Origin of the sequence: Alkanindiges illinoisensis DSM 15370 (assembly GCF_000619845.1) — a bacterium.
GTDB lineage: Bacteria > Pseudomonadota > Gammaproteobacteria > Pseudomonadales > Moraxellaceae > Alkanindiges > Alkanindiges illinoisensis.
The window spans coordinates 1-115,343 of the sequence record NZ_JHUX01000008.1; the positions used below are offsets into that span (position 1 = coordinate 1).

General features: G+C 45.8%; 106 protein-coding genes (1 of these 106 running past the window's edge). 69 read left to right on the forward strand and 37 right to left on the reverse strand.

The features are described from left to right. From Q337_RS18650 to rimI, 4 genes are all read left to right on the forward strand, one after another. On the forward strand, positions 1-114 hold a 114-nt coding region (locus tag Q337_RS18650; RefSeq protein WP_456059083.1), incomplete at its 5' end, for an EF-Tu C-terminal domain-related protein. Between the two features lie 348 nt (positions 115-462). Continuing rightward, positions 463-1,293, forward strand: a complete 831-nt coding sequence (locus Q337_RS0111955; RefSeq protein ID WP_051526868.1) for a metal-dependent hydrolase — start codon at positions 463-465, stop codon at positions 1,291-1,293. Between the two features lie 266 nt (positions 1,294-1,559). Then, positions 1,560-2,468 carry a metal-dependent hydrolase gene (locus Q337_RS0111960; protein ID WP_026471786.1) on the forward strand — a complete coding sequence of 303 codons (909 nt, stop codon included), beginning with the start codon at positions 1,560-1,562 and terminating at the stop codon, positions 2,466-2,468. 195 nt (positions 2,469-2,663) lie between these two features. Continuing rightward, positions 2,664-3,149 carry a ribosomal protein S18-alanine N-acetyltransferase gene (gene rimI, locus Q337_RS0111965; protein WP_034280271.1) on the forward strand — a complete coding sequence of 162 codons (486 nt, stop codon included), beginning with the start codon at positions 2,664-2,666 and terminating at the stop codon, positions 3,147-3,149. Positions 3,150-3,206: 57 nt separating this feature from the next. On the opposite strand, the gene Q337_RS0111970 is transcribed toward rimI, so the two are convergent. From Q337_RS0111970 to trxB, 4 genes are all read right to left on the reverse strand, one after another. Then, positions 3,207-3,983, reverse strand: coding sequence for an arginyltransferase (locus Q337_RS0111970; RefSeq protein ID WP_026471788.1), 777 nt, complete (start codon positions 3,981-3,983; stop codon positions 3,207-3,209). Positions 3,984-4,034: 51 nt separating this feature from the next. Continuing rightward, complete coding sequence (aat, locus tag Q337_RS0111975) at positions 4,035-4,772, reverse strand: leucyl/phenylalanyl-tRNA--protein transferase (RefSeq protein ID WP_026471789.1); 738 nt, start codon at positions 4,770-4,772, stop codon at positions 4,035-4,037. A gap of 47 nt (positions 4,773-4,819) precedes the next feature. Further along, positions 4,820-6,391, reverse strand: a complete 1,572-nt coding sequence (locus tag Q337_RS0111980; RefSeq protein WP_026471790.1) for a class I SAM-dependent methyltransferase — start codon at positions 6,389-6,391, stop codon at positions 4,820-4,822. Between the two features lie 200 nt (positions 6,392-6,591). After that, on the reverse strand, positions 6,592-7,578 hold the full coding sequence (gene trxB / locus Q337_RS17640) for a thioredoxin-disulfide reductase (protein ID WP_051526843.1): 987 nt from the start codon (positions 7,576-7,578) through the stop codon (positions 6,592-6,594). Between the two features lie 351 nt (positions 7,579-7,929). On the opposite strand from trxB, the gene Q337_RS0111990 reads away from it, so the two are divergent. Genes Q337_RS0111990 through Q337_RS0112000 form a run of 3 tightly spaced genes read left to right on the forward strand, consistent with a single transcriptional unit; the run spans position 7,930 to position 11,936 of the window. Continuing rightward, on the forward strand, positions 7,930-11,025 hold the full coding sequence (locus Q337_RS0111990) for a DNA translocase FtsK (RefSeq protein ID WP_026471791.1): 3,096 nt from the start codon (positions 7,930-7,932) through the stop codon (positions 11,023-11,025). A 13-nt stretch (positions 11,026-11,038) separates the two neighbouring features. Further along, the gene (locus Q337_RS0111995; RefSeq protein ID WP_026471792.1) at positions 11,039-11,320 is read left to right on the forward strand and encodes a hypothetical protein; all 282 of its coding nucleotides are present in this window, start codon (positions 11,039-11,041) and stop codon (positions 11,318-11,320) included. 49 nt (positions 11,321-11,369) lie between these two features. Next, complete coding sequence (locus Q337_RS0112000) at positions 11,370-11,936, forward strand: nucleotidyltransferase family protein (RefSeq protein ID WP_026471793.1); 567 nt, start codon at positions 11,370-11,372, stop codon at positions 11,934-11,936. A gap of 6 nt (positions 11,937-11,942) precedes the next feature. Here the strand turns inward: Q337_RS0112000 and Q337_RS0112005 are convergent, their stop codons facing one another. After that, on the reverse strand, positions 11,943-13,220 hold the full coding sequence (locus Q337_RS0112005) for an MFS transporter (RefSeq protein WP_026471794.1): 1,278 nt from the start codon (positions 13,218-13,220) through the stop codon (positions 11,943-11,945). 255 nt (positions 13,221-13,475) lie between these two features. On the opposite strand from Q337_RS0112005, the gene rpmI reads away from it, so the two are divergent. The 7 genes from rpmI (at position 13,476) to Q337_RS0112040 (ending at position 18,913) form a co-directional block, all read left to right on the forward strand. Continuing rightward, positions 13,476-13,676 (forward strand): 50S ribosomal protein L35, encoded by a 201-nt coding sequence (rpmI, locus tag Q337_RS0112010; protein ID WP_034280298.1) that lies wholly within the window; start codon positions 13,476-13,478, stop codon positions 13,674-13,676. An 11-nt stretch (positions 13,677-13,687) separates the two neighbouring features. Then, positions 13,688-14,047, forward strand: coding sequence for a 50S ribosomal protein L20 (rplT, locus tag Q337_RS0112015; RefSeq protein WP_026471796.1), 360 nt, complete (start codon positions 13,688-13,690; stop codon positions 14,045-14,047). Positions 14,048-14,145: 98 nt separating this feature from the next. Further along, positions 14,146-14,706, forward strand: a complete 561-nt coding sequence (locus tag Q337_RS0112020) for an NADAR family protein (RefSeq protein ID WP_026471797.1) — start codon at positions 14,146-14,148, stop codon at positions 14,704-14,706. 6 nt (positions 14,707-14,712) lie between these two features. Further along, a complete protein-coding gene (locus Q337_RS17645; RefSeq protein WP_034280274.1) occupies positions 14,713-14,964 on the forward strand; it encodes a hypothetical protein in 252 nt (83 codons plus the stop codon). A 153-nt stretch (positions 14,965-15,117) separates the two neighbouring features. After that, positions 15,118-16,098 carry a phenylalanine--tRNA ligase subunit alpha gene (gene pheS, locus Q337_RS0112030; RefSeq protein WP_026471798.1) on the forward strand — a complete coding sequence of 327 codons (981 nt, stop codon included), beginning with the start codon at positions 15,118-15,120 and terminating at the stop codon, positions 16,096-16,098. Positions 16,099-16,226: 128 nt separating this feature from the next. Next, entirely contained in the window at positions 16,227-18,617 is a 2,391-nt protein-coding gene (gene pheT, locus Q337_RS0112035; protein WP_026471799.1) for a phenylalanine--tRNA ligase subunit beta, read from the forward strand. Beyond that, entirely contained in the window at positions 18,614-18,913 is a 300-nt protein-coding gene (locus Q337_RS0112040) for an integration host factor subunit alpha (RefSeq protein WP_026471800.1), read from the forward strand. The genes pheT and Q337_RS0112040 overlap by 4 nt, the downstream gene beginning before the upstream one ends. Positions 18,914-19,082: 169 nt before the next feature. Here the strand turns inward: Q337_RS0112040 and Q337_RS17650 are convergent, their stop codons facing one another. From Q337_RS17650 to trxA, 4 genes are all read right to left on the reverse strand, one after another. Next, positions 19,083-19,451 carry a hypothetical protein gene (locus Q337_RS17650; protein ID WP_051526844.1) on the reverse strand — a complete coding sequence of 123 codons (369 nt, stop codon included), beginning with the start codon at positions 19,449-19,451 and terminating at the stop codon, positions 19,083-19,085. A gap of 179 nt (positions 19,452-19,630) precedes the next feature. After that, complete coding sequence (locus tag Q337_RS0112050) at positions 19,631-20,647, reverse strand: hypothetical protein (RefSeq protein WP_156935790.1); 1,017 nt, start codon at positions 20,645-20,647, stop codon at positions 19,631-19,633. A gap of 250 nt (positions 20,648-20,897) precedes the next feature. Further along, positions 20,898-22,166 carry a transcription termination factor Rho gene (gene rho / locus Q337_RS0112055; protein ID WP_026471802.1) on the reverse strand — a complete coding sequence of 423 codons (1,269 nt, stop codon included), beginning with the start codon at positions 22,164-22,166 and terminating at the stop codon, positions 20,898-20,900. A gap of 552 nt (positions 22,167-22,718) precedes the next feature. Beyond that, positions 22,719-23,045: a thioredoxin gene (gene trxA / locus Q337_RS0112065; protein ID WP_143253622.1), complete on the reverse strand. Its 327-nt coding sequence runs from the start codon at positions 23,043-23,045 to the stop codon at positions 22,719-22,721. 282 nt (positions 23,046-23,327) lie between these two features. On the opposite strand from trxA, the gene ppx reads away from it, so the two are divergent. The 6 genes from ppx (at position 23,328) to Q337_RS0112095 (ending at position 29,804) form a co-directional block, all read left to right on the forward strand. Further along, entirely contained in the window at positions 23,328-24,884 is a 1,557-nt protein-coding gene (gene ppx, locus Q337_RS17655) for an exopolyphosphatase (protein WP_051526845.1), read from the forward strand. A 7-nt stretch (positions 24,885-24,891) separates the two neighbouring features. Beyond that, positions 24,892-25,725: an acetyl-CoA carboxylase carboxyltransferase subunit alpha gene (locus Q337_RS0112075; RefSeq protein ID WP_034280277.1), complete on the forward strand. Its 834-nt coding sequence runs from the start codon at positions 24,892-24,894 to the stop codon at positions 25,723-25,725. Then, positions 25,653-27,038, forward strand: coding sequence for a tRNA lysidine(34) synthetase TilS (gene tilS, locus Q337_RS0112080; protein ID WP_051526846.1), 1,386 nt, complete (start codon positions 25,653-25,655; stop codon positions 27,036-27,038). Before Q337_RS0112075 ends, tilS begins: the two co-directional genes overlap by 73 nt. Continuing rightward, positions 27,028-28,221: a serine hydrolase domain-containing protein gene (locus Q337_RS0112085; protein ID WP_051526847.1), complete on the forward strand. Its 1,194-nt coding sequence runs from the start codon at positions 27,028-27,030 to the stop codon at positions 28,219-28,221. Before tilS ends, Q337_RS0112085 begins: the two co-directional genes overlap by 11 nt. Positions 28,222-28,251: 30 nt before the next feature. Next, on the forward strand, positions 28,252-29,136 hold the full coding sequence (gene proC / locus Q337_RS0112090) for a pyrroline-5-carboxylate reductase (RefSeq protein ID WP_084494826.1): 885 nt from the start codon (positions 28,252-28,254) through the stop codon (positions 29,134-29,136). A 92-nt stretch (positions 29,137-29,228) separates the two neighbouring features. Next, positions 29,229-29,804 carry a YggT family protein gene (locus Q337_RS0112095; RefSeq protein WP_026471808.1) on the forward strand — a complete coding sequence of 192 codons (576 nt, stop codon included), beginning with the start codon at positions 29,229-29,231 and terminating at the stop codon, positions 29,802-29,804. Between the two features lie 110 nt (positions 29,805-29,914). Here the strand turns inward: Q337_RS0112095 and polA are convergent, their stop codons facing one another. Further along, a complete protein-coding gene (gene polA / locus Q337_RS0112100) occupies positions 29,915-32,665 on the reverse strand; it encodes a DNA polymerase I (RefSeq protein WP_026471809.1) in 2,751 nt (916 codons plus the stop codon). A gap of 538 nt (positions 32,666-33,203) precedes the next feature. Here polA and Q337_RS0112105 point away from each other — a divergent pair. Together Q337_RS0112105 and Q337_RS0112110 are read left to right on the forward strand one after the other, a co-directional pair. Continuing rightward, on the forward strand, positions 33,204-36,041 hold the full coding sequence (locus Q337_RS0112105; protein ID WP_026471810.1) for a DUF2339 domain-containing protein: 2,838 nt from the start codon (positions 33,204-33,206) through the stop codon (positions 36,039-36,041). Positions 36,042-36,053: 12 nt separating this feature from the next. Then, positions 36,054-37,379 (forward strand): DUF3999 family protein, encoded by a 1,326-nt coding sequence (locus Q337_RS0112110; RefSeq protein WP_026471811.1) that lies wholly within the window; start codon positions 36,054-36,056, stop codon positions 37,377-37,379. A 23-nt stretch (positions 37,380-37,402) separates the two neighbouring features. On the opposite strand, the gene Q337_RS17660 is transcribed toward Q337_RS0112110, so the two are convergent. Both Q337_RS17660 and Q337_RS0112120 read right to left on the reverse strand, forming a co-directional pair. Further along, the gene (locus tag Q337_RS17660; RefSeq protein WP_084494827.1) at positions 37,403-38,344 is read right to left on the reverse strand and encodes a mechanosensitive ion channel family protein; all 942 of its coding nucleotides are present in this window, start codon (positions 38,342-38,344) and stop codon (positions 37,403-37,405) included. A gap of 93 nt (positions 38,345-38,437) precedes the next feature. Beyond that, complete coding sequence (locus tag Q337_RS0112120) at positions 38,438-39,271, reverse strand: hypothetical protein (RefSeq protein WP_228133129.1); 834 nt, start codon at positions 39,269-39,271, stop codon at positions 38,438-38,440. Between the two features lie 142 nt (positions 39,272-39,413). On the opposite strand from Q337_RS0112120, the gene gspE reads away from it, so the two are divergent. Together gspE and Q337_RS17665 are read left to right on the forward strand one after the other, a co-directional pair. Next, a complete protein-coding gene (gene gspE / locus Q337_RS0112125) occupies positions 39,414-40,895 on the forward strand; it encodes a type II secretion system ATPase GspE (protein ID WP_026471813.1) in 1,482 nt (493 codons plus the stop codon). 50 nt (positions 40,896-40,945) lie between these two features. Continuing rightward, positions 40,946-42,130: a toxic anion resistance protein gene (locus Q337_RS17665; RefSeq protein WP_051526849.1), complete on the forward strand. Its 1,185-nt coding sequence runs from the start codon at positions 40,946-40,948 to the stop codon at positions 42,128-42,130. A 74-nt stretch (positions 42,131-42,204) separates the two neighbouring features. Here the strand turns inward: Q337_RS17665 and Q337_RS0112135 are convergent, their stop codons facing one another. The 3 genes from Q337_RS0112135 to Q337_RS0112145 are packed head-to-tail and all read right to left on the reverse strand — an operon-like array spanning position 42,205 to position 44,631. Then, on the reverse strand, positions 42,205-43,173 hold the full coding sequence (locus Q337_RS0112135) for a hypothetical protein (RefSeq protein WP_026471814.1): 969 nt from the start codon (positions 43,171-43,173) through the stop codon (positions 42,205-42,207). A 46-nt stretch (positions 43,174-43,219) separates the two neighbouring features. Further along, positions 43,220-43,900, reverse strand: coding sequence for a hypothetical protein (locus tag Q337_RS0112140; RefSeq protein WP_034280280.1), 681 nt, complete (start codon positions 43,898-43,900; stop codon positions 43,220-43,222). A 2-nt stretch (positions 43,901-43,902) separates the two neighbouring features. Beyond that, on the reverse strand, positions 43,903-44,631 hold the full coding sequence (locus Q337_RS0112145) for a hypothetical protein (RefSeq protein ID WP_156935791.1): 729 nt from the start codon (positions 44,629-44,631) through the stop codon (positions 43,903-43,905). 162 nt (positions 44,632-44,793) lie between these two features. Between Q337_RS0112145 and Q337_RS0112150 the strand changes: the two genes are divergently transcribed. Further along, a complete protein-coding gene (locus Q337_RS0112150) occupies positions 44,794-45,498 on the forward strand; it encodes a riboflavin synthase (RefSeq protein WP_026471817.1) in 705 nt (234 codons plus the stop codon). 24 nt (positions 45,499-45,522) lie between these two features. Here Q337_RS0112150 and Q337_RS0112155 read toward each other — a convergent pair whose 3' ends face one another. The 4 genes from Q337_RS0112155 to Q337_RS18410 all read right to left on the reverse strand — a co-directional run bounded on the left by Q337_RS0112155 (position 45,523) and on the right by Q337_RS18410 (position 49,173). After that, positions 45,523-46,368: a carbon-nitrogen hydrolase family protein gene (locus Q337_RS0112155; RefSeq protein WP_026471818.1), complete on the reverse strand. Its 846-nt coding sequence runs from the start codon at positions 46,366-46,368 to the stop codon at positions 45,523-45,525. 36 nt (positions 46,369-46,404) lie between these two features. Then, positions 46,405-46,935, reverse strand: a complete 531-nt coding sequence (locus Q337_RS0112160; protein WP_026471819.1) for an STAS domain-containing protein — start codon at positions 46,933-46,935, stop codon at positions 46,405-46,407. Positions 46,936-47,040: 105 nt separating this feature from the next. Beyond that, the gene (locus Q337_RS0112165) at positions 47,041-48,006 is read right to left on the reverse strand and encodes a PP2C family protein-serine/threonine phosphatase (protein WP_051526850.1); all 966 of its coding nucleotides are present in this window, start codon (positions 48,004-48,006) and stop codon (positions 47,041-47,043) included. 33 nt (positions 48,007-48,039) lie between these two features. Further along, the gene (locus Q337_RS18410; protein WP_051526851.1) at positions 48,040-49,173 is read right to left on the reverse strand and encodes an MlaA family lipoprotein; all 1,134 of its coding nucleotides are present in this window, start codon (positions 49,171-49,173) and stop codon (positions 48,040-48,042) included. A gap of 271 nt (positions 49,174-49,444) precedes the next feature. Here Q337_RS18410 and Q337_RS0112175 point away from each other — a divergent pair, with 271 nt between their 5' ends. From Q337_RS0112175 to hisC, 8 genes are all read left to right on the forward strand, one after another. Further along, a complete protein-coding gene (locus tag Q337_RS0112175; RefSeq protein ID WP_026471821.1) occupies positions 49,445-50,965 on the forward strand; it encodes an RNA polymerase factor sigma-54 in 1,521 nt (506 codons plus the stop codon). 233 nt (positions 50,966-51,198) lie between these two features. Then, positions 51,199-51,519, forward strand: a complete 321-nt coding sequence (hpf, locus tag Q337_RS0112180) for a ribosome hibernation-promoting factor, HPF/YfiA family (RefSeq protein WP_026471822.1) — start codon at positions 51,199-51,201, stop codon at positions 51,517-51,519. 318 nt (positions 51,520-51,837) lie between these two features. After that, positions 51,838-52,683, forward strand: coding sequence for a transglutaminase-like domain-containing protein (locus Q337_RS17675; protein ID WP_051526852.1), 846 nt, complete (start codon positions 51,838-51,840; stop codon positions 52,681-52,683). 159 nt (positions 52,684-52,842) lie between these two features. Next, on the forward strand, positions 52,843-53,094 hold the full coding sequence (ibaG, locus tag Q337_RS0112190) for a BolA family iron metabolism protein IbaG (protein ID WP_026471823.1): 252 nt from the start codon (positions 52,843-52,845) through the stop codon (positions 53,092-53,094). Between the two features lie 7 nt (positions 53,095-53,101). Beyond that, complete coding sequence (gene murA / locus Q337_RS0112195; RefSeq protein WP_026471824.1) at positions 53,102-54,361, forward strand: UDP-N-acetylglucosamine 1-carboxyvinyltransferase; 1,260 nt, start codon at positions 53,102-53,104, stop codon at positions 54,359-54,361. Between the two features lie 62 nt (positions 54,362-54,423). Further along, positions 54,424-55,086 carry an ATP phosphoribosyltransferase gene (hisG, locus tag Q337_RS0112200; protein ID WP_407636779.1) on the forward strand — a complete coding sequence of 221 codons (663 nt, stop codon included), beginning with the start codon at positions 54,424-54,426 and terminating at the stop codon, positions 55,084-55,086. Between the two features lie 160 nt (positions 55,087-55,246). After that, on the forward strand, positions 55,247-56,533 hold the full coding sequence (gene hisD, locus Q337_RS0112205) for a histidinol dehydrogenase (protein WP_026471826.1): 1,287 nt from the start codon (positions 55,247-55,249) through the stop codon (positions 56,531-56,533). Positions 56,534-56,630: 97 nt separating this feature from the next. Beyond that, on the forward strand, positions 56,631-57,731 hold the full coding sequence (gene hisC / locus Q337_RS0112210) for a histidinol-phosphate transaminase (protein ID WP_026471827.1): 1,101 nt from the start codon (positions 56,631-56,633) through the stop codon (positions 57,729-57,731). Between the two features lie 115 nt (positions 57,732-57,846). Here hisC and pabB read toward each other — a convergent pair whose 3' ends face one another. After that, positions 57,847-59,262, reverse strand: a complete 1,416-nt coding sequence (gene pabB / locus Q337_RS0112215; RefSeq protein WP_051526853.1) for an aminodeoxychorismate synthase component I — start codon at positions 59,260-59,262, stop codon at positions 57,847-57,849. A gap of 273 nt (positions 59,263-59,535) precedes the next feature. Between pabB and filA (Q337_RS0112220) the strand changes: the two genes are divergently transcribed. The 9 genes from filA (Q337_RS0112220) to filF all read left to right on the forward strand — a co-directional run bounded on the left by filA (Q337_RS0112220) (position 59,536) and on the right by filF (position 70,772). Beyond that, positions 59,536-60,444, forward strand: coding sequence for a putative pilus system protein FilA (gene filA / locus Q337_RS0112220; RefSeq protein ID WP_026471829.1), 909 nt, complete (start codon positions 59,536-59,538; stop codon positions 60,442-60,444). 92 nt (positions 60,445-60,536) lie between these two features. Then, entirely contained in the window at positions 60,537-61,388 is an 852-nt protein-coding gene (filA, locus tag Q337_RS0112225) for a putative pilus system protein FilA (RefSeq protein WP_026471830.1), read from the forward strand. Positions 61,389-61,517: 129 nt separating this feature from the next. After that, complete coding sequence (locus Q337_RS0112230; RefSeq protein ID WP_026471831.1) at positions 61,518-62,348, forward strand: DUF6160 family protein; 831 nt, start codon at positions 61,518-61,520, stop codon at positions 62,346-62,348. Positions 62,349-62,442: 94 nt separating this feature from the next. After that, positions 62,443-63,432 (forward strand): DUF6160 family protein, encoded by a 990-nt coding sequence (locus tag Q337_RS0112235; RefSeq protein ID WP_026471832.1) that lies wholly within the window; start codon positions 62,443-62,445, stop codon positions 63,430-63,432. 177 nt (positions 63,433-63,609) lie between these two features. Beyond that, a complete protein-coding gene (filB, locus tag Q337_RS0112240) occupies positions 63,610-64,446 on the forward strand; it encodes a putative pilus system C39 family peptidase FilB (protein WP_026471833.1) in 837 nt (278 codons plus the stop codon). 71 nt (positions 64,447-64,517) lie between these two features. After that, positions 64,518-65,798, forward strand: coding sequence for a transporter (locus tag Q337_RS0112245; protein ID WP_156935792.1), 1,281 nt, complete (start codon positions 64,518-64,520; stop codon positions 65,796-65,798). A gap of 11 nt (positions 65,799-65,809) precedes the next feature. Further along, entirely contained in the window at positions 65,810-67,477 is a 1,668-nt protein-coding gene (gene filD / locus Q337_RS0112250) for a putative pilus system OmpP1/FadL family transporter FilD (RefSeq protein ID WP_026471835.1), read from the forward strand. Positions 67,478-67,489: 12 nt separating this feature from the next. Continuing rightward, complete coding sequence (filE, locus tag Q337_RS18415; protein WP_156935793.1) at positions 67,490-68,689, forward strand: putative pilus assembly protein FilE; 1,200 nt, start codon at positions 67,490-67,492, stop codon at positions 68,687-68,689. A gap of 28 nt (positions 68,690-68,717) precedes the next feature. Next, positions 68,718-70,772 carry a putative pilus system protein FilF gene (gene filF / locus Q337_RS0112260; protein WP_156935794.1) on the forward strand — a complete coding sequence of 685 codons (2,055 nt, stop codon included), beginning with the start codon at positions 68,718-68,720 and terminating at the stop codon, positions 70,770-70,772. A 132-nt stretch (positions 70,773-70,904) separates the two neighbouring features. Here the strand turns inward: filF and Q337_RS0112265 are convergent, their stop codons facing one another. Continuing rightward, complete coding sequence (locus Q337_RS0112265) at positions 70,905-71,435, reverse strand: NUDIX hydrolase (protein ID WP_026471837.1); 531 nt, start codon at positions 71,433-71,435, stop codon at positions 70,905-70,907. 110 nt (positions 71,436-71,545) lie between these two features. On the opposite strand from Q337_RS0112265, the gene Q337_RS0112270 reads away from it, so the two are divergent. From Q337_RS0112270 to Q337_RS0112280, 3 genes are all read left to right on the forward strand, one after another. Continuing rightward, a complete protein-coding gene (locus Q337_RS0112270; RefSeq protein ID WP_034280321.1) occupies positions 71,546-72,157 on the forward strand; it encodes an NUDIX hydrolase in 612 nt (203 codons plus the stop codon). Between the two features lie 61 nt (positions 72,158-72,218). Beyond that, entirely contained in the window at positions 72,219-72,752 is a 534-nt protein-coding gene (locus Q337_RS0112275; protein WP_026471839.1) for a gamma carbonic anhydrase family protein, read from the forward strand. A gap of 140 nt (positions 72,753-72,892) precedes the next feature. After that, positions 72,893-73,375: a hypothetical protein gene (locus Q337_RS0112280; RefSeq protein WP_026471840.1), complete on the forward strand. Its 483-nt coding sequence runs from the start codon at positions 72,893-72,895 to the stop codon at positions 73,373-73,375. A gap of 88 nt (positions 73,376-73,463) precedes the next feature. Here the strand turns inward: Q337_RS0112280 and Q337_RS0112285 are convergent, their stop codons facing one another. Then, positions 73,464-73,886, reverse strand: a complete 423-nt coding sequence (locus Q337_RS0112285) for a hypothetical protein (protein ID WP_026471841.1) — start codon at positions 73,884-73,886, stop codon at positions 73,464-73,466. A 264-nt stretch (positions 73,887-74,150) separates the two neighbouring features. Between Q337_RS0112285 and tsaB the strand changes: the two genes are divergently transcribed. The 8 genes from tsaB (at position 74,151) to Q337_RS0112325 (ending at position 81,703) form a co-directional block, all read left to right on the forward strand. Next, positions 74,151-74,846: a tRNA (adenosine(37)-N6)-threonylcarbamoyltransferase complex dimerization subunit type 1 TsaB gene (gene tsaB / locus Q337_RS0112290; protein WP_026471842.1), complete on the forward strand. Its 696-nt coding sequence runs from the start codon at positions 74,151-74,153 to the stop codon at positions 74,844-74,846. A 54-nt stretch (positions 74,847-74,900) separates the two neighbouring features. After that, entirely contained in the window at positions 74,901-75,722 is an 822-nt protein-coding gene (locus Q337_RS0112295) for an undecaprenyl-diphosphate phosphatase (RefSeq protein ID WP_026471843.1), read from the forward strand. Further along, positions 75,716-76,522 (forward strand): class I SAM-dependent methyltransferase, encoded by an 807-nt coding sequence (locus Q337_RS0112300; protein WP_407636780.1) that lies wholly within the window; start codon positions 75,716-75,718, stop codon positions 76,520-76,522. Before Q337_RS0112295 ends, Q337_RS0112300 begins: the two co-directional genes overlap by 7 nt. 138 nt (positions 76,523-76,660) lie before the next feature. Next, a complete protein-coding gene (locus Q337_RS18420) occupies positions 76,661-77,419 on the forward strand; it encodes a methyltransferase domain-containing protein (RefSeq protein WP_051526856.1) in 759 nt (252 codons plus the stop codon). Between the two features lie 67 nt (positions 77,420-77,486). Then, a complete protein-coding gene (gene bioD / locus Q337_RS0112310; RefSeq protein ID WP_026471845.1) occupies positions 77,487-78,212 on the forward strand; it encodes a dethiobiotin synthase in 726 nt (241 codons plus the stop codon). A gap of 129 nt (positions 78,213-78,341) precedes the next feature. Beyond that, positions 78,342-79,754, forward strand: coding sequence for a C13 family peptidase (locus Q337_RS0112315; protein WP_026471846.1), 1,413 nt, complete (start codon positions 78,342-78,344; stop codon positions 79,752-79,754). Positions 79,755-79,835: 81 nt separating this feature from the next. Continuing rightward, positions 79,836-80,942: an S-(hydroxymethyl)glutathione dehydrogenase/class III alcohol dehydrogenase gene (locus Q337_RS0112320; RefSeq protein ID WP_026471847.1), complete on the forward strand. Its 1,107-nt coding sequence runs from the start codon at positions 79,836-79,838 to the stop codon at positions 80,940-80,942. Positions 80,943-81,043: 101 nt separating this feature from the next. Then, complete coding sequence (locus Q337_RS0112325) at positions 81,044-81,703, forward strand: thioredoxin domain-containing protein (RefSeq protein WP_026471848.1); 660 nt, start codon at positions 81,044-81,046, stop codon at positions 81,701-81,703. An 88-nt stretch (positions 81,704-81,791) separates the two neighbouring features. Here the strand turns inward: Q337_RS0112325 and Q337_RS0112330 are convergent, their stop codons facing one another. The 3 genes from Q337_RS0112330 to Q337_RS0112340 form a co-directional block, all read right to left on the reverse strand. Continuing rightward, positions 81,792-82,628 (reverse strand): sulfurtransferase, encoded by an 837-nt coding sequence (locus tag Q337_RS0112330; protein ID WP_026471849.1) that lies wholly within the window; start codon positions 82,626-82,628, stop codon positions 81,792-81,794. 54 nt (positions 82,629-82,682) lie between these two features. Next, positions 82,683-83,048, reverse strand: a complete 366-nt coding sequence (locus Q337_RS0112335; RefSeq protein ID WP_456059082.1) for a DUF3592 domain-containing protein — start codon at positions 83,046-83,048, stop codon at positions 82,683-82,685. A 509-nt stretch (positions 83,049-83,557) separates the two neighbouring features. Then, entirely contained in the window at positions 83,558-84,034 is a 477-nt protein-coding gene (locus Q337_RS0112340) for a hypothetical protein (protein WP_026471851.1), read from the reverse strand. Positions 84,035-84,377: 343 nt separating this feature from the next. On the opposite strand from Q337_RS0112340, the gene fghA reads away from it, so the two are divergent. The 5 genes from fghA to Q337_RS0112365 all read left to right on the forward strand — a co-directional run bounded on the left by fghA (position 84,378) and on the right by Q337_RS0112365 (position 90,251). Then, positions 84,378-85,220, forward strand: coding sequence for an S-formylglutathione hydrolase (gene fghA, locus Q337_RS0112345; RefSeq protein WP_026471852.1), 843 nt, complete (start codon positions 84,378-84,380; stop codon positions 85,218-85,220). Between the two features lie 300 nt (positions 85,221-85,520). Further along, entirely contained in the window at positions 85,521-86,594 is a 1,074-nt protein-coding gene (locus Q337_RS0112350) for a YjgN family protein (RefSeq protein WP_407636781.1), read from the forward strand. A 13-nt stretch (positions 86,595-86,607) separates the two neighbouring features. After that, positions 86,608-87,675, forward strand: coding sequence for a M48 family metallopeptidase (locus Q337_RS0112355; RefSeq protein WP_228133130.1), 1,068 nt, complete (start codon positions 86,608-86,610; stop codon positions 87,673-87,675). 122 nt (positions 87,676-87,797) lie between these two features. Then, positions 87,798-88,484, forward strand: coding sequence for a ribulose-phosphate 3-epimerase (gene rpe / locus Q337_RS0112360; RefSeq protein ID WP_026471855.1), 687 nt, complete (start codon positions 87,798-87,800; stop codon positions 88,482-88,484). Positions 88,485-88,979: 495 nt separating this feature from the next. Continuing rightward, a complete protein-coding gene (locus tag Q337_RS0112365; RefSeq protein WP_026471856.1) occupies positions 88,980-90,251 on the forward strand; it encodes an O-acetylhomoserine aminocarboxypropyltransferase/cysteine synthase family protein in 1,272 nt (423 codons plus the stop codon). Positions 90,252-90,543: 292 nt separating this feature from the next. Here the strand turns inward: Q337_RS0112365 and pncB are convergent, their stop codons facing one another. Next, a complete protein-coding gene (gene pncB / locus Q337_RS0112370) occupies positions 90,544-91,770 on the reverse strand; it encodes a nicotinate phosphoribosyltransferase (protein WP_034280285.1) in 1,227 nt (408 codons plus the stop codon). A 308-nt stretch (positions 91,771-92,078) separates the two neighbouring features. On the opposite strand from pncB, the gene Q337_RS0112375 reads away from it, so the two are divergent. The 3 genes from Q337_RS0112375 (at position 92,079) to Q337_RS0112385 (ending at position 93,791) form a co-directional block, all read left to right on the forward strand. Next, positions 92,079-92,570 (forward strand): hypothetical protein, encoded by a 492-nt coding sequence (locus Q337_RS0112375; RefSeq protein WP_026471858.1) that lies wholly within the window; start codon positions 92,079-92,081, stop codon positions 92,568-92,570. A gap of 244 nt (positions 92,571-92,814) precedes the next feature. After that, a complete protein-coding gene (locus Q337_RS0112380) occupies positions 92,815-93,033 on the forward strand; it encodes a dodecin family protein (protein ID WP_026471859.1) in 219 nt (72 codons plus the stop codon). Positions 93,034-93,164: 131 nt separating this feature from the next. Beyond that, positions 93,165-93,791 (forward strand): nuclease-related domain-containing protein, encoded by a 627-nt coding sequence (locus Q337_RS0112385; RefSeq protein WP_026471860.1) that lies wholly within the window; start codon positions 93,165-93,167, stop codon positions 93,789-93,791. A 72-nt stretch (positions 93,792-93,863) separates the two neighbouring features. Here Q337_RS0112385 and Q337_RS0112390 read toward each other — a convergent pair whose 3' ends face one another. The 3 genes from Q337_RS0112390 to Q337_RS0112400 form a co-directional block, all read right to left on the reverse strand. Further along, complete coding sequence (locus Q337_RS0112390; RefSeq protein WP_026471861.1) at positions 93,864-95,141, reverse strand: ribonucleotide-diphosphate reductase subunit beta; 1,278 nt, start codon at positions 95,139-95,141, stop codon at positions 93,864-93,866. A gap of 143 nt (positions 95,142-95,284) precedes the next feature. After that, on the reverse strand, positions 95,285-95,446 hold the full coding sequence (locus Q337_RS19025) for a hypothetical protein (protein WP_169733763.1): 162 nt from the start codon (positions 95,444-95,446) through the stop codon (positions 95,285-95,287). Continuing rightward, on the reverse strand, positions 95,446-98,292 hold the full coding sequence (locus Q337_RS0112400; protein WP_026471862.1) for a ribonucleoside-diphosphate reductase subunit alpha: 2,847 nt from the start codon (positions 98,290-98,292) through the stop codon (positions 95,446-95,448). Before Q337_RS0112400 ends, Q337_RS19025 begins: the two co-directional genes overlap by 1 nt. 557 nt (positions 98,293-98,849) lie before the next feature. Here Q337_RS0112400 and Q337_RS0112410 point away from each other — a divergent pair. Further along, on the forward strand, positions 98,850-99,569 hold the full coding sequence (locus tag Q337_RS0112410; protein ID WP_026471863.1) for a response regulator: 720 nt from the start codon (positions 98,850-98,852) through the stop codon (positions 99,567-99,569). Between the two features lie 241 nt (positions 99,570-99,810). Then, positions 99,811-101,373 carry an ATP-binding protein gene (locus tag Q337_RS0112415; protein ID WP_322835832.1) on the forward strand — a complete coding sequence of 521 codons (1,563 nt, stop codon included), beginning with the start codon at positions 99,811-99,813 and terminating at the stop codon, positions 101,371-101,373. Positions 101,374-101,500: 127 nt separating this feature from the next. Here the strand turns inward: Q337_RS0112415 and Q337_RS0112420 are convergent, their stop codons facing one another. Beyond that, entirely contained in the window at positions 101,501-101,929 is a 429-nt protein-coding gene (locus Q337_RS0112420; RefSeq protein WP_026471865.1) for an SRPBCC family protein, read from the reverse strand. A 160-nt stretch (positions 101,930-102,089) separates the two neighbouring features. Further along, on the reverse strand, positions 102,090-102,548 hold the full coding sequence (locus Q337_RS0112425) for a hypothetical protein (protein ID WP_026471866.1): 459 nt from the start codon (positions 102,546-102,548) through the stop codon (positions 102,090-102,092). 361 nt (positions 102,549-102,909) lie between these two features. Between Q337_RS0112425 and Q337_RS0112430 the strand changes: the two genes are divergently transcribed. The 4 genes from Q337_RS0112430 (at position 102,910) to Q337_RS0112445 (ending at position 107,312) form a co-directional block, all read left to right on the forward strand. Beyond that, positions 102,910-104,505: a peptide chain release factor 3 gene (locus tag Q337_RS0112430; RefSeq protein ID WP_026471867.1), complete on the forward strand. Its 1,596-nt coding sequence runs from the start codon at positions 102,910-102,912 to the stop codon at positions 104,503-104,505. 291 nt (positions 104,506-104,796) lie between these two features. Beyond that, positions 104,797-105,696 carry an RsiV family protein gene (locus Q337_RS0112435; RefSeq protein WP_026471868.1) on the forward strand — a complete coding sequence of 300 codons (900 nt, stop codon included), beginning with the start codon at positions 104,797-104,799 and terminating at the stop codon, positions 105,694-105,696. Next, a complete protein-coding gene (locus tag Q337_RS0112440) occupies positions 105,674-106,525 on the forward strand; it encodes a TatD family hydrolase (RefSeq protein ID WP_034280288.1) in 852 nt (283 codons plus the stop codon). The genes Q337_RS0112435 and Q337_RS0112440 overlap by 23 nt, the downstream gene beginning before the upstream one ends. After that, positions 106,509-107,312 (forward strand): tRNA threonylcarbamoyladenosine dehydratase, encoded by an 804-nt coding sequence (locus tag Q337_RS0112445; protein WP_051526858.1) that lies wholly within the window; start codon positions 106,509-106,511, stop codon positions 107,310-107,312. The genes Q337_RS0112440 and Q337_RS0112445 overlap by 17 nt, the downstream gene beginning before the upstream one ends. Before the next feature lie 11 nt (positions 107,313-107,323). On the opposite strand, the gene Q337_RS18425 is transcribed toward Q337_RS0112445, so the two are convergent. The 4 genes from Q337_RS18425 to Q337_RS17695 form a co-directional block, all read right to left on the reverse strand. Next, complete coding sequence (locus Q337_RS18425; protein ID WP_026471871.1) at positions 107,324-108,376, reverse strand: hypothetical protein; 1,053 nt, start codon at positions 108,374-108,376, stop codon at positions 107,324-107,326. A gap of 113 nt (positions 108,377-108,489) precedes the next feature. After that, positions 108,490-109,539: a hypothetical protein gene (locus Q337_RS0112455; RefSeq protein WP_026471872.1), complete on the reverse strand. Its 1,050-nt coding sequence runs from the start codon at positions 109,537-109,539 to the stop codon at positions 108,490-108,492. Between the two features lie 132 nt (positions 109,540-109,671). Continuing rightward, a complete protein-coding gene (locus Q337_RS0112460; protein WP_026471873.1) occupies positions 109,672-110,850 on the reverse strand; it encodes a thiolase family protein in 1,179 nt (392 codons plus the stop codon). A 128-nt stretch (positions 110,851-110,978) separates the two neighbouring features. Then, entirely contained in the window at positions 110,979-111,548 is a 570-nt protein-coding gene (locus Q337_RS17695) for a GspH/FimT family pseudopilin (RefSeq protein ID WP_051526859.1), read from the reverse strand. Positions 111,549-111,933: 385 nt separating this feature from the next. Between Q337_RS17695 and omp38 (Q337_RS17700) the strand changes: the two genes are divergently transcribed. Both omp38 (Q337_RS17700) and omp38 (Q337_RS0112475) read left to right on the forward strand, forming a co-directional pair. Next, positions 111,934-113,145 (forward strand): outer membrane protein Omp38, encoded by a 1,212-nt coding sequence (omp38, locus tag Q337_RS17700; RefSeq protein WP_051526860.1) that lies wholly within the window; start codon positions 111,934-111,936, stop codon positions 113,143-113,145. A 278-nt stretch (positions 113,146-113,423) separates the two neighbouring features. Beyond that, positions 113,424-114,542 (forward strand): outer membrane protein Omp38, encoded by a 1,119-nt coding sequence (gene omp38 / locus Q337_RS0112475; protein ID WP_026471874.1) that lies wholly within the window; start codon positions 113,424-113,426, stop codon positions 114,540-114,542. A gap of 99 nt (positions 114,543-114,641) precedes the next feature. Here the strand turns inward: omp38 (Q337_RS0112475) and Q337_RS19030 are convergent, their stop codons facing one another. Then, on the reverse strand, positions 114,642-114,809 hold the full coding sequence (locus Q337_RS19030; protein WP_169733764.1) for a hypothetical protein: 168 nt from the start codon (positions 114,807-114,809) through the stop codon (positions 114,642-114,644). Between the two features lie 27 nt (positions 114,810-114,836). Further along, positions 114,837-115,343, reverse strand: partial view of an RtcB family protein gene (locus Q337_RS0112485; RefSeq protein ID WP_026471875.1) — the 3' portion only. 723 nt of this gene lie beyond the right edge of the window; 507 of the gene's 1,230 nt are visible here — the last part of the coding sequence; the start codon falls outside the window, past its right edge; its stop codon occupies positions 114,837-114,839.

Below are 115,343 nucleotides of genomic sequence, written 5' to 3' on the forward strand. Positions count from 1 at the left end.
CAGATGTCTGTTGAGCTGATCCACCCGATCGCCATGGACCAAGGTCTGCGCTTTGCAATCCGTGAAGGTGGCCGTACTGTAGGCGCCGGTGTTGTAGCTAAAGTAACTAACTAATTTTTAGTTTTTTGCTTCAAAAAAAGACGTCTTTAATGGCGTCTTTTTTTATGTCTATTAAAACCTAAATATTCAGTGCCTGATTAGTATAAAAAATAGCCATTTTGTGATAGTTTTTGCATTTTGAGTGAACAGTTGTCCCTAATTGACAAAAGGCTGGCCTATTTTGCACTACAGTAAAGTCGCTTGGTTTTTTATGATCAGGGTATAGGCAGTGTCGTCTTTCGACGTCAGCAAGAGGAAAATAACATGAACGCCACCGTGACTAGCCCAACAGTTAATACGCAAGTTGCTTCAAATAGCTCAATCAAGGCGAATGCCATCAAGGCCAGCTTTCCTGTACGTCGTATGGATTTTGAATTTAATCAGGTTCCTGAGTACTGGATGAACGGCTCTGCAGGCTTAACCCATTTTATGACTGCCTTGTCTGCCTTGTTTCCGGATGGTGAGAAGTTCTTTGTAGACAGTACCCGTGCGGTGCGTAATGATCCCAAGCTGGCTGACCCCTACATGCAAAAGGAAATCTCGGCCTTTATCGGTCAGGAAGCCATGCATTCCAAAGAGCACGTTGGGTTTAACCAGTCTGCCAATTTTTATGGTCATGATGTTAAAGGTCTGGAAAAGAAAACCAATACGGTAATCCAGACTTTCCGTAAAGGCTTTTTGAAAGTTGCCAAGCCTTTTGGCATTACACAGGAAATGATCGACCTGACTGCAACCACAGCGCTGGAGCATTTTACGGCGACTATCGCTTCCCAGTTACTGCGCAATGAAGAAATTCAGATCAAAATGACTGACGAAACCATGTACCGCTTATGGATGTGGCATGCTGTCGAGGAAAATGAACACAAAGCCGTTGTATATGATGTGTTTGAAACCCTGTATGGTCGTGGCCCGAAAGCCTATGTCCTGCGTAATACGGCGCTGGTTGTTGCGATGGCTGCCTTGTTTTGTACCCAGTCTTATTTTGTCTACAGCTTGCTAAAAAATGATAACAAGCTCAATGCCAAAGAGCTGAGCAGTATTTTCAAATATGGCTATAGCTTAAAGCATGGCATTATCACTGGCATGATTCCAGAGCTGGTTGATTATTTCCGTCCTGGTTTCCATCCCAATGACCATGACACCAATGCGCTGTTGGCCCGCTGGAAAGAAAAGCTGGGTTTTAACACTCATTAAGACATAAGCGTTGTACCTTTAATCACTTGTTGTGCTTTATAGCGGCTGATCATAGCCGCTTTTTTATTTAATAAAATTTAAAAACAGTCATTGAAATTTAAATTAAGGTAAATAATAAAACTCCTTTAGCGGCATAGTTTAGTTGTCCCTAAGTGATAAAACCCTGTCCTGTTTAGCACTAATTTTTATATTTAAATCTTCTATGATCAGAAATATAGTCGCATAAAGGTCATTGATAGAGGCCTATGCAAGCAGGAGGGAACATCATGAATGCCAAAGTATCTCCACAGCCTAATATACCCGCAATGCAAGGTGGTGTAGTCAAAGCCAGTTTTCCGGTACGTCGCATGGATTTTGAGTTCCAGCAGGTGCCGCGCTACTGGGCAGACCATGATGCAGGCCTAACCCATTTTATGACTGCCTTGTCTGCCTTGTTTCCGGATGGTGAGAAGTTCTTTGTAGACAGTACCCGTGCGGTGCGTAATGACCCCAAGCTGGCTGATCCCTACATGCAAAAGGAAATCTCGGCCTTTATCGGTCAGGAAGCCATGCACTCCAAAGAGCATCTGGCTTTTAATGCTGCAGCGCAGGCCTATGGCTATGACGTGCGCAGGCTGGAAAATATGACCGGTGCTTTGATCAAAAACACCACTCGCGTGGTAGGCAAGCTACTCAAGCCCTTTGGTTTTACGCCGGAAATGATTGGTTTAACTGGGACCTGTGCGCTGGAACATTTTACCGCGACTATTGCTGCTGAATTGCTGCGTAACCCTGACGTTCAGGCCATGTTTAAAGATCAAACCATGTACCGCTTGTGGATGTGGCATGCGGTTGAAGAGAATGAGCATAAGGCCGTGGTATTTGATGTGTATGCCACCCTGTATGGTCGTGGCCCGAAAGCCTATAGTATGCGTGCTGCAGCCATGGTGCTGGCTATGATATTTATTTTTATCACCCAATCCTATTTTACTGCGCGCCTGATGAAACAGGATAAAAAATTAACCTGGAAAGACACCAGATACATGATCAAATTCATGTATGGCCGCAAGGGTTTTATGACCCGGCAGATTCCTGAGCTGCTGGCATTTTTCTGGCCAAACTTTCATCCCAATGATTTTGACACCGATGCATTGCTAGCTCAGTGGAAACAAAAACTGGGATTTATCGCTGGCTAAATAAAGTTTGACTTAAATAACTCTGGATTAAAACGGTCAATCATTGGTTAAATTGAGCAAGCAGGACAAATTCATCAAGCGGTCAGCCAGACCGCTTTTTTTATGGGGTATAAACGCGCCTGTTATAGAGGGTAAAACACTGGGTTTCCAGTAATCGCTTAACTATAATCATGCTTTAAATTCTGGCGTATCGTTATGGCCGCTTTACTTCGTGCAATGACACTGGCTGATGTTCCGGCAGTTTATGCCATTGAACAACAGGTGCAAACCCATCCATGGAGCCAGCAGTTGTTTATGGATAGTATTGCCGCAGGTCATCACTGTACGGTGCTGGAACAGCAGGACAGGGGACTAAGCCAGATTGTCGGGTTTTGTATTTTACAGCCAGTGCTGGATGAAGCCAATTTGTTGCTTATGGCCATTGCCCCCGCCAGCCAAAAACAGGGTTTGGGCTATCAATTGCTTGAGCAATCGATTGATGGATTGGTGAAGGCACGTGCTAGCCAGGGCTGCAATATGATTTTTCTGGAAGTGCGGCAAAGTAATCAGGCAGCCATTGTACTGTATGAAAAACTGGGATTTGCCCAAATTGACCTGCGCAAGAATTATTATCCAACCAGTACTGGCAAGGAACATGCGGTCATTATGGCACTGACCCTGAGTATGGATTTTGCTCAATAAACAACTTAGAAAAACAGCAGGGCAGCTTGGTCGACTAACAAAAAGACACAGGCGCGGTTAATAGATCTGAATCATCTGGTTGACAGGCCCTAGGGACTTGCTGAGTTCCTCAATTTCCTGGTCACTTAAATGATCAGGCAGGCAAGTCCACTGGCCATTCATCAGCACTTCCAGCGCCGCAAATTGTGCCTTGTACTTCATTTTGGGAGCGCTGGGCACCCAATAACCCAGATACACATAGGGCAACTGGTTGCGTTTGGCCCATTCTATTTGCTGTAAAATGGCAAAAGTCCCCAGACTACGTTGTGGCAAATCGGGATCAAAAAAGGTATAAACCGCAGAAATGCCATCATCCAGATGGTCACAGGTAGCGACAGCCATCAACTGATCGCCCAGCCACATTTCCAGAAAAAAACTGTTGGTGCAGCTATCGACCAGAAATTTTTCAAACTGTTCACGACTTGGTGGATACATATCTCCATCAGCATGGCGTAGCCGGATATAGCGCTCATAGAGCTGATAATGTACATCGGTGGCATGATAGGTCGCCCGGGTTTCCAGCCTTAAGTCCTTATTGCGCTTTAAGGCTTTTTGCTGGCTACTATTGATTTTAAATGAGTCAACCCGAATGCGCGCAGACAGGCACTGGCGGCAATGATTGCATTCAGGGCGATAGACAAAATCGCCACTACGCCGAAATCCCTGGCGTGATAATTCAGAGAGCGTGACGGTATCAATCCGCTTGACCGGATCCAGAAATACCATGCGCGCGGCCCGCCCTTCAATGTAACTACACTGATGCGGCGGTGTAATGTAGTACTGAATGTCCTTCATGGTGGACTAATATAAACGGCCCTTTATCCGGTTAACATAATCCGATATGGCTTAGTGAATCAAGTCCAAAAACGCATCAGTTGTTAATATATATTGAGTGGGAAATGCCCGGGCTGTAAATGCTTGCCAGTTGGGTGGCACCTGCATGATGACTGTTTTAAGCTGCTGTAAAAATTCACGGCGCGGTAGGGTAGTAGCACCCAGACTCATCAGGTGATCATTGGGCAACTGACAATCGACCCAGGCAAAATCTGATGCAGCACACAGTTTCATCAAAAAGCAAAATGCCATTTTGGAGACATCAGTCTGGCGGCTAAACATGGATTCACCAAAAAATGCCTGGCCAATTTGCACGCCATATAAACCGCCCACCAGTTGTGTGCCTTCCCAGACTTCTACACTATGCGCCAGGCCAGCATCGTGCAAACCCGTATAGCCTGTAATAATGCCTTCGGTAATCCAGGTTTCCTGTGCATAGGCGCGTGGTTCGGCACAGGCGCGCACTACCTGCTCAAATGCATGGCTAAGGGTAATGGTATAGCGGTCTTTTTTGAGCTGGCGAATTAGAGATTTGCTGGGCTGAAATTGTTTTGGGTAAATAATGCAGCGTGGGTCAGGACTCCACCAGCAAATTGGGTCGTCCTTGGAAAACCACGGAAAAATACCGTGGCAGTAGGCTTCCAGCAAGGTAGAAGGCGACAGGTCGGCACCAATGCCAACAATGCCCTCACCTTGTGGATCAACCTGTTCGGGATCGGGAAACACAAAGCAGGACGCTTCAATGTTCATGTCTGGTTCTCAAATAATGCTTTCCATTTAAATAACCCATTGGCCTATCATTCTGGGTTGCCTGAGGCAGGCAGGATTTTAAGGGCACGCAGTAACGGAAAGGATTCATTTTTAAAGGTTGTAGCCAAAGTTTCCAGATGATGCAGATTGTCCTTATCGCCACTGAGCTTTTGCTGATTCTGGTCAATCATGACCAGGCCTTGAGATTTTAAGACCTCCCAGCAATAGCTGGCCCACTGGGTCGGCTGCTGTAAATTTTTTACCGTGTAGGCATACAGGAAGAGCTGGTGTACCCGGCCTACATTATAAGCTGCACCAAGCACCGGACTAGCCAGGACACTAATATTTGGACTAAGGTTAGCCTGGTTAATCAAATAGGCATTCAGGTTATCGCATTGCTGCTGTACCCGATTAATATGCTCAGGTGACTGGCAGGGACTAATAAAATTGGAACCCGTCATGATTCTGATAATATCAATAACCTGCTCATAATTTAGTGCAGTTAGTTGGCTTAACAGGTAGCCAATTGTCTTTGGTGCATAATCCGCTTGTGCCAGCAGCTCCAGAAACGGCTGATAGATTTCCGGCTTTAAATCAAAAGTCCCTGCATAGCCAGTAACCTGATTTGGAATATGATTCAGTGGAGTTAACAGGACAATAGAAGTACTGAGTAATCTATTTTTCTGTTCAGCAAGGGTCAGGGCAACAGCACCACGCACAAACAGGTCTTTACGGAACTGACGATTAAAAAAGTAATCGCGGGTTTGCTCGCGTAGAATTGGATTTTCAATTGTGGTCAAAAACTCCAGCGCTTCTGCACTTAGATTTATGGAGTTAACGTGAGTAATTAAATCAGTTGTACAGGCATATTGCAGTTTGCCTGCATCCAGCTGACGGTTCACATCGCGAAATGATAATGCCTGCCAGTTTAAATTAAAGTATTCGTGGGCCAGATAGTAAGGGTCTTTATTTTTAAGGTTATTAAGGGTAGTGATGACCTGAGGCATGGCTTTGACATACTGCGGCTCAAGATTAAACAAGGACTGAGTAAAATTCAGGGATTGCTGAATACGGGTAAGCACATTGGTTTCAGTGGTGCCAAGTTGACTATAGCTGTCAAACAGTTCTTTGATCGGTAATACTGCGCTAATGCCGGGTAAGCAGTTATAGCTTAAATACACGACACCGCCCGGTTTTAGATGCTGTTTAATAAAATCAATAATAATGTCCTGATTGTGCGAACTGATCCAGCTCCAGATGCCATGCAGGCTAATGCTGGAAAATTGGGGTAAATCCGAGCGTGCAAGCAGTTGTTCAAAACTGTCATCAAAAACCCGCGCTTGGCTCCCTGCTGCTACGGCCAGTTTATTGGCATGGGCTGCATGAGCTGGATTAAAATCAGTACCCATATAGGTGCCTGGTATGGCTGCAGCATGAATATTAAGACTTACGCCCTGGCCAAAGCCTAGCTCACAGTGAAAACTATTTTCATCGGCGGACAATGAATCATGGCCGGAAAGCAATAGGCAGAAATTTTGAAAGGTTGGACTTAGATCTTTGTAGTAACCATAAGTATAGGCAACATCAGTAACATAGCCATCGCTCCAGATATTTTGCATGTTTTTGAATCCTGTTTGTACTTTGCTATTAGAATAAGTCTATTGATAAAGTGACTATAGTTAAAAATACAGCGTAAACGGAAGCCTGTAAAACTGGAAATATAAAAAAACCGTGCATATCAGTGGATAAACACGGTTTTGTGGGTTGATCCTGATTAAGCCAGCAATGCTAAAACCAGAAATTAACCAGATTCAAGACTTTATACCTTAGGGGCTTCCAGCTCATCTTCGGTATGGGTTTCCAGCGCATCCAGGTATTTTTCAGCATCCAGTGCTGCCATACAGCCTGACCCTGCTGATGTAATGGCCTGACGGTAGATATGATCGGCCACGTCACCGGCAGCAAACACGCCCGGTATATTCGTCGCTGTCGCATTTCCCTGTGTGCCGCTTTGTACCTTGATATAACCATTTTCCAGATGCAGCTGGCCTTCAAACAAACCGGTGTTGGGCTTATGGCCAATCGCAATAAACACGCCCTGTACATCCACGGTTTGTTGCGTATCGCCAGCAGTAGATTGCAGACGAACCGCATTGACACCACTGTCGTTACCCAGAATTTCATCGATCTGGTTGTTCCACAGAATGCTGATTTTGCCTTCTTTTTCCTTGATGAACAGTTGGTCCTGCAAAATCTTTTCCGAACGAACCTTGTCACGACGGTGTACCAGGGTAACATGACTGGCAATGTTGGCCAGATACAGGGCTTCTTCCACAGCGGTGTTACCACCACCCACCACCATCACTGGCTGGTTTTTATAGAAGAAACCGTCACAGGTTGCACAGGCACTCACGCCACGGCCCATGTATTCTTCTTCAGACGGCAGGCCAAGGTATTGTGCCGTAGCACCGGTGGCAATAATCAACGCATCACAGGTATATTCGCCGTCATCACCCACCAGACGGAAAGGACGCTGCTGCAAATCCACTTCATTGATGTGGTCATACACCAGTTCAGTGCCAAAGCGCTCGGCATGTGCCTGCATGCGTTCCATCAATGCCGGGCCGGTTAAACCATGCGGGTCACCAGGCCAGTTATCCACTTCAGTTGTAGTGGTGAGCTGGCCACCCTGTTGCAGGCCGGTAATGATCACTGGCTTTAGGTTGGCGCGCGCTGCATACACAGCGGCACTATAGCCTGCCGGGCCAGAACCCAATATCAGTAGACGAATGTGCCGGGAACTCATGGTTATTCCTTTTTTCAAATGTTTTACGGTTGTTCGGAATTATACGGCAGATCATTGCAAATGCCAGAAAGGAATCACAAGAAAATACATATCATCATAATCGGTTTTCCCGTTTTGGCAGACTGGCATGACCCGATCAGTTGCAGTGCAATAAAGTGGCTATTTACATCCATCCGCTAGACGCCACAGCCAGAACAGGTCAAACTTGGGAGTTATACTGGCTTTTCGGTATGATGCCTTTTGGCACACTGTTTTGATAACATGCCTTGATAAAAAGTAGTGCGCAGGGGCGCATGATGAGCGCATGGTAATTATGGCTAATTGTAGCTGATACTTGGTGGTAGGACATTAATGAACCCAGCAGCGGGCGCATATGCGCAGCGAATTTTACTGACAGTATTTCTGGCATCGTTTGGTATCTATTTGCTGATAGCAACCATCACCTATACCCCGTTTGATCCGGGCTGGACGCATGTGTCCAGTGACACGCTCACGGTGAGTAATGCCAGTGGGGTTGCAGGTGCCTGGATTGCCGATTTGCTGTATGGATTTTTTGGCCGTGCAGCGTTTTTGTTGCCGGTTTTTATTCTGATTGAAGCGATTCAGCTGTGGTGGCCGCACAGTTTTTTAAGCCGTCCGTTCCGCTTGGCAGCCGAAGTGTTTTTGCTGATGATCTTGGCGGCCCTGTTTAGCCTGCACTGGCTGGAACCAGCAGATACCTTAAGCAATGCCTCTGGCGGGATTATTGGTTATGAAATTGGCCGTAACCTGCTGGCGCTGATGGGCATGATTTTATCCACGGTGTTTCTGGTTGTATTGCTGCTGGTGATGGTCACACTGGCTTTTGGTATTCGCTGGGACAAGACCATGGATGGACTGGGTAAAATTCCCGGCCTGTTACAGGAACTGTTTTACCGCAATGTGCCGGAACGTGAAGCTGCACCTGATTTAACCATTGCTGATTTTGATAACAAAAGTTTTTCCACTAAGAATACTCAACAATCTAGCACTACCCAGACCGCCAGCACCTCTGGTCAAGCTTCACCGGAAGAACTGGAACCGGCAGAAAATGCTTCAGAAACTATTACAGCTTTCAATCCAGCTACTGAACCTCAGGTGATTCAAAGCGGGGAGCGCTGGGCTGCCCATAGTGCACAACCTGCCACCGCAGCCACAACAGTGGGAACACTGGGGGCGGCAAGCACAGCAGCCGTTGTTGCGCCAACCGCAACCAGCACGCTGGATCATCTAGCCGAACTGGTACAAAAAGCCGATCATGTGCTGGCTGAAACCAACACGCCGATTAGCCTGTCCACCAATGAGGCCACGGCACAGGTGATCAATACCCAGATTGAACCCAGTTTTGCCTGGCAGGATAATGATCTGCTGGATGAGTTACTGGGCACGCCTGAAAAAACATTTGCTGCTCCAGCGCCTGATGCATTTACTGCGGCAACCATTACTCATGCAGCGACTGGAGTTGCGGTTTCGTCCGATGCACTCGAACGCACCCTGAATATTTTTGAGCAGTCCTTGGTAGTGAAGCCTGAACCTGCCAGCGCACCTAATGAAACTCATGAGGCAGTTCATGGCAAGGATACCGATACAGTACAGCATGGTTTACCAGAATCCCAATTTGCTGAAAACCATGTACGACAATCATTAGATTCAGCCCATAATACTGATGCACCGCTAACCAATGCTTTAACTGCTGCAAGCCCGCAAGCTGTGGCTCAGCCCACAATTATTCAGCCAACACCACCGGCACAGCGTCCGTCTACCGAAGAAGACATTGAAGCCCTAATCAAGGAGTTTGGGCAAAATGAAACCGATCAGCAGGATGCACTGTCACCTTATCCGGACCCGGCCGAGACGTACGATGAATTTGATGCACCATTAAACGATGCCACTGGCCGACCCATGTCGCGTGCCATGCAGGTCATCCAGCATCGTGCCACCCTGCCACCTTTGCCGGGTCTTGACTTGCTGGACTTGCCAGACCCCAGCCGCAAAGTGAGCTACACCGCCGAGCAACTGGAGCGTTTGTCCAAGCTGCTGGAAATCAAGCTACAGGAATTTAATGTCAAATCCAAAGTGGTCGAAGCCCAGCCCGGCCCGGTAGTAACCCGTTTTGAGCTGGAACTGGCACCGGGGGTAAAAGCTTCCAAAGTCACCAATATTTCCCGCGATCTGGCGCGCTCCATGTCGATGGCATCCGTGCGTGTGGTGGAAGTGATTCCGGGCAAGCCGTACATTGGCATTGAAGTGCCGAATACCTCGCGTGAAATGGTACGTCTGATTGAACTGCTGGAAACACCCACCTATCGCGATCCGGCAGGCATGATTACCATGGCAATGGGCAAGGACATTGCAGGTCGTCCGGTACTCACAGACCTTGCCAAAGCACCGCACATGCTGGTGGCAGGGACAACCGGTTCGGGTAAATCGGTGGCGGTGAATGCCATGCTGCTGTCCATGCTGCTGAAATATACTCCGCAGCAATTGCGTCTGATCCTGATTGACCCCAAGCAGCTTGAACTGGCTAACTATGGCGATATTCCGCATTTGCTGACGCCCGTGGTAACTGACATGAAAGATGCTGTCAGCGCGCTGAACTGGTCAGTCAATGAAATGGAACGTCGCTATAAGCTGATGACTTTTTTAAAAGTGCGCAAGATTGATGAATTCAACCGTAAGGTCAATGAGGCGATTGAGCGCGGTGAGGATTTGCTGGATCCGACTTGGAAGCCGCTGGATAGCGCCGTGCAGGACAGGGCACCACGCCTGCAACCCTTGCCACTGATTGTAATTGTGGCCGATGAATTTGCCGACATGATCATGCAAGTGGGTAAAAAAGCTGAAGAGTTGATTACCCGCCTTGCGCAAAAATCACGAGCAGCGGGGATTCACCTGATGCTGGCCACCCAGCGTCCTTCGGTTGATGTCATCACAGGTTTGATTAAAGCCAATATTCCAACCCGTGTGGCCTTACGCGTCAATAGCAAAATCGATTCCCGTACCATTCTGGATGGCGGCGGCGCTGAGGATCTGCTGGGTCATGGCGACATGCTGTTTTTGGCACCGGGCAAAATCGAACCGGAGCGGGTACATGGCGCGTTTATCAGTGATGATGAAGTCAACCGGATTTGTGATGCCTGGCGCGAGCGTGGCAGCCCAGATTATGTCGACGACATTTTAACGCCGTATGATGAAGATGGTGGCTCCAGCCGTGGTTTTGAATCCGAGGATGGCGGCAGCGCTGACCGTGACCCGATGTATGATCAAGCCGTGCAGTTTGTACTAGAAACCCGCAAATGTTCAGCTTCGGCTTTGCAGCGCAAGTTTAGCCTTGGCTATAACCGTGCCGCGCGCCTGATTGATAATATGGAAGACGCGGGCATCATTAGTCCGATGGGACCCAGTGGCAAGCGGGATATTCTGGTTTGATGGCTAACTGCATATGTCATACAGTAATTCTAAATATTTATCACAGGATCAGCTTTTTGAATTATTAGCTGATTTTGATGATACAGAAGATATCGAAATTATTTATATCAGATATCGGCAAAGGCAGGAAATTCATACTCTTGAAAAGATTTCTTTCAACAATTTAAAAGAATTAATAGTCAACGCTTTGGATGAAGGTCATATTTTTGGAGGGGATATCCAGATCAACCTTCTTGGCTTATCACAGAAACTCATCGGGCACCATGATGGTATATTTTGGCTGGCAGCATTGTAAACTTGTAGAGACAGGCTGATTGATAAAAGGGACGTTTTGGTTTAATTAGATGAACGAAGCCACATATCAAAAGCAACTGATCCAATGGCTTTTACAGGATCAGCAGCGTATGCAGATTTTGCAAATCGCTGCTGATTTTTGCGAGAACAATCATTTAACAGAATGGGGTCTGGCCGCAGGTTTTGTTAGAAATCTGGTCTGGGATCATCTGCATAATTACACTGATGCAACTGCACTGAATGACATTGACCTGATCTATTTTAATTCTGCAAACACTCTTGAGCACATTGACCTAAAGTTTGAGCAGGAATTAAAGCAGCGATTGAATATCAACTGGTCAGTCAAAAATCAGGCACGCATGCATATTCGTAATCATGATTTGCCTTATAAAAATATCGCTGATGCCATAAGCTACTGGCCCGAAGTAGAAACTGGTGTAGCTGTGTTGATACGTCATCATCAGATTGAAATAATTGCGCCTTTTGGCCTGGCCTCATTATTTAAAGGTCATATTAGCCTTAATGCAAAGAGGCCCAAACCTAAAGTATTCCAGCAAAGAATTCAGCAAAAAAGATGGCTGGCGCAATGGCCAAACTTGCAAGTTAAGCTGCGTTAAAACATCTTACTCTTTCACTTCAACCGGTTTACTGTGCTCCACATCAACATTTAATAAATCACGGGTTTTAAAATAGGTCAGCGCTGCCACTAGCAAAGTAATCGTGCCACCCAGGATAGTTGCTGGAATTACGGTTAAATAACGCGCTGCCACGCCGGATTCAAATGCGCCCAGTTCATTGCTGGATGACACGAACATACCATTCACCGCAGCCACACGACCCCGTAGGTTTTCAGGTGGAAAGATCTGCAAAATAGTTTGCCGTACCACCACGCTAATACTGTCAAAGGCACCGGTTAGTGCCAACGCCAATAGCGACAGCCACATGGTAGTGGAAAAGGCAAATACTAGCGTAAAAACTCCAAAGCCAGCAACGGCCAGCAACATATTGCGCCAGGCATGCTGAGTGGGCGGATACTTGGCCAGAAGCACCATCATCAACAATGCGCCAACTGAGGGTGCAGCACGCAGCAGGCCAAGCCCTTCAGCACCCACCTTTAAAATATCATCGGCATAAATGGGCAGCAGGGCAACCACACCGCCAAACAGCACCGACACCAGATCCAGCGAAATCGACCAGAAAATAATCTTGGTTTTAAAAATAAAGCGGAAGCCTTCACTTAAGCTCAGCAGCACACTGTCATGTTCAATCGGTGGAAAACTGCGGCGTTTAAGCAGAGCCAGCAGCACACTACACATCAGTAATAGACCCGTTACCAGATACAAAGTGGGATGTAAGCCCAGATAACCCAGCAACAAACCACCTGTGACTGGCCCCAGCACCACTGCACTTTGCCAGCCAATAGTTGTCCAGGTGGCCGCATTGGGGTAAAGGTTGCGCGGCACCAGAAAGGGTTTGAGAGATGTAACGGCTGGACTATAAAAACCACGAATGGTTCCCATCAGGAAAATAATGCCATATACCCCCAACGAGAGTTGCTGTGCAGTTAAATGGCCGTGCTCGTGACTACTAAATAGGGCTGATAATACCAGTGGCAAAGGCAGCGACAGCACCATGCAAATTTGCATAATAATCTGGCGGTTATAACGGTCAGCAAAATAGCCACCCCACAATGACAGTGCAATGAAGGGAATAGCTTCAGCCAGTCCAATAAAGCCTAGCACTAACGGATCACGCGTGAGGTGATATAGCGCGTAGGCCACAATAACTTCCTGCATCAAGATAGCCAGCGTCAGGCAAAACTGATTAATCGTCACAATGGAAAAATCACGGTGACGCAGGGCAGCAAAAGCGTCGTGTGGTGCAGCAGGTGAAGTAGACATTATTGAACGTGGGTACAAAAGCAATTCTGACGTCTATCATAAAAATTAAGCCAGACTTAAGATAGCGGTTTTTTTGGGTAATTCTGTTTAATACCAAGGTTAAGCATCAGCAATATGTCTTAGCCGTGAAACAAGAATTTCTGTATGAAAAGCCGTGCTTTTTTTTTATGCAAAAATCAATTAAACTATGCGCCCCCTACCTGCAAGCCGTCTGTAATGGTGCAACGTGCTGAACAGGTGCTCAAAGAGGTTGTTATGGCTAAAGTTAAGATGAAAACTCGCCGTGGTGCAGCAAAACGCTTTAAAGCGACTGCAAATGGCTTTAAGCGCAAGCAAGCATTCAAGCGTCACATTTTGACCAAGAAATCTCCTAAGCGTATTCGTCAATTGCGCGGCTGTGTAATGGTTCACGTAAGTGACGTTGCATCAGTTCGTCGTATGTGTCCATACATCTAAGGAGAAATTAAATGGCTCGTGTAAAACGTGGTGTAGTGGCTCATCGTCGTCACAAAAAAATTCTTGCCCGTGCTAAAGGCTACTATGGTGCGCGTTCGCGTGTTTACCGCGTAGCGTTCCAGGCGGTAATCAAAGCAGGTCAATATGCGTACCGTGACCGTCGCCAGAAAAAACGCCAATTCCGCGCACTGTGGATTGCCCGTATTAACGCTGGTGCCCGTCAGAATGGTCTGTCATACAGCCGCCTGATTTCCGGCCTGAAAAAAGCGCAAGTGACTATCGACCGTCGTGTGCTGGCTGATATTGCCATGCATGACAGCGTTGCATTTGCTGCGATTGCATCTCTGGCAAAACAGAATCTGGCGGCTTAATTCGTCAATCTGTACTGCTTAAGTGCAAGAAAGCCGCCTTCACAGAGGCGGTTTTTTATTTTAAAAAAGAAAAAATTAAATTAATAAGTAGGATCAAAATGCAATCAATTTATTCTGTGGAGGCACTACAAAAATCACTTCATAAAGGCTTAAAGCCTAAATACATATTTTTTTGGGGACATCAGCAAAAAGCAAACCAGATAGATAAAAGCTGTTTTAGCCAATGGTATCCAGCAAAATTTGAGATAGCTGGTCAAACCTTTTTAACGGCTGAGCATTATATGATGGCAGAAAAAGCCAGGTTGTTTAAGGACGAGCAAACCTATCAACTGATTCTCGCTGTAAAGTCAGCAGCTCATGCCAAGGCTTTAGGTCGAGAGGTTAAAAATTTTAATGAAATAGTCTGGCAGGAAAACAGGTTTAATATCGTTGTTAATGCAAATCTGGCCAAATTTTCACAGAATCCAGCTTTGAAAGAGTTTTTACTAAACACTGGTCAGCGAATTCTGGTAGAGGCTTCGCCAGTGGATAAAATTTGGGGTATTGGTTTAGCTGAAGATCATGAGTTTGCAAAATTACCTGTAAAATGGCGTGGCTTGAATCTTTTAGGGTTTGCTCTTATGAAAGTTAGAGATCAGTTAAAATTAGAGATGGTATAATCAGTTATGGTCAATATTATCAAGCGCGGTGGTTTTCGCGAACAGGCCGCCCGGCAATTAAAATATAAAAATTCGGTGAATCAACGTGCCGATATTACTGCACAAAAGGCCTATCAGCCTTTGCATCACACTGATGAAGCAGTGCAAGACAGTACCACGCCGCCTGATCCAGTTCCGGTAGATAATAGGGATGACGTATCCAGTCATTCTTCCACTGAACACGATGCAACCCATAGAAGCACCTACAAAAATACCTAAGCTGTCGAAAAATCTTACCAATTGCCAAGCCCTTCAATTCAAAGGCATCACTATCCCACCCAAAAAACTGTTAAAATAATCGGCTAACTTAAGTCATCACTGACTTATTTTTTATATTAAATTGATCAGAGAACCCCCATGTCACAAGAAAGCATGTCACTGGACAACCTGAAAGACGATGCACTGGCCGCCATTGGTGCCGCCCAGGACTTGAATCAACTTGACCAAGCACGCGTTCAATTTACAGGCAAAAAAAGTCAGTTGGCAGAGTTTTCCAAGGGGTTAGGCGCATTAGACCCCGAGCAAAAAAAAGTGCAGGGTGCAGCGATTCATGCCGTGCGTGAAGCCATTAATGCCGCGTTAAACAGCAAGCAGGCCGAGCTACAGCAGGCAGCGCTCAATGCCAAACTGGTCAGCGAAACCATAGATGTGAGTTTGCCGGGACGTGGTCAGGCCATTGGCAGTATTCATCCGGTGACGCAAGTGCAGGAACGCATCAGCAACTTTTTTACCCGTGCCGGTTTTGTAGTGGAGCGCGGGCCGGAAGTCGAAGATGATTATCATAACTTTGAGGCACTGAATATTCCGGGCCACCATCCGGCACGTGCCATGCACGACACTTTTTATTTTGACGCGCATCATCTGCTGCGCACCCATACCAGTTCGGTGCAGATTCGCACGATGGAAACGCAAGGTCTGCCGATCCGCATTATTTGTCCGGGCCGGGTGTATCGCTGCGATTCCGACCAGACCCATTCGCCGATGTTCCATCAGATTGAAGGTTTGGTGATTACTAAAGACACCAGTTTTGCCGAGCTTAAAGGCTTGATTATTAACCTGCTCAATGAGTTCTTTGAAAAAGAACTGCAGGTGCGTTTCCGTCCGTCCTACTTTCCATTTACTGAACCCAGTGCTGAAGTGGACATTATGGATGAGCGCGGACGCTGGCTGGAAGTCATGGGCTGCGGCATGGTACATCCGAATGTGCTTAAAAGCTGTGGCATTAACCCGGAAGAATACAAGGGCTTTGCCTTTGGCCTCGGCGTTGAGCGCTTTGCCATGCTGCGTTATGACGTCAAAGACTTACGCCTGTTTTTCCAGAATGATGTGCGCTTTTTAAGCCAGTTTAGCTAAGCCCTGATTACTCCCTCTAGCTCCCTCTCTTACCAAGCAAAGCTTCTCAGGGGAGAACTCCCTCCCTTGTTAAGGGAGGGTGAAAACATCACACAGAATTTAAGAAAAGAATTTAGGAATTTGCGGTTATGAAAATTAGTGAAAACTGGTTACGGTCATGGGTTAATCCAGCCGTTGACAGCGATGTACTGGCCCATCAGCTCACCATGGCTGGCTTGGAAGTAGATGACAGCAGCACAGTTGCCAAGCCTTTTACTGGCGTTGTCGTGGGTGAAGTACTGACGGTTGAGCAGCATCCCGATGCAGACCGTTTGCGCATAACCACCGTTAATATTGGTAGTGGTGAGCCACTGCAAATTGTCTGTGGTGCACCGAATGTGGCTGTTGGTCTAAAGGTGCCTGTTGCAACCATTGGTGCAGTTCTTCCCGGCGACTTTAAAATTAAGAAAGGCAAGCTGCGTGGTGTGGAGTCACATGGCATGTTGTGTGGCGCATCTGAAATTGATCTGGAAGACAGTGTTAATGGCTTGCTAATCCTGCCACAGGATGCGCCAATTGGGACGGATATCCGGGATTATTTAAAACTGGATGACCGTGTCATTGAAATCAGCATTACCCCAAACCGTGGCGATTGTTTCAGCATAAAAGGAATTGCACGCGAGCTGGGGGTAATTAATAATCTGGCAGTCACGCCAGTTGAAATCCAGCCAGTCACAGCAACAATTGCCGACAAGAAGCAGGTTCAGCTGCACAGTGCAGGCTGCCCTCGCTACGCTGGCCGTGTAATTAACAACATTAATGCACAAGCCAAAACGCCGCAGTGGATGGTAGACGCCCTAAGCCGTTCCGGTATTCGTGTGCATAGTGTGCTGGTTGACATTACCAATTATGTGCTGCTGGAACAGGGCCAGCCGTTGCATGCTTTTGACCTCAGCAAAATTGAAGGTGATATTCAGGTTCGTCAGGCCAAGCCGCAGGAAAAGCTCAAGCTGCTCAATGAACAGGACATTGAGCTGGCTGATGATGTGCTGGTGATCAGTGATGATCATAAAGTGCTGGCAATGGCTGGGATCATGGGTGGACTGGACAGCAGCGTAACAGATAGCACCACTGACATTTTTCTGGAAAGTGCGTTCTTTGATCCCTTGGCCATTGCAGGGCGTGCCCGCCGTTATGGCATGCATACCGATGCCTCACAACGTTATGAGCGTGGCGTTGATTTTGAACTGGCCATGCCCGCCATTGAGCGTGCGACCCAGTTGATTTTGCAACTGGCTGGCGGTGAAGCCGGTGAAGTGGTTCTGGTAGAGCAAGCAGATGCCTTGCCCAAGCGTTTGCCGATTGCCTTAAGCTTGGCGCAAGTCAACCAGTTACTGGGCTATGAAGTAGCTGCCGATTTTGTAGAGCAAACCTTAAGCCGCTTGGGAATGCAGGTGAATGGTAATGGCAATAATGAGAACAAGGGCTGGGAAGTTATTCCGCCGTCTTACCGCTTTGACATTGCCATCAAGGAAGACCTGATTGAAGAAGTTGCCCGCATTTATGGCTATGATAATATTCAGACCAAAATGCCGGTGCTTGAAATTGAACTTAAGCCTGCGCAGGATCGCTTAAGTATTCAGCAATTGCGCCAGGCCCTGGTTAGCCTGGGTTATCAGGAAGCCATTAGCTTTAGCTTCAGTGATGAAAAGCTGGAAAAGCAGTTAAACCCTGAAGTAAAACTGCTGAAGCTGGCCAACCCAATTTCCAGTGAACTGGGCGCCATGCGCAGTACTTTATTGTCCAGCCTGATTCCATCGGTGCAATACAACCTGAATCGCCAGCAAAGCCGGGTGCGCCTGTTTGAAACGGGTCTGCGCTTTGATTATGAACAGGCCACAGGAATTCAGGATTTAAAACAAATTCCGACACTGGCTATGATTGCCACGGGTACTGCTATTCCTGAACAGTGGCATGCCAAAGCCCAGTCCATGGATTTTTATGATTTAAAGGGTGAGATCGAACGAATTCTGGCATCTGCGCGGCTGGCGGCTGCGTTTAAACCCAGCTCGCTCCCCTGGTTACATCCAGGGCAAAGTGCCAATATCGTGGTGCAAGGACAAGTCATTGGTTATTTGGGCCGGTTACATCCTGCCTTGGAAGATCAGCTTGATCTAGGCAAAACCTGGGTCTGTGAAGTTGATCTGGATGTGCTTTTGCAACCTTATGTATCTAATTTTACAGAATTATCACGTTTTCCTACGGTTCGACGTGATATAGCTATTTTAATCAGTGCTAATATTACTATTGACCAAATTCAGCATACGATTCAATCAGCTGCAGGTGAATGGTTAATCCAGAGCTGGTTATTTGATGTGTACACTGGACAGGGCATTGAAGTAGGGCAACGTTCACTGGCGTTTGCACTGCTGTGGCAACATCCGGAGCGCACATTGGAAGATGCTGAAATTAAGGAAGGAATGCAGCGTGTTATTGATGCGTTGCAAGATACGTATAAGGCGACTTTGAGGGCATCATGACTGCACTAACAAAAGCCGAAATGGCCGATCATTTAAGTGAAAAAACCGGTCTTAATCGCCGGGAAGCCAAACAATTGGTAGAGCTATTTTTTGATGAGATCAGTCAGGCACTTATTGCAGGCGATCAGGTAAAGCTCTCAGGGTTTGGGAATTTTGAACTGCGCGACAAGCGTCAGCGTCCAGGCCGCAATCCTAAAACTGGAGAGGAAATTCCCATTACTGCGCGCCGTGTGGTGACGTTCCGTGCTGGCCAGAAGTTTCGTCAGCGGGTAGAGCAGGAACAATACGACGAATGATGTTGTGTTGTGACAAGATGATAATCGTAGAAGAGCAGCTAAAGGCTGCTTTTTTATTGGCGAGTTGTTAGAAATAAAGCGATTAAAAATAAAATAGAAGATTTCTGAACGAATCAATAGACAATAAAAAAGAGAGCTAAAAAGCTCTCTTTTTTTGAAACTGTAACTATTACTGAGCAGCAGCTGGAGCTGTAGTAGTAGTAGTAGCGTCGGTAGCAGCTGGAGTAGCGGCAGTGTCAGCAGCAGCTGGAGCAGCAGCATTGTTAGCACTGTCAGCAGCAGCGTTAGCAGCGTCGTTAGCAGCATCGGCAGCGTTGCCAGCAGCGTCAGCAGCAGCAGCGGTAGCGTCAGCGGTAGCGTCGGCAGTAGTAGCAGCAGCAGCGTCGGTAGCAGCAGTAGCAGCATCAGCAGCGGCAGCAGAAGCTTGAGCAGCAGAGTCTTGGGCTTCAGCAGCGTGTTCGTCAGCTTTTTTTGAACAACCAACGAAAGCTAAAGAAGCAGCAATAGCAGCAGCGATTGCGATTTTTTTGATTTGCATGGCATCACTCTCACAAAAGAAATAAGGTTTTCGAAAACCACAAATTAATCTGTTTCTTGCTTATTGCTATCCGTTGCCTTACGGTGAGGACACAGCGCAAGGGTCAGATTAAATGGTGCAGCAATCCTAGCACTGGTTTTTGGAAAAAACTACTCCCTTTTTGATTATTTTTATTAAAATTAATCACTTTGTTTGGCATTGATGAAGATAAGCCGACTGGCATTCTGGTGTTCTGCAGCCTTCAACGCACTCATCATTTGCATTAAAATGTCTTCAAGTGCAATTTCCTGTTCAAGTGGCACAGGGCAAACGCCATATTGAATGCCAAATTCTGGCTGCTGTATTTGCATTTCATCCTTGACCAAGCCCAATGCCTTGACCACATGACCAGTCTGTGCCGCGCTGGTATCACATAACAGCACAGCCAGATGATGCCGATCCAGTTGTACCAGTACATCACATTTACGCAAACGATTTTTATAGCTTGTAAATAATTGCCTTATGGCTTCTTTTTGATGACGTGAGCCGGCTTTAACCCGAATCATCAGTAAACTGAGTGGAATCTGATTACGTTGATGATAAGGATAGAGATAGGTTAAAGCATCAACCAATTGTTTTTTTTCTAGAATGCCACTATTTAATGCACTTTTTAGATCATGGGCACTGCTTTGTAAATGATGCTTAAAACAGTGCAAATATCCCAAGGCAAAAATACTGCAACCTGTTAAATGAACGGGCTGTAATTGACTATTGGTTAAAGTGTTATAAAAAAAACCTGCAATCACGGCAGCTAATAGATAGCTGGCACTCATGGCTGTTAAAAATGAAATTTTCAGGTCACTAAAAGCAGCAATCACAAAGGTTATTGCCATTACCAGAATAATACTGGCCTGATTGGGCAGCAAAAACAGCAGACTTAAGGCAAAACAGTAGTCCAGTGCAATCCCCAGATAAAAAATCCAGGCGCTGGTGGGACGAAACAGCATGGACAGATAATGAATAGTGGCTAAAACGCCGTATGCTGCTAAAGCAGTGTAAATATTCTGATCAATAAAGATTATTGAAAAATCGGGCTGGCTATCAACCTGCCAAGCCAGTGTGGCAATCAGTAACAGGCGTATTATCAGTAGCACGCCCTGGAATTGCCGGCTGTGTTTTAATTCCTGTAGGGAGTGCAATGATAGTAAAGGCGACATACGTGTGGAATCATGTGAATAAATGAATAAACCGGAATTAGGCAATAGCGGTTTATGCCATTAATTCTGGAAAAAGCATCATAGCATGTTAGGACGATAGCGCGTCAAAACCCGAGATTGGCAAAGTTCATTTCAACCAGTATTTAGCTGGAAAATGAATTAATCGGCCTGGTTGTTGTGCTAAGCACCATGATTTCAATAAAAAGGCACTTTAACGCAAGCATTAAAGTGCCTTTGGAAGCAGCAATCCTTAAGTTGAGGACTTACGCTTCATCTGGTCAAAAAACTCATCATTGGTTTTAGAGTCTTTCATACGATCCAGCAGGAATTCAATGGCAGCCAGTTCATCCATTGGATGCAATAACTTACGCAGAATCCAGACCTTACGTAGATTGTCTTCGTCCATCAGGCGCTCTTCACGGCGAGTACCTGATTTCTTGATATTCATGGCCGGGAAGACGCGTTTTTCAGCAATACGGCGATCCAGATTGATTTCCTGGTTGCCTGTTCCCTTGAATTCCTCAAAAATCACTTCGTCCATTTTGCTGCCAGTATCAATCAAGGCTGTAGCAATAATGGTAAGGCTGCCGCCTTCTTCGATGTTACGCGCTGCACCAAAGAAGCGTTTTGGGCGTTCCAGCGCATGGGCGTCCACACCGCCAGTTAGGACCTTGCCAGATGATGGAATCACGGTATTGTAGGCGCGGGCCAGACGGGTAATCGAATCCAGCAGAATTACCACATCCTTTTTATGCTCAACCAGACGCTTGGCTTTTTCAATCACCATTTCAGCCACTTGAATATGGCGTGCTGGTGGTTCATCAAAGGTGGAAGCAACCACTTCGCCACGTACGGTGCGTTCCATTTCGGTAACTTCTTCCGGACGTTCATCAATCAGCAAAACAATCAGGAAAGCTTCTGGATTGTTGCGGGTAATGGACTGTGCAATGCTTTGCAGCAGCATAGTTTTACCGGCTTTTGGCGGTGCAACAATAATAGAGCGCTGACCTTTACCAATGGGGGCAATCAGGTCAACCACGCGAGAGGTTAAGTCTTCAGTAGTGCCGTTACCCAGTTCCATAATCATTTGTTCGGTTGGAAACAGGGGCGTCAGGTTTTCAAACAGAATCTTGTTACGTGAATTCTCTGGGGTATCGTAGTTAATCTGGTTAACTTTGAGCAGGGCAAAATAGCGCTCGCCTTCTTTGGGAGGACGAATGGTGCCAGTAATGGTATCGCCCGTGCGCAGGTTAAAGCGGCGGATTTGCGAAGGACTTACATAGATATCGTCCGGGCCAGCCAGATAAGAACCAGCGGCCGAACGTAAAAATCCGAAACCGTCCGATAAAATCTCCAGAACGCCATCACCAAAAATTTCTTCGCCATTCATGGCATGTCGTTTGAGAATCGCAAAAATAATGTCTTGCTTGCGATTACGCGCCATGCCTTCAAGACCCATGAACTCGGCAATTTGAATGAGTTCACCAATTGGTTTTTTCTTCAGTTCAGTAAGATTCATAGAGGTTCAGATGTGGATAAAAATAGGGGATACAAACGCAGCAACAGATTGCAAGGGTGCGCCTCGGTAAAATAAGGATGTACAAAAATGCATTTTTACCTGCTTTATGCTGAGCAAGTTAAAAACCACCAGTAGATAACGAAAGCGAAAAGTCGAAAGACAATTTCAGGTGCCGAACGGCTATTCTCCGAATGATAAAAATGATTCCATCATTCAAGCGGCAAGTGACTTGCCTTAATCTTCATGACACTATAAAACCCTGATCCTGCATTTGTCAATATTTGTTCAATGTCAACTTGTCAAAACTCATTAGACTTTTTGCCTGGCTTTAATTGTTGGCCAGCTTGCTGAGCAATATTGGCAATGAAATCAAGCTTAATCAGGTCGTAAGAAGTTGGCTTAAGCAAAGTTTTGATATTGAATGCAGAAATTAAAATATTAAAAATAAATTGATGGGGGAAGTATTAAGCGGATACCGCAGGAAAATACCGTCCGTGAACAGGATCAGGGACGGTAAAGCGTCATTGTTTCGTTAGAAGCAACAATCTGGGCTTAGATATTCTGGTCGATGAATGCAGCCAGTTTGGAGCGTGGCTGTGCACCGACTTGCTGGGCAACGGCCTGGCCATCTTTGAAAATCAGCAGGGCAGGAATATTACGGATGTTGTACTGAACCGCTGTGTCTTCACAAGAGGTGACGTCAACTTTAACAATCTTCAGCTTGCCATCATATTCGTTGGCTAAATCTTCCAGTACAGGAGCAATGGCTTTACAAGGTGCACACCAGCCAGCCCAGAAGTCTACCAGTACAGGCACATCAGACTCTAACACGTCTGCTTTAAAATCTTGGTCAGTTGTATTGACGATACCAGTCATAATTTTACTCCGGTGATATAATGGATCATGCTACAGATGATGATGTATATCATTAAACGCATGATACCGCTAAGGTTTGCTTATTGTCAGTGACATTGATAATTTTGTCCAATGGATGCTTTCGATTTTGTGTATCGTTTTAGGCAATCAATTGTTTTTTGAGTATTGATGCTGTCAGAACCTGGATATGCGATAAACTGGTTTCACATAGTGCCAATACTGGCTTTTCTTTCCTAAAAGGGTGCTTTACCCTGTATGGGCTTAGGGTGGAGTAAATAAATCAACATGTCTGATTTTCTAGCAGAAGAAGAGTTACTGGCAGCCATTGATATGGGCTCAAACAGTTTCCATCTGGCGATTGCCCGTCTGGATCATGGCGAAGTACGCAAAGTGGCGTCCATGTCAGAAAAAGTCCAGCTGGCGGCAGGGCTTGATGAAAATAACCATCTGAATGAAGCTGCCCAGCAACGTGGTCTGGAGTGTTTGAGCCGCTTTGTGGGACGTCTTGGCGCGGTAACGCCCAACCGGCTTAGAATTGTGGCCACCAATGCCCTGCGGCAGGCAGAGAATTCACAGGAATTTATGCAGCGCGCTGCCGAGATTTTACCAAAGCCCATTGAAATCATTGCAGGCCGTGAAGAAGCCCGGCTGATTTATCTCGGAGTGTCGCATACCATGGCCAATGGCGGACGCCGCTTGGTGGTGGATATTGGTGGCGGTTCTACCGAGTTTATTATTGGTGAGGACTTTGAACCGATTCACACCGAATCGCTGCAAATGGGCTGCGTGGCCTATACCAAGGCTTTTTTTGCTGATGGCAGCATTAGTCCCAAGGCCTTTGAACGGGCAGTGGCGGCAGCCAAAAAGGAAATCCGGGCAATTGCCAGCACTTATCAGGCCACTGGCTGGGATACGGTGGTTGGTTCCAGTGGCACCATCAAGGCCTGCCGTCAGGTGCTGGTGAGCCTTGGCCTGAGCGATGCGCAGGAAAATATTCTGTATGAAGGCTTGCAGGTGCTTAAAGACCGCCTGCTAAAGGTCAGTGACATTAAACAAATAGATTTTGAGGGCTTGCGCGATGACCGCCGTGCCGTATTGCCCGCTGGTCTGGCAATTTTATGGGCTATTTTTGATGTGCTCAAACTGGACAAGATGGCCTATTCCGATGGTGCACTCCGTGAAGGCGTGATGTATGACCTGCTGGGCCGCTTCCGCCATGAAGATATTCGTGACCGCAGTGTGCAGGCAATGATGGCCCGCTATCATGCTGATCAGCGTCAGGCCGAGCGGGTAGTGAATACCGCACGGCATTTGTTTGAACAGGTTGCTCCTGACTTGCAACTGGATGCAGACAGTGCCGATTTGTTGCGCCGTGCTGCGTATCTCCATGAAATTGGCCTGGCGATTAGTCATGGTGGCTATCATCGTCATGGGGCCTATCTGTTACAACATTCGGATATTCCCGGCTTTTCACAGGTGGATCAAAGCCGTCTGGCTCTGCTGGTAGCAAATCATCGCCGCAAGCTCAAGGCTGAACAACAGGAACAGGTACTGAAAAGTGGTGGCTTGCCATTGCTGCATTTGTGCCTGTTGTTGCGTCTGGCGGTTTTATTGCACCATAGCCGCAGTGACCAGCAGGTGCCGGAAGTGCAGCTTAGTGTTAAAGACAGCCACACCTGGCAACTGGGCATTAATGACCACGGCCAAGCCAATTTGTTATTCCTCACCGATTTGCAGGAAGAACAGCAACAATTTGCGCACTGGGGGATTCATCTGGAAATCCTGAATACAGCCCCAACACTTCATACATCGCCACTTCATACACCGGGGCAGGAGGCATAATAAATTGATGAAAGCGGAACCCAATGTGCTCGCTGCCTGGAAAACAGTGCAGATTGCAAGGCATCCCGAACGGCCACAGTTTCTGGATTATGTCAGTGAACTGTTTAGTGAGTTTGATCCGCTGCATGGAGATCGCCTGTACGGTGACGATGGTGCCATGATTGGCGGTCTGGCCCGTTTTGATGGCCAGCCGGTAATGGTACTGGGACAGCATAAGGGCCGGAGTACCCGTGAACGCCTGCAGCACAATTTTGGCATGTGTAATCCCGAAGGTTATCGCAAATCACTGCGCCTGTTTGAAATGGCCGAGCATTACGGCCTGCCGGTTTTTACCTTTATTGACACCATGGGTGCTTATCCGGGCGTGGGTGCCGAGGAGCGCGGACAGGCGGAAGCGATTGCACGCAATCTGGCGGCATTGTCACGCCTGAAAGTTCCGGTAATTGCCACGGTGATTGGCGAGGGCGGTTCTGGCGGCGCGGTGGCAATTGGAGTGGCAGACCGGGTGATCATGCTGTCACACAGTATTTATTCAGTAATTTCCCCTGAAGGCTGTGCGGCCATTTTGTGGAAAACCAATGAAAAGGCAGCTCAGGCCAGTGAAGCCATGGCCATTACCGCAGATCGTTTATACAGTCTGGGTATTGTGGAGCATGTCATTGATGAGGGCGAAGGCGCGCATTTACAGCCGCTTGTGGTAATGGAACGCTTGCATCAGGTATTGCGTGATTCGCTGGATGAACTGTTATTAATGGAGAGTGAAGCGCGATGCCAGGCACGCTATCAACGTCTGATGCGTTTTGGCAGCAGCCAGTTACAAAACAGCTCCAGCAGCAACTAAACCAGTTTGCGCCACATCAGCAATTTCTGGTGGCGTGCAGTGGTGGCCGTGATTCCTTGAGTTTGGCCTGCGCACTGCATTTGCTGTGTCCGGGCCGGGTTCGTGTTGCCCATATCAATCATCAATTGCAGGCCCCTTCTACCCAGTGGGCCAACTGGCTGGCAGTGCAATGCCAGCAATGGCAGCTTCCTTGTATCATTCAGCCTGTGGCGGTGGCGGCTGGTAACCTTGAGGCCGAAGCCCGCAAGGTTCGTTATCAGGCTTTATTTAAACTGCTGCAAAATAATGAAATCCTGGTGTTGGGCCATCATCAGCAGGATCAGGCCGAAACCCTGTTTTTGCGCATGCTGTCCGGCAGCGGGGTAAAAGGCTTGTCGGCCATGAAAACAAGCGAGCAGCGCCAGCTTGAGTCTGGACAAAGTGTAGTGTTATGGCGGCCATTACTGGCATGTTCGCGTCAGCACATTACCGAACTGGCGGCATTAATTTGCCCGGACTATATTGATGATCCAGCGAATGATCAGGATAATTTTGACCGGGTATTTTTGCGTCAGCAGGTTTGGCCATTACTCAAAAGCCGCTGGCCTGCCATGGATAGCACGCTGAACCGCACTGCTGTGCTGATGCAGGATAGTCAGGAGATTTTACAGGAAGTCCTGATGCAGGACTGGTTGCAGTGTGGCGACCACAATGTACTGAATATTCATGCCCTTGAACGGTTAAGCCAGCCAAGGCAGCGCTTGTTATTGTTACGCTGGATGCAGGGCGCTGAGCAATATGCACCGGCTTTTCATCTGGTTGAAGAAGTTCGGCAAACCCTGCTCAATGCGCGGCAGGATGCAACCCCAAAGGTAGAATGGCAGGGCTGGCAATTCCGGCGTTACCAGCATCAAATTTATCGTCTGCCACAGCAATTGCCAAAAGCACAGGATTTACAGGTGCAATGGCCCTGTAGACAAGTACTTGAATTACCCACAGGTCAGTGGCAATGGCAGCAACAGGAACTTGGTTTTCCGACGCAAGTCATGGAGCAGCCATTTTTATTGCAGGCCCGTCGTGGCGGTGAGGTCATGCATGTGCAGGGACGGGCTGGTCACTGGCCGCTAAAAAAATGTTTGCAGGAAGCCAAAATTCCGCCATGGCAACGTGAGCAGGTACAGCTTTTATATGCCAAAGATCAGCTTTTAGGCGTATTTACGGCGCAAGGTTTTTGGCTCAATCAGCAGCAACCTCTGGTTAAGGGTGGCTGGTTACCCATTTTGACACCTTCAACAATCAATTTAAAACAGGATGCACCGCAACATGAAAAATAATACAGGTGAACTGAACAGGCAGGCAAAAGGATTTTTGCCGTATTTAAGCAATCAGGTGCAGTATGCACAGCGGGTATTGGGTTCGCAGCGCATTCAGCCCATTACCCAAAGCAACTGGTATCAGCCACGTGAAACGGTACCAGGTAACCCGGCAGGACAGCCGGCATTTTTACCGTTAACCGAGCAGTTTCCGTTATCAGCCCAAGGCTGGCACAACATTGACCAGTATTTATTAAACCATCAGACCCGTGCCTTTCTGGTGCTGTGGAAAGGGCAACTGGTGCATCAGTTTTATCATCAGTTTAAGCCGCATTATCAGTTTAATTCGATGTCAATGCTCAAGACACTGGTGGCATTGTTAATTGGAATTGCCATTGATCAGGGGTTGATTGCAGGAGTTCATGTAAAAGCGGCTGAGTTTTTGCCGGAATGGCAACATGATGCGCGCCGTAACATTACCATTGAGCATTTGCTCAGCATGCAGTCGGGGCTTAAAAGTGACGTTAAGCTGGATGCCAGAACCTGGGTGTTACCGGTGATTCCATTATATCTGGGCAATGATATTGAGCGCACGGCGCTGGCCTTACCTGCGGTTGCGCCGCCGGGACGCTATTTTGAATATAATAATTACAACACCCAGCTATTGGGCATTATTTTACAGCGTGCCTCAGGTTTAACGGCTGCACAATTTATCAGCAAGTATTTGTGGCAGCCATTACACTGTCACTCAGGTTTTTTATGGTTGGATAAGCCGGACGGTCAGGCCAGAACCTTCGGGGCTTTTTTTGCACAGCCAGAAGACTGGTTGCGGGTGGGCCAGTTGTTTGTTAATCGCGGCAGTTTTCAGGGGCAGCAAATTGTGTCTGCGCAGTGGCTGGAACAAATGCAGATTCCGCGTAATACGCCTGCACGTGGCGTGGTGGATGGACGCGCCGATTATGGCTACCAGTTATGGCTCAAAGCCCATGATTATGGCCTGATTCGTGGCATTCCGTGGTTTGAAGCCACACATGCCACCACAGCATTTCATGATGATGCATTGTTTTATCTTGAAGGCTTGCGTGGTCAGTGTTTGTTTATTCATCCCCACCATGATCTGGTGGTGTTGCGGATGGGCGAACGGCCTAAAAAAGACTGGGACATGAGCTGGATGATTAACCAGCTTTGTGCGTCTTTACATTAATTTTAGTCATTGAGTACAACAGAGTTCACCATGCACCTTACAACAGAATCAACTGCAACAGAATCAACTGCAACAGATTCAACAGCAAGCCCAATTCGTCCCACAGGTAAAATTGCCTTCATTGGGGGCGGCAATATGGCACAGGCACTCATTGGCGGTTTGTTGGCCCAGCAATTCAATGCAGCCGATATTACAGTGTCAGAGCCAGTAGAAGCGCTGCATGCGACCTTGCGCCAGCTTGGCGTGCAGGTCACCACAGATAACCAGCAGGCAATCACGGATGCTACGGTGGTGATATTGGCAGTCAAGCCACAGGTGATGGCAGAAGTGCTAATGCCCTTGCGTGAACAATTTAAGAATCAGTTAATTATTTCAATTGCAGCGGGTGTTACTATTTCTACCCTGTCACGCCTGCTGGGTGACTATCCACGCATTGTACGCGCCATGCCCAATACACCGGCTCTGATCCAGACCGGAGCAACAGGACTGTATGCCACGGCAGCGGTAGATACGGCAGACCGTACACTGGCCACCAATATATTACAGGCTGCTGGTCTGGTATTGTGGGTGGAGCAAGAGCAGCAACTGGATGCCGTGACTGCGGTATCAGGTTCAGGTCCAGCTTACTTTTTTTACCTGATGGAAGCCATGATTCAGGCCGGGCAGGATCTGGGCTTGACGGAAGCACAAGCCAGGGCACTCACCCTGCAAACGGCACTGGGCGCCGCTAAAATGGCAGTGAACAGTCCGCATGCGCCAGCCCAGTTGCGTAAAAACGTAACTTCACCTAATGGCACTACCCAGGCAGCTATTGAAACGATGGATGCTGCCCAGGTGAATGTGCATATTCAACAGGCCTTGCAGGCTGCTGCCACACGCAGTGCAGAATTAGCCATTGCACTGGGATCAAAATAGTACCATGGTAAAGTCGCGGTAAAAATTGTGTTGCATCAAGGCTATACTGGGACAAAGACGCGTTAGTTAAATTTTAAATCTGGAACAAATGCATGGAACCACTTTCTTCGGTTTTGTTTAATCTTGTGATTAACATTGCAACACTGTTGATTTTTTTACGTTTTATCATGCAACTGGCGGCAGTGGATTATTTTAATCCGGTGGTGCAGGCCACCGTTAAAGCCACACCAGTGGTGGATATGTTTAGCCGGATTTTACCCACAATAGCCAATGGCCGCCTGAATCTGGCGGCACTGGTGTTGCTGATTTTGCTCAAGCTGCTGGACTTGATGGGCAATGCGTATTTGAATGGACTGCCAGCGCCATTACCCGCCGAGCTGTTAGTGGCGACCTTTTTATCGCTGATTCAGGGCTTGTTACGGTTTTGCCGCTACATTATTTTTGGTTCCATTATTTTAAGCTGGGTGACGGTATTTACCAACGCACGCTCGCCATTTATTGATGTGGTGTGGCAACTGGCCGAACCCTTGCTGGCGCCGTTTCGCCGGATTTTGCCCAACACCGGGCCGCTGGACTTTTCGCCCATTGTGGCCTTGCTGGCGATTTATATTGCCGAGCAGCTCATGGCGCAGGCCGCGATGGTATTAATCGCCTCGGTAGGCTATTAATTAAAAATTTACAATAACAGGCTAAACAAAAAACCGCTGTCATCATCTGAGCAGCGGTTTTTTACTTTACGGCATTATCATTAAGGCTATCGTTTCAGGTCAAAGACCTCTTAACCATGGGCATCTTCCCAGTTGCAGCCTTTGCCCACTTCCACCAGCAACGGCACATCAATTTGTACCACATCCTGCATTACCTGACTCAGCTCGCTAGCCAAAGAATCGGCAATCTCTTCATCAACTTCAAATACCAGTTCATCATGCACCTGTAGCAGTAACATGGCCTGATCCTTGGGTAAAATATGGTCAACCGCAATCATGGCTTTTTTGATGATATCAGCCGCCGAACCTTGCAGTGGCGCATTAATGGCGGCGCGTTCTGCGCCCTGACGCACCATGGCATTGCGGGCGTTTACATCCGGCGTATACAAACGGCGACCCATGAGCGTTTCTACAAAGCCCTGCTCGGAAGCCAGCTTGCGGGTGCGCTGCATATATTCATACACACCCGGATAACGCGCAAAATACTGGTTAATGTAAGACTGCGATTCCTGCCGGGACAGCTTGAGCTGCTTGGACAAGCCAAACGACGACATACCATATAGCAAGCCAAAGTTAATAGTTTTGGCCTGACGGCGCTGATCATTGGTCACGTCTTCGAGGGCAATGCCCAGTACCTCGGCAGCAGTGGCCTGGTGAATATCCAGCCCCTGCTGGAAAGCACGCAGCAAGGCTTCATCCTGTGAAAAATGAGCCATGAGGCGCAGTTCAATTTGGGAATAATCGGCTGCCAGCAGTACACGGCCTTGTGGTGCAATAAAGGCCTTGCGGATTTGCCGCCCGGTTTGCCCGCGAATAGGAATGTTTTGTAGGTTGGGATCAGTCGAAGACAAGCGCCCGGTGGCTGTTACTGCCTGATGATAGCTGGTGTGTACCCGGTTAGTACCCGGATCGGCCTGTGCAATCAGGCGATCAGTATAGGTGCTTTTTAGCTTGCACAGGCTGCGGTGTTCCAGCACTGTGGCAGCAATCGGGTGATCAATTTTTTCAAGCACAGCTTCACCCGTGGCATACTGGCCGCTCGCAGTTTTCTTGCCGCCGGCAATACCAATTTTCTCAAACAGGATTTCACCAAGCTGCTTGGGCGAGGACACATTAAACGGCTGGCCTGCCATTTCAATGACTTGCTGTTCCAGTGTATCAATTTGTCCGGAAAACTCATCGCCCAGTTTGGCCAGAAACCCGGTATCCAGCTTGATGCCGCAGCGTTCCATGTGGGTTAAAATTTGCGCCACCGGCAGTTCCAGCTTGAGCAGTAATTGTTCCAGTGCCGGGTCTTCCTTCAGCTTGCGGCGAAATACTTCATACAAGCGGTAAGTCACGTGCGCATCTTCACAGGCATACGGCGCAGCTTGCTCCAGCGGCACCTGATTAAAGGTGAGCTGCTTAACGCCCTTGCCAGCCACATCTTCAAAGGTGATGGTCATGTGGCTTAAATACAGGCGTGCCACATCATCCATGCCATGCCGGGTTGCTGTTGGATTAAGCACATAAGAGGCCAGCATGGTGTCAAACACCCAGCCTTTTAAATTAATGCCGTGATTTTTAAACACATGCGCATCATATTTTAAATGATGGCCAATCTTGCCAATGGCTGCATTTTCAAAATAGGGCTTAAGCTGATCCAGAATGATTTCACGATTTAACTGTTCGGGCGCATCCAGATAATCATGTGCCAGTGGAATATAAAAGGCATCCTGAGCATCAAAGGCAAATGACAGGCCAACAATTTGCGCCTTGCGATAATCCAGACTGGTGGTTTCGGTATCAATGACAAAATGATCGGCGTTTTGCAGCCGGGCAAAAAAATCATCAAACTGGGCTTGCGTTAAAATGGTGTGATATTGCGCCGTACCCAGCTTGTCATCACTGCTGCTGCTTTCTGACTGGCTTTCAAAATTCTGGCTAGCCTGCTGCTGGTTAGGTTCAGTCTGGATTGCCATTCGGTCCGGATTATTCGGATGTTCCAGCGACTGTAGCTGGCTTCTAAATTCCAGCTCGGTATACAGACGGCGCAGTTCTTCCACATTGGGATTGCCCAGTTTTAGTTCAGTCCAGTCCAGTCCAACCGGCAGGTCACAGATAATGGTGGCGAGCTGGTGATTCAGTGGAATGCTGTCCTGATGGTCACGGATATTCTGGCCAAGCTTGCCCTTGATGTTATCCAGATTTTGCAGGATGCCATCAATATTCTGATATTCCTGCAACAGCTTGGCTGCGGTTTTGGTGCCCACGCCCGGAATACCCTGAATACCATCAGAGGCATCGCCCATCAGGGTCAGATAATCCACAATTTGCTGTGGCCAGACGCCAAATTTTTCAAACACGCCCTGCGTATCCAGCACGCGGTCGCGAAAGCTGTCTTCCAGATTCACACAATCATTCACCAGCTGTGCCATGTCCTTGTCGCCGGTGGAAATCAGCACATGGTGGCCTTGCTCGCAGGCGCGTTTGGTCAGCGTTCCCATCAGGTCATCCGCTTCAACGCCGGGCAGGGTGAGCAGGGGAATGCCCAGTGCACGGATCACCGCATGCAAATAGGGAATTTGTTCTGCCAGCTCAGAAGGCATTGGCGGGCGATTACCCTTATAAGTACTGGACAGTTTATGGCGAAACGTCGGTTCCGGGGTATCAAAAACCACGGCCATGTGCGTGGGTTGCAGGCGGCGCATCAGTTTTTGCAGGGCAGACAATGCACCGCGCACGGCATTGGTAGTGAGTCCGGTAGAGGTGGTTAACGGTGGCAATGCATGAAATGCCCGAAACAGGTAATACGAACCATCAACCAGTACAAAAGGGGGCATGTCATCTTTCATCATGTAAAGTAACCATTTTTTAAAAAGTAGAATTAAATTCTGGCGGGCAGGATGCGCATCAACACATTGGTTTTGTTCCAGCCGGACCTATGCAGAATAACATGAAAAAACCTGAAAATAAGTGCCACACCAGTACTACATCAGCGTGGAGACATACTGGCAAAGAACGATATTTTTAACCATCTGCCACAGTACTGATGCCAGAAATTCAGGCACAATCAGGCAAAAAACCGCATAGAAAAAAGCAGGATTAAAGTCTTGAGTATGGCTATTAATATGGAGCAAAAAACGCAAATTTCAACCCGGATTTCACGCCTGTTACCGTGGTGAACATGGCTTTTGCCAATCATTTATTTTCAGGGTTTAAACAGATAAGTGTGAGGTGAAAGCAGTGATCACCACCTAAAAACCTGGCAGGAAAAATAAGAATTTTACCGTTTGCTTCATTTAGCCTTTACATAAACTAAATTTTTAATATATTGCATTGCGGTACGATGAAAAATAAGTAAAACAAGGATAATGTTCGATGTTTCATTTGTCGTTTTGGGCCATTGTGGTGTTTTTGCTGCCACTGGCCTTGGCTATTGTGGCACTGGTGACCAGCCTAAGAACCCAGCGTCAACTGGAACAGGACGTTAGCCGACTGGAACAACTGTTAAAAACCACCATTCAGCAGTCGCAAGCTTATCAACAAGCTTCTGGGCAAACCACAGCTACATCGGCTCAGGTAGCGGCTCAAGCAGATTCTAGCCAGCAAGTTTTGGCTCATCAATCATCAATAACCGATGACATTCCCGTCACAGCGCATTCACTGGAAAGTCAGGTGCCTCTTGAACCTGCTGCTACAGCACAAGCTAGTTCCATTGACGAGGATTTAATAGATTCAGCGCCAACAGGGCAAATCGCAAATCCTGCCAAAGCCGCATGGCCGCAAGCTACTACTTCACCTACGCGCCCACAATTGCTGGAACCGGATGAACAATCCCTGAGTGTGGTGACTTCCATCTGGCATTCCTTTTTGCAATGGTTTAAAGGCGGTAATGCGATTGTACGGATTGGGGTGATTGTGCTGCTGGTTGGCGTAATTTTACTGCTGCGACTGGCCAATGACCTGCTGACGATTCCGATTGAAGTGCGACTCGGCGCAGTGGCGATTGGTGGCGTTGCACTGACCCTGATTGGCCTAAAGCTACGGCAAAACCGGCGCAGCTATGCGATTAGCATTCAGGGCGCTGGCCTTGCCATAGTGTACTTTACCCTGTTTGCTGCGTTTCGCCTGTATGAGGTGTTACCGGCCAGCCTGACGTTTGGCCTGCTGGCAATTCTGGCAATCGTTAGTGCAGCACTGGCCCTGATGCAAAATGCCTTGCCCTTAGCCTTGCTGGCCTTTGGTGGCGGTTTTTTGGCGCCACTACTGACTTCTACCGGAAGCAATAATCTGGTGGGGCTGTTTAGCTATTATTTAATTCTCAATCTGGCACTGGCCTGGATGGCACATTATAAAACATGGAAGGTCTTAAACGTGCTGGGGGCTGGCATGACCTTTGGCATGGCGGGCTATCTGGGCTGGAATAGCTATGAAGACAGCATGCGCTGGCCATTGGAAGGCTTGCTGCTGGCGCATCTGGCACTGTATTTGTTTATTGTGGTGCGTTATAGCCAGCAACTGGCAACCGTGCCAGCCGATGAGTCGGTACGTGTTGCCCCAGTCGATAGCAGCCTGCTATTTGGTGTGCCACTGATGGGTTTTGCCCTGCAAGCTGGCCTGCTGCATGACATTCCCTATGCACTGGCGCTGAGTAGTGCCGTGTTATCTGAATTATATCTGGCGTTGGGTTACAAGCTGTTTTACCAGAACCGGAAACTGGTGCTGTTGACCGAAGGTGTATTGGCGCTGGGCATTGGCTTTATGGCACTGGTGATTCCATTGGCACTGGATGCGCAGTGGACCGCAGTGGGCTGGTCGGTTCAGGGGGCTGCACTGGTGTGGCTGGGCAAGCGGCAAAACCGCATCTGGTCAATCCGCTTTGGCGTGTTACTGGAAGTCTTAAGCACACTGGCGCTGTTGTGGTTGTCGTTTGATGGCAAGGAACTGCTGTTGCCACTGGTGGTGTATAGCGTGTGCCTGTTTATTTGTGCCTTGCTAGTGCGTAAGCAGAATCATCAAGGGGTAAATCTGCTATTAAATCTCTTTCAACCTGCCTTTTTAATATTGGCATGGGCATTTGCGGCCAGTCAGGTCATGCTGCGTGAGCTGGAACAATGGAGTATGGGGCATCAGGTTTACTGGCCTTTGCACCACTTGCAATTTAGTTTGTATCCACTGATTTTTATATTTATAACAATGTTGGCCAGCTGGCGTTTTTACTGGCCGCAGCTTAGCTTGTTAATCCGGCTGATTCTGGCTGCACTCACCCTGCATGCTGCTGTCATCTGGCTTGACTATGGGCATTTGCTGGTGCATCGACCACTTCTGCTACTAACCATTTTTAGCTATGCAGCCTTTGGCCTATTGGCAATTCAGCGACTTTCCCGACAGTTAATTTATGCCAATACCCTGCAAGAAGCAGCGTCTTCTACCCAGCAGCATAGCCTGTCCAGCCGTGTTGAGCAGGCCATCTGGGCAATGGGCTTATTGATCTATAGCAGTGTGCTGTTACAGGTGTACTGGATCAAACAGCCGATGATTGCCATGATTATTTTGCCACTGGGTCTCATCAGTGCTTTATTACTGGTTAAAAAACCATTGTTGCTCATTCAGCGCCACACGCTGCTGCATGATTTAAGTGTTCCGGTGAGTGTGGCGCTATTTGGCTGGATGATGGCTGCCAATTGGCTGTCTAGCGGGCAAATAGGTGGTTTGCCGTATATCCCCGTGCTGAATGTGCTGGACATTTGCCTGATTGGTGCTGGATTAGTGATTTACCGTTTAATGATGGATTTGCCACCAGTATTGATAAAAGTGGCACAGGCTGGATTGGGTATTGCTGCATTTTTTAGCTTAACCAGCCTGATTATTCGCACCCTGCATCAATGGGCAGGTACACCACTGTGGGAAAATGGCGCATGGCAGGTTGATCTGGTGCAAACCAGCCTGACCATTATCTGGACTTTATGCGCCCTGATACTAACAGGTTTGGCCAGTCGCTATGGCTGGCGGCAGGTATGGCTGGCGGGCATTGCCTTGCTGGCAGTCGTGGTGATTAAGCTGTTGCTGGTGGATTTATCCAATGTGGCCGCCATTGCACGTATTGTGTCTTTTATTGGCGCAGGCTTGATTATGCTGCTGATTGGTTATATTGCGCCTTTACCGCCTGTAAAAATAGCCGAAATTCCACCATCTTCACCTGAATCCAGGGAATAGGCAGGGCCAGATATGACTTTCAAACTGATTATTACTGCTGGCCTCTGGAGCTGGCTGATCACTGCCCATGCGGCAACGAGTCAGCTCAGCACGCCAATTGTTGAAAAAAACCTGCAAGGCGTGCAGCAGCTTGAGCTGAATCTGGCCAATATTGCAGCCTATCTGGAACAGCCCCGGCAATTATCGGTGATAGATGCCAACCGGCAGGTCATGCCCATGCGCATGATGCAACCCGTGCTTAAGCCCCAAAAAACCAGTTTTCCTTTGCAGGTATATCGTTGGCCGGCACAAGCAGTATTTAATAATCCTGCGGCCTTAAACCAGCTTCAGCTTCAATTAAAGCAGGGTGAGCAGCAGGCTGTGGTGACCTGGCCGGGCCAGCCGGATCTAAACCTGACTCAGGCTGGCATAGATCAAAGCTGGCTACTGGCTGCACCGCAATTGCCAGAACAGCCTGCTGGTCAGATACGCGCCGAAGCTTTGCTATTGAGCTGGAACAATAATGATTTTTCCAGCCAGGTGCAGGTAGAGGGCAGCGATAATCTGGTGGACTGGCAATTTGCTGGCCTGGGGCAGGTGCTGCAAACGCACGATGCCAAAGGTCAGAAATTGCTACAGCAGCGGGTCGACATCCGGCAGTATTATCAATTCTGGCGGTTGCGCTTTGATCAGCCGCTGGCGCTACAGCAGGTTCAGCTTCAGGCCAGCTTGCCTGCCATGCCAGCATGGCAGCAGCAGGAACTCCAGTTTCAAAAAACCAGTGAACCTTCACTCCATGAATCATCACCACAATGGCAGCTTCAGTTACCGTATCCGATTGCCATTCAGAAAATGCAATTTGATGTGCCTGCCAATCAGCTATGGCAGGTAAGGGTAATGGCCAGATTGCCACAGCAGGGCCGTGAGATTTGGCAGCAAGTAGGACAGGCTGGGCTGTATCGTAACAAGCAAGGTAGCAGTACCGAAAATCAAGTAAACCAGATTGAGTTTAACCAGCCAGTAATGGCACGTGAATGGCGGGTGCAAATTGAAGCCCCGGTGAATCTATCCCGCTTGCCGGTACAGGTTTTTGCCCCCAAAACCGTGCTGTATTTTCTGGCACAGGGCACCGCGCCTTACCAACTGGTGTCTAACCCGCAGGCCAGCCGCGTACCACCCCGGTTGCCTGAAAAGCTTAATCCCGTGGGCAAGGTGCATCTGGGTAATACCATTGTAATAGTAAAGCCGGTTTCCACCCGGCAATATGGCTTGTGGGTAGGACTCATCCTGCTGGTAGGGGTGCTGGCAGTGGCTGCATGGCGCTTATACAAAACCATGCAACAGCCGGGGAATTCCTGATCAAGAATAGCCGCTTGGACTCATTAGCGTCGGGGTGTGGGACCAAGTGGCGGGTTATTCATAGACTGGGCGTTAAGATTAGGGCCTTGCAGATTGTCTGCCAGCATGACAGTGTCCGGGTCACTCAAGCCCTGATGCAAATCAATTTTCGGCACCGGAATTTCAATATGATTACGGATAAAGTCATCCTTAATCATTTCCTGAATTTCATCGCGCACGGTTAAAAAATTTTCACGCCGGGTCCAGACTGCAAACATCAGCTCAATGGTGGATTCACGAAAGGCAGTGACGGTAACGCGTGGCTTGGGTTCATCCATGACCAGCGGATATTCACTGGCCAGATTCAAGAGCACCTGCCGTACCTTGCTCATGTCTTCCTGAAAGGCAATAGCCAGTGTAATAGGAATGCGCCGAATTGGAAAACGTGACAAGTTTTGTACCGGGGTGCGAATCAATTGCTCATTAGGCACCCGGATAAAAATATTGTCCACCGTGCGCAACTTGATGGATAGCAGGTCAATGGAAATCACTTCGCCTTCAATCACATAACCACGAATCAGGGTCATTTGAATCAAGTCACCTACTTCAAACGAACCTTCACCAATCAGGAATAGACCGCTAATCAGGTTGGAAGCTGAAGTTTGTGAGGCAAAACCAAATGCCACGGTTAAAATACCGGCTGCTCCCAAAAACACACTGAGCTTGAAACCTGCTTCACGCAGGCTGGTAATCAGGAACAGCATAAAAATGAAATAAAAAATTCCGCGTCGCCAGACCAGCCGCTGATGGGCATTAAAGCGAAAGCCAATAGTGCGGATAAAGGCATTGCTCATCAAGCGCGCCACAAAAAAACCCAGCGTCAGCATCACCAGTGCGACCAGAATATCTTCCAGACGATCGGTTTTAATTCCGCTCACCATGCCAGTAAAGGTACTTTTGAGTTGTTCTGTAATATCCAGCGCCATTCATTCAATCCAGTGACCAAGGTGGTAATCAGTTCAACAATAGGGTTAGTGCAAAGTCCACTATTTAAAAAACTATAATAAAACAGGCTAATACTAAAAAAAGCTGTCAAACATATGAAACAAGCCACCTTCACCAATCCGTGGTGGCTGAATAAAAGCCACCTGACCCGCCTGCGGGGGTGTACGATTTTCAATTCGGATGCGTGGAGGACGGTTGGGTGTGTCCTGTACTACCCGGATTTGTGACGTCCAGATGCGGCCGCTATCACTACAGTGAAACAGAGGCAAGGCCTGTACAGGCAGGTTCATGCGATCCAGTTGTAATAGCGTGCTGCTGGTATTGTGGAAATGCACGGGTGTTACCGCCCGAAAAGCACGTGGTACTAACTGCTTTAAGTCAGTACGGCCTTCCACCGGTGTGGCATAGCACAACTCGCCTTTAATGGTATCGGGGCCAAACCAGGAATCCTTGGGCCGGTTAATGGCAATATCAAATAGCGGTTCACGCTGGCCGCCGACAAAACCCGCCATCCAGAGTGGGGTACTGACAAACAGCGTGCCTTGCTGGCCTGCCGGAATAAAAATGGGATTAATAGGCTTTACAATCACCGAGCGATCAGCCAGCCGGGGATACAGCGATAGCGAATCACCGGTATGCGCAAACATATAGCGTTCCAGTACGGTTGGCTCGCTAAAGGCTGTATCAATATCCAGTATTTCCCAGTCCTGCATGTTTTCATTCTGATGGCGTGGACGGTGATACTCCAGTTGCCATTCATTAATATTGCGGCTAATGCGCACATACAGCGAACCCAGCCGCCATGCCCGGGACTGACCCACCATAAAGCTCAACGGCCCCCACCAGGGTGCTAGGGGGGAGTGTTCATGGGAAGCATGCTGTAGCAGCGTATCAGGGATCAAAGTCATGGCCTGTATTGCAAAAATCCGGGTTTGGTAAAGGCGTTAAAAGATAGCTGAAGAAATCGGACAATAAAAGAATAGTGGCGCTTTAATCAGCCAGATGCTTAGAGTACACTCATTGTTCCTGTTAATAAAAATGGAATTTGTCGTGCAATTGCTTCGTCAGGCTCAGCTTCCCTACAGTTATGCCAAACGTCATGGTGTGCTACTCCAGTTTGACGGTGAGCAAGCCATTATCGTGCGTCGGCAAAATGCGCCCTTACCGGCACTTACCGAAGCCCGTCGCTTTCTGGGTGCGACTGCTTCTTATAAAACCGTGGCTGACGAAGAATTTTCACGCCTGCTGGCTGCCTCATTTGCAGGTGATACCGGAGAGTCGCAACAGGTTGCAGCAGGTCTGGAAGATCACCCCGATTTGTTAAGCCTTGCCGATCAGGTGCCGGAAACTGAAGACCTGATGGATCAGGAAGACGATGCACCCATCATTCGTCTGATCAATGCCTTGCTGAGCGAAGCCATTCGTCTGGGTGCATCGGATATTCATATTGAATCGTTTGAAAAACGCTTGTCCGTGCGCCTGCGCGTGGATGGACAATTGCGTGAAATTGTACAACCGCGCCGGGAACTGGCACCGCTGCTGGTCTCACGGATCAAGGTCATGGCACGACTGGATATTGCCGAAAAACGCATTCCGCAGGATGGCCGTATTTCCCTGCGACTGGCGGGCCGTGAAGTGGATGTACGTGTCTCGACCCTGCCATCCAGCCATGGTGAACGGGTAGTAATGCGTTTACTCGATAAACAGGCAGGCCGCCTCAACATGACCCATCTGGGTTTGATGAAAGATGACTATGAGCGCCTGACGCATCTGATTCACCGTCCGCATGGCATTATTCTGGTCACTGGCCCTACCGGTTCCGGTAAAACCACCACCCTGTATGCTGCACTCACTGACCTCAATGACAATACCCGTAATATTTTAACTGCCGAAGACCCAATTGAGTACCAGCTTGAAGGCATTGGCCAGACCCAGGTCAATACCAAGGTCGACATGACCTTTGCCCGTTCCTTGCGTGCCATGTTACGTCAGGATCCTGATGTGGTGATGGTGGGTGAAATCCGTGACCTTGAAACCGCTGAAATTGCCGTACAGGCCTCATTAACAGGCCACTTGGTATTATCCACCCTACACACCAATACGGCAGTTGGCGCCGTCACCCGACTAAAAGACATGGGGATTGAGCCATTTTTGCTGTCTTCTTCCTTAATTGGCGTGATTGCCCAGCGGCTGGTGCGCACTTTGTGTAAACATTGCCATACATGGCGCGAAGCGGACAGCTACGAGCAGCAATTATTTAGCCAAGTGCAATTGACTGAGCCGTTAAAAATTCCGGTGGCGCAGGGCTGTGAGCAATGTAATCAGTTGGGCTTTAATGGCCGTACTGCGATTTATGAAGTAGTGCCCGTTGATGATGCCATGCGACGCCTGATTCATGGCAATGCAGCAGAGCATGAGCTGGAAGCCTATGCGCGTAGTTATGCGCCCTCCATTCGCCATGATGGCTTGCTGAAAGTCTTGCAGGGTAAAACAACGGTAGAAGAAGTATTAAGAGCCACGCAGGAAGAGTAAGTAAATAGTTTTCAAAATTTAAGATTAGATAAAGCACTGAGAATACTAATATGTCAAATGACTTAAATAATTCAACTGACCATGACATACGGCTTGAGCAAAGCAGTAATATTGTACCGCTTGATCAGGACGCTATACCGAATTTAAATACGCAGATTGATGAGTTTATTCATTCAGTTATTACATTGGATATTCAGCAAAAAGATTTTCAAGATAAAGTAAATAGTGTTCATCAATTAGGTCAGCAAACAGTTGTAAAGACTGCCGGCTTTAGTCAGCGCTTACTATCACGATCCATAAAAAAAATGGATGATGATGAAGAGGCTAAAGGTATTGGTCAAAGTTTAATTGACCTTAAACAAACCCTTGAAGCATTAAATCCTGCCAACAATACTAGTTTTTTCAGTAAACGGAAATTGCTGGGCTTTATTCCCTTTGGCAGCAAAATAGAAGATTATTTTGATAAATATAAATCGGCGGAAGCACATTTATCAACCATTTTGATTGCTTTGGATAAGGGTAGAGATGAGTTATTAAAAGATAACATTGGTATAGAACATGATAAAAAACAACTTTGGACACTGATGCAACAATTAGAGCAATATATCTATATTGGCCGGCAGCTGGAGCAAATTTTAACTGAAAAACTATATGATATTGAGTTGCAGCATCCTGAAAAGGCAAGAGTGATTAAAGAAGAAGTAGTGTTTTATTTGCATCAAAAAATAACTGATTTACTGACACAACAAGCTGTCGGTATGCAATCTTATTTATCACTTGATTTGATTCGCAAGAATAATTTTGAATTAATTAAAGGTGTAGAGCGTGCTACCACCACGACTGTAGCAGCATTGCGTACCGCGATTGTGGTCGCACAGGCCTTAGCTAATCAGAAGTTGGTTTTAAAACAGGTTGATGCCGTTAATAAAACGACTGAAGATTTAATTGTTGCTACAAGTAAAATGTTAAAAAACCAAACTAAAGATATTCAAATACAGGCGAGTAGTAGTGTAATTAATTTGGATAAACTACAGACTGCTTTTAACAATACTTTTGAAACAATTAATATGGTCAATGATTTTAAAATTCAGTCAATTGACAAAATGCATAAAAATATTGAGGTATTAAACCAGCAATTAGAAACAGCAAGAAGCTATCTGGATCAAAATAAGGAATATGAAGTAAAAACACATCTTGCAAGTCATCAGATTAAAAGTGACAACGGGAACATTTAATATTATTAAACTAAGGATTTAATTTTATATTTAATAATTAAATCCTGATTCAAAGCTTTATTCTTGGAGTGATTTTATTGAATGTAAAAATAACTTCCATGATAGCCACCTTGAAATGTAAAATCATCTTTACCTGTAATCTCTTTGACAGATTTTTTCAGTTTTTCAGTTAATTGGTAACTATAAAAATACGGATAGTTTAACTTAATACATCCTCGACAAAAAGATTCCTCATAAGTATTAATAAATACAGGAATATCAAAGGGTAATCCCTTAATTTTCTGGGATTCATAACCAGTAAGGATTATAGCTTTAATATTTTTGCTTTTAGTGTGTACATCCCATACAGCATTATTATAAGCATTTAAAATCAGTATGGTTGGGGGTATCTGATCAGCAATTTCTATCTCAACACTAAAATTTGTGTATGGAGAAGAAGGATGCCAATAAGCATAATCCGCACACATAGAAGCTTGGTTTGAATTAGCCTGATTATATCCTTCTAGTGCTTCACAAATTGCAAATAAATTACGATCATCTGTCTCTTCGGTTGAAGAAGGATCATGTACAGCAATAACTACAATTTGAGCATTTTTTGCTAACTGCTTAAGGCTCTGCGGATTTATAGGTTTAGCATATAAAGCACGTTTAGCTTGATCACTGCTCAATTCTTTTTTAAATTTCTTAAATTTTTGATCGTAACTATCTTTGTCTTTTTGCCTTAGTTTCGCTAATGATTTTTTAAAAATTTGGTCTTGCTCTGTTATAACTGTTTGTTCCGTAGAGTCTTCTTCAATATTATCTAAATTTTGCTTGATTTGTTCAGCATAAGTTTTTGCATGTGCAGCATCTACTTTAGCAATTCGTGCAGCATCTATAGCTGCCTTTAATTGTCTCTGATCGTTAGTATACCTTCCATTACTAACCTGATGCTTAATGCCTATTATAAATAAAGTTGCAATAACAAAAATAAAATTAATTCCTATTACCATAAAAGAATAATTATGAAATATCTTTATATATAATATAATTTTTTTAAACATATCATAGATTCTATTTTAAAAGTTATTAAAGTTTAATTGAAGAGATTCAGATTTCATTTTTAATGAAAAATGATTCTGCATAATATTTTTCCTGATAAGAAGTAATAGCTTTCCTAGTTAATTTATAAACAGTTGTTGATATGGATTCATCCTGTGTATTGTATGTATTATGACTAAAAGCTGCACGTAATTCTCCCGTTACTCCTGTGACATGCTGAGAGCAGCAACCACCAAAAATAATAGCATTAACTTCTGTGTTATCTTTTTTTTCAATAGTCCAATTAATAGGTTGATAGGCTATTAAAACAAGAGTAATAGGGTTTTTAGAGTTACTAATAATAACTTTAACCTGTTTTAAAGGTTGCTTGGTATTTTTTGTATAGCACTTTTCATAGGACATTTTTTCACATTCGGGAGTATACCAAGCATATATATTTGAAATCTTTTTATCATAGATTCTGATGGCATGAACCTCAGTGTCTTGGCTTAGTTCAAGTGTGTTAGAGTTAAGCGAGTTCAGAGTGTCTTGTGCACTTGCAGCAGCTTCAGCTGCTTTTATAGCTGAATTTTTAGCATCTTGAGCTGCTTCCTGAATCGTATCCCTTATCATTTTGGCTTGGGTAACATTAGCCTCAGTTTTATTGGGAATAGAGATAGGACGTATTATCATAAATAAAGTACTTAGGACAAAAATAGCATTCACCATTTTCACAGTATAAAAATGCACTTTTAGTCCTCAGCTTCTATTTTAAAGAACTGATAAGGTTTTAATTTTTGATTTAAAAATTCAGCATGTAATGTAAGGCCAGTTAAATTATCAGCCAAAATATTATCTAGCATTGTATATAATTCATTTTTGAGTAATTCAAGCTGTTCAATGAGCAAGTCTTTTGCAGTTTTTTCATCATTAATGATTCGATTACTTGCATAGTAGCGGGGAATTTTTAAATAATTTTCTATAGTAGGTTGTAAGTATTCATATACAATTTTTTGAGTCTTATTAATTTCTAAAGAGAAAACATCATTACGTGTTTCAGTTTGTTGATAGAGCATTAATAGTATTTGGTAAATCTCATTCAATATTTTTGTTGCACTATAGGGTAACTCAAGTTGATGGGTAATTTTTAATTGCAAAAAATCATCGATAAAAGGGCTAATTTTATTCCGAGCATGTGAATCTTTATGTTGTATAGTTGGTAAATTCTCTGTGAGAGAAAAAACTGGTTCAGAAGTTGAAACATTCAAATCTGTAGAAGATTCTTTTTCATTATAGTTTTGATCTGAGGGAAATATTTTTACGGCAGCAAACCAACCAGCACTGTAAAAAATAATTAGGACTGTTAACCATGACCAAGTGATTACTCCCATCCAAATCATTACGTAGCCAACAATAGTACTAATACATCCTATAAGGTGTTGGCGAGAACTTAGAAATATTTGGGCTTGGGTGGAAGACATATGTTCTCTATTATGAAATTATATGAATATATAAAATAAAGTTTAATTCCTGCAATTAACTAAAGCTAGCGCTTTATTAGCGGATATAATTTTATGGCAGCGAGTGTTAGCCTAAGGGATTGTAAGTCAAATTAGCCAAACCTACTATACAAAGAGAATCCCATGTTTACCGGAATTATCCAAGCGGTTGCCACCATTGAAAATGTCACTGATGTCGCAGGGATTCGCACCTTTGTCATCCACTTTCCAGCAGGCTTTTGCCAGGACTTGCAGATTGGTGCCAGCGTGGCCATTGATGGCACTTGCCTCACTGTTACCCAAATCATTGATGCCAACACCACCAGCTTTGATGTCATGTTACAAAGCTTGCAAATTACCACACTGGGGGAGTATCAGGCTGGCACCCAGGTCAATGCCGAGCGGGCTGCCAAGGAAGGTGCTGAAATTGGCGGGCATCCACTGTCAGGACATATTGATTTTACCGCAACCCTTCTGGACATTAGGCAATATGACAATAATTTTTGCTATCGCATTGGTGTCGCACCGCAATGGATGAAATATATTTTTTCCAAAGGTTATATTGCTATTAACGGCACTAGTCTAACGCTGTTTGAAGTCAATAAAACTGAGCACTGGTTTGAAGTCTGGCTGATTCCTGAAACCCGCCGTATGACCGTTTTTGCACAAAAGAAAGCAGGTGATCGCTTAAACGTGGAAATTGAACGCAGCACACAGGTGCTTGTAGATACGATTCACGATGCGCTGGATGAAAAGCTGGGTGCTTTAGCGCCATTACTGGAAAAAATCATGCAGCAACAAGACATGGATTTGGCCAGTGATCTGGTTCAAACATTGCCTAAAGCATGATTTTAGCTTCAGAAAAATTTTAAATTAGAAATCTTTTAATAAACCCAAGCGACGGTGCCGCATCAGGGGCATGGATTCACGCCGTTTCTGGATAGTGGTGTGATCAAATGTAGCAGCCACAATGCCCATACCCGCTTCCGTGCGTTCAGCCACGATTTCCCCCGCAGCATTACTGATGGCACTATGGCCCCATGTTTGGCGTAAAGGTTGCCGCGTACCATGAGTTCCCTGCTGTCCAGCACCCAAAACATAGCACTGCGTGTCAGCCGCACGGGCACGCAATAATAATTGCCAGTGCAGGCGACCTGTCATTTCAGTAAAGGCAGAAGGAGCAGTGAGAAAATCCGCTCCCTGTTTACGTAAGGCTAGGGCCAGTTCCGGAAATCGCAGGTCATAGCAAATCATCATGCCAAGACGGCCAAATGGCGTATTGGCAACAACGATTTCATCACCGGGTTCAAAAGTGGCCGATTCCTGATAACTGCCCGTATTGTCACCCACCTGCACATCAAACAAATGAATCTTATCATAGCGAGCTACTGTTTTGCCTTCTGGGCTAATCAATAAGCTGGTGCTGCGAACACGGCTATTGGGCACAGTTTGACCATTAGGACGATACGGGCAGGGAATTGAACCGGCAACCAGCCATAGGTGATATGTTGCAGCCAGTTGCTGGAGCTGTTGCTGCAATTCGTCAAAACGCTCAGCTGTTTTTAGCTGTTGCCCCGCTGCAAAACAGGCAAAATTTTCTGGCAATACTAGCAGGGAGACATGCTGTTCACGTGCCTGCTGCATCAATAGCGCTGTATTGGCAAGATTCTGCGCAATCGAATCCTGCGAATTCATCTGCGCTACTGCAAACACAGGCAATTGATCTTGAAGGGAGCAAGTCATGGGGCAGCGGGATTAATGATACTGCGTTGAGGAAAGTTGCTGGGCAGCTTGCTGCTGGCGTTGTTCTTCTTGTTCGAGTTGTCTCACCAGCGGCTGAAACATATTGTGGTTGGCTTTATTCAGGCACATCAGGGTACGGTGGGCTTCCAGTACAGTATGCAGCATTTCACTGTGATCACCATGCTCTTCTGGCAATACCTGCGTACAGCATGCATCTGCCGGACAGTTCAGCATGACAAATACCTGACTTAAGCCCATGCTGTTGGCCAGCGTGGTGATATCAGGATTGGTGGTAATCATGACTGCCTGAATATTATGGATTTGCTGTAGCTTTAAACCCAGTTTCGCTAAAATGCCCAATACAGTGCTATCAATAAAGGTGGCCTTGGTCAAATCAACCAATGCACCTTTAATGCCAGTTTGCTGTTCTATTTTATCGAGAAGGTGATCAAGACTAATACAAGAGGTGGCTCGGACTTCACCAATAAGTTTGAATACGTGGGTACCATCCAAGCCTGCATATTCAATATGACCAGTTGACATAAACATGCCATTTTCATACGGGGAGTAATAATTATCCCATAGCTCATGCACTTCGGCAAGTAAGCTGGTGGTAATTACCACCTTAAGCATGGCTAATAAATAGGCTTATTTACGTGACAGGCATAAAATGGCGATATCATCGGGTACATGCTCTGGCGGCTTAAGTCCATCAGTTTGCAGGGTTTTTATCAGCTGGTTAAACTGCTCGTTCAAACCACCTTTAAAAGATTCCAGCGCGCCATCCGAACAAAAAATTAATTGTGCACCGGATTTCATGTGTAAATGCTGGGTCTGGATTTTCAGGTCGCTGGTTAAGCCCAGTGGCAGGCTGCTGGTGGTTAAAATGGCAGGTTCCTGTCCGGGTTGCAGCAAAATGGGTGGTGGATAATGGCCGGCACTGCACCATTCAATGTCATTGGTTTTAAAGTCCAGCAGGCCGCAAACCAGCGTAATGTGCTTTTCGGCGTTTTGTGCCACCAGCTTGTTATTGAGCTTGGTCACCAGTTGCATTGGGCTATAGGCCCGGCCATGAAAGCCTGCCATCCATGAGGTCAGCAAGCTGCTGGTAACACCATGTCCGGCAACATCAGCCAGATAAAACAGGATTTGCTGGTCATCCACCTGCCAGTAATCAAACCAGTCCCCTGATAAAAACGCAGCAGGCTGAAAAAATTGTTCAATCTGGTAGCCATCAATCTCTAGCGGACGGGGCAACATACGTTGCTGCAAGCGTGCCGCAGCAGGTAAATCGCGGCTATCCTGATTGCGCTTGTACTGTAAATCCAGCTGCTTGAATACTTCTTCAGGCTGTGCTGGCAGTTCATTCCAGATCCAGCCTGCCAGCGCGCCTTTTTGCCATGCTTTGGCCAGTAGAGAACCTTGCTCGGCTCTGGCCAGTACAATGGTTGGATTTTTCCATTGCTGGTTTAAGAAGGTTTCAACATCGGAAAAAACCACCAGCGTGTCGTCAACTGTAGACAGCTCATCAAGCCTCATTTGTTGAAGACTCGGCAATGCCCGTTGCAACTGGGCAATTTCTGCTGACAGGTCAGTTTTATAAATGACAAGCATTGGACTAGGCAACTGAAAGATTTAAGTTAGACATTAAAACGCTGCATCCTGATTTTGCGCAGGCTCAGACCCAAAATCAGGCACGGCCTGCATTTCGGCTGCTGGTATTGAAGCGGGTTCCGTTGTTGATTCAGTGTCGCCAAAGTTCTGATCCATACTGCTACTGTTAGTGTTGCTACTCTCATTCATATCATCTGGCGCATCGCCAAAGCTGGCGTCTTCATCGCCAAAACTGTTGTCCACGCTGGCATTTTGTTCATTACCTGAAATCAGGTACTGCCGGCGCTGCAGGTACAGGTCACGCAGCAAGGCATACTGGTCACCTTGAACCAGATCTTCTACCCCGACAAATTTGGCGCGTGCATCCACGCCTTCAGTGCCCACTAAACCCCAGTAAAGCGAGTTCTGGTTCATATAGTGCACGGGACGGCCAAAGGTATCAAAAATACGGCCAGCACTATCGCGCAAAGTGGATGGGCCTAACACCGGCAGCATTAAAAACGGCCCTGACTTTACGCCCCACTTGCCCAGTGTCTGGCCAAAATCCTCATTGCCCTGTGAGGCAAGACCGAGTTTGGTTGCCGGATCAGCCAGTCCCAGGCTGCTAAAGGTATTAACCGTAAAGCGGCCTAAACTCTTATAGGATGAGATGCCATTACCCTGAAGCAAATGGTTAACCGCATTCCATGGCTCACGCAGGTTTGAAAAAAAGTTGCCGATACCGGTTTGAACCGGGGCAGGAACTTTATTCTTATAGGCTTTTGCAACTGGCAGTAAAAGATGCTGATCAAGCTTGGAGTTAAACTGGAAAACTTTACGGTTAATGGGCTGAAACGGATCTTTAACCACATCGGGCTGGCTGGCATTGGCATCGACCCGAAGCTGCTTGAGCGTAATGCGGCTCAGTGCATTAAAAGTAAAGGGATCGTCATACACATTAATCTGCGAGTCAGCCGCATTGACAGGCTGCACAGGGGGCTGAATCACTTCGCTAATGGTTAAGGTTTGATACGCTATATTGATGTTTGGGCTGGTCTGATCAGGCGAAGCTGAAGTTTCCTTGCTATTGTTATTGATTGGCAGGGCAGGGTCGATTGCCAGTGCAGGTGTAACAAATGCAGCATTCATGGCAGCAATACTGAACCAGCGGGCAATTGCAGTCGTCATATACCGAATCTTCCTAACTTTATTTCACGGCAGAGTAAGGTACTTTGCGCTTATTGTAAATTATTCGTCAGCCTGTTATAGCATATTCCCACATTACTCCCAGATTACTATTTGATGTATAAATAAATTTTATGTAAGGAGTTGCGTGCAGTTATTGTGCTGGGCAGTAGCTTTGATATTGAATATTTTTGCTGCGGCATAGAAATTGCTTTCCCTTTTGCTTTCGCCTTGTGGTTATAATAAAAACTCATACTAAAAACAGGACATCAGTATGAAGCTATCCATGGGGATGAAAGTTTCTGCTTCCTTATCCTTGACGCCACAGTTGCAGCAGGCCATTAAACTGCTGCAATTGTCTTCGCTTGAGCTGGAGCAGGAAATTCAGGTTCAACTGGATAGTAATCCCTTACTGGAAGTGATTGATCCTAGCGAGGAAAATCAGCGCCCTGCCGAGGCTACCACCAGCCAAAGCTCGACTGAGCAGGCTGAAAGAGAAGGAGCGGATTATGAAACCTCGCTCACAGAGCATATGCAGGCCAACCAGCTCAATGACGATTTGCCGGTTGATACCCAGTGGGATGATATTTTTACTCATCAATCCACCGCACTGGCTACACCGGAATTTGAAGAGCGCGAAGATAATCGCACCAGTCAGGACAGCATCTGGGATCATTTGCGCTGGCAGGTTAATTTTGCTCACTTTAGCCCGATAGACCGCCTGATTGCCGAATGTATCATTGATGGTATTGATGAGCGTGGCTACCTGATGATTAGCCTTGAAGATGTTCTTGAAGCAGCGGTGCAGCAATTGCAATCACTAGGCGTGCTTAGTGAGGATATGGACCCTGCCGAGCTGCTGGAATATGACATTGAGCTTGAAGAAGTTGATGTGGTGCTCAAGCGCATTCAGAATCTGGAGCCTGCTGGGGTGGGCGCGCGCAGTTTGCAGGAATGCCTGTTGATACAGCTAAAGAACCTGCCGGAACACACGCCCTGCCGTCTAGATGCATTAAAACTGTTGCAGCATCATGAATTATTGATTGCCAATGATATTAACCGGCTGATGCGGCAAACCCAGCTTGGGCAGGATGCCTTAAAAGAAGCTCTGAACCTGATTAAATGCCTTGATCCTTATCCGGGGCAAAAGTTTTCTGACCCGGAGCGCGACCATCAGGTGCCGGATGTAATTGTGCGCAAGAAAAATAACCGCTGGGAAGTGCAGCTCAACACTGACATTTTACCAAAACTGCGGGTCAACCCGTATTATGCAGGACTAATTCGCCGTGCAGACAGCAGCAGTGATAACCAGTATTTGCGCCTACACATGCAGGAAGCACGTAACTTTATTAAAAGTGTAGATGAACGACACAAGACCTTATTAAAGGTATCCACCTGTATTATTGAGCATCAGCGTGATTTTCTGGAACATGGCCCCGAAGCCATGAAGCCACTTATCCTGCGTGATATTGCCGAAGAAACCGATTTGCACGAGTCCACAGTATCGCGGGTTACCACCCAAAAATACATGCTTACGCCGCGCGGATTATTTGAACTGAAATATTTCTTTTCAAGTCATGTCGGTACCAGCAGCGGTGGAGAATGTTCGTCTACGGCAATCCGTGCCATGATCAAAAAAATGGTTCAGGAAGAAAATGTGCGTAAGCCATTGTCTGATAATGCAATTGCCGAGAAGCTACAGGCTGAGGGAATTGATGTGGCGCGGCGCACGGTTGCCAAGTATCGTGAGTCGCTAAATATTCCATCATCCAGTGAACGAAAACGCTTGCTTTAAGCGGGCGAATATGATTATTTAAAGGTGTCACCACTGCGGTGACATGCACCGTCCGACTCCAGGTTGCGCTTTGATTTTTAACAATAAAATTGCAACCATGAGCCGTATCTCTGCAAGGCGAAGAGTTTGTTCCCATCAGGTTCAAATCGACCTATTTTCCTTTGGAGAAAAGGCCGCCGTTTGCTTATGGGAACGCTTGATTAATTAACGATAGTTAATGCGAGGATGGATTTATGCATATCAAAATTAGTGGACACCACATTACTGTAACCCCTGCCATTGAAGCCAGCATTCTTGAAAAATTTGCGCGGGTAGAGCGCCACTTTGACCATATTAATAGTATGCAGGTAGTTTTATCTTTAGATAATCATCATAGTGACTGTAGCCATAAAGGACAGTCCAACCATAAGGCAGAAGCCATTTTACGAGTACCGGGTGCTGAGCTGTTTGCACAGGCCTGTGCCGATGACATGTATGCTTCGATTGCCATGCTGTCAGAAAAACTGGATCGTCAGGTCAAGCGCCATAAAGAGCGCCAAATGACCCGTTACTAACAGAAAGTGAGGTTAAAAAGGGCTTATGATCAGCCCTTTTTTTATAGCTTTTAATTTTAAGTCCAGAATTGCATCAGCCTTCAATCATCTTATCTGATGAGTTTCAAATCAGGACAACTCATAAGGAATGTAGGGACCTGTTTTGATCCGCTGCCCTTATTGTAATTCGCTATTTAACAAACGTCCAAACTGGTTACGTGAACCCTGTTTTTCTCACACAACCCGGCTTTTGACTGTACAGCTTGTAACCAGCATAACCAATTTTATGGCCTAGAATTTCAGGCACTGATAACGTTATAAAATTTTTAGGTTTTAACCATGTACACGTTTGATATTGATTGCAGTTTTGGTTACGAAGTCAAGCAACCATCGGAGTTTATTTTTCATATACAAGTGGCCCATCATCCTTGGCAAACCATTCATGAAGAATTGCTACAGGTTTCCTCACATTTGCATATTCATGAGTATGAAGATGAAAAAGAGCTGAACCGGCTGTTCCGGTTTAGTGCGCCAGCAGGGCCAATTGAGTTGCGCTACCGGGCACGGGTGAGTGTGGATATGCCTTATCGTGATCCGGCTTTCCGTGAAATGGACATTGCCGAGTTGCCATCCGAAGTATTGCACTATCTACTGCCCAGCCGCTATTGTGAATCTGATTTGCTCAGTGGCATGGCGCAGCGCACATTTGGCCATATCCCGCGCGGGTTTGACCGGGTGGAAGCGGTGTGTGACTGGATTAAAACCAATATTGCCTATGAAGTGGGTTCATCCCATGCATCGACCACTGCACGTGATGTACTGGCCAACCGTGCCGGGGTGTGCCGTGACTTTGCCCATCTGGGGGTGGCGTTGTGCCGGGCACTCAATATTCCAGCCCGTTTTGTGTTTGGTTACGCCGAGTTTGAGGAGCCACCACCAGATTTTCATGCCCTGTTTGAAGCCTACGTTGGCAATCAATGGGTATTGTTTGATGCCACCCGTATGGCGCCCATTGAAAAAATTGTCCGCATTGGTACAGGTACGGATGCCAAGGATGTTGCCTTTGCGACCATTTATGGCGATGTTGAAATGAAATATATGAAGCCATTGATTTGTGACCATGTGGATGGGCAGGCGCCTAATTTTGTCCACAAGGATCAGTTTATTGGCCTAAAAACCGCATAACACTGAGATAATATCGGCCAGCGCTATTAAAACCGACAAAAACCTATAGAAATAGTAGCGCACACTGGACGTTTTGGATTGGGCAGAGTAACCTTTCGCCCAATCTTTTATCTATTTTAGAATCTTTTCCATTACCGTTTCTTCATGTAGGGGTTTGCAATGAATAGCGACCAACTTGCCACGCTGTTACAGGCGGCTTTTCCTCAGGCTGAAGTTCATGTCACCGGACAGGCTGGCAAATTTGATTTACGCATTGTTGATGCCCAGTTTGAAGGTTTACGTCCGGTTGCGCGCCAGCAAGCGGTTTATGCCCCTATTAATGAGCATATTGCCAGTGGTGCAGTGCATGCGGTCAGCATTCGTGCCATGACGCCAGAAGAGTGGCGTAAAGCCAGCCTGTTTGGAGCATAACCTTAGCATGGATCGTTTTTTAATTACTGGCGGCAACCGCCTTGAAGGCGAAGTCCGTATTTCCGGTGCCAAAAATGCGGCGCTGCCGTTGCTGGCGGCAACTATTCTGGCCACTACACCCATTACCTTGACCAATGTGCCGCGTCTAAAAGATGTCTCTACCCTGATCAAGCTGATTCAAGGGCTTGGCATTACCGTGCATTATGAAGGTGACACGGTTACCGTAGATACCTCAACCTTAAATAATCAGTATGCTCCATATGAACTGGTTAAAACCATGCGTGCCTCCATTCTGGTGTTGGGACCGCTGCTGGCCCGTTATGGGGAAGCCAAGGTATCGCTGCCCGGTGGATGTGCCATTGGCTCGCGTCCGGTTGACCAGCATTTAAAAGCACTGGAAGCTCTTGGCGCGCAAATTGATGTGGAAGCTGGTTATGTGTACGCCAAAAAAGCAGGCAAGCTGGACGGCGGCCAAGTCAGGTTTGACATGGTAACCGTTGGTGGTACAGAAAATATTTTGATTGCAGCCAGTATTGCCCAAGGCACCACAGTGATTGAAAATGCCGCGCAGGAACCGGAAGTTACCGATTTGGCCAATTTGCTAGTTAAAATGGGCGCACAGATTGAAGGCATTGGCACCAGCACCTTAACCGTGCATGGCGTTGAGGCTCTAACAGGCTGTACTTATGCTGTGGTGGCTGACCGGATTGAAACTGGTTCTTATTTGGCTGCTGCTGCCATTACTGGCGGGCGCATACGTGCAACCCATACTGATCCTAGCTTAATGGAATCAGTGCTGGAAAAATTTGAGGAAATGGGTGCAACCATTAACCGGGGTGCAGACTGGGTCGAGCTGGATATGCACGGCAAGCGCCCCAGGGCTGTGAGTTTTGAAACCCAGCCGCATCCTGAATTTCCAACCGATATGCAGGCTCAACTAATGGCAGTGAATACCATTGCCGAAGGCACCGGAACCATTTCGGAAACCATTTTTGAAAACCGCTTTATGCATGTGCCGGAACTATCACGGCTGGGTGCAAAAGTGCAGGTTAATGGTTCGGAAGCCGTGGTTACTGGAGTTGAAAGCTTGCAGGCTGCACCTGTCATGGCTACTGATTTACGGGCTTCATTTTCGCTGGTGATTGCCGCACTGGCTGCACAGGGTGAAACCTGCATTGACCGGATTTATCACATTGACCGTGGCTATGAGCAACTGGAAGCCAAGTTGCAGGGCTTGGGCGCCAATATCCAGCGTATTAAGGCGTAACAGGCAATTGTTGATCAGCAGTTGCGCTGAATCATGCCAATTTGAACAAGAAGGGTAATGACGTGTCAGATGTACTCGGTAATTTTGATCATGGCTTAACGCTGGCATTAAGCAAGGGCCGTATTTTAAAGGAAACATTGCCACTGCTGGCCAATGCCAACATTGCCTTGCTGGAAGACCCTGAGCATTCCCGCAAGCTGATTTTCCCGACCACTCATCCCAACGTCCGTATTTTGATCCTGCGCGCTAGTGATGTACCCACCTATGTGGAAAATGGTGCTGCCGATATTGGCGTGGCTGGCAAAGACGTATTGATGGAACATGGCGCGCATAACGTTTACGAACTACTGGATTTGAAAATTGCGCGTTGCCGCCTGATGACAGCCGGTAAGGTAGGTGCAGTGCGTCCGGCAGGCCGCCTCAAAATCGCTACCAAATATGTCAACCTGACCCGGCAATATTTTGCAAGCCTTGGTGAGCAGGTGGACGTCATTAAACTGTATGGGTCCATGGAGCTTGCACCACTGGTAGGGTTGGGCGACTTGATTGTGGATGTGGTAGATACTGGCAATACCTTGCGTGCCAATGGCCTGGAGCCATTAGAGGAAATTTGCAAAGTTTCGTCACGCCTGATTGTCAACAAGGCCAGTTTTAAGCGCAAGCAAGCCGTGCTGGGTCCCATTCTGGCGCAACTGGAACAAGCGGTTGCTGCCAAGTCTGCTTAAGTAGCATGAAATAAACCAAACTGCATCGATGTTTTTAATGCATCGGTGCTTTCAATGGTCCGGTGCAGAATTTCCTATCATCACCCATGCTTAAAACTGCCACAAGATCAGCCAAACACGCTAAACTATGCGTTTGCTTATCATTGTGGAAGTGATGACAATGCGTCGTTTGTCAACCCGGGATGCCAGTTTTCAGCAGCGGTTTTCTGCGCTACTGGCCTTTGAAACTGTTAATGATCCTGCGTTAATTCAAACTGTTGACCAGATTATTGCTCAGGTACGTGAACTGGGTAATGCCCATGTGCTGGCCCTGACCCAGCAATTTGACCAGCATCCCGCCCAGCACTTTGATGAGCTAGAATTATCTGCTAGCCAATTGCAGCAGGCTTTTGAGCAGCTTGAACCTACAGTGCGCAATGCACTGGAACTGGCTGCTAGCCGGATTCGTGAGTTTCACCAGCGTCAGGTTCAGCCTGACTGGCAATATGTTGATGCACTCGGTAATACATTAGGCCAAAAAGTTACGCCACTGGATCGTGTCGGGATTTATGTGCCTGGCGGCAAGGCTTCTTATCCCTCTTCAGTATTGATGAATGCCATTCCCGCGGCAGTTGCTGGCGTACAAGAAATCATCATGGTGGTGCCAGCGCCAAAAGGCGAGTTAAATCCGCTGGTACTGGCTGCCGCGCATCTGGCTGGCGTGCATCGCGTGCTGACGATTGGTGGTGCCCAAGCCGTGGCTGCATTGGCTTATGGCACAGAAACCATTGCCCCCGTGGATAAAATTACTGGCCCCGGTAACCGTTTTGTGGCTGCGGCCAAGCGTGCTGTGTTCGGTCAGGTTGGCATTGACATGATTGCTGGCCCTTCAGAAATTCTGGTGTATGCCGAAGGCCAAAATAACCCGCAATGGCTGGCGATGGATTTGCTGTCACAGGCTGAACATGATGAAGTGGCGCAGTCCATTTTCATTACGCCGGACGCCGAATTACTGGAGCAAGTTGCACAGGCCATTGAAGCGCATCTGGTCACATTGCCACGCGCTGAAATTGCCAAAACATCGTTGCAAAACCGCGGTGCGCTGGTGCTGGTTAAGGATCGCGCTGAAGCAATACAGTTGATTAATCAGGTTGCCCCGGAGCACCTTGAGCTGTGTATGGATGAGCCGGAGCAGCTGCTGCCGCAAATTCGCCATGCCGGTGCCATCTTTATGGGGCGCTATAGCCCCGAAGCCATTGGAGACTACTGCGCTGGGCCAAATCATGTGTTACCCACTTCAGGCACAGCGCGGTTTTCTTCGCCGCTTGGCGTCTATGACTTTCAAAAGCGCAGCAGCATTATTTATTGCTCGCCGGAGGGCAGTAAGTCACTGGCGCAAGCTGCTGATGTACTGGCGCAGCAGGAAGGCCTGGAAGCACATGCGGGTTCAGCACGTTACCGTAGCTAATTAAATGATAGAGATACCTAGTCCCGTATTAAGAGGCTAGGGGTTTGAAGCACACTGCTTTAAAGCAATGACTTAAAAATATTTAGAGACAAGAAGCATGACCACCCAGCACATCAGTTCCCATCTGCAACGCCTGTGGAGTCCAGAAGTTCGTACGCTGGAACCTTATGTGCCCGGTGAACAACCCAAAATTGATAATCTGCTCAAGCTCAACACCAATGAAAGCCCTTTTCCACCTTCACCGAAAGTGGCAGAAGCCATTATCAAAGTGTTAAATGAGCAAACTGAACCGGGTAATAGCCTGCGCCTCTATCCTGATCCCGATGCCAGTGCGCTTAAGCAAGCCATTGCAGCCCAGCAGAAACTGCCGGTTGAGCAGGTGTTTGTTGGTAATGGTTCTGATGAAGTCTTGGCACATATTTTTAAGGCATTCTTTATTCAGGATAAGCCCATTTTATACCCGGATATCAGCTATAGTTTTTACCCGGTATATTCACAGTTCTTCAATTTAAACGTCGTTGAAGTGCCACTGGCTGATGACTTTTCCATTGATGTCACTGGTTATCAACAGCCAAATGGCGGCATTATTTTTGCCAATCCCAATGCACCCACTGGAGTATTTTTGCCGCTGGCTAAAATTGAAGTAATCTTGCAGCAAAATCCAGACAGTGTGGTGGTGGTAGATGAAGCCTATGTGGATTTTGGCGGACAGTCAGCCACGAGTTTAATTAACAAATATGATAATTTGGTAGTATGTCAGACCACCTCAAAATCCCGTGCATTGGCAGGATTGCGCATAGGCATGGCTTTTGCCCAGCCGCATTTAATTGCAGCACTGGAGCGGGTAAAAAACAGTTTTAACTCCTATCCGATGGATCGACTGGCCATTGCAGGCGGGGTGGCTTCTTTTGAAGATCAAGCCTATTTTGAGCAAACTTGTCAGCAAACCATTGATAACCGTGAACAATTGGTCGCACAGTTAGTTGCATTGGGTTTTGAGGTACTTCCTTCTAAAGCCAACTTTATTTTCACTCAGCATCATCAGTATGCTGCTATGGAAATTGCCGCCAAATTGCGTGAGGTTGGCATTATCGTACGGCATTTTAACAAGCCAAAAATCCATAATTTTTTACGCATTACCATTGGCACCATTGAACAACAGCAACGCCTAATTGATCGCTTAAATCAAATCATTTAACCATACAGATAAGTCTGATCCTTATCTTCTATCAAACAGGCTAAGGATTAGGGCTGCTAAATTTATAGCTTAAATCTGTAAAAAAAGGCTTTATACGGAGAAGCGGTTTTAACATTTAGCCAGATTTTTTCTGTGTTCCCAAATTATTAACACAGTTCAAGATTGCACCAATTTTATCAAGGCATTCCTGATATTCTTCTTCGCAATTTGAAGCAATGGTAATACCGCCACCTGCCCAGGCTGTTAACGTATTTCCATGTTTTTGCAGACTACGGATTAAAATATTAAAAGTGCCTGTTCCATCATAGTTCAAAAATCCCATACTGCCGCAATAAGCCCCACGACTTTCTGCTTCTAGCTCATCAATAATCTGCATTGCCCGTATCTTGGGTGCGCCAGTAATTGAACCACCGGGCAGGGCACTAAACAAAACATCCAGTGGCGATGCTTCAGGCTTAAGTCTAGCCCGAATTTCACTAACCAGATGATGCACTTGCGCAAAACTTTCTATCTTAAACAATGCAGGCACATGCACACTGCCAGTCTGGGCATAAACACTTAGGTCGTTACGCAATAAGTCGACAATCATTAGATTTTCACTGCGGTCTTTTTCAGAATCTAGTAATTGTTGCTTAAGCGCTTCATCAATTTCAGGATTTGCATGACGAGGACGAGTTCCCTTGATCGGCTTGGTGATCACTTCACCCTCAGCATTAAATTCAATAAACAATTCTGGTGAGCAACTGAGCAGCTCAAAATCACCATATTTTATAAAGCCGCCATAACTGGCCTTGGTTAGGTGCATTAACGCATCAATGGTAGAAACTAAACTGCCTTCCATCATTGCTTTAAAAGGCTGGGTTAAATTGACCTGATAACAGTCCCCTTGCTTCAGATAATTCTGGATTTTGTTAAAAGCATATTGGTATTGCTGAAACTGCCAGACTGGTTGAAACGGTAAGCTAAGCTGAAAGGCAGGATCAATCGCATTCCGGGTGGCAGTTTCCGACAAAAGTTCCTGAATATGCTGATATATAGCCTGCAATTCTGATAAGTCGGGTCCATAAAGTTGCCAAACCTTTTTTCCAGTTACTGAAACTTCCTGTTTCAGAAAAATATCATATTCCCCTATTATTGCAGCAGGCGATGCTAAATTTTCCAGTGTTATGGCCTGGGATGCAGCTAAGTCATACCCGATAAATCCCATTAATCCACCATAAAAATTCCCATTTGAAGATTCTTTGGCATAGGAATTCCTTAACTGAGATCCATTCCAGTATTGATTAAGCATAGAAAAATAATCAGCATGCTGCAAATTAACCGATTGTTGCAAGCCATGACGTTCTAGTATCAGTGTGCTAGAAGCTGAGAAGGCAACAGCTTGCCACTTTGGAAATAACCCTACAACTTTGGTCGTAGGATAGCTAATCAAAATAAAACCAGCGCAATTTTGTAAATATATGGATAAAGTTTGAATTGATTCACAATCAGTACAAAATTCCTGTCTAACAATCACAGTATGGGTATCCATGGCAGTGCTTCAAATATATATTTTTTATAATTAAGTGATTGATTATAAAAAATAATATAAATAATAAAACTGGGTTGAATGATTAGAGCTAATATTCTACCGTTTATCGGATGTTAAACAAAAGTAGTAAAAAGCGCTTGCACACAAAGCGTACGCATTGTAATTTTGCTGTGCAGGATTAGCTACAAGAATACCATGTAAGGATGCATTGGATACACAACACCGTACAAGGTAGTAGCGGCACAACAAAACTTATACTCGTAGGAGAGTGCAATGAAGCTTTTTACTAAACTCGCTTTAGTTTCCGCAGTGGCAATTAGCGGTCAAGCAATGGCAATGCAATCAATGGATGACTCAGCTCTAAGCTCTACAACTGGTCAAGAAGGCATCACTTTAACCATTAAAACTGATGAAGTTAAAATTGGTAAATTGATTGTTCATGACAACGACGGTCTGTCTACTGCTGCTACTATTAGCCCAACTACTGCTGCAACTGCTGGCGGTACAGCGACTGGTGGTGGTATCACTGTAAATGGCGTAAGCGTTAAAGTGGATACTACTAGTCCATTTGCTTTGGCATCAGCTGGTGCTCGTGCTGCACTGGGCTTAACCAATGACGTATTGGCAATTGTAAAAGTTGACGCTGACGCTGGTGCTGGCGGTACTGCTCCAGTTCTGAACGTAAACATGCTGAACAATGCTATGGCTATCCATGTTGACAGCATTGGTGTTGGTGCTTCTAACAGCGTAGCTTCAATGGCTGGTAAAGCACGTCGTGGTGTAACTAGTGAAGTTTCCCTGATTGAAAACGTTGATCTGACTATTGGTGCCAGTGCACTGAACATTCAACTGGGTAATCAGCCACAAGGCGCTATGATTGCTGCTAACGGTGTAATTGGTGGCGGTATCCGTATTGCTAACCTGACTGTTAACGACAATGTTGGTGGTGGTCAAGTTGGTATTCAGAACATGGCAATTACCAGTGCTGACAGCACTAACCTGACTGTTAATACACTGATTGGTGTAAACAACCAAGGTCTGTCTATCAAATCAACTGGTGCTAACGACATCTACATGGGTTCCATCAAACTGGGTGATCTTTCTACTGCTGCTTCTTTAGGTTCTATCGAAATTCAGGGTATGGAAATGGTTAACTCTGAAATTCTGGTATCTGGCCACTAATAGGCTGTGGGCCGACAATAGTAATATTGTCGGCTTTCTTGACTTGATTTTTGGTAATCAGTCTTATCTTCAAGGGAACAGGGAACAATACGATGAAAACTTTAACAAAATTAGCTTTGGTTTCTGCTATGGCAATCAGCAGCAGTGCTTTTGCTCTGGAATCGCTTGATGATTCAACGCTGAGCCAAACCACAGGTCAGGATGGTATTACAATCAAGTTGGATGCACAGGCTGATGGTACAATCTTTGGTGCCGATAATATTGTTGTTCATGATAACGATGGTGTAGGTACAGCAAGCTACGGTATTGCTACCCCTTCTGCCGGTGCGATTGTACTGGGTAAAAAGTCTGATGGTACAGGTACTGGTTTTAGCATTAAAGGTGCAACAGGTGATGCGGTAGTCATTAAAGTTGATGCCGATGCGAATGGTACTTCACCTGTATTAAACGTAAATATTGGGTTGCCAACAGCTTTAACTGTAAATACTGGTGATATCTATGTAGCCAAATCTAATGGCGTTGGAGCTACTGGTGCACAGTTTGCTAATGAAGCTAAAATTTTAAATAACATCACTGTAAGTCTTGGTGGTGCACAGATGAATGTTCAGTTAGGTAATGCGCCACAAGGTGCGATGATTGCCTTAGGTGGTAGTGTAGCAGGTGGTGTAAATATCGCTAACCTGGAGCTGCAAGATAACTCAACTGGTGCTGGTGGCGTAATTCACCTTGGCAACATCAATATCCGTGATAAAGGTGCTGCTAACTTAAGTTTAGGAACTAATATCAAAGCTACTACTGATGGTTTATCAATTGTTCGTACAGCTGGTGATGTTGACGTTCGACTAACTGCAGTTCAGTTGGGTACAGCAAATGCTGCCCATCAAGTTGGTGATATCGCAATTTTGGGTATGAAAGTGCCTAACATGACTATTAGTGGCCATTAATTAATTTAGCTGCTTAAATATGTAAAGCAAAGCGGCACAAGATGCCGCTTTGTCATCAGGAGTGTATAATAATTATAAATCTGCAGCAGCAGATGGCACTGGATGCATGAAACTTAAAGGAAGAGTAGTATGTTTAAACTTCGAAAACTGATCATCGCATCCATGCTGTTTAGTGGATTAACTTCTGCTTTTCCAGTTTTTGCAATGCAAGCTCTTAATGATGAAACTCTGAGTGATACCACGGGGCAGGATGGTATTACTTTAACTCTGGATAACTCAGGAACTTCTGGTAAAGTTATCTGGACGGATAATGACGGCTGGTCAGGCTTGTCTCAAACTGCAGGTGCTGTAATCTTTGGTGATGGTACACCTTCAACAAATTTTCGTATTAGTGGTGGAAAGACCGTAATTACCATGGATGCTGATGGTAATGGATCTAATGCTTTTCTTAATATCAATATTGATATGCCAGATAATTTAAAAATAAATACGGGCAATATCTATGTAGCTGGTAAAGACAGTACAGGCGTTATTAATCAGAAAAAAATTCTTGGTGATACAGAAATTGAATTAAGTGGTTTAAATCTTAATGCTCAGCTTGGGAATGCCCCTCAAGGTAATTTGCTTAATTTCTCTGGTGTTATTAATAACGGCATTCGCTTAAATAATTTTACTCTTATTGATGGATCAACCTCTTCAACTGGCAATGATTATGGAATTGCAATTGATCAAATTATTCTTCGTGATCATGGAGCTAACGACTTAACATTGGATAATATTGGCATAAGTGTTACGTCAAATGGCTTGCTTATAGATACAAGTCGTACTAATAACAAAGTTGATTTCTTGCTAAGTAATGTCAAGGTAGGTGGGTTATCAAGTAGTGCTCCTACGATTGGTGGAATCAGTGTGCTTGGTGTGAATCTCAACAGTTTATCTATGACAATCAGTGGACATTAAACTTCGCTTAAAATTTGTGCACCATAATCAACTCTGTTAAAATATGCTTCGTCTACGCTGTGAAGCGTCCAGTGAGAGATCAGGAAGGTCGACTATGCAAAAATATAATCTTGCTTTAGCAGTTGGTCTATTGTGTTCCACGGCTAATGCTTGGGCGCTTCAGGCAATGGATGATAATGCCTTGGCTGAGCAAACTGGACAGGATGGTATTACTGTTGCACTTCAGTATGCTGACTCTACGATTAGCTTTAGTGAAGCAATAATTACAGACACCAATGGTATGACTAATGCCAGCAATAAGGCTTCGCTCGTTATTGCACCAGCTACTTATAGTTCTACGCAAGGTATTCGGTTATTCAGAAATAACAGTTCTACTACTTTGGCCACTGCTCCCATAAAAATTCAAATGGATGCTGATGCTAATACTGCCAGTCCAGTATTTAATGCTGCAATATCCTTACCTTCTGATCTTGAACGTATACGAATTAATCCTTTATCTGTTTATTTGGCGACAGGTGATACCAGCATTTTTACAGGGCGTAAGGTGGATGGCTCAACAACCAATACTTTTCGTACAGGGGTAACTGAGTTACTTAGAGTGAACGGAGAAGGAATAGATACGGTATTTAAATCTGGTGACCCATTAACTATTAATGTCCAGTTGGGGAATACTCCGCAGGGACACATGTTTATGTTTACCGGTGGCAGTATTTTATGTGTTGGCAATAATGCTTCCTGCATGAGTACTACAGGTGCAGACGGTGCTAATCCAATTGAACTTATTTCTTCTAATAGTTCGAGTAACTCAAGCTTAAAACTCAATTTTAAACTTTCAGCAAGTAACCAGACTACAGGTTTTCGTCTTAATGGATTCTATGGCGATATTAATGCTGACGGTTTGACCTTTGGAAAATCTGGTGCTACGGATAAAGTTGATTTAGTGCTTAGCAATATTACAGCAGGCTGTAGCTCAGGTTGCCAGGATGTAAATACATTCAGTAACTTAAAAAATGGTTCTATGGGTAATTTTGGTGTAATAGGCGCTAGCGTTACGAATCTGAAAGTAAATGTTAGGGGGCTATAGTTTTAGATTTATTTAGTTCGCTAAAGTGCAAATTAAATAAAAAAATTTAGTGTATTTGTGACAAAAACACGGTATCTTGTAAATTACATGGATGACGACTTATTAACCTAAAGTCGTATTCTTAACAGGACATGGTAACCCAGTGAACGGGTTATCCAAAATTAGAAAAAGTGCGCTATGTTTATTATCACACTAGGGTCAGCTCTGATTTATCATTTTGCGACCGAAGCTCTGCAGGTAGCAGACAAGCCAGCGGGTTCTGTCTATTACTCAGAGGTTGCAGATTCCCGTTACTATTCTTATGGTAAATATCACCAGAATCCGGTACAGGTTAAACCTGCTGTCGAGCAGCAGTTTCGCGGCATTGTAAAGCAAGCCTATGATTATAGTTGTGGTTCTGCTGCGCTAACGACACTACTAAATGGTTATATTGGTGAAAAGCTGACTGAGCAACAGACCATGAATGGTTTAATGCGCTATGGTGAATATGACCGTATTGTAGAGCGCCGTAGCTTTTCTCTGTTGGATATGAAGCGCTTTGTAACAGCACTTGGCTACAACAGTGGTGGTTTTAAAGGACAATTTTCTGATTTAACCAAACTGGATAAGCCAGCCATTGTGCCTATTGCTTATGCAGGATTTAAACACTTTGTTGTTTTTAAAACTTATCGTGATGGTCGAGTATTTATTGCCGATCCCGCACTAGGTAACTTAAGTTTTAGTGCTGAGCATTTTCAGGAAATCTGGGATAACAATACCTTATTTATTATTGACCCTCCTGTTGGGCGTGAACTTCCTGGTTTACTGGGGCTACAGGAAAGTGACATGCGCATTGTAGAAGACAGTGTGATTGATCGGTTTGCGTTTGTAGATGTGCGTTATCCAACACTAATGATGGAAAAGAATGCTGATCGCGCTGCAACCATGCGCCGTGTACTGGATGATGACCCAAAATCTGATAATTATCAGAAGCCGATTGACACCTATATGCGTCTTTATTACAAACGCAAGTAGCACTGGCTGATAACTAATAGATTTGGGTATTTGTGTAATTTAAGATAACTGTTTCAAGGTAGATTATAGTCATGCAGAAACAATGGATGAATCGGTCAATATTGTCTTTAAGTATTGGTCTGGCAATGATTGGTGTAAATGTATATGCGGCAGAGGATAATGCCACCGATGCCAATAGCCAGATCACTGCTGCACCGTCAGCTATAGAGGGGACAACCGATCCTGTCGCTGCCGAAAGCCGTGCTCAGGTAGAAGCACCATTAACCAATGACAATAATCCAAATACTGACAGTGCAGTTGTCAACACAATTAATGAACGTAGTGATAGTACTGCTGCGAGTACTGGTTCAACGCCAGCGCCTGATACAACCACAACAAATGCTGCGTCAGAAACGCCTTCTATGGTGCCTGAGAATAAAGCGGCTGGTGTCCTACAACAAAAAGCTGATGACGCCTCAACCAAAAGTAACCTTGAAGAAGTTTTTACCCGTTCTGAGCAGCAATACTCGCTTTCTAAACGTGGATCATATTCCGCTACTTATGATATTGACTATACTTACTATCGTGATAGTCGCCTAGATCTGGCATTAAGCGACAGCAGCTCTACGCTGACCCGTTTACGGATTGAAGAGGACGCACAACATACTATTACTAATACCTTTACTTTCCAGTATGGTTTGCTAGATAACTTAACCTTAACAGCTTCATTACCTTTGGTTGCCAAGAGTGATAACTTAAAGGATGAAACTACTGCCGGCTTGGGCGATCTTAGTTTTGGTGCACGCTGGGAACCATTTCCGTTAAAAGCAGGTCGTTTACCTTTAATCCTGTTTGGTAGCTTGTCGACCAAAACAGGAGATAGTCCTTACGAAATTGATGCAACTCGTGGGTTATCAACCGGTAAGGGATATTACTCAATCGGCGGTGGTGCCAGTACCCGTAAATTTATTGATCCAGTCGTCCTATTTGCTTCAGGCTCAGTAAGCTATGGTTTAAAGGAATCAGGATTAGATCAGCGTAGAGGAGAGCGTACGCTAGATGAATTTGATCCAGGTATTAGCGGCGGGATTGCATTTGGTTTTGCCTATTCGTTTAACTACGATGTGTCCTTAACCATGTCCTATCAGCAAAGTTTTTCTACCAATAGTGAATTCCGTTTTACCAGTGGCGAAGTTTCAACGCCTGCTGACCAAACCAGTGCGTCTTTAGGCTTTTCCTTGGGTGTACGTGTTTCACCAAAAACGATTGTCAATGGTTCAGTGGGTTTTGGTCTGACAGAAGATGCGCCAGACGTTTCTCTGGGATTATCGTTCCCATTGGATTTCCTGGGTTTTGGTCGTGAAACCCGCTGAGGCATGCCGGTATGAAGTTGAATTTGCGTTTACAGCCTTTAGCCTATGCCATCATACTTTCCAGTATGCCGGTAATAAGCCATGCCCAGCTAGGACAGAACTTATCCATTGATATCCGTGCATTGTCTATGGGAAATGCGGTGACAGCAGACCCACCAGGGATTAGTGCAATTCACTTTAACCCGGCAGGCCTGACTAAAATTGAAGGTCTGCAAACTGATGTTCAGGGTTTACTGGTTGACTTTAATATCCGGCGTGAATTTGAAGCACCAGCGGGTTACAACGTTTTTGGCTACTCTGACGATCCAATCATCTGTAATGATGTAGCAACTGTTGGCCAAAAAATTTGTAGTGACTTCAAGGATTATGCTGTTAGTAAGGTTGACCATCCCAGTCTTTATGTCCCTGTATTAAAAAAGATGGTGAACTGGCCTCAAGGCTTACCACTGGCTGCCCCGCTGGCAGGTGCTGCCTATAAGCCACCGGGCTCAAAAATAACTTACGCTTCCGCATTGTATGCACCATTGGTGGCTGGTTTTGGCTCGGCTGATGGCGATCCTGGCAATTTCATGGGTCAACAGGTTGCCATTGAGCGTATTACTTATTTATCGCCTTCTGCTGCCTATAAAGTCAGTGATAATTTATCATTAGGTGCCTCTATTGGCATGTCATATCAGGCGATTGGCCTAAAAACTGACCTTCGTTTTCCTAATGAACTAATCGGCGTATTACGCCTAATTGATGAAGATGTCTGTGGTCCATTTCAAGAAAATGGCAACATTGTTAGTGATTTATTGCTATTTGGCTTGTGTAATGCAGAAGAAGGTGTTGGGCCATTCAAAAGCTTTGGTTCAATGGAAGTTGCTCTGGAGCAAACACTATCACCTTCCTACAATCTAGGCTTACTGTGGGAACCAAGTGACGATTTTGGCTTTGGTATGGTTTATCAAAGCAATAGCAAAATGAAGCTTAAGGGTGACTATGCAATTGAAAATGGTCGCGGTGGACAGGAGTTAATTCGTGCTCTGAGTTCATCGGTAACCGGTGCAATTCTACAGGCAATCTTGGGCTTTCCATCGTATGTTCCACCGAGTGAGACAGGTAAAGTCTCTATGGATCTGGAATATCCTGCGCATTTTCAGGCAGGGGTAAAATATAAAGTACTGCCTGATTTACAGTTTAATTTTGATATTGGCTGGACAGATTATGCAGCGTGGGACTACTTTAGATTCAAGTTTGACCGCCAGGTTTCTGCCTTACAGATTGCAAAATTGCTATCTAACGACGTAACGGCATCTAGCTTAAACTTGCCTCTCAAATTCCGCAGTCCATGGAGCTGGGGTGTTGGCATGGAGTATAGTGCTACAGATCGTCTCAAACTGCGTTTGGGATATGAACCTCGTAAAAGTGCAATTCCTGATGACCGCCGTAATACCCTTGTGCCAATCAATAATGCACAAATGTTTGGTGCAGGCATGGGCTATCGGTTTGATCCAGATACTGATATTGATTTAACGGTAATGCACCTGCGTAGCCGCGATAATATTCCTGCTAATACCAGTGGACTTGCTAACCAGACCGGAGTTAATAACCTGTTATTAAATCCCTATGCTGGATTAAATGTAAAAACAAATACGAAAGTCACCATTCTTGGTATAGCCTATCGTACTAAATGGTAATTGGTATTTGAAATGGCACGAGTAACCTGGAAACCTGTCGCCGCTGGTACACTGGCTTTATGCTGCCTTAGTGTGGTTAATGCCGCGACAGAGCGTTCCGGTTTTTATACAATTGTAGGTCCGGATGGGCAAATGATTGTAATAGACCGTAATGCTTCTAATAAAAATGACAAGAATTCGGAAGTTACAACGAATGCAAAAATTAAAAAAAAGTCGCCTTTAACCTCAAGATGGTCTTTATTTAGCAGGCATAAGCCAGCAAAGGTAACAGAATCAGTAGCACCAATTACCTCAAATCCTCGCGCAGTTGTAGGACTGGTACCACAAAACAATGCCTTGCCTGCTCAGCCATCAACGGTTCAGGCGCAAGTTCAGCCTATTGATACCAAGAAGCAGACTAGTCAGGCTACACCTCAGACTCAGGTTTCTTCTGGATTACCAAAAGAAACTAATCATCAGAAGGTTGTTAATGAGCCTAATTCACAAACTGTTCCTGAAGTCTTAGTAACCAAGCCTAAAACTACTTCTCAGGTGTCTGATGCTGAGCCTGTCACTGTGATTGATGGGGAGCAATACATTGATAGTGAGTACCTAGAACAACGCGAATTTAATCTGGAAGGCAAAAAAAGATTTTATAATTTGCCTGATGGTATAGGCGGCCATGAGGTATTGGAGCGCGAAAAAGGGGTCGATATGACCGTATTTCGCAAGCAAAAAATTGAGAAGCCTCAAGTAGTTGACTTTTCTAAAAATTATCAGCGTATTCCCCAGGTACAAATTGTTGCGCTAACTGGTGCCACTTGTTTTAATGAAAAACAGCTTAAAGGTGCCAAGCTATTTAAACAGGATGAATATCTGGATTTCTGGCCCAGACCAGGATTTGAGCCAAAATTTGATTTTGTAGTTGCAAAACTTGCACAACCTATCAATGATATTCAGGTAACCTCTTATGCTAATAATATGAGTAATCCGAAGTTTTATTGGCCGCTACCTATTTTTCTGGATGAAAAAGGTTGTGTCATGGAAGGGGTAAATGCTTTTTATCAGGCAACTATAGCGCCTACTGTCACAACACATCAGGCAATTCAGGGATATTTGCATATACCGCAAAATACCCGCTATATTTTGTTTACTCCTCTGGAAGCTGCAGCGGATTTATCAGAAACACAACTAACGAACAAAGGACAGGTTCGTTTGACGCCAATTCGTTAGCCTTATTTATTTAATTGGATATACTGTAATGCGAAATCTTTATCAGGCTTCAAAACTTCCTTTTGCATTAACTAGCCTTTGCTTGATGCTAAGTGCCTGTGGTGGGGGCAGTAATACCATCAATGAAGATCCTACAGCAGGCGGGGGAAGCAATACTGTTGTTGAGTGTGCAAGCTCTGACACAACGTGCGTTGACCTTGTTTTTGATGATACGCCTGTGGTTAATTTGAACTATGAATGCGGCAAATATCATAGTGTGACCAGTAATACTGGTGTAGCTCGCTGTCCTATAGATTCCAATGTTACATTTTATTTAAAAGCAGCTGAAGGGACGCGCAAAATTGTTTTTGGAACACTAGCTGTTAAGCCAGTGCGTAATACAATTTCATCTGAGGTGCAGGATACTTCTTTAATTCGCATTACCACTAAGGATTTGGCTGAAAGTGTTACTAATTCGACCATTAGCAGTTTAGATGAGAGTGCAGCTGCAAAAACAGCAACTAATATGAGTCAGTTGTTGCAATCAATCGCTCGTAGTAACCGTGGAGACTCTACTAAGGCTTATACAAGTAGTAATGAGTTTTATATTGATACAGCACCTGTGAACCGGGTTTATATTGATACAGCTGTCAAAGCTGATATTGAGAAAATGACTGAAGATGTGGCAGCTAAAGATTTTCAGGACACGACATTTATTAGCAAAACCAAGCCTTGGCTAGAAGCGCAGAAAATAACACTGATTTCTACTGCTGAAGCAAAACATCGCTTGGAAAAAGTCATTTTGGCCAAGAATTCAGGCGTCTTCTTTGCAACACCAACACTGGATGCCGGCCTTTTTCAAACCACTGGAGTGGATTTAAAGCTTGGCGTATCAGGTAATGATGGCAGCAATACAAGCGCTACAGTTGCCATGTTTGCTTTAACGGATCGTACAGGTGACAATACAGGTTATGGCTTACAGTGGATTGCACCGACTTCTACAGACTTAACCCGGTATGCTATTTATTTACAAAACAAATATTCAAAAATGCGTTTAGCTGATGATTCCAATGTATTCAATCCCTACACCAATCGCTTTAACAATTTCAGCTTTAATATAGGTCCTAAAGCCTATACTGCTGATAACTCGGACGCAAATAAATATAATGGCAACACATTTCGGTTCGTAAATGGTAAGTTAATCCGTGATCTTGCAGTACTAGGCTCAGCAGATGTTTACAAGCTTTATAATGGCAGTGCAATTAAAGATAGTAGTGAGCTTGGTACATGGGAGCAAAAGAATACCATTGGCGGAACTAATTTTAGTGGTACAGCGACAGTATTCAAGCGTGGTGCAGTAAATACTTATCTGGATCCAGCGGTATGGCGTGTTAAAGAACTGGTTTCACTAGGTCAGACCTATCAAATTCCATTGTATGCAACGCTTACTATTAATTATCGGGATGAATATACCAAAGCTTGTGCCACCTGTGCAAAATCGGTCACGCTGCCCATTGCAATATTAGCCAATGGTGACATTGTTACTGATGGTAATAATGAAACCAACTATACTAATTCTGAAGCAGTATGTGGACAGCCTAAAAAAGACGCAAATGGAGACCCAATCAAAGATAATGATGGCAATCCGGTTTATTTCAAACAAAAAGTCATTGGAACAATTCGAGCGGCTTATCCAAGTACAGATGGTTCCCAATTTTATCTAAGCCCCAGTATTATTTTGGCAGGTGAACAGTTTGGTGACCTAGATGGTACGTTGATTGGTATTGGTGAGCGCGTTAAGATCAATCTGGCAGGTCTCCGTAATGTGGCTGCAGGTCAGCGTGGTTCAATTAATGCGACCAGTGCCGAATTGGGTGACAGTGATACCAATGCTGCAATCTGGGCGAATACCTATAACAGTTATACCCGTCTGCGTGTTGAGTATGCAGCATCCAATGATACAGCGACAACGAAAGATGATAAGCTAGATCCAGTTACTGCTGCTGAAAAACTTGCAGCAAACCAAGACTATGGTACGCTACAAATCAATAGTTCAGCACAGGTAAATAATTCGCCAAGCTGTACAGTTCAACAAAGACAATAAAATTATTAAAAAAGGGGCAAAAGCCCCTTTTTTTATAGCTTGCTTTTATAAGTAGAAATCTTTTTAAAAGCATTAAGCATTAAGCATTAAGCATTAAGCATTAAGCATTAAGCATTAAGCATTAAGCATTAGTCAGCTGCTAATTGTTTCCAGATGGAGGGTAAACTGGCCGTGCTGCCGGTCATGGAAATAGTGCTTAAGCGTGCGCTCGATACTGGGAAAAGCCAGTTCATTCCAGGGAATTTCATCTTCACCAAACAGGCCGCATTCCAGGCTTTCTGTCCCGGCGCCATACTGTCCATCCTGTAAACTGCCTTTAAATAGAACATAAATCTGCCCAATACGGGGGATATTGTACATGCAGTATAGCTGCTCAATATTCACAACACCTTCTGCTTCTTCCCAGGTTTCACGTGCTGCGCCTTCTTCCATGGTCTCGTGCAGCTCCATAAACCCTGCTGGTAAGGTCCATAAACCATAGCGGGGTTCAATGGCACGTCTGCACAACAGCACTTTGTCCTGATGAATGACCAATGCCCCACAAATGACCTTGGGATTTTCATAATGAATATGACCACAACTGGAACATACCAGACGCTCGCGTTGGTCACCTTCTGGAATAACAATCTGGCCTTGCTGGCCGCATTTTAGGCAAAAAGACATGAATGGCAGCAGTAAAATCTTGATGAGTTGTTGAGCATAACTGAAAACTTTGTTTGTGGCATCTGGTTATCGCCAGTTTAACGCGGTAAGCTACGATGATGCAGCAAAATATGATAACTCCGCGATTTAAAGCTGACTCACTGATTGATCAGTTAAGGCAGGGCATTGGCTTTGCCCCTTCACCACGCCGTGCCGATGCTGCTGTGCTGCTGGCAATTACCCGTGAAGAGCAACCCAGAGTGTTACTCACCCTTCGTGCATCCCACATGCGGCATCATGCAGGTGAGGTGTCTTTTCCAGGCGGACGCAGGGAAGCAGGAGACACCAGTAATATTGTGGTGGCGCTGCGTGAGGCTTTTGAAGAAACAGGTTTAAATCCATTTCAGGTAGAGCTTTTGGGGGAATTACCCAGTCAGCGGGCCAAAAGTGGCATGTGGGTTAAACCTATTGTTGGCCTGATTCCACCGGATGTGATCCTTATTCCACAGCCAGATGAAATCGAGCGGATTTTCTATGTGGAACTCATGCATATTATTAAGGCACAGCCGCTGCCATATCCAGTACAGTTCAACCGGCAGCAATATTATATGCCCAGTTTCCAGTTGGATAATGAAATTATCTGGGGTTTGACTGCACGTATTCTGGTGTCTTTGTTCAGGCGTGGGTTAAGGCACTCTATCGAATGGCCGTTTTTAATGAACCAGCCGCAAGACATTATTTAAAACTTTAAATCTTGTGGCTTAAGTCTGGTAATTTAAACCTTATAAAACAGGAAGGATGTTTATGCTGTATTGTCTGGATGACCATTGCCCCACTAGTCTAATAAGCCCTTGGGATGGCTGGGTGGCTGACAATGCAACAGTCATTGGTCAGGTGCAACTGGGTCAGCAGGTCAGTATCTGGTTTGGTGCAGTTATTCGTGCCGATAACAGCCCGATTATTCTGGGCAATTACAGTAATGTACAGGAAAACGCAGTGCTGCATACGGATGCGGGTATTGCACTGACAATTGGTGAATATGTAACGATTGGACATCAGGCCATGCTGCATGGCTGTACTATTGGTGACAATACACTCATTGGCATTAACGCTGTGGTATTGAACAATGCAGTGATTGGCAAGAACTGTATTATTGGTGCCAATGCCCTTATTCCTGAAGGTAAAGTTATTCCAGACAATTCCATTGTGATGGGATCACCGGGAAAGGTAGTGAAAGAAGCCAGTGAAATGGTGGCACAAATGAACCGCATGAGTGCGCTGCATTATGCCAGCCATTACCAGAAATTTAAAAATGGTTTGCGGCCCCATCAGTTATAAGTGTTAAAGCACATTGCGCGTCTAGGCAATTGTGCAGCCAGACGATTACTGGGTAAAGATACGGATTTTGACGTCATTATTTTGATATTATAGTATTTATTAAATGATCTCTTTGCCGTGTTTGACGTAATGAGGTGTGTATGGGTAGTCAGGTAAAAGCGGTAGCAAAACGCAAGCTGATTGCTGCGCTGGTTAGCGATATGGCACAAACCATCCGGGATCACCATTCCCTACAGCAAGTGATGGATTTGCTGGAAAAACAGGTAGAGCTGGCTCAAAAGCAGCCATTTACCAATTTGAGCCGTACGCAAGCCAAGGAGTTGCTGGAGCAATTGCAATCCAAGGTGATGCCACAATTATGCACCAGCCTATGCGCGCAAAGCCCGTGGTTTGGCAGTACAGAAAAACGTCTGACTGGGCTGGGTGCTGCATCGTTATATTTGCCTGTGAATGCCAGTAGTCTGGCCCAGAAGCATCAGCCTTTTACCGTACAGCAGCAATGGCAACGGGTAGGCCAGCAAACGGAGTTGCTCAGGGAACAACTCCAGCGCAAAATAGATCGTTTAACGGGAGTGCGGGCTAAGACTGATGAATGGGAAACTGTTTTCCCGGAAGACGAGTAAATCTGACCCCACACTAAGTATTTTTATCAGTACTTATTGCGTTATGAGGCCTTTCGAGGTAAATCTTAATTGTTTGACATTATTTCCTTTAAGTAAAAATCAGCAGGACACACCAGATTAGTGCTGCCACCAGCAAGGTTTTGGCAATCAGGCGGATCAGTTCACTGGTCGCAGTGCTGGAACCATGATCATCAAGCGCAAAAATTTGTGCATACAGCTCACCCGCTCGTGGCCCAAAGCAAAAACCAACCAGCGCGCCTAGTCCAGTAAAAACATAGGCCAAAAACCAGATAAACTGACCATCTCCGTCCGGCTGAGTAAAAGTGCGGATCAGAGAAGTAATAAAGTCAAACAGGCCACCCAGCAATAATCCCATCACACCTGAAAAAAATGCAAACTGTAACCGGTTAACCCAGCCTTTGGTGGGTACTTTTTCCGGCTTTCTGGAAAGTCGTGCACGCTGACGTTCACGAAGCGCCTGAAACGCCCGGGTACGTGATAAAGAACGCATGATTTCACCCCAAACTATGTTCTTAATGGTATCTCACTAATTTATAGTAATTTGTTTTCTTATCTGGTGAATTGCTGTAACTATCCTGTTTGGTTTTTTTGCCAGGATTTAAAGGTATTCAAACAAAAACAACTTAAGTAATAAATGGTCAACAGTTTTTGTTAATATAGCCCGCTTTAACGATTGGCTTGCAGGCGTTGAGCAGGCGTTAAAATCAAATGACATATCAAGAAACAATACACGGGCTAGGCTTGGGGGTACAGGATGCTTTTGGCACTGGAAACAGCAAATGAGTGGTGTTCTGTGGCGTTGTTTGATGGGCAAACTGTGGTGGCTCATCGTGAGGACAACCGTAGCCGTGAGCAAACCCGCCTGATTTTACCCATGATTGATGCAGTATTGGCCGAGCAGGGAATCCATGTGAATGCACTGGATGCCATTGCGTTTAGTCGTGGGCCGGGATCATTTAGTGGTGTGCGAATTAATGCGGCCGTGACGCAGGCTTTGGCATGGGCGCATGATCTACCGGTTGTGCCGGTATCGACCTTGCAGGCACTGGCGCAGGCTGCATATCGACAGTATCAGTTAACGCAGGTATTGGCAGTGCTGGATGCCCGGATGAATGAGGTATATGCCGCGGCTTACCAGCTGGATCAGCAGCAACTGATGCAGCCGCTAACTGATGAATCTGGCATTGAACAACTGGTTGCCTATGATCAGGTTAGATTGCCTGATCAAACACAGTGTTATGCACTGGCCGGAAATGGTGGTCCTCTATTGACCCATGCCAGTGAACTGGCTACCTATTCAGACGTACATGCCAATAGTACAGATATTGCCCGGCTGGGCTACGCAGCATTTAAGGCCGGTAAAGCGGTGAGTGCAGATCAGGCGTTGCCGGTTTACTTGCGTGACAATGCCTGGAAAAAAATTGCCGAGCAGGGTTCACCAAAAAATTAAGCTTTTTTAATCATGTCAATGTAGTGTGTTGCTTTTATCACATCGGGAGTGCGTATGGATATTTGGTTGCTGATTCAGGCGGCAATTATGGGACTGGTGGAAGGGATTACCGAATTTTTGCCTATTTCCAGTACCGGCCATTTAATTCTAACCGCACAGCTACTGGATTTCTGGACGCTGGAAAAGCGTGAACTGTTTGCCGTGGCCGTACAAATTGGGGCCATTGCCGCAGTAATTTATGAGTACTGGGGTAAGCTCTGGGGCGCCTTAATTGGCACATTAACGGGGAAGCGGGAAGACCAGCGCTTTAGCATGAACCTGATTGTGGCATCCATTCCCATTGTGATTATTGGCTTGAGTCTGGGTGACCAGATCAAGGCCTATTTGTTTAATGCCATAACGGTTGCCATTGCGTTAATTGTGGGCGGTATCATTATTTTATGGGCAGAAAAACGGCCACATCAGATTGAAGCACAGGAAGTTGAAGACATCAGCTTTAAGCATGCCATCCTGATTGGCTTGATTCAGTGTCTGGCGCTAATTCCTGGCACCTCACGTTCAGGCTCTACCATTATTGGCGGCTTACTGGTGGGCGTGTCACGTAAGGCCGCCGCCGAGTTTTCGTTTTTTCTGGGTATTCCGGTCCTGATGGGCGCAGGCTTGCTGGACATGTACAAGTCACGGCATGAACTGCACAGCAATGACATGCTGGTACTGGGCGTTGGGATGCTGGTGGCCTTTGTGTCGGCCCTTATTGTGATTCGTGCGCTGATCCGTTATGTGTCCAAGCATGATTTTAGTGTGTTTGCCTATTACCGCATTATCTTTGGTGTGGTGATTTTAGTGACGGCGTGGACAGGCTGGATTCAGTGGTAATGCATCTGACATTATGGGCCACGCATGAGCAACAGCAGCATGCACTGGCTTGTCAGCCGCAATTTTTACAACGTGATATACAGACGACGCTGCAAATCGTCGACAAAATAAATCCCAAGTTTTTAAGGCAGCATCCTGAGCTGGCACTAATACTGGATAACAATGGATTGCATCTGGCTGCTGCAGGCATGCAAATGCAACCAGACTGGATTGGCCAGCTGGCCCGCTTGAAGCGTGCCTCACGTAAAAATGAACTGATTGCGCGGGCCTGCCAAACCGAGCAGCAGCCATTACTGATTGATGCCACCGCAGGCTTGGGTCATGATGGTTTATTACTGGCCTGGCTGGGTGCCCGCGTGACTCTGATTGAACGCCATCCGGTGCTGTTTGCACTCCTACAGGACGCCCATCTGGCTGCGAGTCATCATGCTGAACTGGCGGAAACCATGCAGCGCATTCAACTGGTGCATGGTGAAGCCAGTGATTATTTAACGCAATGCCAGCAATCCAGTACCCGTATAGATGTGGTTTATCTGGATCCCATGTTTCCTAAAGGGGGGCATAAAGACCAGAAAAAGCAGGCACTGGTGAAAAAAGAAATGCAGATATTGCATCAGTTATTGCCTGAGAACGGTACAATGGATTTGGGCGAATATCTGCTGCCATTAGCGCAACAAATAGCAGGCCGGGTGATTGTCAAGCGGCCACGGCATGCCCCAACCCTAACAGCAGCTATTCCCCAGCACCAATGGCTGGGAGATGCCTGCCGCTTTGATGGTTATTTCCAGGCCAGGCTATAGTAAGCAGGACAGCGTGGTGTAATCTTGGAACTATCGCTGTTTTGCACCTCAAGCTGCACATAAAAATCAGGGTAATTGTGCCATTAACCCTTTTGCTATCGGTACATTCAGTCTTAGGCATTTAAAACGGAAGCTTCAATGGATACGCCCATCTGGCAAAAATTCAATGCAGCCGCAGGGCAGTATGATCAGGTCAGTTTACTCCAGCAGCAATCTGCCCGGCATTTGCTGGATTGGATGGATCCTGTATTACCCAACAGCGTATGGCTGGATGCCGGTTGCGGTACAGGCGTGCTGGCCAAAACACTGGCTGCACAGGGTGCACGGGTCTGGGCGATTGACCTTGCGCCAAATATGCTAAAGGCACTGGAAAATGATGACCGCATACAAACCATTCTGGCGGATATCAGCCAGCTGCCGTTAGCTGATGACATGCTGGATGGTGCGGTGAGTAATTTTGCCTTGCACTGGCTGGGTTCAGACATTGTGCCGGAAATCCTGCGTGTCATTCAGCCGGGGGGCGAGGCATGGCTTGCCGTTCCGGTGGCGGGTTCACTGTCTGAAGTGGCCATACGCTATCCGGGTTTTCCCTTATTCCAGTTTGAGTCAGCACAGGCGTGGCTGGAACAAGCTGGCCCTGTTTTAGCCAGGCATGAAATCCGACGCTTTAGCCAGGATTTTTCCAGTTTAAAAGCACTGATTGCAGCAATCCGGCAAATGGGTGGCGACCAGACCGGGCAGAATCAACCAAGTCAGAAAAAATCCAGTCAGGACTTGTCGCGCTGGAAGCAGTGGCTACATGATCAGTCACCCATTGCCTTGTCATTTGAGGTATTGTTTTTGCATCTTAAAAAGCCGGCTTCTGCACATCCATTGGCTTTTCTCAATACTTATTAATACCTTCTCATTTGTTGCTTAGGGCTTAACAGGTTTTGATTGCTTTTAACTGATTAGGGTTCGTTTTATGAGTACAGCCACCGCCCGTCATGCTTATTTTGTAACCGGAACTGACACGGATGTGGGCAAGACTTTTGTCAGCAGCCTGTTGTTGGCGCGCGCCAGTAGTCAGGGTTATGACTGCTTTGCCATCAAGCCAATTTCCGCAGGGTGTAGCACTGATGCATCAGGGAATCTACACAGTGATGATGCGCAGTGCTTGCAACAATATGCCAGTATTAAATTGGTTGAAGAGCTGCTGGCGCCGATCAAGTTACCCGCAGCAACTTCACCGCATATTGCAGCCGCACAGGTGGGCGAGCGCTTGCAGGCTGGACGCGTGGTTGGGCACATCCGTGCTGGATTATCGACCCGTGCCAGCCGGATTCTGGTGGAAGGTGCAGGGGGCTGGCGTGTGCCCATTAATATGCAGGAATATATTTCTGATGTGGCCAAACAATTGCGCCTGCCGGTTATCCTGGTGGTGGGTATCCGGCTGGGCTGCCTGAATCATGCGCTAATGACGGCTGAGCTGATTATGCGTGATGGTTTGCCGCTGGCTGGCTGGGTGGCCAATTGCCTGCATGCCGAGGAGCCTTTTATGGCAGAGCAAATTGAAACCCTACAGAAAAAACTCAGTGCACCTTGCCTTGGAGTAGTGCCTTATGCAGCGAATGGTCAGCTTACAGCCCTGATTGATTCGATCCGGTGGCCCAGTGAACTGGTGAGTCCATTAGCTGACGACAAAAACTGAATTCTGACATTGCTCTTTGGCTTATTTTTGTAATCTATGTTGTTCATAGACAAGAAAAATACAGTTTAAAAGGCTTTTCTTGCTAGGATACACGCATGCAGTTTGGGTGTGATGTGAGCGAATCACTAGATGATTGAACTAAAGCCTTCTCGTAACTTTCTTAGTGATTTGCGTGATAACCAGATTGCCGCGTGGTGGATGCTAATTGGCTCAAGACGCTGCTTTGACTGGGTTACTCCCAATGGCTGGCAGTTCCTGTTCTGGGCGGTACTGGCCTGTCTCGCTAATACCCTGTTTAGCTGGTTAACGGCAGGTGGGGCAGGACATTTTAACTTGCAGGGGCTGGTGAGCTACCTGTTGTGGCCGTTTATTGCCTTGATTGCCGGGATTTTTCTGGCACAGCGCAGTGGACTTGGCCGGCTAATGCTGGTTCCAGCCATGCTATGGCTGATTGCTGATGTTAATGTTGCGCTATTACAAAGCTTTATACAATTTCTAGGCCAGATTGACCGCCTGCCGGATGTCAGTTATGAATACCTGCCCACAATTTTTCTGGTGCTGTTTGTCTGGCAAACTGTTGCAGTATTCTGGGTATTTGCCCGCGCACTGCACTGGCCGTGGTGGGAGCAGGCCTTAATTCTGGTGGGTATCATCATTACCCTGACCATCTGGCAGTCTTCGGTCAGCAGCCAGCCCATCTGGAAAGTGGAAGAAACCCGCATCACGCTGCCAGAAGCTGCGATTTATGCCCAGCCGCGCCTGCTGGATGATGTGCTGTCGCAAATGCAGAGCAGTGTGCCCGGTCAAAGTAACTGGTATTTTATGGGTATTGCCGGGGCAGGCTATCAGGACGTATTTAAATCGGAAGTTGACCGCATTCAGCGCCAGTTTGATACCCGTTTTGGCACCTATGGCCGTTCTATTGGTCTGGTAAATAATAAAGCCACCTTTATTAGCCAGCCCATCGCCACTAAAACCAGCATTGAGCGTAGTCTGGCGCGGATTGGCCAGCAAATGAATCCTGACAGTGATGTGCTGTTTTTATACATGACGTCGCATGGCCTGCCCAATGTGTTTGAACTGGCCAATGAGCCGATTGACATGCAATCGATTGATCCGCAATGGCTGCGTGAAACACTGGATCGCTCTGGTATTCGCTGGCGGGTGATTGTCATTTCATCCTGCTATTCCGGTAGCTTTGTGCCCGCCTTGCAATCCCCGGATACGCTGGTTATTACTGCATCCTCGGCTGAGCGTACCTCATTTGGCTGTACCAATGAGGCGGATTACACCTATTTTGGCCGTGCCTTTTTTGATGAGGCATTACGAGCACAGCATAGCTTTAAGGGTGCTTTTGATATGGCCAACGGCCGTATCAAGCAATGGGAAAAAGCGCAGGGCTTTCCGCATTCACAGCCGCAATTCAAGCTCGGGCAAAATATGGCACTGATGCTACCGCAGTTTGAAAGCCGTCTGTTCCCGCCGGATATGCTGGCGACTCCCGCAGCGCAACCTGTGCTGGCTGCGCGTGTCACTCCCTGACATTAAATCAATCAGTGATTTAAAATGTCTGGTTACTACATAAACCAACCGTCATGACCTTAAGGATAAAAGGAGTCTTAAATGAAAACACGTGCTGCCATTGCCTGGGAAGCGGCCAAGCCATTAAGCATTCATGAGGTTGAGCTGGCGCCACCACGCGCAGGCGAGGTGCTGGTTGAAATCAAGGCAACCGGAATTTGCCATACAGATTATTACACCCTGTCTGGTGCAGATCCTGAAGGCCGTTTTCCGGCAATTCTGGGTCATGAGGGCGCAGGCGTGGTACTGGAAGTGGGCGAGGGTGTTAAAAGTCTCAAACCCGGTGACCATGTGATTCCGCTGTATACGCCAGAGTGTCGCCAGTGCAAATTTTGCCTGTCGCAAAAAACCAATCTGTGCCAAGCCATTCGCACCACGCAGGGTCAGGGCTTAATGCCGGATGGTACCAGCCGCTTTAGTCTGGATGGACAGGAAATTCTGCATTATATGGGTACGTCTACCTTTGCCAATCATATTGTGGTGCCGGAAATTGCACTGGCCAAAATCCGTGAAGATGCGCCATTTGACAAGGTCTGCTATATCGGGTGTGGCGTGACCACTGGCGTGGGTGCCGTGCTGTTTACTGCCAAGGTGGAAGCGGGCGCCAATGTGGTTGTGTTTGGCTTGGGTGGTATTGGCCTGAATGTGATTCAGGGCGCCAAAATGGTGGGTGCCAACAAGATTATTGGTGTTGACCTGAATCCCGAACGAGAAGCCATGGCACGCAAGTTCGGCATGACGCATTTTATTAATCCATCCAAGGTTGAAAACGTGGTGGATGCGATCATCCAGCTCACTGATGGCGGCGCAGATTATTCCTTTGAATGTATTGGCAATACTCAGGTGATGCGTCAGGCACTGGAATGCTGCCATAAGGGCTGGGGCAAGAGCATTATTATTGGCGTTGCGCCAGCTGGTGCAGAAATTGCCACTCGTCCGTTTCAGTTGGTGACAGGCCGCCACTGGTTAGGTTCGGCATTTGGTGGCGCGCGTGGCCGTACCGATGTGCCCAAGATCGTAGACTGGTATATGGAAGGCAAGCTCAATATTGACGACCTGATTACTCATCATTTAAGCCTTGATGACATCAATAAAGGTTTTGACTTGATGAAAAGTGGTGAGTCGATTCGGAGTGTCGTAATTTATTGATTTGTTTTGGTAAAGTCAGGTTTTATTAAATTGCCGCTATTTTAATATAAGCGGCTTTTTAATATGATTGCGGGGAATATTTAGAACCTCATGAGACTATAATGAAAATAACATTGTGCGTTCCAATTTTGGTTGGAATGGTTTTTTCTTTTTATACGTCTAATAGTTGGGCATATGATAATTTTCCAAAAACACTAGACAAAAGCTGTCGAAAAGGTGATGCGCTTATTTATGATGAGTGTAGTGATCAGTCAAAATTATTTAAGGCTGCTTTAGCAAAGGCACGTGAGGAAAATAAATCATTATTGGTTTCCTATGGTGCTGAATGGTGCATCTGGAGCCATGTTTTTGATGCCTACATTAATGGGAAAACCACAGTATTTAACTATACTTATGCTTTACCGGATGCACCAGAACACAAGATGCATGCTACATTGTTTGAGCGTGAATCATCAGATGTTTCCAAGTTAGCCAAAGCGTTGAACCACTATGTTAATGATAATTTTGTAGTGGTACATATTGAAGCCAATTTTGCCGAAAAGAGTAGCCTGCCTATTCTGGTTAAGACTAGAGCCATAGAAGCTTATAGTGGAGGCGTTCCCTACAATTTTGTGGTTGATGCGAAGGGCTTATATGTTGGACATATTGATCCAGATAAGGTTGAGATCAGAAGAGATACCGCGGACTGGTATCGTGGTTATGACCGACAAAAACTTCTTGAAGAACTCAGAAATCTTAGAGAGCAGGCTAAGGCCAGATAGCCAGTGAACACTATCGCGATGAGTCCGACTCGCCTTTAAATAGTAATCAAGGCTTTGTATATTAATATTTAATTTATTTGATGAGGTATTAATTTTTCATTGCTATAGGCCTTTCATCATCCACAATCCACTCGCTCCATGATCCAGCATATAACAGGGGTTCTGCTAAACCAGCATGTGCAAATGCCAGAATATTATGGCAGGCCGTAATTCCAGAGCCGCAATAGCACACAATTTCACGATCTAAAGCTGGGTCTAAAAAGTGCTCAAATCTGGCTTTTAAATCTTCTTTGCTGCGCCAAAAACCATGTTCCAAGTTCTCATTAAAAGGTAGGTTGATTGCGCCCGGAATATGCCCGGCTTTAGTGTCAATCGGTTCTTCAAGGCCTTTAAATCGGCTGGGAAGTCTGGCATCTATTAATACCCGATTTGGTTTGCCTAGATGAGCCAGCACATTATTACTGTCCACCATATGAGGCTGCCATTGCCCGTTAAATAAAGCTTCCCCTAATTCAGGTTGGGTATTCTCAACGGCACCACCACTAGCCACCCATGCAGCATAGCCACCATCCAGCACCGCAACCTGCTTATGTCCCATAGCGCGCAATAACCACCATAAACGTGCTGCAAACATGCCGTTATCCTGATCGTAGGCAACCACTTGGGTCGTAGCGCCAATGCCCAGTTTGCCAAATAAAGTAATTAATGATTCAGATGTTGGCAGGGGATGGCGTCCGGTTTTTCCGGCAATGATAGGCGCTGACAAATCATGATCAACATGCACAAAGCGGGCTTGTGGTAAATGCCCCAAATCATATTGCTCGCTACCCCACGCCGGGTTGCCAAGCTGATGGCGACAGTCTACAAAAACCACATTACCATTTAGACCTTTTGCTTCTGCAACAGAAATTAATGTTTGGTACATGGAGTAAGCCTTTTTATGAAAATATTATTATTTCGCATTAACGATTAAAGCCATTTATTCCAGCACAATCAAGCGGCTTAATAGACTGGTATCATGCTGGCTAAAAAAGAAAAATAGCACAGTAAAACCGATGACAAATAGCAACCAGGTTGTGCCAAAGGCCAGCATGATAAAATGTGATCTGGTTGCGCCGTAGCTTAAGGTAGATTGACTGGGTTTATCAGGATTAAAACGCACTTCAACTTTTTTGGCATGTTTTAATTTTTCGTAAATTTCCTCATGCGCAGCACGACCACTGCTCCCGCTATAGCCAAAAGAAATATTATCTCCTTCGTAGGTTGTGCCTTGAAAACGATATAAATATTTAGCTTTTACCTCATAAGTAGTGCCATCTGAATCATTGTCAGTAATAAATTGCACATCTTGAATGCTAGCTATAGTTTTTGGCCAGTCTTTTGCTGCATTTGCCTGATGGAGTGAGCTTATGCCACTGCCCAGAACCGCAAAACCTACAATATAAAAAATTGAGATGAAAATGATGAAAAAGACAGACATTTTGGACATCGCTGATTTCTAGGGCTCTGGTTGGTTTAGTTAAGTTATTGAGTCTATGGGATTTTATTTTTTCTATAGCAAGATACAGTTAATTTAAAACCTGAAATGAATTTTTAGCATATAAAGACTTGGTCTCGAGCAATAGAGATTTATTAACAATAAGTTTAAAGCCTATTAATTTTTCTTTATTAGCTTAGCTTACAAAGCTTTGATAACGATTAGAAATCCGGGTTTATTGGGCTTTAAATCAGCCTTATTATAGTTTTATATAAAGCTTAAAATAAAACCAGCCCTCATGACCAGAAGGCTGGATTTGTCATTATGTAATTTATTGCCTGAATTTCAGATTGTTGAGCATTAAGAACAGTGCCATATTAATGATAACTAATGGTACCGCTACCAGCCAGTTTACTTAAGGAGATACCCACGACCATCCCAAAAAAACTGCCGACCTGACTCCAGTTCATATCGTATAAGTCTAGCGAGACTTCACCACCTCCGCCTGCTACAGCTTCAAGTGTAAACTGGTATTCACCATGCAGTGTGGAAGGATCAACAAAAAAGTATCCTGTCACGGCAGAGGTGAAAATTGCAAAATCTGCATCGGGACCGCCCGTTGCATTAAAAACCACGTAATGCGGGGGAGCCAGGTCGACAGTAAGGTTCATTGCCCACCATAAAACTCCAGTCATCGACAGCTCGCCAGTTGCGTTCCATGAATTTTGGGTCGACAGTTGAAGCATATGTTGATTGGCCAGTGTAAATGGATGATCAGGTTGTAGTGCGGCGAAGTCTTTAATGCGCTGTTGCTTATCTTCTAACACTTGGGTTGCTCGTTGTTGTAGTTGCATTATGTTGTTCCTATTCTAATATTAAATGATTATTGCTAAGAAGATGCTGAAGAATCCTGCAAACATTGCTGAATTTTACCCAACACCTTATTAGACTTATCTTTTATCACTAATAGATAAGTTCTTCTTTTATACTGCATTAAGGAAATGTTTTATCTGAAAATAATACGAAAATTATTACTATATATTTATTCGGATTAGTCGCTGCCAAGGAGGGAAACATGCATATAAAAAGCCGTATCAGCGTGGCTAAACTTTAAGACAACTCAACAAATCCCAACTTTGACTATGCTACCCTAAAACCCGGAAATGATTCATCCATTTGAAAACAGGCGAAGGTATCATGAAACAACTTTCCTCAAACCGCTGCTTTAACGGTGAACAGCGCATTTATGAGCATGAATCCAGTGTAATTGGCCTGCCTATGAAATTTGGCGTGTACTTGCCACCACAAGCATTGAAAGGGGAAAGCGAGGCTAAAAAGTGCAAAACCCTGTTTTATCTGGCGGGCTTGACCTGTACTGAAGAAACCTTTGCCATTAAAGCACATGCTCAAGCTTTGGCAGCCGAGCTGGGCTTTATTATCATTACCCCGGATACCAGCCCGCGTGGTGATGCCGCACAGGGCGATCACTGGGATATTGGACAGGGCGCTGGTTTTTATATTGATGCCACACAGCAACCGTGGACACCACACTACAAGATGGAAAGCTATATTACCCAGGAATTATATGAGCTGGTTAAAACCAGTTTTCTAGTAGACCCGGCACGTATTGGAATTTTTGGGCACTCTATGGGGGGTCATGGTGCGCTCACCTTGGCCTTTAAATATCCGCAAAAATTTAACTCGGTATCAGCTTTTGCACCAATTGCTGCACCCGTGGATTGTGCATGGGGTCAAAAAGCCTTTAGTCAATATCTGGGCAATAATCAGAGTGAATGGGCAGGCCATGATGCCAGCCGATTGATTGCACAAAAAGGCAAACAGTTTGACAGTATTCTGGTGGATCAGGGCATGTCTGACCAGTTTTTAAACCAGTTGGGTATTGATCAACTGGAAACCGCCTGTCAGCAGGCTGGCCAGCCGTTGACCTTGCGCCGTCATGCCGGGTATGACCATGGTTATTACTTTATTCAAAGTTTTGTGCAGGATCATTTAAAGTTTCATGCCGGGCAGTTGCAATAAAATCAAATGCGGTAAAAGCAAAAAATAATTGCTATGATCAGACTGTATAAATATTTGAAGGTGTACGGGACGCAAACAGGCTGGCGTGCATCTTTATTGATTTCATCCTAAAAACACAATCAGTATGACTTAGAAAAGAGACATAAAATACAGGAATAAGGCCTGTCAAAACATTAGCCAAAAGCGTGTATGAAAATAAGGAAATTTATAACTGATGAAATTTATAACTAAGGGGATTTTATGAATCAATATCCTGCTAGCCCGGACGCCGATGGTGGCCGTGAAATCCATTTTCCACAAGTGCCTGATCCGGCGCCACCAGCTCCGCCTATTGCTGATAGCACTACACCGCCGCCACCGGGATTTATCGCACACCGGCGCTTTGAGTTTCATGGCAATGGCAGTGAGTATTTTGGCATCTGGATTTCCAATCTGGTGCTTACCATTATTACCATTGGTTTTTATGCGCCGTGGGCTAAAGTGCGCCGCCTGCGTTATTTTTATGGACATACCAAGCTGGCCAATCGTGCCTTTGATTTTACCGGGATTCCGACCAAGATTCTGGTGGGCCGCCTGATTGCTGCTGCGGTGTATTTTATCTTTGCCTTTGGCGGGCAGTATTCACCCAAGGTAGCGGTGGCCGGTTTTGTGCTGCTGTTTCTGGTATTGCCGTGGCTATTACGGGCCACATTCCGTTTTAATGCTCGTAACAGCAAATACAGCAATAGCCGTCTGTTTTTCTCGGGTTCAACCGCCCAGATTTATAAAACCCTGCTGTTGTGCTTGCTGATTACTGTATTTACGCTTGGCATCATGACACCCTATGCCATCTGGCTTTACAAGCGCTATCAGTTTAATCATCTTCATCTAGGCCAGCTAAATTTTAAGCTGGACGTGGATGTAGGTCGTTATTTTAGTGCCATTTATGTGCCATATTTCTTTGTGCTCGGGGCATTGTTTATTGGGGGGATATTGCTTGCAGCGACAGGATTAAATCCGTCCAGTGGACTTTCTGCTGCTGCCATTGGCTTTATGGCGGCTTTGTATTTCATGCTATTTTTGATTGTGCCATTGATTCAGGCACGGCTTTACAAGGCCACATGGAATCATGTATCGCTGGCCAAAAACCGCTTTGAGTGCAACATCAACCAGTGGCGCTATAGCTGGATTGTAATCACGAACTGGCTGGCCAGAATTGTGAGCTTTGGTTTGTTGTCGGCTTGGGCTGCCGTGCGCATTTACCGCTACAAGATCGAAAGCCTGAGCGTGCATCTGGTGGATAGCCCTAATGATTTGCTGACGCTGGCCCGGCAGGAACCTTCAGCCTTTGCTGAGGAACTCACCGATATTCTGGATATTGATGTGTCCCTATAAGAGATAAATGCCCATGTTGCCATCGACTGATAGTGCTGCCATGAAGGGCAATTCTGATACATCTGTTGACGTCATTTTTTATGATGGCATTGTGTCCAGACCGCAGCAGGCGGTGCTGAGTCCTCAAAGTAGTATGCAGGGACAAACGCATGCCATGATAAATACGGGCACGCAGCAGTTTTGTTATGCCTATCAGGACATGCAACTGATTGGCGCACTGGGCCAGATTCATCCGGTTATTGAATTGCCGGACGAAGCACGTATTGAATTTTTGCAACCACAATTGCCTGCGTGGCTTAATCTCAGGTCAAAAAATATCAATCAGCGCATCTGGCATCTGGAACGCAGTCCGCTGTTGATTGCCTGTAGTCTGGTCTTGATGGTGGTCATTATTGGAGTTGTGGTCAAGTTTGGCGTGCCATACACGGCTAAGCAACTGGCCTGGCATTTGCCAGCCAATACCTTAAATTCGATTGGTGATCAGGCACAGGAACAGATTGAGCAGCTTACTGAAAAAAGCCAGCTGCCAGCCGCACGGCAGCAGCAAATCCGTCAGCTTTACAGCCGCTATGTGGCAGGCCAGCAGCCAGCAACACTGGTATTCCGGCAAGGTGATAATCTGGGCGCCAATGCACTGGCCTTACCCAACAATACTATTGTAATGACCGATGAGCTGGTGCAACTGGCGCAGGATGACCGTGAACTGATTGGTGTACTGGCACATGAACATGGGCATTTAACCGAGCGCCATACCATGCAGCAGGTGTTGTCAGCGCTGGGGATGACGGTGTTTATTACCTGGATTACCGGCGATGTGACCGATCTGGTGAGTAATGCACCGTATGCCTTACTGACATTAAGTTATTCACGCGAGTTTGAGCGGCAAGCTGATTTATATGCCATGCAAACCTTAAGCCGCCAGCAAATTCCGGTGAGTTACTTTGCCCGTTTTTTAAAGCGCATGGAAAAGGATGATGCCGATATTGAATTGCTAAGCACTCATCCGGCAACGACTGCCCGCATACAGGCTGTTGAAGCGTTTGCCCGTCAGCAAAAATTAGTAGAGGACAAACCACAGTAGCGCCAGCCAGTCATGCCAGTTTGACAAAGCCAGACTGACAAATAGCGGCGCTCTGCTTTTTCTGTTAAGGTGGCGCTGTTTAAACCAGCCCGTTCGTGACGCCCCTATTGCGGAGACCAGCCATGTCAAAACCTTACCTGATTGCCCCGTCCATTTTATCTGCCGACTTTGCACGCCTGGGTGAGGAAGTGGACAAGGTACTGGCTGCCGGTGCCGATGTGGTACATTTTGATGTGATGGACAATCATTATGTACCTAACCTGACCTTTGGTGCGGGTGTGTGCAAGGCGCTTAAAAAATATGGCATTACTGCGCCGATTGATGTGCATTTGATGGTGAGCCCGGTTGATCGCATCATTGGCGATTTTCTGGAAGCAGGTGCTGACATTATTACCTTTCATCCCGAAGCATCGGACCATATTGACCGCTCGCTGCAACTGATCAAATCCAGTGGGGCAAAAGCAGGGCTGGTATTTAATCCGGCAACCCCGCTGCATTATCTGGATTATGTGCTGGACAAGGTCGACCAGATTTTACTGATGAGCGTTAACCCCGGTTTTGGCGGGCAAAAGTTTATCCCCATGACACTGGAAAAACTGCGCCAAACCCGCAAGATCATTGATGACAGCGGTTTTGATATCAGACTTGAAGTCGATGGAGGCGTGTCTGAGCAAAACATCCGTGAAATTGCCGAAGCCGGAGCAGATATGTTTGTGGCTGGGTCAGCGATTTTTGGCAAGTCAGACTATAAAGCGGTGATTGATGCTATGCGCAGTGAGTTAGCCAAAGTCGGTAGCTTTCAGGCTTAAGTGGTTTATTGCATCACATTGTTCCGGGGATAAACTTAAATTTATTATCAGAAGTTATCCCCAATTTTTAGGGATAACTCTGTGGATAAAGCTGTGGTTAACTTGTTTTTTGACCAAACAGCCAATGAATATAAACATTAAATAATTATAAAACAATAGGTTAATTCAAATTATTCTTGCAAAAACGTTGATTTGATCCTTTTTTGAAATTTAAAACTGCAAAAATGTGCTATGGGATTTGTGCTGATTTATGGCTTTAATCCTGTATATCTTGGTTTTCAGTAATGATCAAGTCCTAGCGATAAGCTAAAACTTGCGTGATGAATTCACTGATGTTTTAAACCTTCCCAGTTCCAATGCCAAAATTTAAATTCATTGTTGTGTTATCTGAATTGATGCTAATGAATCAAGAAAATAGTTAATAAAAAAGATATAGTCCTATGATAGCTTTATAAAAAGCCCAACAATAATTTTATGCAAAACAAAGGATCAATCATGAAAGCAGAAACCATTGCCATTCACGCGGGCTATAGTCCAGAGGCAACCACCAAGTCAGTGGCAGTGCCCATTTATCAAACCACCTCGTATTCATTTGACAATACCCAGCATGGCGCCGATTTATTTGACCTGAAAGTTCAGGGCAATATTTATACCCGCATCATGAATCCAACCACTGCCGTGCTGGAGCAACGGGTAGCGGAGCTGGAAGGTGGCATTGGCGGAGTAGCGCTGGCATCTGGTATGGCCGCCATTACCTATGCCATTCAGACCATTACCGAAGCTGGCGATAATATTGCCTCAGTATCAACCCTGTATGGGGGCACTTATAACTTGTTTGCCCATACCTTGCCACGGCAGGGCATAGAGGTTCGTTTCTTTGATTACCTGCAACCAGAGCAACTCGACAAGCTGATTGATGCCAAAACCAAGCTGGTATTTGTCGAATCCATTGGCAACCCGCTGGGTAATATTATTGATATTGAAAAAATCAGTGAAATCGCGCACCGGCATGGCATTCCAGTGATTGTCGACAATACCGTGGCCACGCCAATTTTACATCGGCCGTTTGAGCATGGGGCCGATATCGTCATTCATTCCCTCACCAAATATATTGGCGGGCACGGCACCAGTGTGGGTGGCATTGTCATTGATAGTGGCAAGTTTCCGTGGGGTGAGCATGCCGAGCGTTTTGCCGTATTGAACACACCTGATCCCAGCTATCATGGCGTCAATTATGTCGAGGCGTTGGGGGCAGCGGCGTATATCGCACGCTTGCGGGTAGTTCCATTACGCAATATGGGCGCTGCCATTAGTCCGTTTAATGCCTTCTTAATCCTGCAAGGGCTAGAAACACTGGCCTTGCGGATGGAACGGCACAGCGAAAATGCACTTAAAATTGCCCAGTATTTAAACACCCATCCCAAAGTTAAATGGGTGAATTATGCTGGCTTAACTGATCATCCGCAACATGCGCTGGTGACCAAATACCTGAGTGGCAAGGCATCGGGTATTTTAACCTTTGGCGTGCAGGATGGCCGTGAAGGCGGCACTCGCTTTATTGACGCGCTGCAATTGTTCACACGTCTGGTCAATATTGGGGATGCCAAAAGTCTGGCAACCCATCCGGCAACCACCACCCATCGACAGCTTAACGATGAAGAGCTGAAAAAGGCAGGGGTCAGCGAGGATATGGTGCGGCTGTCGATTGGCATTGAGCATGTGGATGACCTGATTGCGGATCTGGAACAGGCATTGGCTGCAGTATAAAATTTAAAGTGTGTTGTGAAGCATGGTCATGGCAGGCCATGCTTTTTATTTTTAGTATGTTTAACCTTGGATCTCTTTCAAAAGTCAGGTTTCGACATGGTTGGTGAGCTTGCCGAAGGATGGTTCGACAGGCTCACCAACCATGGTTCCTGAGCTTACCAAAGGACGGTTCCTGAGCTTGTCGAAGGACGGTCATTAAGCATTCGACAGGCTCATGCCGAGGTCTTGTCGAAGTGGTCAAAGGCAAGTTGGCGTTACTGATGAAAGAAGTCTCTTAATTACAATCCTAACCTCAACTTTCGCTAGGCTCGGCAATTTCAAATACCTGTCGCAAATAGGCCAGAAAGGTTTCATCCGTGCTCATGGTTTTGCCGGGGCTATCCGATAGCTTGGCTACCGACTGGCCATTACATTGCACCAGTTTCAGCACAATATTCAGCGGCACATGGCCCATATCATTGGTCAGGTTGGTGCCAATGCCAAAACTGGTCTGGAAGCGATCCTTAAAATAGTGGTACAAGGCCCAGGCTTTTTCCAGATTCAGGCCATCGCTAAAGGTCAGCATTTTGGTTTTCGGGTCAATACGTAATGCCAGATAATGCGCATAGGCTTTATCACCCCATGCATACGGGTCACCACTGTCATGCCGCAAGCCATCAAACAGCTTGGCAAAGTACAGGTCAAAATCGCGCAGGAATGCATCCATGCCCACCACATCAGTCAGGGCAATGCCAAGATCACCCCGGTATTCATGCACCCAGCTTTCCAGCGCAGCTTTCTGAAAATTACGCAAGCGTACATTCAGTGCCTGAAACGCCTGCAAAAATTCATGCGCCATGGTGCCAATCGGACTAATGCCAAGCTGCATGGCCAGATACACATTGCTGGTGCCGCGAAACACCTGTGGCGCTGCTGCATGCAGGGTTTTCACCACATGCTGTTGCCATACATAGCTATAGCGCCGCCGCGTGCCAAAATCAGAAACCAGAAACGGTGGCTCGCCAGAATTCTGCTGCCGGGCATATGTCTTAATGAACGCAACCTTGGCTTGCAGGCGCTGTTCAGCAGTTTCCAGAACAGCCGGTGTTTCCAGCCGCCGGAAATACAGCTCATTCACAATGGCCAGCACAAAAATTTCAAAGAACATGGCCTGTACCATTGGGCCTTCCACCACAATATCCAGCGAGCCTTGTTCATCAATATGCGTCTGGATAAAACGGCGCTTCAGCTGAAACAGCTCCAGATAATCCACCAGATCACTTTTGATAAAGCGCAAGCTGCGCAAGTAGTCTAATTCCTCGGGTTTAAACTTGATCTCACACAGCCGATCCAGCTCAATGTCCAGTTCGTCTTTAATGTCACGCAATGGATAGGCAATCTTGTCTTCATTGCGGCAACGGAAATGATAAACGCTATGTGTTTCAGGAAACTGGTGCAGCACCACCTGAAGCATGGTGAACTTATAAAGGTCTGTATCCAGCAGGGACTGGATAATTGGTGGGCGTTGGTTAATGACCATAATTTAAATGATTAACAGCAGACTAATTAAAATTCATTAAACCATGCAAAATGAGCGACTTAACAATTTACCCTTAATACACTCCAAATTGTATAAAAGGGCAGACCAGTACCATTCAAAACTCCAGCTTACCGCCTGTCGGCTACAGGTGTTTGCCGCTCTTTTTTCTGGCTAAAAATAACACAAAAATAGATTGTAATCGAATTGTGATTTTATGTAATTAGTGTAAACTGGTTCTAAGTTTAGGATAATACCGCGACATGGTGTAGCCATATGACGGTAGAAAATTAATATGTGAGTACCAGCGTATGCAGCATGGAATTTTTCAACTGGCCAGGCGGGCCATTACGTTTACCAGCATCAGTTTATTCTGGTTTATGTTAAGCGCCGCATTGATGCATTTTTCCTTAAATGGATTATATGCTCCAGAAACTTCCCTGCAAACCACCGTGACCTGGTATGGGTTTTTGTTTCAGGTGAGTTTGTTCTGGCTTAGCCTGATTGCAGGTGGTGTAGGCCTTGCGCATGTTACCTTTACCCGCCAGTGGTATCACTCACTGCGCAATATCATGGTGCTGTGGCAGGGCGTGATCAGCCAGCAATGGCAACTGATGAGCTTTATCCTGGTACTGAGCTACACCGCACTGGCCTTTATGGTGTATGTGGTACAAAAAAATATGGGTCTGGATGGGCAGTTGCTGCTGGCTGTGACCTCAGCCGCACTGGTGATGTTTAGCCGTGAAATCAGTCAGAAGGCACTTTATATTGTGGCGCGTGTGGCACCGGATTCCCGTATTTAAGTTTTATGTTCACTCGCTTTGCCCACTACACCTAGTGGGCTTTTTTTTGCCTGTACATTTATTGTGGCGAAATCTGGACTTACTCAAGGTGCACAGTAGTTGCCAAACCCGCGCGTTTTGTTACCAAGCCCAACTGAAAAATATAAGCAGACTGAGTAGGCTTAAACCTCATTGGCGCAGCAAGCCCATAGCTTTTTATAGGGTTTGCGCTGATATCTGGATTTTAATACTGAGGAGAAAACTCATGTCTGTTGCACGCAATTTTGAAGTGTCCAGTACCTCTAACGTGAGCTTTGAGGATGCCATTAATAAGGGGATTCAGGGCGTTTCTGATAATGTAAACAACATTAAAGGCGCATGGATCAAGGAACAAAAAGTGGATATCAGCAATGGCAAAATTTCTGCCTATAATGTGATGATGATTGTGACTGCTGCCGTTGATGATGTTGGTGGCGCGAGTTGATCGTTAAAAATAGTTTAAAGCCGGCATTGATGTCGGCTTTTTTTATGAGCCAATTTAAATATCAACCTATAGCTTTATTGGCTTAAAATTAAAGGAACAAACTATATTATTTAAAGGAATATTAAAAAGACATGCTGTTTTATATCTTTATTTTTATTGGGTTAATGCTAGTTGTAGCATATCTTTCTTCACCAAAATTCAAGGGTAAGTTGGGTGAGTTTGCAGTTACAGCTCAAGCTAAAAAATATTTGGGAGAAGCATATATTTTACTTAATGATTGCACATTGTCAGATGGTCAGAATGGCACAACGCAAATTGACCATATCTTGTTAAGCCCTTATGGAATATTCGTGATTGAGACTAAAAATTATCAGGGGTGGATATTTGGTGGAGAGCGGCAAAAGAATTGGACTCAAAAAATTTATAAAAAATCCTTTAAGTTTCAAAATCCATTGCATCAGAATTATAAGCATACAAAGGTACTGGAAAGTGTCTTAGAGGACGTGCTTGGCCCCCAGTACTTGCATTCATTAATTGTATTTACTCCGCAAAGTACTTTTAAAACAGCGATGCCAGCAAATGTTGTGCAGGGCCGTGCCTGGATTGAATATGTAAAGCAGTTTCAGGAAGAAGTTATTCCAGCAATAAAGCTTAAGCGAATCCAGTACCGGATTGAAAAGGAAATTATGGAGAAAGGCTGGAAAACAAATCGCTTGCACGTTGAAAGTTTAAAGCAAAAACGGATTGAACCAGATTAAAAGCAGTTATGTTCCTTATACTTAAACAACTTATAAAAAAGCCTGCATTATCGCAGGCTTTATAGATCTGGATTACCAGCTCAACGCACCACCAGTCTGATAATCTGTTACCCGCGTTTCAAAGAAGTTTTTCTCTTTACGCAAGTCCATCATCTCAGACATCCACGAGAATGGATTGGTCACGCCAACATATTGCTCCGGCAAGCCCAACTGGGACAAGCGACGGTTGGCAATAAACTTCAGGTACTCTTCCATCATGGCGGCATTCATGCCCAATACACCACGCGGCATGGTGTCACGTGCATACTCGATTTCCAGCATCGCACCTTCCAGAATCATCTGGGTCACTTCCTGCTGGAATTCCTTGGTCCATAGGTTTGGATTCTCAATCTTGATCTGGTTGATCATGTCGATACCAAAATTCAGGTGCATGGATTCATCACGCAAAATGTACTGGAACTGCTCGGCAACCCCGGTCATCTTGTTGCGGCGGCCCATCGACAGAATCTGGGTAAAGCCACAGTAGAAGAAAATCCCTTCCAGCACGCAATAAAATGCAATCAGGTTACGCAACAGGGTCTGGTCATCTTCGGGTGTACCGGTCTTGAAAGTAGGATCACCCAGGCTTTGCGTATATGTCAGACCCCAAGCGGCTTTACGTGCAACGCTGGGCACTTCGCGGTACATATTGAACACTTCGCCTTCATCCATGCCCAGCGACTGGATGCAGTACTGGTAGGCATGAGTATGAATGGCTTCTTCAAAGGCCTGACGCAAAATGTACTGACGGCATTCCGGATTGGTAATGTGGCGATAGAGCGCCAATACCAGATTATTGGCCACCAGAGAATCCGCAGTAGAGAAGAAGCCCAAGGAACGCATGACAATCAGGCGCTCATCTTCAGTCAGGCCATTTTCAGATTTCCACAGGGCAATATCTGCCGTCATGTTGACTTCCTGTGGCATCCAGTGGTTGGCACAACCATCCAGATATTTTTGCCATGCCCATTCATACTTGAACGGTACAAGCTGGTTTAAGTCAGCGCGGCAGTTGATCATGGCCTTGTCATCGACCTGCACGCGACCTGCGCCCATTTCCAGTTCTTCAAGACCGGGGGCAACATCCAGATGGGCTAGGGATTCTGTGGCTCTTTCCACAGCACTGCTGGCAACAGGCTGAGCTGGTGCTGGGCTAATGGGTTGAGCAGTAGCCACTGGCGCTTTTGCTGCTGGTGCAGCAGATACCAGCGGTGCAGAACCCGTTTGCGGCGCTTGGACTGGCGCAGGTTTGACTGCGAGTGGCGTAGTGTTCGCATCATCGTCTAAATCATCCCAGCTTAAAATGGACATTTAACCATACCTCTTTAAATATTAAATTCAATATTGCGTCTGAGTGCTGTTTTCCAGCCTGTTACTGGCTCTATTATTTTGCACAGCACCCTCAAACCAGTTTTATGACAAGCAATATGTCTGTTGCCGTGCATCACAGCAGTTTATTTCTCACTTCCCGCAAGATCGTCTGGCGCAGGTTTATCCTTTTGTGACCTAAATATGGCCATAAAAATATAGACCATGGGCGCATAAAACACGATAAACATGGCGATCAGGGCACCCAAGCCCAGATCATAGCCAGTATTTACAGGAGAAGGCGCCATTACTGGCACGCTTCACAGTCTGGATTGTCAATACTGCACGCCAATGGTACTGGCGCCGCATTGGCAAATGCATCATCTTCCACAACTGCACTGGCATTTACGTCAGCAGGTGCAGCTTCAGCAATGACTGGCGCAACGCCTGTAGCCTTAACCGCATTGAGCGCACCCGTATTGATGGTAGATTTTTCAGCCGAAGTAGCACCCAGTGCACGCAGGTAGTAAGTGGTTTTCAGGCCACGCAACCATGCCATTTTGTAGGTGATGTCCAGCTTCTTGCCATTCGCACCTGCAATATACAGGTTCAATGACTGCGCCTGATCAATCCACTTCTGGCGACGGCTGGCTGCATCCACAATCCAGCGCGGTTCTACTTCAAATGCAGTGGCAAACAGCGCTTTAAGGTCATCCGGAATACGGGCAATTTTCTGTACCGAACCTTCATAGTGTTTCAGGTCATTCACCATCACCACATCCCACAGGTTACGCTCTTTTAAAGCGCGCACTAGATAAGGGTTGATCACGGTAAATTCACCGGACAGGTTGGATTTGACATACAGGTTCTGGAAGGTTGGCTCAATGGACTGCGCCACACCACAAATGTTGGAAATGGTGGCAGTTGGGGCAATTGCCATCACATTGGAGTTGCGCATGCCATCTTTTTGCACTTTTTGACGCAAGGTATCCCAGTCCAGCGTCTGGCTACGATCTACATCAAACATGCGCTCAGGACGTGACTTGGCCACAATATCCAGCGAGTCAATCGGCAGAATGCCCTGATCCCACAAAGAGCCTTTAAAGGTGCTGTAGCTGCCACGCTCAACCGCCAGTTCGCTGGAAGTATGAATGGCATGATAGCTAATCACTTCCATGGAACGGTCAGCAAACTCAACCGCTTCGGCTGAACCATAGGCAATGTTTAACTCATACAGGGCATCCTGAAAGCCCATAATACCCATGCCCACCGGGCGGTGCTTCAGGTTGGATGCTTTGGCTTGCGGCACGGCGTAATAGTTAATGTCAATGACGTTGTCCAGCATGCGCACCGCAGTTTTAACGGTGGCTTTCAGCTTCTCACTGTCCAGTACGCCATCTTTAACATGCTTGACCAGATTGATTGAACCCAGATTACACACGGCAATCTCATCCTTGCTGGTATTCAGGGTAATTTCGGTACATAGGTTTGATGAATGCACCACGCCCACATGCTGCTGAGGAGAGCGCAGGTTGCACACATCCTTAAAGGTAATCCATGGATGGCCAGTTTCAAACAGCATGGACAGCATTTTGCGCCATAAATCCTGCGCACGGACACGCTTGAACAGCTTGAGCTTGCCGTCACGGGTCAGCTGCTCATATGCCTCATATTTTTCTTTAAAGGCAAGGCCGGTCAGGTCATGCAATTCTGGAACATCGGATGGGCTGAACAGTGTCCATTCGCCATCTTCAATCACGCGCTGCATAAACAGGTCAGGTACCCAGTTAGCCGTGTTCATATCATGCGTGCGGCGACGGTCATCCCCGGTGTTTTTACGCAGTTCCAGAAATTCCTCAACGTCCAGATGCCAGCTTTCTAAATATGCACAGACTGCACCTTTACGCTTACCACCTTGGTTTACGGCAACCGCAGTGTCATTGACTACTTTTAAGAATGGCACTACACCTTGTGACTTGCCGTTGGTTCCCTTAATTGAGGAATTCAAGGCACGAACAGGTGTCCAGTCATTGCCCAGACCGCCTGCCCATTTGGACAGCATGGCGTTGTCCTGAATCGCACCATAAATACCATGCAGATCATCTGGCACGGTGGTCAGGTAGCAGCTTGAAAGCTGTGAACGCAAAGTGCCGGAGTTAAACAGGGTAGGCGTGGATGCCATGTAATCAAAGCTGGACAGCAGGTTATAAAACTCAATGGCCCGTGCTTCGCGGTCATCTTCTTTTAAGGCAAGACCCATGGAAACACGCATAAAGAACAATTGTGGCAGCTCAAACCGGGTGCCTTCACTGTGAATAAAATAGCGGTCATACAGGGTTTGCAGCCCCAGATAGGTAAACTGGTTGCTGCGTTCTGGCATAATCGCTGCCTTGAGCTTTTCAAGGTCAAAGGTCAGCAGTTGTGGGTCCAGCAATTCCAGTGCAACACCTTTTTCCAAAAAGGCTTGCAGGGCTTCATTCTCGGTAGTGTCCAGCGGCAGGCCAAGAAACTCGAGGCCTTCTTTGAGCAGGTCATCACGTAGCAGGCGTGCGGTGACATAAGTGTAATTCGGTTCTTGCTCAATCCGGGTGCGGGTGGCCATCATCATGGTGGTAGAGATGTCCGCCTCATTCACACCGTTATAAAGGTTGCGTACGGTTTCATCAATGATAGCCTGTACATCAATGCCTTCCAGACCGGCTGCGGCTTTTTCTACCGTGTGTTGCAATAGGCTTAAATCCAGTGGTTTTAACTGCCCATCAGTGCCTAAAATTTGCAGGGTAGGGTGGTGATTTGCATCATCCTGCTGGCGCAAGTTGGCCTGTTTTTCACGGTAAATCACATAGGCACGAGCCACTTTGTGCTCGCCAGTACGCATCAGGGCAAGCTCAACCTGATCCTGAATTTCTTCAATGTGAATAGTGCCACCAGACGGTAAACGGCGCTTGAAGGTATTTTCAACCATTTCTGTCAGCTGGGTGACGCGATCATGGATACGGCTTGAATTGGCACCCTGCTGGCCTTCAACCGCCAGAAAAGCCTTGCTAATGGCCACGGCAATTTTGTCGGCATCATAAGGAAGCACCCCACCATTACGCTTAATAACCCGTAATTGTCCGGGGACTACTGAGGCTTGTCCAATTGGCGCATTCATGACTGCTTTTCTCCCTAACAGGTCCGTGCATTCACATAAAAAGCAGTCACTGCAAGCAATGCCCAGATTTTATGCAAAACACTACTAATTGTGTTGATTTAATTTGATAGGCACAAGATAAGGGATTTTCACCTGATTAGCAATCTGCTCTTAAGTGATTTTGGATGAGTTATCGTTATATTATGTTGGTTATAAAAGCAACGATTGTGGATAAGTTTGAGGATAACTATAGGGATAACTTTGTTGATAAGTTGTGGACAACCGATAAGCAAGACGAATAGTGATAAACTTCTTACAGAAGACCAAAACATATACATTTGAGAATCAACATAATATTTACCAAAAACCCAAGTAAAAAATCAAAATGTAACTGGGGGAAGTATTTTTAGCCAAGCGGATAACTGATGTAACAAATTTCCATCAATTCCGGGGCTTGCTGTAGCAGTTTGGTGAATGGCATATTGTTTACAATGTAAACGGTGTATATTGGCGCAAGGTAATTAGACCGTATCTACTTTATTTTTAACAGATACTCAGCTTATTTTGGGGAAAAACAGATGACGCAAGAAGAGAAATTGCCAAGGATTTTAATTGTTGAGGATGACGAACGTCTGGCAACATTAACCCAGGATTACCTGATCAGAAATGGCCTGGAAGTTGGTGTTGAAACGGATGGTAACCGTGCCATTCGCCGTATTATTGCCGAGCAACCAGATATGGTCGTGCTGGATGTAATGCTGCCGGGTGCAGATGGCCTGACCGTTTGCCGCGAAGTTCGTCCTCATTATCACCATCCGATTCTGATGCTGACTGCCCGTACTGAAGACATGGATCAGGTATTGGGACTGGAAATGGGTGCGGATGATTACGTGCCAAAACCTGTACAGCCTCGTGTGCTACTAGCCCGTATTCGTGCCTTGCTGCGCCGTACCGATAAAGTGGTTGACGAAGAAGTCGCTCAGCGTCTTGAGTTTGATGATCTGGTGATTGATAACGGTGGCCGCTCAGTGACCCTGTCTGGCGAACTGGTTGATTTTACCAGTGCTGAATATGATCTGTTGTGGTTACTGGCATCCAATGCTGGCCGTATCCTGTCGCGCGAAGACATTTTTGAGCGTCTGCGTGGTATTGAATACGATGGTCAGGATCGTTCCATTGATGTGCGTATTTCCCGTATCCGTCCAAAAATTGGCGATGATCCGGAAAACCCGAAACGCATCAAGACCGTACGCAGTAAGGGCTATCTGTTTGTTAAAGAGTCGACCAACGGCTTGTGATTTTCAGAACACCCTACACCAATAATAGTTATAAATTAAACGCAAAAGCACACTGGTTGACCTGTTTATTCAGCGAACAGTGTGTTTTTTGTCACTTTAAATTGTGTTTCATAAAATTTGCCTTAGAATATGTCGTTTTTTAAAATACACGCGCTCCTGTAGCTGGCGTTGAAAATAATGAGGTTTAAGATTGCGGCATAGTATATTTTTTCGTATTTACGCAAGTCTTGTCTTATTATGTGTGGTAGTCGCGCTCATTGCCTACCTGCTGGTACAAGGTGTAAATTATAAGCGTGCACAGGCCTACCGTGAGGAAATGGCCGCCGGTGTATTTTATATCATTACCCAAGGTATTGCCCGCCAGACCTCTGCGCAAACCCGACAAAACTGGCTGGATGATGCCAGTATCCTGCTGAATCTACCGCTTAAACTGGTGCCTAACGATTCCATTGAATTTAGTCGGCGCGAACAGGAATTGCTGGAACACGAAAAATCAGTCGTTCGTTATAACAGCGATAAAATTCAGGCAGACATTTATACCAAAGTTCCCAATGAAAATTTGCTATTAGCCACCCGGGTTGATAAGGCGGGTGAACAGCAAATTAAAGCCATGGCAGTTTTTATGCTGGATGATCTGGTGTATTACCCGGGTCAGGAACAAAAACGCCTAAAAGAAATTCGTCAACATTTTCCCTATCCGATTTCGATTCAGTCAGTGAGCAAGCTGGGACTAGATATTGACCAGTTATCCCGGATTCGCCGTAAAGAAGTGATCATGCTGTTGCGTGATGGCGCATCAGCGACTGGCACCAGTATTTCGGTGGTTAGCCCAACTGGCAATGGCAATGAAGTGCTGGTTATGGGCCCGATTCCCATGTTTAACTGGCTGCCATTTCACCTGTTTGCCAGCGTTACACTGATTGGTCTGCTGCTGATTAGCCTTGGCGTGTATTCACTGATTTTGCCACTGGAACGTAAGATCCGGCTGGTGCGCAATGGCTTGAATCAGGTGCGTACTGGTAATCTGGATGCGCGCGTGCAAGTGGATGGCGAAGATGAAATTGATACACTGGCCTTGAGCTTCAACGGCATGGCCGAGCACATCAAGCGCCTGATTGAAGCCCAGCGTGAACTCACCCGTGCAGTATCGCATGAGCTGCGTACTCCGGTGGCGCGAGTGCGTTTTGGGGTGGAAATGCTGGCTGACACCGATGATTATGAAAGTCGTCTGGAACAGCAACTGATGATTGATAAGGATATTGAAGCTCTCAATACCCTGATTGATGAAATCCTCACCTATGCCAAGCTGGAGCAAGGCACGCCATCCCTGAATTTTGAAGAAGTAGCACTGTATAAGCTGGTGCGTCAGGTTGCTGAAGAAACCCGCAATCTGGGGCTAGAGCCACAGGTGCTCACGCTGGAACCGGATCATGAGCTGTTGGTTTCTGCAGAAAAACTGTATCTGCACCGGGTAATGCAAAATCTGGCAGGTAATGCCATGCGTTATGCCAACCGCAAGATCCGCATTAGTGGCGGCGTGGAAAACGGTAAGGCTTATATCTGCGTGGAAGATGATGGCCCGGGTATCCCGGAGAAAGATCGTGAAAAAATCTTTGAGCCATTTTCCCGTCTGGATGACAGCCGGACACGTGCTGCGGGTTCTGCGGGTGGCTATGGCTTGGGGCTTTCCATTGTGTCCAGGATTGCATTCTGGTTTGGCGGTCACATTAGTGTAGACCAAAGTCCGGACTTGGGCGGTGCACGCTTTAAAATGTGCTGGCCGGTAAAACGTCCTCGTACCTAGGCCTTCACGTACCTAAGCCTTTGGGTAACACATGAAAAAAGCGGCTCAAGCAATGGGCCGCTTTTTGTTGGCTGGGATTTATTTTTTGCTTTAACCAGCAGCCAGCTTTTAGACCAGCAAAAGTATTTTAAACTTTGAGTTTCTTTAAACCCTTTTTAATGCCACTTTGCAGGCTGGCCTTAACAATCGGGCCAATCAGTGGCAGTCGGCCTTTAAATTCAATGGTGTAGTCCAAGCGTGAGCGATTACCCAAATCAATAAACTTCATAATGCCATAGTGATTTTTAATGGGTGCAATGCCTTTGGTAATGGCATATTCAATCAATTCATTTTCACGATAGACCAGTGTGGTTTCAACAAAGGATGGTGCCAGCGGTAAAGACATCTTACGGGCTGAACCCACGCCATTGCGGCTATCTTTACCATCCTGAAGGCGCTGAATATTCATTGGTGCAAAAATCTGGCGCAGGTTTTCATGTTCACTGAGCGCAGCAAATAGCTTGGCAACCGGAAAATCAAATTCCTGAACGATATGGACTTTTTGTGTTTTTAGCATGTGAGTTACCTGAGGGAAGAAAAATGGGTTCCCTGCATAGTAGGCTACTGGCATTATTTTGACAATATGGCTTGTCAAAACAAATAATAATGGAGAAAGTTATTACTTAGCTATTAAAACGAATGCCTGACATAGGGCGGTTTTGTATGCAATTAAAATGCTAGCCTTCCAGTAACTCGTTAATCGCCTGATAAATGTGATGCTTCTGCTGCATCGGATCATGATAACTGTGAGTAATATTTTCAATGCTAAAAATTTTTCTGTACTGATGTTTAAGCAAATAGTCACTGGGCTGGCAAATCAGGACTTTAGGATATTTGCGCTTGCCAAACTGGTCAGCAGTGATATCAATCACGATATGATCATCGGTGAGCCACACATGGCATTTACGGCTACCACGTAGCTTAAAAGCAGTGACAATATTAAAATCAGCATAGCCTTTTGACTTTAAATAGGCATTTAGCATTTCACTGGTGTAATCGCACCATAGGATTGGAAAAGTATTCAGGTTACTGCCAGCGTAATGTAAATGAGGATAGATTTCAGGTTGATCACGTAAGGTTTCCATGGCAGTTCTAAAGCGGGTTACATGCTTAGTAATATCTTGCAGGTTACTCATAAAATAATGCAGCTTATAAAATAGGCGCGTAGTGTAGTTGAAGCCAGCCAGATAATCTGGATGCTACATCTTTGCTTACCTTAATTGTAGAGGTAGGTCTAGTAGATCAAGGTCACGCGGCAAAATGATAAGGTGTGGTCGTTCTAAGTCTTTGCTACATCGACCATAGCGCTTATCTTGCACTCGGGTGGATGAACAACAACGTTCTGCAAGACGAAGTAAAGCCACTAATTCTCGCATTTGAGCATATGAGACATATATGTCGCAAGGTCTTGCGCCCAGGTAGAGTAATACTCCGCTTCTCCTCGTTCACATGGTATAATTCGCGCCTTATTTTTTTTGGTCTGTTGGATTGGTGGTTATGACTGATTTTGCTCAAGAGCTGGCGCAGCAAGTTGCGCAGCGCAGAACCTTTGCGATTATTAGTCACCCGGATGCCGGTAAAACCACCATGACTGAAAAGTTGCTACTGTGGGGCAAGGCCATTCAGGTGGCAGGAACTGTTAAAAGTCGCAAGTCTGACCGTGCTGCCACTTCGGACTGGATGGAAATGGAAAAAGAGCGTGGCATTTCCATCACGACTTCGGTCATGCAATTTCCCTATAAAAACCATATTATTAATTTGCTGGATACACCGGGACACGAAGACTTTTCCGAAGATACCTATCGCACACTCACCGCAGTGGATTCTGCCCTGATGGTGATTGACGGTGCAAAGGGCGTTGAGGAGCGCACCATCAAGCTGATGGAAGTGTGCCGTATGCGCGATACGCCCATCATTTCCTTTGTCAACAAAATGGACCGTGAAATTCGTGATCCACTTGAGCTGCTGGATGAAATTGAAAGCGTGCTGAAGATTCGATGCGTGCCAGTTACCTGGCCGATTGGCACGGGCAAGGACTTTGCGGGTGTTTATCATCTGGGCCAAAATAAAACCTATTTATACCAGCATGGGCAAGGTTCCCGCATTGTCGAGCTCGAAGTCCGTGAGGGTTATGATTATCCGGATATCCGTGAAAAAGTGGGTGTACTGGCGTTTCAGGCCTTTGAAGAATCCCTTGAGCTGGCACAAATGGCGCATGAGGATTTTGACCAGCAGCAGTTTTTAACAGGGAAACAAACACCTGTGCTGTTTGGTACAGCGCTGGGCAATTTTGGGGTCGATCAGGTTTTAAATGCCTTTGTAGATTGGGCACCAGCTCCCAAAGCTCATCCTGCCAAAGAGCGTCAGGTAGATGCTACCGAAGCAGGATTTAGCGGTTTTGTGTTTAAGATCCAGGCCAACATGGACCCCAAACATCGTGACCGGGTTGCCTTTATGCGTATTTGTTCCGGCAAGTATGAAAAAGGCCTGAAAATGAACCATGTGCGGCTGGGCAAGGAAGTGCGGATTAGTGATGCACTGACTTTTCTGGCTGGTGAGCGTGAACATCTGGAAGAAGCATGGCCCGGTGACATTATTGGCCTGCATAATCACGGCACCATTCAGATTGGCGATACCTTTACCAATGGCGAGAATTTGCACTTTACCGGGATTCCACATTTTGCTCCTGAAATGTTTCGCCGTGTTCGTTTAAAAGATCCCTTAAAATCAAAGCAATTGCAAAAAGGCTTAAAGGAATTATCAGAAGAAGGGGCAACGCAGGTATTTATGCCACAAATCAGCAATGACCTGATTCTGGGGGCAGTTGGGGTATTACAGTTTGATGTGGTGGCCTATCGTTTAAAAGAAGAATATAAAGTCGATTGTGTCTATGAACCAATTAGCGTCAATACTGTGCGCTGGATTCACTGTGACGATGAAAAGACCTTAAATGAATTCAAGAAAAAAGCGCATGATCAACTGTCACTGGATGGGGGCGGCCACCTGACTTATTTGGCGCCAAGCCGGGTCAACCTGCAAATCATGCAGGAGCGCTGGCCGGATATTGAGTTTAGGTCAACCCGTGAGCACTAAACCTGCCTGGAACAATCAGCAGCACTTTCCATTAAAGTCAGTTGTCAAATTATCGGCAGTGGCTTTAATGGCCTTATTCATGCCGCGTAGCCTGCACCGAGACAAGGGCTTCCCAAAACCAGAAGTTAAACCACAGAACGGGACAGTAAGCTCAACGCCGTGTACAGATTGTGGTGAAAAGTCTTCATCAATTACAGATTAACCATAAAATCACCTTAGCACTACTGATCAAAATTATTAAATTTAGCTTTAAAATCAAAACAGTTTTTTAAACAACCATGCATTAATCTTATGAATAAAATTGTACTGAGTAGCATGCTGGCCTGTAGTTGCTTGCTTGGCGTCACGGCCTGTCAAAAACATAATGAAACTGCTGAACAGGTTAAAACACCCACCCCTGCAACGACAGCAGCACAGGCTGCTACGGGTCAGCTTAGTGCCAAGACCATAAAGGCAAGTTATGTGCTGCCTGCCTGTGAGGGCGAAGGCTGCCCGCAGGTTGATATTCAGCGTCTGGAAACTGACAAGCCGTGGATTAACCAGTTTCTGGATCAAAAAATCCTTGAGTTATCCAATGTGCAGCTCAGTGAACAACCTGCCAAGCTGACCACCTTGCAAGCCAATGTGGATCGTTTTGTTCAGGCAGCCAAACAGGACAGCGTAGCGCGTGGTGCCCCGGTGCCTTATACCATGCAGGTTACTCCTGAGTTTTTGGGTGAGAAAGGCAATATTGCCCTGTTCAAACTGAGTGCAGCGTTTTATACAGGCGGCGCACATGGCAGCGCGCTGGATAACTATTACACTCTGGATTTAAAGCAGAAAAAGCAGCTTAAATTGGCCGATATCATGCTGGCTGAGCAACAACCTAAACTGCATGAACTGGTGCATCAGCAATATGCATACTGGGTGAAGCAAAATGGCCTCTCTGCTGACTTGGCAAAATATGAACAGGACTGGCCGTTCAAGCTGACCGATAATTTCACCTTCGGCAGTGAAGGCTTGGTGTTTTCATACGGGCAGTATGAAATTGGCCCTTATGCAGTAGGCATGCCGGAGTTCACTATTCCTTATGCCCAGTTAACCGGGATTATCAAGCCAGAATACCTGACGCCACCCCTGCAATTGCAAAAACAGTTACTGCAACAACCACAAGCTGCTGCTGAGCAAAATGCTTCCGCTACCACTGATTGATACGCATACACATTTTGATGTGCCGGAGTTTGATCATGACCGGCTGGTATTGGCAAAGCTTGCCAAGCAGCGGGGTGTGCAAGCAGTAGTACTGATTGGCTTTCTGGCAGAGCGCTTTGATACATTGGTACAGGTGCAGCAGCAAATTAATCAGGCAGCAGCAGAGCATCCACAAGCTTTGCTGGCACCCGGGCTGCATCCTTTTTATATTCATGAGCATACAACTGAACATTTGTTAAAGCTTGAGCAATTACTTAAAAGCCAGCAGGTGGTGGCTATTGGTGAAATCGGACTGGATACCTTTACCAAGGAAATGAAACAACCCGAAGTGTTTGCTCGGCAACAGGAATTTTTTTCAGCACAACTGGAACTGGCGCAACAGTACAACCTACCAGTGCTATTGCATATTCGTCGTGCACATGCAGAAACACTGGCCCTATTAAAAAAACATCGCTTCAAGCAGGGTGGTATTGCCCATGCCTTTGGTGGCGGAATACAGGAAGCCAAGGCATTTATACAGATGGGATTTAAACTTGGGGTAACTGGACAGGTGACCAATCCGAATGCCAAGCGCTTGCATCAGGTGATTCAGGCCGTTGGCGCAGATCATCTGGTACTGGAAACCGATTGCCCGGATATGACACCGCTATGCTGCCAGCAATCGCATGAGCATCGTACCCGCAATACGCCAGCCAATTTGCCGTTTGTACTGGATAGCCTTGCCAGCTATCTTCAGCAAGAAAAACAAGCACTGGCCCGGCAAATTTGGCAAAATACCTGTGAAGCCCTCAATCTGGACTGGTCTTATCCACATGTCACTGTCATCTGATCCTTTTGCCACGCAACTTACTACTGACAGCGACGAATATGAACGTCGCTTTGCTGGATCTGCCAAAGTTTATGGCGAACAGGCATTTAGCCATTTTGAGCAGGCACATGTGATGGTAATTGGTATTGGCGGTGTGGGTTCGTGGGCTGTTGAGGCATTAGTACGTAGTGGGGTAGGCACACTAACGCTGATTGATATGGATGTGCTAGTGGCGTCCAATATCAACCGACAACTTCCGGCGCTCACTGAAACCTTTGGCCATGGCAAAATTGATGTTATGGCAGCACGTGCTAAAGGTATTAATCCACGCATCCGTTTAAATTTAGTTGATGATTTCCTTACCCCAGATAATCTAAAAACACTGATTGAGCAATATCAGCCCGATATTATTTTAGATTGCATTGATGATGTAAAAGCCAAGATTGCGCTAATTCTCCATTGCCGTTTTAATAAGATTCCATTAATTGTGTCGGGTGGGGCAGGGGGGAAATTAGACCCGCTAAAAATCCGGGTAGCAGATTTATCCAAAACCGAGCAAGACCCGATGCTGGCCAAGATCCGTAGCGAACTGCGCAACAAGGGAATCTGCAAAAAGCCCAAGGACAAGTTTGGCATTACCTGTATTTATTCAGTGGATAATCCGTTTAGCAATACAGCCGCTTGTGAAACTGCAGTTAATAGTAGTGCTGGCCTGCGTTGTGGTGGCTATGGCTCGGCTGTAGCTGTCACTGCGACGTTTGGCATGGTCGCAGTGGCTGAAGTTTTGAAGAAACTAGGAAAAGTTTAAGTTAATAACTGCTATAGCTGGCCCATGAGTATGCTGCGTTCAGTTGGCTCCACAGGTTCGATAATCTTTTGGTCGCTCATTACTGAATTTTCAAACTGTCTTATTTTTTGGCTGACATTTGAATTGGGATATTTATCTTTAATCAACATAAACGCTTGCTCGGCTTCACTTTCAATTACAGGTTTATTTTCCTGTTCATCAAAATATTGAAGAGGATGAGTATTATCCATACCATAAATAAAAAAATATAAATAATAATCTGCTAATACTTTTGCATCTTTAGCAAAAAAAGACTTGGGATATTTCTGGGCATATTGTTCCCAAAAAACAGCGCGCTCTCCTAATTCTTTCCAGGTAATAGCAATCCCAGCATCATAATAGAATTGTTCCTGATTCTGCTGTGCTAGCGCTTTAATAAAAATCTGGTCAGTTCTTGATAAAGCAGGGGCAAAATGTTTTACCAGATAATTAGGATTTAACCGAATCGTATAGAAACCTTCGCCAATATTTAGGATTTCAAAATCATAGTTGAGCGCCTGCGTTAACCAGTTGGCTTGTAGCGGTGGTAAAGTAGAAATTAATTTAGTGGCAAATTTTTCATAAGGATAACGCTGTTTTGGCTTTATATCAGAACCTGTATCAGAGTTGGCTTGATCCTCCTCTGAGATTGTTTCTAAAAATAATTCATCATTGAGGCTTAATTCTCGTTTTTCTCCATCTACCAGCGAAATATGCTGATTGACTGCCCGCAGAAAGCTTTCCATTACTTCATAGCGCTGCGCTAATGACAGTTGATTTAAGTGTTGCTGTAAAAGCTGATCGGTTTTAATAAAATCACTAAATTGCTTACTCTGGGCAAGGGTTTTAATAGAGTCTTTTAATAGCACATAAGGATCAGGCTTTAATACATGGTCAGTTACCACGGAAGCATCAGCTAATGAACTGGAATTTGCTAATGTAAGGTGAGCTTTTGGTTTAAAACCCTGCTGATAGTAATAAAATCCGCCACCTGCAACGGCTACAATTAAACTGCCCAATAAAAGGTTTAAAACCGATCTTTTCATTTTTTTGTAGACCTACAAATCTAATTTTAACTTCTAAATAATTAAATTATTTTTAAATTTATATCTGCGGCTATTTAATGACCTTTGCCGTTAGATAGCCGTAATACTAAAATTTATTTCATTTCTGCCAGTTGATTCATACGGTAATCAATGCGCTCATTAGTGCACTTCTTAAAGCGGATTTCCTGATCTTTATCGCTTAATTCATGCGTCCATTCTTGTGTATTAAACGCATATTGCTCTCGATCTTTTTTTGCAATGTCGTCATAGGGCTTTTGTGATTCAATCTTGCATTCGACATCACGCTTTTTAAACCAGGCTTTTTGATTAGCCAGATTGGCTTCCTGAAAGGCCTTTGGTTTGCTTTCCCATAACGTATTTAACTGCTCAGTTCTTTTAGCCAATAGTTCATTAATTTCATTAAGGCGGATATCCATGGCATCACCAACTAATTTATATTTAGCCTCCTCTTCTGCGCTAATTTGCTCATTCTCCTCCCTAGTTTCGGCTTCTTCTTCGATAAGAGCTGCCAGATGCAGACCATAGCTCATCATATCACGCAGATAACTACTTAAAGCCGGGTCAGTATTACGGCTAATAATAGATTCACCAATATCGCTTTTGGCAATGGTGTAGTGGTAGCTTTGACTGATCTGATTACCCTCCAGTGCAAATTCTTTTACGGTTAATTCTTCTTCAAGACTTTGCCGTATACAGGTGTAATCAGTATCCTGACAGGAGTTATAGCTGCGGTTTCGCGCCTTATAGGAATTGACCAGCAGCGCTAGCGGGAACTCAGCAGTTAAAATTGCCGTACAGGAAATCTTATTATCGGTTGAGCTGGCTTTATCGGTACGAATGCCGGATATTTTAAATTGAATTAACCGATTCCATTCCTTCAACTCGTTAGTGTCATAGCTGTAATAAGCTTCTTTGAGTGAAGCCAGGGTCAAGGTAGTGAATTTATCTTTTAGGTCGGTTTGCAGTGAATTGACCCATGCGCTGTCTGTGCAGTTTAAATCCGTGTTGGCAGGAGGTATGGTTGAGCTTTTACTTGCCACGTCAGGTGTTTTTTCAGTTACGGGCGCTTTCTTGTCACATCCTGTCAAGGTTAAAACTACAGCACAGGAAAGCAAAGCAAGGAATTTTGCATTAAAAATCATTATATAAAACCATTTTTTGTAGTAGAGAAACTTGTATTTAAAATTTTAGGAAAGACATCCTAAAAAGGATAGGCAGTAAAATCTGCCTATCCTGACTAACGTGTTTTAGATTATGAATTAAGCCAGAAAAACTTACATCAATTCAATGGCAACAGCGGTCGCTTCACCGCCGCCAATGCACAGGGCAGCAATACCTTTCTTGCCACCAGTACGTTTTAGGGCATGAATCAGGCTCAGGATAATCCGTGAACCAGTAGAGCCTACTGGATGGCCTAACGCACAGGCACCGCCATGAATATTGACTTTCTCAGCATCCAGATTGTACTTGTCAATGGCAGCCATAGTCACCATGGCAAATGCCTCATTGATTTCCCATAGATCAACCTCTTCAGCCTTCCAGCCAGCTTTGTCTAGCACTTTCTGGATTGCTCCAACCGGTGCAATAGTAAATTCGCTAGGATGTTGCGAATTGCTGGATGTGGCAACAATGCGCGCCAGTGGCTGCAAGCCTTTAGCCTGTGCATTGGATTCAGAGGTCAGTACTAGTGCAGAAGCACCATCAGAAATTGAACTGGCATTGGCTGCGGTAATCGTACCGTCTTTGGCAAACGCTGGCTTTAAGCCTGGAATCTTGTCCAGCTTGGCGTTAAGCGGTTGTTCATCCTGAGCAACAGTTTCTTCACCTTTACGGGTTTTTACCGGCACAGGTACAATCTCATCCTTGAAGTAACCTTCATTGATAGCAGTTTGTGCGCGCTTTAGTGAACGAATGGCAAAGTCATCCATTTGCTCACGGGTATAACTCATTTTATTGGCCATATCCTGGGCAAAAGAACCCATCAAGCGGCCAGTTTCAGCGTCTTCTAGGCCATCAAGGAACATATGATCCTTGATTTCGCCATGACCCATACGGAAGCCACCACGGGCTTTTGCCAGTACATAAGGTGCATTGGTCATGGATTCCATGCCACCAGCCACCACGACATTGGCACTACCAGCCTTGATCATGTCAGTGGCCTGCATCACTGCTTTCATGCCAGAGCCGCACAGTTTATTGATGGTAACTGCACCGGTATTATCTGGCAAACCAGCCTGACGCATAGCCTGACGTGCAGGACCCTGCTTTAAGCCACCAGGTAATACACAGCCCATAATGACTTCTTCAATATCAGCAGGTTGCAAGCCAGCACGTTGTACTGCTTCACGAATAGCCACTGCACCCAGCTCTGGTGCAGTTACACTGGCCAGTGAGCCCTGAAAGCCGCCCATTGCGGTGCGTGCGCCATTAACAATCACAACTGATTCAGACATATTCCACTCCTAGCATGCGCACCCCGAATAAAAAGGAAAATAGGTGCACCCATATAAAATGGGCATAGTATACAAAAAATATAGGTAGCCACGGTGATAAAACGGAAAATTAGCGTCATGTGGCTGATTTAGCAGGTGATATTGGCACCACTGGCTGTTTCATCAATACCATCTCCATTACTGTCCTTTGAGTGTCTTGGACTGCCAATTTTGGGTAAAATAATCATGCGGTGCCAGTAATTTTCCTCAGCACAATAACGGAAACTACCGTTACTCATGTCCAGACGACCACGCTCAGCGGTATATAGCAAAACCTGTGAGTTGTTGCTACCTGCACCGCGCCAGCTGACCTGGCCATATTTAATATTGGTCGGATAATAATTCAGGATAGTTTCAGTATTCTCTAGAGCTCGATTCTGGTTCTGGTCAATAAACAGCAAAGCACCTTTGTTCCAATCATTATCACAACTAAGATGGTTGCTACTGCCACATACTCCCACTGCATAATGCAGGGTTGCTGCCTTGATACGCGCATCACTGAGGGCAGGGTAAAAACGATTAAATACTTGGATTGATTCAGAACTTCTTAACAAAGAATTAAAAAAAGGTGCTGAAATCATAACAAGAATAGAAATAACTGCTATCACTGTAACCAGTTCAACCAGTGTAAAACCGGTTAATTTTTTTGAAAGATGCATTTTAAGTTTTCTCAAACAGGTATTATTAGATGTCAAATAAAAATTATCTTATTGAAATAGATCATTTATTTGGTTTATTTAAGTATAGACTACTCTGTCTAATAAAAAAAGCTCAACAATTTCTTTAAAGAATACAAAGTATTGACTCTGCAACGTGAAACTTACTAAACTGCAACGGAAGATGTAAAAATTTTTATCAATACTTCGCTCTATGGAGTTACTTCGGAACACACCTGGAAAGCGGGTACTGGGTAATGAAGTAATCTTAGTGTAACATGAAGACTTAAAAATGCTGGAAAAATAGTTATTTAACTATTCCAGTGGGCCGAAAAATCAAGTAGGCTAAACACTGAACAACAAATTTTTTAAACATCTGGAGGAATCCATGAAACTGAGTCGTATTGCGCTCGCGATGTTAGTTGCAGCTCCGTTTGCTGCCGCAAATGCAGGTGTAACCGTAACCCCATTAATGCTGGGCTATCACTGGTATCCAGAAGACACTCAGGACAAAATGCGGAATGAAGCATTAAAAGATCGTAATGCTGCTGGCAGTTTACCAGGTAATGGTATTCCTGGCGGCGTTGCATTGGTTGATGACCTGTCTGTTGGTGCTGCCATTGGTCTGGAATTGACTCCATGGTTGCAAGCCGAAGTTGAATATCAGCAAACCAAGGCTGATGCTCAACATAATGAAGATAACACTGGTCCAAAAAATGGTCCATCTGCAAATACTACTGGTTTCTACGCTGGCGTTCCTTACGATGCCAAGCATGAAACTTTAAGCGGTAACCTGATTGCAACTACTGACGTATTTACTGGTAACTACGACAGCAAAGTTAAGCCTTACGGTCTGATTGGTGCTGGTTATAGCCGTATTACTGTAGACAATCCTGGTGTTGACTACCGTTCTTACGATACCATTGGTAACCTAGGTGCCGGTGTACTGTGGCAGTTAAATGACGCACTGACCCTGCGTACTGAAGCTCGTGCAACGCACAACTTTGACAATAACTGGTGGGAAGGTCAGGGTATTGCTGCCCTGCAAGTGGTTCTGGGCGGTCACCTGAAGCCTGCTGCTCCAGTTGCTCCGGTTGAGCCAGTTGCTCCACCACCACCACCAGTTGTTGAACCAACTCCTGAGCCAACTCCTGAGCCACAACAGCTGACCGAAGACCTGAAAATGGAACTTCGTGTATTCTTTGATACTAACAAGTCTAATATCAAAGAGCAGTACAAGCCAGAAGTTGCTAAAGTTGCCCAGAAACTGCAAGAGTATCCAAATGCGACTGCAATGATCGAAGGTCATACTGACAACACTGGTCCACGTAAACTGAACGAGCGCCTGTCCATGGCTCGTGCAAATTCTGTGAAGTCTATGCTGGTTGGCCAATACGGTATTGATGGTAGCCGTCTAACCACTCAAGGTTATGCATGGGATCGTCCAATTGCACCGAACAACACCAAAGAAGGTCGTGCAATGAACCGTCGTGTTTATGCAGTAATCACTGGTAGCCGTACTGTAACTGTGCCGGCTGATCAAGTTCCTGCTGATCAGGTTCCAACCACTGCACCATCTACTACTGCTACTACTGAGTAATTCTCAAGTATTGCAAGTTAGTTGATTAGAAAAATAGTCGCCCTGTGCGGCTATTTTTTTGCCTAAAATTTTTAAGTAAAGTCTGATTTTAGCTATAAAAATATTATGAATTAGTGTTAGCGAAAAAATACATGTTTAATACCACTTGGTTATTTAAATTCATTGTTTGTGACACTTGTACGCTATTGGGTAAAAATATTTTGTTACCTGTTTTGTTTACTTGTAGCTTCAATTACGCTTCGCGTTATTAATAAATTCTTACAACTCTGGAGAGATTGATGCAATTGAGTCGTGCTGTGCTGGCCATGCTAATGGCTATTCCTTTTACTGCGGCTACAGCAGGTGTTACGGTGAGCCCACTGATTCTGGGTTATACCTGGTATCCTGATAATGCAAAGAAGCGTGAGCGTACTGAACAATTTAATGTGAATCAGGCCAGCACAGGCTACCAACTGGATAATGATGTGTATACCGGTGCCGCAATTGGCCTTGAACTCACGCCAGGGCTTGGTTTTGAAGTGGAATACGGTGAAACCCATGCCGATGCTAAACTGAAAAACGGTACTACTAGCCTGACCACTGATACCTACGATGCCAAGCAGAAAAACCTTCTGGGTAATTTTTACGTCACTTCTGATTTGATCACCAAAAACTATGACAGCAAGGTAAAGCCTTATATGATGCTGGGTGGCGGTCAGGCCAAGTATGAAATTGATGACACTGCGGGCAATGTAGGCACTGAATCTACAGACACAATTGGTAATGCAGGATTAGGGGTGTTCTGGCGTGTTAATGATTCATTATCAATTCGCACCGAAGGCCGGGCCATTTATAACTTTGATAATAAAATCTGGGAACCACAGGCAATTGCTGGTCTGAATCTGGTATTGGGTGGCCACTTAAAACCAGCAGTACCCATTGCTCCGGTTGAGCCAGTTGCTCCACCGCCACCTGTTGTGGTACCTGCACCAACTCCAATACCAGCACCTTTACCGCCAAAAGAGTTGACTGAAGACTTACGCATGGAATTGCGGATTTTCTTTGATACCAACAAATCGGTAATTAAGGCGCAGTACAAGCCTGAAGTAGCCAAGGTTGCGACCAAGTTACAGGAATATCCCAATGCCGCAGCTACAATCGAAGGCCATACTGACAATACCGGTTCGCGCCAATTGAATGAGCGACTGGCATTGGCACGTGCCAATGCAGTAAAAAGCATGCTAGTGAATGAATTTGGTATCAATTCTAGCCGCTTGACTACACAGGGTTTTGCTTGGGATAGCCCGATTGCAACCAATGCAACACCAGATGGCCGTGCCTTAAACCGCCGTGTTTATGCGGTAATCAAAGGTAGCCGTACGGTGATTATTCCGGCTGATCAGGTGCCAGCCAACTAAAAGTTGCCAAGCAGTATTGAACCGTAAATCTATAAAAAAAGCCGCAATAACTGCGGCTTTCTTATTGAAGGTTTTGAATATAAAAACTATGTGAGTCATTTAAGAATCCTCCCATAAGTTCTTTTTAAGTCGTTGCTTGGTGGCGCGGCGCTCACGCATTCTGGCCACATCAATATCCTGCTTTTGATGTACACCACTTTTATGCAGTAGCGGATGCAGCGCCAGATGATTGCGTTCCTGAAACGCTGGCATTTTTTTAACTTTCATAGCTTGCTCCTGACAAATGTTATGTCTTTAACCTTTCACACATAAAACCTGTTTTAAAGTATGAACCACTTCAACCAGATCGGTCTGGTTAGCCATCACCTGATCAATGTCCTTGTAGGCTGCGGGAATTTCATCAACTACGCCACCATCCTTACGGCATTCAATACCTTCAGTTTGCAGGCTCAGGTCATCAGGGGTAAACAGTCGCTTTGCCTTGCTCCGGCTCATTTTCCGGCCTGCGCCATGCGAGCAGGAACAAAACGATTCGGGATTACCTTTGCCACGCACAATATAGGATTTTGTGCCCATTGATCCGGGAATAATACCCAGTTCATCTGTTCCTGCACGGATAGCCCCTTTGCGGGTCACAAAGACATTTTCACCAAAATGCTGCTCCTGCTGTACATAATTATGGTGGCAGTTCACTGCTTCCTTGGATAACTGAAATGGTGGCAAATGGGGACGAATGGCTTCCAAAACCAGTCGCATCATTTCACGGCGGTTTTCATAGGCATAATCCTGCGCCCAGTGTAC

Excerpts from the sequence above, each read along its gene's own strand:
- Q337_RS0111955 (WP_051526868.1), top strand. The coding sequence starts at position 463 with ATGGATTTTGAATTTAATCAGGTTCCTGAGTACTGGATGAACGGCTCT.
- Q337_RS0111960 (WP_026471786.1), top strand. The coding sequence starts at position 1,560 with ATGAATGCCAAAGTATCTCCACAGCCTAATATACCCGCAATGCAAGGT.
- rimI (WP_034280271.1), top strand. The coding sequence starts at position 2,664 with ATGGCCGCTTTACTTCGTGCAATGACACTGGCTGATGTTCCGGCAGTT.
- Q337_RS0111970 (WP_026471788.1), bottom strand. The coding sequence starts at position 3,983 with ATGAAGGACATTCAGTACTACATTACACCGCCGCATCAGTGTAGTTAC.
- aat (WP_026471789.1), bottom strand. The coding sequence starts at position 4,772 with ATGAACATTGAAGCGTCCTGCTTTGTGTTTCCCGATCCCGAACAGGTT.
- Q337_RS0111980 (WP_026471790.1), bottom strand. The coding sequence starts at position 6,391 with ATGCAAAATATCTGGAGCGATGGCTATGTTACTGATGTTGCCTATACT.
- trxB (WP_051526843.1), bottom strand. The coding sequence starts at position 7,578 with ATGAGTTCCCGGCACATTCGTCTACTGATATTGGGTTCTGGCCCGGCA.
- Q337_RS0111990 (WP_026471791.1), top strand. The coding sequence starts at position 7,930 with ATGAACCCAGCAGCGGGCGCATATGCGCAGCGAATTTTACTGACAGTA.
- Q337_RS0111995 (WP_026471792.1), top strand. The coding sequence starts at position 11,039 with ATGTCATACAGTAATTCTAAATATTTATCACAGGATCAGCTTTTTGAA.
- Q337_RS0112000 (WP_026471793.1), top strand. The coding sequence starts at position 11,370 with ATGAACGAAGCCACATATCAAAAGCAACTGATCCAATGGCTTTTACAG.
- Q337_RS0112005 (WP_026471794.1), bottom strand. The coding sequence starts at position 13,220 with ATGTCTACTTCACCTGCTGCACCACACGACGCTTTTGCTGCCCTGCGT.
- rpmI (WP_034280298.1), top strand. The coding sequence starts at position 13,476 with ATGGCTAAAGTTAAGATGAAAACTCGCCGTGGTGCAGCAAAACGCTTT.
- rplT (WP_026471796.1), top strand. The coding sequence starts at position 13,688 with ATGGCTCGTGTAAAACGTGGTGTAGTGGCTCATCGTCGTCACAAAAAA.
- Q337_RS0112020 (WP_026471797.1), top strand. The coding sequence starts at position 14,146 with ATGCAATCAATTTATTCTGTGGAGGCACTACAAAAATCACTTCATAAA.
- Q337_RS17645 (WP_034280274.1), top strand. The coding sequence starts at position 14,713 with ATGGTCAATATTATCAAGCGCGGTGGTTTTCGCGAACAGGCCGCCCGG.
- pheS (WP_026471798.1), top strand. The coding sequence starts at position 15,118 with ATGTCACTGGACAACCTGAAAGACGATGCACTGGCCGCCATTGGTGCC.
- pheT (WP_026471799.1), top strand. The coding sequence starts at position 16,227 with ATGAAAATTAGTGAAAACTGGTTACGGTCATGGGTTAATCCAGCCGTT.
- Q337_RS0112040 (WP_026471800.1), top strand. The coding sequence starts at position 18,614 with ATGACTGCACTAACAAAAGCCGAAATGGCCGATCATTTAAGTGAAAAA.
- Q337_RS17650 (WP_051526844.1), bottom strand. The coding sequence starts at position 19,451 with ATGCAAATCAAAAAAATCGCAATCGCTGCTGCTATTGCTGCTTCTTTA.
- Q337_RS0112050 (WP_156935790.1), bottom strand. The coding sequence starts at position 20,647 with ATGTCGCCTTTACTATCATTGCACTCCCTACAGGAATTAAAACACAGC.
- rho (WP_026471802.1), bottom strand. The coding sequence starts at position 22,166 with ATGAATCTTACTGAACTGAAGAAAAAACCAATTGGTGAACTCATTCAA.
- ppx (WP_051526845.1), top strand. The coding sequence starts at position 23,328 with ATGTCTGATTTTCTAGCAGAAGAAGAGTTACTGGCAGCCATTGATATG.
- Q337_RS0112075 (WP_034280277.1), top strand. The coding sequence starts at position 24,892 with ATGAAAGCGGAACCCAATGTGCTCGCTGCCTGGAAAACAGTGCAGATT.
- tilS (WP_051526846.1), top strand. The coding sequence starts at position 25,653 with ATGCCAGGCACGCTATCAACGTCTGATGCGTTTTGGCAGCAGCCAGTT.
- Q337_RS0112085 (WP_051526847.1), top strand. The coding sequence starts at position 27,028 with ATGAAAAATAATACAGGTGAACTGAACAGGCAGGCAAAAGGATTTTTG.
- proC (WP_084494826.1), top strand. The coding sequence starts at position 28,252 with ATGCACCTTACAACAGAATCAACTGCAACAGAATCAACTGCAACAGAT.
- Q337_RS0112095 (WP_026471808.1), top strand. The coding sequence starts at position 29,229 with ATGGAACCACTTTCTTCGGTTTTGTTTAATCTTGTGATTAACATTGCA.
- polA (WP_026471809.1), bottom strand. The coding sequence starts at position 32,665 with ATGCCCCCTTTTGTACTGGTTGATGGTTCGTATTACCTGTTTCGGGCA.
- Q337_RS0112105 (WP_026471810.1), top strand. The coding sequence starts at position 33,204 with ATGTTTCATTTGTCGTTTTGGGCCATTGTGGTGTTTTTGCTGCCACTG.
- Q337_RS0112110 (WP_026471811.1), top strand. The coding sequence starts at position 36,054 with ATGACTTTCAAACTGATTATTACTGCTGGCCTCTGGAGCTGGCTGATC.
- Q337_RS17660 (WP_084494827.1), bottom strand. The coding sequence starts at position 38,344 with ATGGCGCTGGATATTACAGAACAACTCAAAAGTACCTTTACTGGCATG.
- Q337_RS0112120 (WP_228133129.1), bottom strand. The coding sequence starts at position 39,271 with ATGACTTTGATCCCTGATACGCTGCTACAGCATGCTTCCCATGAACAC.
- Q337_RS17665 (WP_051526849.1), top strand. The coding sequence starts at position 40,946 with ATGTCAAATGACTTAAATAATTCAACTGACCATGACATACGGCTTGAG.
- Q337_RS0112135 (WP_026471814.1), bottom strand. The coding sequence starts at position 43,173 with ATGTTTAAAAAAATTATATTATATATAAAGATATTTCATAATTATTCT.
- Q337_RS0112145 (WP_156935791.1), bottom strand. The coding sequence starts at position 44,631 with ATGTCTTCCACCCAAGCCCAAATATTTCTAAGTTCTCGCCAACACCTT.
- Q337_RS0112150 (WP_026471817.1), top strand. The coding sequence starts at position 44,794 with ATGTTTACCGGAATTATCCAAGCGGTTGCCACCATTGAAAATGTCACT.
- Q337_RS0112160 (WP_026471819.1), bottom strand. The coding sequence starts at position 46,935 with ATGTCAACTGGTCATATTGAATATGCAGGCTTGGATGGTACCCACGTA.
- Q337_RS0112165 (WP_051526850.1), bottom strand. The coding sequence starts at position 48,006 with ATGCTTGTCATTTATAAAACTGACCTGTCAGCAGAAATTGCCCAGTTG.
- Q337_RS18410 (WP_051526851.1), bottom strand. The coding sequence starts at position 49,173 with ATGACGACTGCAATTGCCCGCTGGTTCAGTATTGCTGCCATGAATGCT.
- Q337_RS0112175 (WP_026471821.1), top strand. The coding sequence starts at position 49,445 with ATGAAGCTATCCATGGGGATGAAAGTTTCTGCTTCCTTATCCTTGACG.
- hpf (WP_026471822.1), top strand. The coding sequence starts at position 51,199 with ATGCATATCAAAATTAGTGGACACCACATTACTGTAACCCCTGCCATT.
- Q337_RS17675 (WP_051526852.1), top strand. The coding sequence starts at position 51,838 with ATGTACACGTTTGATATTGATTGCAGTTTTGGTTACGAAGTCAAGCAA.
- ibaG (WP_026471823.1), top strand. The coding sequence starts at position 52,843 with ATGAATAGCGACCAACTTGCCACGCTGTTACAGGCGGCTTTTCCTCAG.
- murA (WP_026471824.1), top strand. The coding sequence starts at position 53,102 with ATGGATCGTTTTTTAATTACTGGCGGCAACCGCCTTGAAGGCGAAGTC.
- hisD (WP_026471826.1), top strand. The coding sequence starts at position 55,247 with ATGCGTCGTTTGTCAACCCGGGATGCCAGTTTTCAGCAGCGGTTTTCT.
- hisC (WP_026471827.1), top strand. The coding sequence starts at position 56,631 with ATGACCACCCAGCACATCAGTTCCCATCTGCAACGCCTGTGGAGTCCA.
- pabB (WP_051526853.1), bottom strand. The coding sequence starts at position 59,262 with ATGGATACCCATACTGTGATTGTTAGACAGGAATTTTGTACTGATTGT.
- filA (WP_026471829.1), top strand. The coding sequence starts at position 59,536 with ATGAAGCTTTTTACTAAACTCGCTTTAGTTTCCGCAGTGGCAATTAGC.
- filA (WP_026471830.1), top strand. The coding sequence starts at position 60,537 with ATGAAAACTTTAACAAAATTAGCTTTGGTTTCTGCTATGGCAATCAGC.
- Q337_RS0112230 (WP_026471831.1), top strand. The coding sequence starts at position 61,518 with ATGTTTAAACTTCGAAAACTGATCATCGCATCCATGCTGTTTAGTGGA.
- Q337_RS0112235 (WP_026471832.1), top strand. The coding sequence starts at position 62,443 with ATGCAAAAATATAATCTTGCTTTAGCAGTTGGTCTATTGTGTTCCACG.
- filB (WP_026471833.1), top strand. The coding sequence starts at position 63,610 with ATGTTTATTATCACACTAGGGTCAGCTCTGATTTATCATTTTGCGACC.
- Q337_RS0112245 (WP_156935792.1), top strand. The coding sequence starts at position 64,518 with ATGCAGAAACAATGGATGAATCGGTCAATATTGTCTTTAAGTATTGGT.
- filD (WP_026471835.1), top strand. The coding sequence starts at position 65,810 with ATGAAGTTGAATTTGCGTTTACAGCCTTTAGCCTATGCCATCATACTT.
- filE (WP_156935793.1), top strand. The coding sequence starts at position 67,490 with ATGGCACGAGTAACCTGGAAACCTGTCGCCGCTGGTACACTGGCTTTA.
- filF (WP_156935794.1), top strand. The coding sequence starts at position 68,718 with ATGCGAAATCTTTATCAGGCTTCAAAACTTCCTTTTGCATTAACTAGC.
- Q337_RS0112265 (WP_026471837.1), bottom strand. The coding sequence starts at position 71,435 with ATGTCTTTTTGCCTAAAATGCGGCCAGCAAGGCCAGATTGTTATTCCA.
- Q337_RS0112270 (WP_034280321.1), top strand. The coding sequence starts at position 71,546 with ATGATAACTCCGCGATTTAAAGCTGACTCACTGATTGATCAGTTAAGG.
- Q337_RS0112275 (WP_026471839.1), top strand. The coding sequence starts at position 72,219 with ATGCTGTATTGTCTGGATGACCATTGCCCCACTAGTCTAATAAGCCCT.
- Q337_RS0112280 (WP_026471840.1), top strand. The coding sequence starts at position 72,893 with ATGGGTAGTCAGGTAAAAGCGGTAGCAAAACGCAAGCTGATTGCTGCG.
- Q337_RS0112285 (WP_026471841.1), bottom strand. The coding sequence starts at position 73,886 with ATGCGTTCTTTATCACGTACCCGGGCGTTTCAGGCGCTTCGTGAACGT.
- tsaB (WP_026471842.1), top strand. The coding sequence starts at position 74,151 with ATGCTTTTGGCACTGGAAACAGCAAATGAGTGGTGTTCTGTGGCGTTG.
- Q337_RS0112295 (WP_026471843.1), top strand. The coding sequence starts at position 74,901 with ATGGATATTTGGTTGCTGATTCAGGCGGCAATTATGGGACTGGTGGAA.
- Q337_RS18420 (WP_051526856.1), top strand. The coding sequence starts at position 76,661 with ATGGATACGCCCATCTGGCAAAAATTCAATGCAGCCGCAGGGCAGTAT.
- bioD (WP_026471845.1), top strand. The coding sequence starts at position 77,487 with ATGAGTACAGCCACCGCCCGTCATGCTTATTTTGTAACCGGAACTGAC.
- Q337_RS0112315 (WP_026471846.1), top strand. The coding sequence starts at position 78,342 with ATGATTGAACTAAAGCCTTCTCGTAACTTTCTTAGTGATTTGCGTGAT.
- Q337_RS0112320 (WP_026471847.1), top strand. The coding sequence starts at position 79,836 with ATGAAAACACGTGCTGCCATTGCCTGGGAAGCGGCCAAGCCATTAAGC.
- Q337_RS0112325 (WP_026471848.1), top strand. The coding sequence starts at position 81,044 with ATGAAAATAACATTGTGCGTTCCAATTTTGGTTGGAATGGTTTTTTCT.
- Q337_RS0112330 (WP_026471849.1), bottom strand. The coding sequence starts at position 82,628 with ATGTACCAAACATTAATTTCTGTTGCAGAAGCAAAAGGTCTAAATGGT.
- Q337_RS0112340 (WP_026471851.1), bottom strand. The coding sequence starts at position 84,034 with ATGCAACTACAACAACGAGCAACCCAAGTGTTAGAAGATAAGCAACAG.
- fghA (WP_026471852.1), top strand. The coding sequence starts at position 84,378 with ATGAAACAACTTTCCTCAAACCGCTGCTTTAACGGTGAACAGCGCATT.
- Q337_RS0112355 (WP_228133130.1), top strand. The coding sequence starts at position 86,608 with ATGTTGCCATCGACTGATAGTGCTGCCATGAAGGGCAATTCTGATACA.
- rpe (WP_026471855.1), top strand. The coding sequence starts at position 87,798 with ATGTCAAAACCTTACCTGATTGCCCCGTCCATTTTATCTGCCGACTTT.
- Q337_RS0112365 (WP_026471856.1), top strand. The coding sequence starts at position 88,980 with ATGAAAGCAGAAACCATTGCCATTCACGCGGGCTATAGTCCAGAGGCA.
- pncB (WP_034280285.1), bottom strand. The coding sequence starts at position 91,770 with ATGGTCATTAACCAACGCCCACCAATTATCCAGTCCCTGCTGGATACA.
- Q337_RS0112375 (WP_026471858.1), top strand. The coding sequence starts at position 92,079 with ATGCAGCATGGAATTTTTCAACTGGCCAGGCGGGCCATTACGTTTACC.
- Q337_RS0112380 (WP_026471859.1), top strand. The coding sequence starts at position 92,815 with ATGTCTGTTGCACGCAATTTTGAAGTGTCCAGTACCTCTAACGTGAGC.
- Q337_RS0112385 (WP_026471860.1), top strand. The coding sequence starts at position 93,165 with ATGCTGTTTTATATCTTTATTTTTATTGGGTTAATGCTAGTTGTAGCA.
- Q337_RS0112390 (WP_026471861.1), bottom strand. The coding sequence starts at position 95,141 with ATGTCCATTTTAAGCTGGGATGATTTAGACGATGATGCGAACACTACG.
- Q337_RS19025 (WP_169733763.1), bottom strand. The coding sequence starts at position 95,446 with ATGGCGCCTTCTCCTGTAAATACTGGCTATGATCTGGGCTTGGGTGCC.
- Q337_RS0112400 (WP_026471862.1), bottom strand. The coding sequence starts at position 98,292 with ATGAATGCGCCAATTGGACAAGCCTCAGTAGTCCCCGGACAATTACGG.
- Q337_RS0112410 (WP_026471863.1), top strand. The coding sequence starts at position 98,850 with ATGACGCAAGAAGAGAAATTGCCAAGGATTTTAATTGTTGAGGATGAC.
- Q337_RS0112420 (WP_026471865.1), bottom strand. The coding sequence starts at position 101,929 with ATGCTAAAAACACAAAAAGTCCATATCGTTCAGGAATTTGATTTTCCG.
- Q337_RS0112425 (WP_026471866.1), bottom strand. The coding sequence starts at position 102,548 with ATGAGTAACCTGCAAGATATTACTAAGCATGTAACCCGCTTTAGAACT.
- Q337_RS0112430 (WP_026471867.1), top strand. The coding sequence starts at position 102,910 with ATGACTGATTTTGCTCAAGAGCTGGCGCAGCAAGTTGCGCAGCGCAGA.
- Q337_RS0112435 (WP_026471868.1), top strand. The coding sequence starts at position 104,797 with ATGAATAAAATTGTACTGAGTAGCATGCTGGCCTGTAGTTGCTTGCTT.
- Q337_RS0112440 (WP_034280288.1), top strand. The coding sequence starts at position 105,674 with ATGCTTCCGCTACCACTGATTGATACGCATACACATTTTGATGTGCCG.
- Q337_RS0112445 (WP_051526858.1), top strand. The coding sequence starts at position 106,509 with ATGTCACTGTCATCTGATCCTTTTGCCACGCAACTTACTACTGACAGC.
- Q337_RS18425 (WP_026471871.1), bottom strand. The coding sequence starts at position 108,376 with ATGAAAAGATCGGTTTTAAACCTTTTATTGGGCAGTTTAATTGTAGCC.
- Q337_RS0112455 (WP_026471872.1), bottom strand. The coding sequence starts at position 109,539 with ATGATTTTTAATGCAAAATTCCTTGCTTTGCTTTCCTGTGCTGTAGTT.
- Q337_RS0112460 (WP_026471873.1), bottom strand. The coding sequence starts at position 110,850 with ATGTCTGAATCAGTTGTGATTGTTAATGGCGCACGCACCGCAATGGGC.
- Q337_RS17695 (WP_051526859.1), bottom strand. The coding sequence starts at position 111,548 with ATGCATCTTTCAAAAAAATTAACCGGTTTTACACTGGTTGAACTGGTT.
- omp38 (WP_051526860.1), top strand. The coding sequence starts at position 111,934 with ATGAAACTGAGTCGTATTGCGCTCGCGATGTTAGTTGCAGCTCCGTTT.
- omp38 (WP_026471874.1), top strand. The coding sequence starts at position 113,424 with ATGCAATTGAGTCGTGCTGTGCTGGCCATGCTAATGGCTATTCCTTTT.
- Q337_RS19030 (WP_169733764.1), bottom strand. The coding sequence starts at position 114,809 with ATGAAAGTTAAAAAAATGCCAGCGTTTCAGGAACGCAATCATCTGGCG.